The organism is Leptospira bandrabouensis (assembly GCF_004770905.1).
Taxonomy (GTDB): domain Bacteria; phylum Spirochaetota; class Leptospiria; order Leptospirales; family Leptospiraceae; genus Leptospira_A; species Leptospira_A bandrabouensis.
In genome coordinates this window covers 1-115,343 of the sequence record NZ_RQHT01000010.1, presented here as the reverse complement: position 1 = coordinate 115,343, position 115,343 = coordinate 1, and the positions used below count along the sequence as shown (strand labels likewise).

At 38.4% G+C, this 115,343-nt stretch carries 110 protein-coding genes (1 of these 110 running past the window's edge); 68 read left to right on the top strand and 42 right to left on the bottom strand.

The annotated features are described in order from the left end of the window. On the top strand, nucleotides 1–821 hold the 3' portion of the coding sequence (locus EHR07_RS02650; protein ID WP_135743649.1) for an NAD(P)/FAD-dependent oxidoreductase. 451 nt of this gene lie to the left of the window's left edge; the window shows 821 of its 1,272 coding nt (coding positions 452–1,272); its start codon lies beyond the left edge, outside the window; it ends in the stop codon at nucleotides 819–821. Here EHR07_RS02650 and EHR07_RS02645 read toward each other — a convergent pair. Beyond that, a complete protein-coding gene (locus EHR07_RS02645; protein WP_135743648.1) occupies nucleotides 807–1,061 on the bottom strand; it encodes a hypothetical protein in 255 nt (84 codons plus the stop codon). The two genes, EHR07_RS02650 and EHR07_RS02645, sit on opposite strands and share 15 nt — an antisense overlap. Continuing rightward, entirely contained in the window at nucleotides 1,058–1,486 is a 429-nt protein-coding gene (locus EHR07_RS02640; protein WP_135743647.1) for a hypothetical protein, read from the bottom strand. Before EHR07_RS02640 ends, EHR07_RS02645 begins: the two co-directional genes overlap by 4 nt. Before the next feature lie 92 nt (nucleotides 1,487–1,578). Between EHR07_RS02640 and EHR07_RS02635 the strand changes: the two genes are divergently transcribed. Genes EHR07_RS02635 through EHR07_RS02585 form a run of 11 tightly spaced genes read left to right on the top strand, consistent with a single transcriptional unit; the run spans nucleotide 1,579 to nucleotide 15,272 of the window. After that, the gene (locus EHR07_RS02635) at nucleotides 1,579–2,418 is read left to right on the top strand and encodes an alpha/beta fold hydrolase (protein ID WP_135743646.1); all 840 of its coding nucleotides are present in this window, start codon (nucleotides 1,579–1,581) and stop codon (nucleotides 2,416–2,418) included. Nucleotides 2,419–2,434: 16 nt separating this feature from the next. After that, nucleotides 2,435–2,977 carry a PaaI family thioesterase gene (locus tag EHR07_RS02630; protein WP_135743645.1) on the top strand — a complete coding sequence of 181 codons (543 nt, stop codon included), beginning with the start codon at nucleotides 2,435–2,437 and terminating at the stop codon, nucleotides 2,975–2,977. Then, nucleotides 2,974–4,293 (top strand): LIC20035 family adhesin, encoded by a 1,320-nt coding sequence (locus EHR07_RS02625; protein ID WP_135743644.1) that lies wholly within the window; start codon nucleotides 2,974–2,976, stop codon nucleotides 4,291–4,293. Before EHR07_RS02630 ends, EHR07_RS02625 begins: the two co-directional genes overlap by 4 nt. Further along, nucleotides 4,284–5,264 (top strand): AAA family ATPase, encoded by a 981-nt coding sequence (locus tag EHR07_RS02620; protein ID WP_135743643.1) that lies wholly within the window; start codon nucleotides 4,284–4,286, stop codon nucleotides 5,262–5,264. Before EHR07_RS02625 ends, EHR07_RS02620 begins: the two co-directional genes overlap by 10 nt. Continuing rightward, nucleotides 5,265–6,083, top strand: coding sequence for a DUF58 domain-containing protein (locus EHR07_RS02615; protein ID WP_135743642.1), 819 nt, complete (start codon nucleotides 5,265–5,267; stop codon nucleotides 6,081–6,083). Continuing rightward, nucleotides 6,076–6,915 carry an LB_053 family protein gene (locus EHR07_RS02610; protein WP_135743641.1) on the top strand — a complete coding sequence of 280 codons (840 nt, stop codon included), beginning with the start codon at nucleotides 6,076–6,078 and terminating at the stop codon, nucleotides 6,913–6,915. The genes EHR07_RS02615 and EHR07_RS02610 overlap by 8 nt, the downstream gene beginning before the upstream one ends. Nucleotides 6,916–6,917: 2 nt before the next feature. Continuing rightward, complete coding sequence (gene batA, locus EHR07_RS02605; protein ID WP_135743640.1) at nucleotides 6,918–7,871, top strand: VWA domain-containing protein BatA; 954 nt, start codon at nucleotides 6,918–6,920, stop codon at nucleotides 7,869–7,871. Further along, on the top strand, nucleotides 7,868–9,499 hold the full coding sequence (gene batB / locus EHR07_RS02600; RefSeq protein WP_135743639.1) for a VWA domain-containing protein BatB: 1,632 nt from the start codon (nucleotides 7,868–7,870) through the stop codon (nucleotides 9,497–9,499). The genes batA and batB overlap by 4 nt, the downstream gene beginning before the upstream one ends. Continuing rightward, the gene (locus EHR07_RS02595) at nucleotides 9,483–11,054 is read left to right on the top strand and encodes a BatD family protein (protein WP_135743638.1); all 1,572 of its coding nucleotides are present in this window, start codon (nucleotides 9,483–9,485) and stop codon (nucleotides 11,052–11,054) included. The genes batB and EHR07_RS02595 overlap by 17 nt, the downstream gene beginning before the upstream one ends. 3 nt (nucleotides 11,055–11,057) lie before the next feature. Then, the gene (gene htpG, locus EHR07_RS02590; protein WP_135743637.1) at nucleotides 11,058–12,890 is read left to right on the top strand and encodes a molecular chaperone HtpG; all 1,833 of its coding nucleotides are present in this window, start codon (nucleotides 11,058–11,060) and stop codon (nucleotides 12,888–12,890) included. A gap of 57 nt (nucleotides 12,891–12,947) precedes the next feature. Then, nucleotides 12,948–15,272 carry a sensor histidine kinase gene (locus EHR07_RS02585; RefSeq protein ID WP_135743636.1) on the top strand — a complete coding sequence of 775 codons (2,325 nt, stop codon included), beginning with the start codon at nucleotides 12,948–12,950 and terminating at the stop codon, nucleotides 15,270–15,272. Here EHR07_RS02585 and EHR07_RS02580 read toward each other — a convergent pair. Then, complete coding sequence (locus EHR07_RS02580) at nucleotides 15,262–16,065, bottom strand: magnesium transporter MgtE N-terminal domain-containing protein (protein ID WP_244288904.1); 804 nt, start codon at nucleotides 16,063–16,065, stop codon at nucleotides 15,262–15,264. The genes EHR07_RS02585 and EHR07_RS02580 overlap by 11 nt on opposite strands. Before the next feature lie 76 nt (nucleotides 16,066–16,141). Here EHR07_RS02580 and EHR07_RS02575 point away from each other — a divergent pair, with 76 nt between their 5' ends. Both EHR07_RS02575 and EHR07_RS02570 read left to right on the top strand, forming a co-directional pair. Then, nucleotides 16,142–17,320, top strand: coding sequence for an AZOBR_p60025 family cell surface glycopolymer formation protein (locus EHR07_RS02575; protein WP_135743634.1), 1,179 nt, complete (start codon nucleotides 16,142–16,144; stop codon nucleotides 17,318–17,320). Further along, nucleotides 17,317–18,141, top strand: a complete 825-nt coding sequence (locus EHR07_RS02570; protein WP_135743787.1) for a 1,4-dihydroxy-6-naphtoate synthase — start codon at nucleotides 17,317–17,319, stop codon at nucleotides 18,139–18,141. The genes EHR07_RS02575 and EHR07_RS02570 overlap by 4 nt, the downstream gene beginning before the upstream one ends. On the opposite strand, the gene EHR07_RS02565 is transcribed toward EHR07_RS02570, so the two are convergent. The 4 genes from EHR07_RS02565 to EHR07_RS02550 all read right to left on the bottom strand — a co-directional run bounded on the left by EHR07_RS02565 (nucleotide 18,127) and on the right by EHR07_RS02550 (nucleotide 23,509). Further along, nucleotides 18,127–20,637, bottom strand: a complete 2,511-nt coding sequence (locus EHR07_RS02565) for a discoidin domain-containing protein (RefSeq protein ID WP_135743633.1) — start codon at nucleotides 20,635–20,637, stop codon at nucleotides 18,127–18,129. The two genes, EHR07_RS02570 and EHR07_RS02565, sit on opposite strands and share 15 nt — an antisense overlap. Before the next feature lie 51 nt (nucleotides 20,638–20,688). Continuing rightward, on the bottom strand, nucleotides 20,689–21,576 hold the full coding sequence (locus tag EHR07_RS02560) for a helix-turn-helix domain-containing protein (protein WP_135743786.1): 888 nt from the start codon (nucleotides 21,574–21,576) through the stop codon (nucleotides 20,689–20,691). A 375-nt stretch (nucleotides 21,577–21,951) separates the two neighbouring features. Then, nucleotides 21,952–22,773: a ParB/RepB/Spo0J family partition protein gene (locus EHR07_RS02555; protein ID WP_135743632.1), complete on the bottom strand. Its 822-nt coding sequence runs from the start codon at nucleotides 22,771–22,773 to the stop codon at nucleotides 21,952–21,954. Continuing rightward, complete coding sequence (locus EHR07_RS02550; RefSeq protein WP_135743631.1) at nucleotides 22,757–23,509, bottom strand: ParA family protein; 753 nt, start codon at nucleotides 23,507–23,509, stop codon at nucleotides 22,757–22,759. Before EHR07_RS02550 ends, EHR07_RS02555 begins: the two co-directional genes overlap by 17 nt. Nucleotides 23,510–23,739: 230 nt before the next feature. Here EHR07_RS02550 and EHR07_RS02545 point away from each other — a divergent pair, with 230 nt between their 5' ends. From EHR07_RS02545 to omp85, 10 genes are all read left to right on the top strand, one after another. Then, entirely contained in the window at nucleotides 23,740–25,056 is a 1,317-nt protein-coding gene (locus EHR07_RS02545; RefSeq protein ID WP_135743785.1) for a helix-turn-helix domain-containing protein, read from the top strand. 2 nt (nucleotides 25,057–25,058) lie between these two features. Continuing rightward, entirely contained in the window at nucleotides 25,059–26,057 is a 999-nt protein-coding gene (locus tag EHR07_RS02540) for a hypothetical protein (RefSeq protein ID WP_135743630.1), read from the top strand. A 529-nt stretch (nucleotides 26,058–26,586) separates the two neighbouring features. Further along, a complete protein-coding gene (locus EHR07_RS02535; protein ID WP_135743629.1) occupies nucleotides 26,587–27,012 on the top strand; it encodes a phosphatidylinositol phospholipase in 426 nt (141 codons plus the stop codon). Between the two features lie 866 nt (nucleotides 27,013–27,878). Continuing rightward, on the top strand, nucleotides 27,879–28,094 hold the full coding sequence (locus EHR07_RS02530) for a hypothetical protein (RefSeq protein ID WP_040917529.1): 216 nt from the start codon (nucleotides 27,879–27,881) through the stop codon (nucleotides 28,092–28,094). Nucleotides 28,095–28,520: 426 nt separating this feature from the next. Then, nucleotides 28,521–29,594, top strand: a complete 1,074-nt coding sequence (locus tag EHR07_RS02525; protein WP_279633202.1) for an MBOAT family O-acyltransferase — start codon at nucleotides 28,521–28,523, stop codon at nucleotides 29,592–29,594. Nucleotides 29,595–29,602: 8 nt separating this feature from the next. After that, on the top strand, nucleotides 29,603–31,123 hold the full coding sequence (locus EHR07_RS02520) for a hypothetical protein (RefSeq protein ID WP_135743627.1): 1,521 nt from the start codon (nucleotides 29,603–29,605) through the stop codon (nucleotides 31,121–31,123). 36 nt (nucleotides 31,124–31,159) lie between these two features. Beyond that, nucleotides 31,160–32,209: an aspartate-semialdehyde dehydrogenase gene (gene asd, locus EHR07_RS02515; protein ID WP_135743626.1), complete on the top strand. Its 1,050-nt coding sequence runs from the start codon at nucleotides 31,160–31,162 to the stop codon at nucleotides 32,207–32,209. 17 nt (nucleotides 32,210–32,226) lie between these two features. After that, a complete protein-coding gene (locus tag EHR07_RS02510) occupies nucleotides 32,227–34,230 on the top strand; it encodes a hypothetical protein (protein ID WP_135743625.1) in 2,004 nt (667 codons plus the stop codon). Nucleotides 34,231–34,234: 4 nt separating this feature from the next. Then, on the top strand, nucleotides 34,235–35,668 hold the full coding sequence (pyk, locus tag EHR07_RS02505) for a pyruvate kinase (protein WP_135743624.1): 1,434 nt from the start codon (nucleotides 34,235–34,237) through the stop codon (nucleotides 35,666–35,668). A 5-nt stretch (nucleotides 35,669–35,673) separates the two neighbouring features. After that, a complete protein-coding gene (omp85, locus tag EHR07_RS02500; protein WP_135743623.1) occupies nucleotides 35,674–37,095 on the top strand; it encodes an Omp85 family outer membrane protein in 1,422 nt (473 codons plus the stop codon). A 15-nt stretch (nucleotides 37,096–37,110) separates the two neighbouring features. Here omp85 and EHR07_RS02495 read toward each other — a convergent pair whose 3' ends face one another. From EHR07_RS02495 to EHR07_RS02480, 4 genes are all read right to left on the bottom strand, one after another. Then, nucleotides 37,111–37,413 carry a P-II family nitrogen regulator gene (locus EHR07_RS02495; RefSeq protein WP_135743622.1) on the bottom strand — a complete coding sequence of 101 codons (303 nt, stop codon included), beginning with the start codon at nucleotides 37,411–37,413 and terminating at the stop codon, nucleotides 37,111–37,113. Between the two features lies 1 nt (nucleotide 37,414). Further along, nucleotides 37,415–38,392, bottom strand: a complete 978-nt coding sequence (locus EHR07_RS02490; protein WP_135743621.1) for a sodium-dependent bicarbonate transport family permease — start codon at nucleotides 38,390–38,392, stop codon at nucleotides 37,415–37,417. An 8-nt stretch (nucleotides 38,393–38,400) separates the two neighbouring features. After that, nucleotides 38,401–39,081 (bottom strand): carbonic anhydrase, encoded by a 681-nt coding sequence (locus tag EHR07_RS02485; protein ID WP_135743620.1) that lies wholly within the window; start codon nucleotides 39,079–39,081, stop codon nucleotides 38,401–38,403. A gap of 180 nt (nucleotides 39,082–39,261) precedes the next feature. Continuing rightward, a complete protein-coding gene (locus tag EHR07_RS02480; RefSeq protein ID WP_135743619.1) occupies nucleotides 39,262–39,999 on the bottom strand; it encodes a pirin family protein in 738 nt (245 codons plus the stop codon). Between the two features lie 108 nt (nucleotides 40,000–40,107). Between EHR07_RS02480 and EHR07_RS02475 the strand changes: the two genes are divergently transcribed. Genes EHR07_RS02475 through EHR07_RS02450 form a run of 6 tightly spaced genes read left to right on the top strand, consistent with a single transcriptional unit; the run spans nucleotide 40,108 to nucleotide 48,798 of the window. Then, on the top strand, nucleotides 40,108–41,688 hold the full coding sequence (locus EHR07_RS02475) for a methyl-accepting chemotaxis protein (RefSeq protein WP_135743618.1): 1,581 nt from the start codon (nucleotides 40,108–40,110) through the stop codon (nucleotides 41,686–41,688). Nucleotides 41,689–41,693: 5 nt separating this feature from the next. Continuing rightward, nucleotides 41,694–42,995, top strand: a complete 1,302-nt coding sequence (locus EHR07_RS02470) for a caspase family protein (protein WP_135743617.1) — start codon at nucleotides 41,694–41,696, stop codon at nucleotides 42,993–42,995. Further along, a complete protein-coding gene (locus tag EHR07_RS02465; protein ID WP_135743616.1) occupies nucleotides 42,979–44,493 on the top strand; it encodes a Kelch repeat-containing protein in 1,515 nt (504 codons plus the stop codon). Before EHR07_RS02470 ends, EHR07_RS02465 begins: the two co-directional genes overlap by 17 nt. Beyond that, nucleotides 44,480–46,330: a Kelch repeat-containing protein gene (locus tag EHR07_RS02460; RefSeq protein ID WP_135743615.1), complete on the top strand. Its 1,851-nt coding sequence runs from the start codon at nucleotides 44,480–44,482 to the stop codon at nucleotides 46,328–46,330. The genes EHR07_RS02465 and EHR07_RS02460 overlap by 14 nt, the downstream gene beginning before the upstream one ends. Then, nucleotides 46,323–48,083: a Kelch repeat-containing protein gene (locus EHR07_RS02455; RefSeq protein WP_135743614.1), complete on the top strand. Its 1,761-nt coding sequence runs from the start codon at nucleotides 46,323–46,325 to the stop codon at nucleotides 48,081–48,083. The genes EHR07_RS02460 and EHR07_RS02455 overlap by 8 nt, the downstream gene beginning before the upstream one ends. A gap of 7 nt (nucleotides 48,084–48,090) precedes the next feature. Continuing rightward, on the top strand, nucleotides 48,091–48,798 hold the full coding sequence (locus tag EHR07_RS02450) for a hypothetical protein (protein ID WP_135743613.1): 708 nt from the start codon (nucleotides 48,091–48,093) through the stop codon (nucleotides 48,796–48,798). 19 nt (nucleotides 48,799–48,817) lie between these two features. On the opposite strand, the gene EHR07_RS02445 is transcribed toward EHR07_RS02450, so the two are convergent. Genes EHR07_RS02445 through EHR07_RS02415 form a run of 7 tightly spaced genes read right to left on the bottom strand, consistent with a single transcriptional unit; the run spans nucleotide 48,818 to nucleotide 56,041 of the window. Further along, nucleotides 48,818–49,156, bottom strand: coding sequence for a nucleotide pyrophosphohydrolase (locus EHR07_RS02445; protein ID WP_135743612.1), 339 nt, complete (start codon nucleotides 49,154–49,156; stop codon nucleotides 48,818–48,820). Continuing rightward, on the bottom strand, nucleotides 49,143–50,288 hold the full coding sequence (locus tag EHR07_RS02440; protein WP_135743611.1) for a hypothetical protein: 1,146 nt from the start codon (nucleotides 50,286–50,288) through the stop codon (nucleotides 49,143–49,145). Before EHR07_RS02440 ends, EHR07_RS02445 begins: the two co-directional genes overlap by 14 nt. Nucleotides 50,289–50,290: 2 nt before the next feature. Further along, the gene (locus tag EHR07_RS02435) at nucleotides 50,291–51,787 is read right to left on the bottom strand and encodes an MBOAT family O-acyltransferase (protein ID WP_135743610.1); all 1,497 of its coding nucleotides are present in this window, start codon (nucleotides 51,785–51,787) and stop codon (nucleotides 50,291–50,293) included. A gap of 9 nt (nucleotides 51,788–51,796) precedes the next feature. After that, nucleotides 51,797–53,083 carry a hypothetical protein gene (locus EHR07_RS02430; protein ID WP_135743609.1) on the bottom strand — a complete coding sequence of 429 codons (1,287 nt, stop codon included), beginning with the start codon at nucleotides 53,081–53,083 and terminating at the stop codon, nucleotides 51,797–51,799. A gap of 15 nt (nucleotides 53,084–53,098) precedes the next feature. Further along, a complete protein-coding gene (locus tag EHR07_RS02425) occupies nucleotides 53,099–53,686 on the bottom strand; it encodes an LIMLP_18675 family protein (RefSeq protein ID WP_135743608.1) in 588 nt (195 codons plus the stop codon). Further along, entirely contained in the window at nucleotides 53,683–54,726 is a 1,044-nt protein-coding gene (locus EHR07_RS02420) for a glycosyltransferase family 4 protein (RefSeq protein WP_135743784.1), read from the bottom strand. Before EHR07_RS02420 ends, EHR07_RS02425 begins: the two co-directional genes overlap by 4 nt. A gap of 22 nt (nucleotides 54,727–54,748) precedes the next feature. After that, nucleotides 54,749–56,041, bottom strand: coding sequence for a glycosyltransferase family 87 protein (locus tag EHR07_RS02415; RefSeq protein ID WP_135743607.1), 1,293 nt, complete (start codon nucleotides 56,039–56,041; stop codon nucleotides 54,749–54,751). Nucleotides 56,042–56,104: 63 nt separating this feature from the next. On the opposite strand from EHR07_RS02415, the gene queA reads away from it, so the two are divergent. From queA to pnuC, 7 genes are all read left to right on the top strand, one after another. Beyond that, nucleotides 56,105–57,151, top strand: a complete 1,047-nt coding sequence (gene queA / locus EHR07_RS02410) for a tRNA preQ1(34) S-adenosylmethionine ribosyltransferase-isomerase QueA (RefSeq protein ID WP_135743606.1) — start codon at nucleotides 56,105–56,107, stop codon at nucleotides 57,149–57,151. A 27-nt stretch (nucleotides 57,152–57,178) separates the two neighbouring features. After that, on the top strand, nucleotides 57,179–58,216 hold the full coding sequence (locus tag EHR07_RS02405; protein ID WP_425270280.1) for a hypothetical protein: 1,038 nt from the start codon (nucleotides 57,179–57,181) through the stop codon (nucleotides 58,214–58,216). Then, complete coding sequence (locus EHR07_RS02400) at nucleotides 58,176–58,706, top strand: FlgO family outer membrane protein (protein ID WP_135743782.1); 531 nt, start codon at nucleotides 58,176–58,178, stop codon at nucleotides 58,704–58,706. The genes EHR07_RS02405 and EHR07_RS02400 overlap by 41 nt, the downstream gene beginning before the upstream one ends. A gap of 111 nt (nucleotides 58,707–58,817) precedes the next feature. Beyond that, complete coding sequence (locus EHR07_RS02395; protein ID WP_135743605.1) at nucleotides 58,818–61,073, top strand: aconitate hydratase; 2,256 nt, start codon at nucleotides 58,818–58,820, stop codon at nucleotides 61,071–61,073. A 69-nt stretch (nucleotides 61,074–61,142) separates the two neighbouring features. Continuing rightward, entirely contained in the window at nucleotides 61,143–62,294 is a 1,152-nt protein-coding gene (locus EHR07_RS02390) for a hypothetical protein (RefSeq protein WP_135743604.1), read from the top strand. Further along, nucleotides 62,294–62,971 carry a class I SAM-dependent methyltransferase gene (locus EHR07_RS02385; RefSeq protein WP_135743603.1) on the top strand — a complete coding sequence of 226 codons (678 nt, stop codon included), beginning with the start codon at nucleotides 62,294–62,296 and terminating at the stop codon, nucleotides 62,969–62,971. The genes EHR07_RS02390 and EHR07_RS02385 overlap by 1 nt, the downstream gene beginning before the upstream one ends. Nucleotides 62,972–63,136: 165 nt before the next feature. Further along, nucleotides 63,137–63,796: a nicotinamide riboside transporter PnuC gene (gene pnuC, locus EHR07_RS02380; protein ID WP_135743602.1), complete on the top strand. Its 660-nt coding sequence runs from the start codon at nucleotides 63,137–63,139 to the stop codon at nucleotides 63,794–63,796. Nucleotides 63,797–63,900: 104 nt separating this feature from the next. On the opposite strand, the gene EHR07_RS02375 is transcribed toward pnuC, so the two are convergent. The 8 genes from EHR07_RS02375 to EHR07_RS02340 form a co-directional block, all read right to left on the bottom strand. After that, nucleotides 63,901–64,281 (bottom strand): DoxX family protein, encoded by a 381-nt coding sequence (locus EHR07_RS02375; RefSeq protein WP_135743601.1) that lies wholly within the window; start codon nucleotides 64,279–64,281, stop codon nucleotides 63,901–63,903. 39 nt (nucleotides 64,282–64,320) lie between these two features. After that, nucleotides 64,321–64,782: an SRPBCC family protein gene (locus EHR07_RS02370; RefSeq protein ID WP_135743600.1), complete on the bottom strand. Its 462-nt coding sequence runs from the start codon at nucleotides 64,780–64,782 to the stop codon at nucleotides 64,321–64,323. 32 nt (nucleotides 64,783–64,814) lie between these two features. Further along, nucleotides 64,815–65,138 (bottom strand): ArsR/SmtB family transcription factor, encoded by a 324-nt coding sequence (locus EHR07_RS02365; protein WP_135743599.1) that lies wholly within the window; start codon nucleotides 65,136–65,138, stop codon nucleotides 64,815–64,817. Between the two features lie 321 nt (nucleotides 65,139–65,459). Beyond that, the gene (gene cutA, locus EHR07_RS02360) at nucleotides 65,460–65,789 is read right to left on the bottom strand and encodes a divalent-cation tolerance protein CutA (RefSeq protein WP_135743598.1); all 330 of its coding nucleotides are present in this window, start codon (nucleotides 65,787–65,789) and stop codon (nucleotides 65,460–65,462) included. 50 nt (nucleotides 65,790–65,839) lie between these two features. Next, on the bottom strand, nucleotides 65,840–66,085 hold the full coding sequence (locus EHR07_RS02355) for a hypothetical protein (RefSeq protein WP_135743597.1): 246 nt from the start codon (nucleotides 66,083–66,085) through the stop codon (nucleotides 65,840–65,842). 4 nt (nucleotides 66,086–66,089) lie between these two features. Further along, the gene (locus EHR07_RS02350) at nucleotides 66,090–66,425 is read right to left on the bottom strand and encodes an LBF_4227 family protein (protein ID WP_135743596.1); all 336 of its coding nucleotides are present in this window, start codon (nucleotides 66,423–66,425) and stop codon (nucleotides 66,090–66,092) included. Beyond that, nucleotides 66,426–66,710, bottom strand: coding sequence for a DUF883 family protein (locus EHR07_RS02345; protein WP_135743595.1), 285 nt, complete (start codon nucleotides 66,708–66,710; stop codon nucleotides 66,426–66,428). It lies immediately after the preceding gene. Nucleotides 66,711–66,718: 8 nt separating this feature from the next. Continuing rightward, a complete protein-coding gene (locus EHR07_RS02340; RefSeq protein ID WP_135743594.1) occupies nucleotides 66,719–67,444 on the bottom strand; it encodes a response regulator transcription factor in 726 nt (241 codons plus the stop codon). A 58-nt stretch (nucleotides 67,445–67,502) separates the two neighbouring features. Between EHR07_RS02340 and EHR07_RS02335 the strand changes: the two genes are divergently transcribed. Beyond that, nucleotides 67,503–67,919: a DUF4279 domain-containing protein gene (locus EHR07_RS02335; protein WP_135743593.1), complete on the top strand. Its 417-nt coding sequence runs from the start codon at nucleotides 67,503–67,505 to the stop codon at nucleotides 67,917–67,919. Here the strand turns inward: EHR07_RS02335 and EHR07_RS02330 are convergent. Continuing rightward, a complete protein-coding gene (locus EHR07_RS02330; protein ID WP_135743592.1) occupies nucleotides 67,888–68,247 on the bottom strand; it encodes a hypothetical protein in 360 nt (119 codons plus the stop codon). The two genes, EHR07_RS02335 and EHR07_RS02330, sit on opposite strands and share 32 nt — an antisense overlap. 13 nt (nucleotides 68,248–68,260) lie before the next feature. Here EHR07_RS02330 and EHR07_RS02325 point away from each other — a divergent pair, with 13 nt between their 5' ends. Further along, on the top strand, nucleotides 68,261–69,232 hold the full coding sequence (locus EHR07_RS02325) for an amino acid--tRNA ligase-related protein (protein ID WP_135743591.1): 972 nt from the start codon (nucleotides 68,261–68,263) through the stop codon (nucleotides 69,230–69,232). Between the two features lie 10 nt (nucleotides 69,233–69,242). On the opposite strand, the gene EHR07_RS02320 is transcribed toward EHR07_RS02325, so the two are convergent. After that, nucleotides 69,243–69,632, bottom strand: a complete 390-nt coding sequence (locus tag EHR07_RS02320) for an LA_2478/LA_2722/LA_4182 family protein (RefSeq protein WP_135743590.1) — start codon at nucleotides 69,630–69,632, stop codon at nucleotides 69,243–69,245. Nucleotides 69,633–69,703: 71 nt separating this feature from the next. Between EHR07_RS02320 and EHR07_RS02315 the strand changes: the two genes are divergently transcribed. The 3 genes from EHR07_RS02315 (at nucleotide 69,704) to EHR07_RS02305 (ending at nucleotide 72,198) form a co-directional block, all read left to right on the top strand. Beyond that, nucleotides 69,704–70,309: a DUF6935 domain-containing protein gene (locus EHR07_RS02315; RefSeq protein ID WP_425270279.1), complete on the top strand. Its 606-nt coding sequence runs from the start codon at nucleotides 69,704–69,706 to the stop codon at nucleotides 70,307–70,309. Further along, complete coding sequence (locus EHR07_RS02310) at nucleotides 70,310–71,122, top strand: ZIP family metal transporter (RefSeq protein WP_135743589.1); 813 nt, start codon at nucleotides 70,310–70,312, stop codon at nucleotides 71,120–71,122. A gap of 86 nt (nucleotides 71,123–71,208) precedes the next feature. Then, nucleotides 71,209–72,198 (top strand): BtrH N-terminal domain-containing protein, encoded by a 990-nt coding sequence (locus tag EHR07_RS02305; protein ID WP_135743588.1) that lies wholly within the window; start codon nucleotides 71,209–71,211, stop codon nucleotides 72,196–72,198. A gap of 124 nt (nucleotides 72,199–72,322) precedes the next feature. Here the strand turns inward: EHR07_RS02305 and EHR07_RS02300 are convergent, their stop codons facing one another. Continuing rightward, nucleotides 72,323–73,144, bottom strand: coding sequence for an SDR family NAD(P)-dependent oxidoreductase (locus EHR07_RS02300; protein ID WP_135743587.1), 822 nt, complete (start codon nucleotides 73,142–73,144; stop codon nucleotides 72,323–72,325). A 329-nt stretch (nucleotides 73,145–73,473) separates the two neighbouring features. Here EHR07_RS02300 and EHR07_RS02295 point away from each other — a divergent pair, with 329 nt between their 5' ends. Further along, nucleotides 73,474–74,211 (top strand): TetR/AcrR family transcriptional regulator, encoded by a 738-nt coding sequence (locus EHR07_RS02295; RefSeq protein WP_208739679.1) that lies wholly within the window; start codon nucleotides 73,474–73,476, stop codon nucleotides 74,209–74,211. Between the two features lie 75 nt (nucleotides 74,212–74,286). On the opposite strand, the gene EHR07_RS02290 is transcribed toward EHR07_RS02295, so the two are convergent. Further along, nucleotides 74,287–75,309 carry a zinc-dependent alcohol dehydrogenase family protein gene (locus EHR07_RS02290; RefSeq protein ID WP_208739677.1) on the bottom strand — a complete coding sequence of 341 codons (1,023 nt, stop codon included), beginning with the start codon at nucleotides 75,307–75,309 and terminating at the stop codon, nucleotides 74,287–74,289. A gap of 92 nt (nucleotides 75,310–75,401) precedes the next feature. Between EHR07_RS02290 and EHR07_RS02285 the strand changes: the two genes are divergently transcribed. The 3 genes from EHR07_RS02285 to EHR07_RS02275 are packed head-to-tail and all read left to right on the top strand — an operon-like array spanning nucleotide 75,402 to nucleotide 78,156. Next, nucleotides 75,402–76,211, top strand: coding sequence for an SDR family NAD(P)-dependent oxidoreductase (locus EHR07_RS02285; RefSeq protein WP_135743585.1), 810 nt, complete (start codon nucleotides 75,402–75,404; stop codon nucleotides 76,209–76,211). Nucleotides 76,212–76,250: 39 nt separating this feature from the next. Beyond that, a complete protein-coding gene (locus tag EHR07_RS02280; RefSeq protein WP_135743584.1) occupies nucleotides 76,251–77,072 on the top strand; it encodes a DUF1295 domain-containing protein in 822 nt (273 codons plus the stop codon). Between the two features lie 13 nt (nucleotides 77,073–77,085). After that, on the top strand, nucleotides 77,086–78,156 hold the full coding sequence (locus tag EHR07_RS02275) for an SAM-dependent methyltransferase (RefSeq protein WP_135743583.1): 1,071 nt from the start codon (nucleotides 77,086–77,088) through the stop codon (nucleotides 78,154–78,156). Here EHR07_RS02275 and EHR07_RS02270 read toward each other — a convergent pair. Further along, complete coding sequence (locus EHR07_RS02270) at nucleotides 78,135–79,712, bottom strand: DEAD/DEAH box helicase (RefSeq protein WP_135743582.1); 1,578 nt, start codon at nucleotides 79,710–79,712, stop codon at nucleotides 78,135–78,137. The two genes, EHR07_RS02275 and EHR07_RS02270, sit on opposite strands and share 22 nt — an antisense overlap. A 71-nt stretch (nucleotides 79,713–79,783) precedes the next feature. Then, a complete protein-coding gene (locus tag EHR07_RS02265) occupies nucleotides 79,784–81,445 on the bottom strand; it encodes a hybrid sensor histidine kinase/response regulator (protein WP_135743581.1) in 1,662 nt (553 codons plus the stop codon). Between the two features lie 71 nt (nucleotides 81,446–81,516). Here EHR07_RS02265 and msrB point away from each other — a divergent pair, with 71 nt between their 5' ends. Continuing rightward, nucleotides 81,517–82,059, top strand: coding sequence for a peptide-methionine (R)-S-oxide reductase MsrB (gene msrB, locus EHR07_RS02260; protein ID WP_135743580.1), 543 nt, complete (start codon nucleotides 81,517–81,519; stop codon nucleotides 82,057–82,059). 80 nt (nucleotides 82,060–82,139) lie between these two features. Here msrB and EHR07_RS02255 read toward each other — a convergent pair whose 3' ends face one another. From EHR07_RS02255 to EHR07_RS02240, 4 genes are all read right to left on the bottom strand, one after another. Then, nucleotides 82,140–82,925, bottom strand: coding sequence for a hypothetical protein (locus tag EHR07_RS02255; RefSeq protein WP_135743579.1), 786 nt, complete (start codon nucleotides 82,923–82,925; stop codon nucleotides 82,140–82,142). Nucleotides 82,926–82,928: 3 nt separating this feature from the next. Beyond that, nucleotides 82,929–83,135: a hypothetical protein gene (locus EHR07_RS02250; protein WP_004787999.1), complete on the bottom strand. Its 207-nt coding sequence runs from the start codon at nucleotides 83,133–83,135 to the stop codon at nucleotides 82,929–82,931. An 86-nt stretch (nucleotides 83,136–83,221) separates the two neighbouring features. Further along, nucleotides 83,222–83,776: a hypothetical protein gene (locus EHR07_RS02245; protein ID WP_135743578.1), complete on the bottom strand. Its 555-nt coding sequence runs from the start codon at nucleotides 83,774–83,776 to the stop codon at nucleotides 83,222–83,224. Next, nucleotides 83,760–84,824 (bottom strand): KamA family radical SAM protein, encoded by a 1,065-nt coding sequence (locus EHR07_RS02240; RefSeq protein ID WP_135743577.1) that lies wholly within the window; start codon nucleotides 84,822–84,824, stop codon nucleotides 83,760–83,762. The genes EHR07_RS02245 and EHR07_RS02240 overlap by 17 nt, the downstream gene beginning before the upstream one ends. A gap of 68 nt (nucleotides 84,825–84,892) precedes the next feature. Between EHR07_RS02240 and efp the strand changes: the two genes are divergently transcribed. From efp to EHR07_RS02215, 5 genes are read left to right on the top strand one after another with little or no spacing between them, the layout of a single operon-like run. After that, nucleotides 84,893–85,459: an elongation factor P gene (gene efp / locus EHR07_RS02235; RefSeq protein ID WP_100715848.1), complete on the top strand. Its 567-nt coding sequence runs from the start codon at nucleotides 84,893–84,895 to the stop codon at nucleotides 85,457–85,459. 2 nt (nucleotides 85,460–85,461) lie between these two features. Then, the gene (gene mtnB, locus EHR07_RS02230) at nucleotides 85,462–86,082 is read left to right on the top strand and encodes a methylthioribulose 1-phosphate dehydratase (RefSeq protein ID WP_135743576.1); all 621 of its coding nucleotides are present in this window, start codon (nucleotides 85,462–85,464) and stop codon (nucleotides 86,080–86,082) included. After that, entirely contained in the window at nucleotides 86,079–86,813 is a 735-nt protein-coding gene (locus EHR07_RS02225; RefSeq protein ID WP_135743575.1) for an SDR family oxidoreductase, read from the top strand. Before mtnB ends, EHR07_RS02225 begins: the two co-directional genes overlap by 4 nt. 5 nt (nucleotides 86,814–86,818) lie before the next feature. Further along, nucleotides 86,819–87,556 (top strand): SDR family NAD(P)-dependent oxidoreductase, encoded by a 738-nt coding sequence (locus tag EHR07_RS02220; protein ID WP_135743574.1) that lies wholly within the window; start codon nucleotides 86,819–86,821, stop codon nucleotides 87,554–87,556. A gap of 3 nt (nucleotides 87,557–87,559) precedes the next feature. Continuing rightward, on the top strand, nucleotides 87,560–89,383 hold the full coding sequence (locus EHR07_RS02215) for a hypothetical protein (protein ID WP_135743573.1): 1,824 nt from the start codon (nucleotides 87,560–87,562) through the stop codon (nucleotides 89,381–89,383). A gap of 2 nt (nucleotides 89,384–89,385) precedes the next feature. On the opposite strand, the gene EHR07_RS02210 is transcribed toward EHR07_RS02215, so the two are convergent. The 4 genes from EHR07_RS02210 to EHR07_RS02195 all read right to left on the bottom strand — a co-directional run bounded on the left by EHR07_RS02210 (nucleotide 89,386) and on the right by EHR07_RS02195 (nucleotide 94,929). Beyond that, nucleotides 89,386–90,345: a magnesium transporter CorA family protein gene (locus tag EHR07_RS02210; RefSeq protein ID WP_135568434.1), complete on the bottom strand. Its 960-nt coding sequence runs from the start codon at nucleotides 90,343–90,345 to the stop codon at nucleotides 89,386–89,388. Beyond that, nucleotides 90,346–92,124: a M61 family metallopeptidase gene (locus EHR07_RS02205; protein ID WP_135743572.1), complete on the bottom strand. Its 1,779-nt coding sequence runs from the start codon at nucleotides 92,122–92,124 to the stop codon at nucleotides 90,346–90,348. It abuts the gene before it with no gap. Nucleotides 92,125–92,455: 331 nt separating this feature from the next. Further along, a complete protein-coding gene (locus EHR07_RS02200; RefSeq protein ID WP_135743571.1) occupies nucleotides 92,456–94,516 on the bottom strand; it encodes a methyl-accepting chemotaxis protein in 2,061 nt (686 codons plus the stop codon). 56 nt (nucleotides 94,517–94,572) lie between these two features. Further along, entirely contained in the window at nucleotides 94,573–94,929 is a 357-nt protein-coding gene (locus tag EHR07_RS02195) for a VOC family protein (RefSeq protein WP_135743570.1), read from the bottom strand. Between the two features lie 65 nt (nucleotides 94,930–94,994). Between EHR07_RS02195 and EHR07_RS02190 the strand changes: the two genes are divergently transcribed. Continuing rightward, nucleotides 94,995–95,273 (top strand): TIGR04454 family lipoprotein, encoded by a 279-nt coding sequence (locus EHR07_RS02190; RefSeq protein ID WP_135743569.1) that lies wholly within the window; start codon nucleotides 94,995–94,997, stop codon nucleotides 95,271–95,273. Between the two features lie 11 nt (nucleotides 95,274–95,284). Here the strand turns inward: EHR07_RS02190 and EHR07_RS02185 are convergent, their stop codons facing one another. Then, a complete protein-coding gene (locus EHR07_RS02185; RefSeq protein WP_135743568.1) occupies nucleotides 95,285–95,587 on the bottom strand; it encodes a hypothetical protein in 303 nt (100 codons plus the stop codon). A gap of 44 nt (nucleotides 95,588–95,631) precedes the next feature. Between EHR07_RS02185 and EHR07_RS02180 the strand changes: the two genes are divergently transcribed. From EHR07_RS02180 to EHR07_RS02135, 10 genes are all read left to right on the top strand, one after another. Then, nucleotides 95,632–96,552, top strand: coding sequence for a DMT family transporter (locus EHR07_RS02180; protein WP_135743567.1), 921 nt, complete (start codon nucleotides 95,632–95,634; stop codon nucleotides 96,550–96,552). A gap of 53 nt (nucleotides 96,553–96,605) precedes the next feature. After that, nucleotides 96,606–97,733, top strand: a complete 1,128-nt coding sequence (locus EHR07_RS02175; protein WP_135743566.1) for an Lsa36 family surface (lipo)protein — start codon at nucleotides 96,606–96,608, stop codon at nucleotides 97,731–97,733. Between the two features lie 76 nt (nucleotides 97,734–97,809). Further along, complete coding sequence (locus tag EHR07_RS02170; protein ID WP_135743565.1) at nucleotides 97,810–100,350, top strand: methyl-accepting chemotaxis protein; 2,541 nt, start codon at nucleotides 97,810–97,812, stop codon at nucleotides 100,348–100,350. A 95-nt stretch (nucleotides 100,351–100,445) separates the two neighbouring features. Beyond that, complete coding sequence (locus EHR07_RS02165) at nucleotides 100,446–101,408, top strand: ArsR/SmtB family transcription factor (protein ID WP_135743564.1); 963 nt, start codon at nucleotides 100,446–100,448, stop codon at nucleotides 101,406–101,408. 10 nt (nucleotides 101,409–101,418) lie between these two features. Next, on the top strand, nucleotides 101,419–102,738 hold the full coding sequence (gene ahcY / locus EHR07_RS02160) for an adenosylhomocysteinase (RefSeq protein ID WP_135743563.1): 1,320 nt from the start codon (nucleotides 101,419–101,421) through the stop codon (nucleotides 102,736–102,738). Nucleotides 102,739–102,786: 48 nt separating this feature from the next. Then, complete coding sequence (locus tag EHR07_RS02155; RefSeq protein WP_002980754.1) at nucleotides 102,787–103,086, top strand: ferredoxin family protein; 300 nt, start codon at nucleotides 102,787–102,789, stop codon at nucleotides 103,084–103,086. Nucleotides 103,087–103,149: 63 nt separating this feature from the next. Then, on the top strand, nucleotides 103,150–106,866 hold the full coding sequence (gene metH, locus EHR07_RS02150) for a methionine synthase (protein ID WP_135743562.1): 3,717 nt from the start codon (nucleotides 103,150–103,152) through the stop codon (nucleotides 106,864–106,866). 33 nt (nucleotides 106,867–106,899) lie between these two features. After that, a complete protein-coding gene (locus EHR07_RS02145) occupies nucleotides 106,900–107,193 on the top strand; it encodes a hypothetical protein (RefSeq protein WP_135743561.1) in 294 nt (97 codons plus the stop codon). Between the two features lie 195 nt (nucleotides 107,194–107,388). Then, complete coding sequence (locus EHR07_RS02140) at nucleotides 107,389–108,135, top strand: methylenetetrahydrofolate reductase (protein ID WP_135743560.1); 747 nt, start codon at nucleotides 107,389–107,391, stop codon at nucleotides 108,133–108,135. A gap of 214 nt (nucleotides 108,136–108,349) precedes the next feature. Beyond that, nucleotides 108,350–108,742 carry a hypothetical protein gene (locus EHR07_RS02135; RefSeq protein WP_135743559.1) on the top strand — a complete coding sequence of 131 codons (393 nt, stop codon included), beginning with the start codon at nucleotides 108,350–108,352 and terminating at the stop codon, nucleotides 108,740–108,742. Here EHR07_RS02135 and EHR07_RS02130 read toward each other — a convergent pair whose 3' ends face one another. Beyond that, nucleotides 108,743–109,567: a hypothetical protein gene (locus tag EHR07_RS02130; RefSeq protein WP_208739675.1), complete on the bottom strand. Its 825-nt coding sequence runs from the start codon at nucleotides 109,565–109,567 to the stop codon at nucleotides 108,743–108,745. Nucleotides 109,568–109,651: 84 nt separating this feature from the next. Between EHR07_RS02130 and EHR07_RS02125 the strand changes: the two genes are divergently transcribed. The 5 genes from EHR07_RS02125 to EHR07_RS02105 form a co-directional block, all read left to right on the top strand. Further along, the gene (locus EHR07_RS02125) at nucleotides 109,652–110,959 is read left to right on the top strand and encodes an ATP-dependent 6-phosphofructokinase (RefSeq protein WP_135743558.1); all 1,308 of its coding nucleotides are present in this window, start codon (nucleotides 109,652–109,654) and stop codon (nucleotides 110,957–110,959) included. A gap of 62 nt (nucleotides 110,960–111,021) precedes the next feature. Further along, entirely contained in the window at nucleotides 111,022–111,450 is a 429-nt protein-coding gene (locus EHR07_RS02120) for a hypothetical protein (RefSeq protein ID WP_135743557.1), read from the top strand. Nucleotides 111,451–111,487: 37 nt separating this feature from the next. Beyond that, complete coding sequence (locus EHR07_RS02115; RefSeq protein WP_135743556.1) at nucleotides 111,488–112,852, top strand: TolC family protein; 1,365 nt, start codon at nucleotides 111,488–111,490, stop codon at nucleotides 112,850–112,852. 1 nt (nucleotide 112,853) lies between these two features. Continuing rightward, complete coding sequence (locus EHR07_RS02110) at nucleotides 112,854–113,846, top strand: heavy metal-binding domain-containing protein (protein WP_244288900.1); 993 nt, start codon at nucleotides 112,854–112,856, stop codon at nucleotides 113,844–113,846. Beyond that, a partial coding sequence (locus tag EHR07_RS02105; RefSeq protein WP_135743555.1) for an efflux RND transporter permease subunit occupies nucleotides 113,827–115,343 on the top strand: 1,517 nt, incomplete at its 3' end. The genes EHR07_RS02110 and EHR07_RS02105, both read left to right, overlap by 20 nt.

The following is a 115,343-nucleotide window of genomic DNA, read 5'->3' as shown; positions in this document are numbered from 1 at the left end:
ATTACGAAAAAGCAAAAAGTTTTATGCACTACGTAATCATCGGAGGGGGACCAACTGGGGTTGAACTTGCAGGTTCCATTGCCGAACTATCGCATAATATCATCCGCAAAGACTTCAGAAATATAGATTCTGGTATGACAAAAGTAACTTTGATTGAAGCAGGGCCTAGGTTACTTGCTGCTTTTACCGAAAAGTCTAGTGCTTTCACAAAGAAAAAACTAGAAAGTAGGGGAGTAGAAGTGCTTACAAGCTCCCCAGTACTCGACATTACAGAAACTGGCGTTGTTCTCAAAGATAGAACCATTGAATCAAAAACAGTGATTTGGGCTGCAGGAGTAGAAGGTTCCGAGTTAGCAAAAAACTTACCACTTAACAAAGATAAGGCGAATAGAATTATCGTAGATGAATATTGTAGAACGACTGAATATCCAGAAGTATTCGTAATTGGTGATGCGGCAAATTATGGTAAAGGACTAACAAGGCCACTACCAGGAATTTCTCCAGTTGCCATGCAACAAGGAAGATACGTTGCAAAAATCATCGAATCATTAGAAAAAAAGAAATCCATTTCTCCTTTTCATTACTTTGATAAAGGAAATATGGCTACCATTGGAAGGACGGATGCAGTAGCCGAATTTGGAAAAATTAAATTAAAAGGAATTTTTGGCTGGCTTGGTTGGCTTTTTGTCCACCTTGTTTATCAAGTTGGATTTAAAAATAAAGTCAGTACACTCCTTAGTTGGGTTTGGAGTTACCTAACATTCCGAGCAGGGTCTAGACTTATCCAAGAAGAAATGGATGAACTATCAGTTAGACCTTAAATTGTAACGGTTCTTCTCCGATTCGGAAATACATTTTTTATATGCCAATTCAGCATTGCCAATCCAAACTGCTGAGTTTGTCTCTGTGTTTCCATCGGTTGTATGTCTTTGAAGAATCGGTAACATAAACACATAACTTCTATTCCTAGTTTTATCACATTCTTCTCTAAATTGATCTTCGCGAGAGAGTTGTGCACAAGACAAGAAGGTTAAAAATAAAAGAAATAATAGTCGGATCATTTCGATTCGCTAAATAAAATTTTTAGTTCGGTAAGTTCAGAACTTTGCTCTTTGGACAGAAGACTCTGGTTGGATTCAAGAAATTTTAGATCTTCTTCTGCTTTTAACATTTGGGATTGTTTGTATTCCGGTTTATGACTTACTTTTAAAACGATTTCCCCTTTATATCCAGTATCACCATTCGCTTCCAAAATGATAGACCTAACACGTTTTAAATAAATCGGAATTAGCTTCTCTACAGGGGTATCCTTAGCATATTCAGTTAGCCCAAAAGTTAATAAGGAGATTTTTTTTCGATGGATCGTAGTTGCATCCGCTTTTGTCTCACAATCAGGTAAACTAAGACAAACAGGTTTGGAATCGGACCCAGCCAAAAGCGGGAATCCAAAAACTAAGAATAGAGCAAGCAAAAGAAAACGATTCATGAACAAATTTCATAGAGAAAGGAAAAAAGAATCAAGCTTAAATCCAAAAGATAAATGTTTACAATGAGCAGGAATCAAAAAGCCTTAGGTATATGTTGCCAATTACTATTCACACAAAATTCCACTCTATCGAGGGGATTGAGTGGGGGAATCCGCAAGGTACACCTATCCTTGCCTTCCATGGTTGGTTAGACAACGCAAACAGTTTTGCACCATTGGCAAAGTTCTTTTCAAATTACCGGTTCATTTCTATTGACTTCCCTGGCCATGGTAAATCCAGTCATAAACCAGAAAATACAGTATATTATTTTGCAGAATATGCATTAGAGGTTGTATCCATTGCCCAAGCTCTTGGTTTGGAAGATTTTATTCTCATGGCACATTCAATGGGTGCCGCAGTCTCCACGTTAGTTGCAGGAACAAACCTATTAAAAATTAAAAAACTTGTATTAATAGAATCGTTAGGACCACTCACAAACCTTTCAGAATCAGCACCAGATATACTTACAGAGGCTATCAAACAAATCTTACACCCACGAGGCAAAAAAGAAACATACTTTCCTGATATGGAATCAGCGATAGGTGTCCGAATGCGAGCTGGTGATATGAAAAAAGAATCAGCAGAAATTTTAATGGAACGTGGCATTGAAAAAACTCCCAAGGGACTCAAACCAAGAAGGGATCTAAGACTTCATTACAACTCATTTTTCCGATATACCGAAGAACAGATTGTGTCCTTTTGTAGTCGCATAGAATGCCAAACATTACTTATACTAGGTGACAAATCGGGATATCCGATAGCCGAGAAATATAAACACAGAAAAGACGCAGTAAAACATCTAACAGAAAAAATCCTACCTGGCGGACACCATTTACATATGGATTCACCGAAGGAAGTTGCCAATGTTATTATCGATTTTTTAGAAAACTAAATACTAAGGACAATAAATGAACCAACCTATTGAACACCCTTCCAGACATGGTTATGAAATCCATCATGATACCTGTTTTGGATGTGGGAAAGAAAACCCGTTAGGACTTGTCGCTGACTTCACTTTTCATGATGAAACAGGAGAAGTCAATTTTACTTATAATTTCAAAAAATTTTATAATGGAGCACCAGGCTTCGTACACGGAGGAATTCTTTCCACTGTATTGGATGAAGCAATGGGTGGTCTTTGTTTTCATTTAGGTTATATCGTGATGACAGATACTATGAGCTTCAAATTTCACAAAGCTACACCTGTAGAAAAAGAATTACTCATCCGGGCGTGGCCAATCAAAAAAGCAAAACGAAAAGTTCTTTTGGAATGTGAATTAACATCTCTCGATCGAGAAATTTTATACGTAAAAGGGGAGGGAGCTTTTCACATACTTCCACCACGTTTTTTCTCTGATAAGTTAACCGGAGGAAAAATAGCGATTGCGAGTGAATTGCTAGCAGTAAATAAATTGAAACGCGCACATCTCTTTGATAGGATAGAAACATGAAACTAAAACTTCTCTACTTAGTTATTTCAATACTGGCGATCCAATGTTCTGGTGCCTCCATAAAAGACGGGTCAGGTGACCAGGAATTCGAACTTAAATTTACCAAAGGTAAATGGATACGGACAGAACGTTTTAAAAATTCTGGAGGAATTCGAGCCATCGGAGAAGTAAAAGCAGAATGTGGTGGAGCCCGATGCACGGAAGACCAAGTATCAAAATTTGCTCCCGCAAAAATCAAATCACTTCCCAAACATGGCTCTTGGGAAGAATACATTCAGTTCGAACAACCAGGTTCTACTGCAAAAAATCCAAAATATAAATCTACATTGGATCAAGTGGGTGAATATATAGATGGGAAAAAAACTGGAATTTGGAAAAAACCTGACCCTGAAAACCCACAAAAGTTTCTTGCAGAAACTCCTTGGGTTGACGGCAAAAAGGAAGGAGTTGCAAAAACTTTTGATAAACAAGGAAATGTAACCTCAGAAACTACTTATGCAGATGATAAAAAAAATGGGCCATACTACAGAAAGAATAACAAAGGTGAGTGGGTCGAAAAAGGTTCCTTTAAAGACAATGAAGAAGATGGTGAATGGATTTACTATTTCATCGGAGCCGATGGAAACGGGATCAAAACAAAAGTTTCTTATAACAACGGCTTAAAGAACGGACAAGAAATTAATTATTATAAAGACGGTGCTGTAGAATCACAAGGATCCTACACATCAGACGTTCGTTCCGGTTTATGGAAAATGTTCGGACCAAAGGGCAATGTACTTGCAGAAGGAACATATTCCAAAAAAGAAAATTCGGAAAACTTAGATATTAAATATGAAAGGACTGGAATCTGGAAAGAATACTATGCCGACGGGAAACTATTTGGAACAGGCCCAAGAAAACATACAAGGACCGGCGAATGGAAGTTCTATTATAAAAATGGACAGGTTGGTTACCACGGAATTATGGCAAACGAAAGTATGTTGGAATCCGCTAAAGTATACGATAACACAGGAAAAATTCTAGGTGAGGGAAAACTTTTCTTTTCACTCGTCAAAATTGATGAAGAAACACAAGATTTAAAACTAAATTACAAACCAAGCATTCCTTATACTTACTTCTATCCTTCAGGAAAAAAAAGAATGGTCATTCGTTCCACTGAAGATGCAACGGAATATTCAGAAGATGGAAGAGAATTAGGGAAAGGGCCTGTGGAACCTCAGGGAAGAAAAATGGGATGTTGGACCATTGGTGGAAAAACAGAATACTATATGATTGATAAACCTATGCCTAAAATGACTCAATCGCAATGCAAATAAACAAAGAACAAATCAAAGAAATTTCCGACCAAGTCAAATTAATAAGGTCGGAACTCTCCGAATCAATATCAGGGATGGATAATGTAATCCAATCTCTATTCGTTGGCCTTGTTGCCAACGGACACGTGTTACTCGAAGGGATGCCTGGCCTGGCAAAAACTCTCGTTGCAAAAAATTTAGCGTCCATTATGGATGCTAAATTCTCCAGAGTGCAATTCACACCAGACCTGTTACCCGCAGATCTTACCGGAACAAATATATTTAATCCCAAAACTTCATCATTTGAAATACGGAAAGGACCAATATTCACAAATGTTTTGCTTGCGGACGAAATCAATAGAGCACCTGCAAAGGTTCAATCTGCATTACTCCAATGTATGGAAGAAAGGCAAGTATCCATTGCAGACCAAACCTTTGACCTAGACTTACCATTTTTTGTTGTAGCAACCCAAAACCCAATTGACCAAGAAGGAACCTATCCACTTCCTGAAGCACAACTAGACCGCTTTTTGTTTAAAGTTACTGTCACTTATCCATCATTTGAGGATGAATTAACAATTTTACACCAACATGGCTCCTTAAGTGTCTCAAAGAAAAAACCAAAAAAAATCATACATCCAAAGGATATTCAAAAAATTTCGGAAACTTCAAACAAAGTATTTATTGAACCAAAATTACAAAACTATATTGTAAATCTTACAAGAAACACAAGACCAGAAACCACAATAGACAATGAATTAAAAACCTATATCCAACATGGCGTAAGTCCTAGGGCCAGTCTTGCACTGCTTAAAGTCAGCAGAATTAACTCATTGCTCGAGGGTCGCGATTTTGTTATCCCGGAAGATATCCAACGTTTTTTCTCCGAAATCGTAAAACACCGACTCCACCTAACAATTGATGCAATTAGCGAGGACATCACCACAGATTCCATTATCAAAAGAATCTTATCTGTAACGGAAGTTCCTTAGATGTTATCTCCAGAGTTAAAAAGATTACTCCAGGTCTTACAATGGGAAACCAAAAAGAGGTTTTCTTCCACAAGGCAAGGGCTTCTAACAATGTCAGAGAAAGGAAGAGGACTTGATTTCAAAGAAGTAAGAAACTACCATTTGGGAGACGATATTCGTTATATCGACTGGAATGTGACATCAAGGACGGGTGAGTTACACACAAAAGAATTTTATGAGGAACGCGACGCACCCATCATAATCTTTTATGACTTAAGTAATTCACTCAGTGGCTCAAAAAAAGAATCCGCATTCCAAATGGCACTCTTTTTATCTCTGTTCCATGTAAAAATAGGGAATCGAGTTCTACTTATAGGTTTTTCAAATAATCAAGAATCTTACGCCAAATGGCTCAGGACCGAATCAGATGTATTTCTTAATTTTTCAAAGATTGCCAAACAAACAAACGGCGACGAAACAAATTATGAAGCTGCATACCAATATGCATTTAAACTCTACCCAAAATTTGCAATTAGTTATTGGATTTCAGATTTTAACCAATTTTCAGAATATTTACGTACCAATAAAATTCCCAAAATCTGGGAGCCCACAGGCATTTGGATTGAGGACGAATTAGAAATAATTCAATATCCAAAGTGGTTTAAGTTCTTTGGTAAAATTTCAGAAGAAAAAATAAGTTTCCGCAACTCAATAAGCACCTATGACAAAGACTTAAAAGCAGCAAAAACCTTTTTTAAAGAAAATTTAGTTCGGATCAATCCTAACGCAAAACTTTCCAATCAAATCTTGCCCCTATTCAAAGTCAAAAGAAATGGCTAAATACTTCATAATATACTTTTTATCTTCTATAGCTATTTATGCACTTCCGAAAGAATCTGTATTAGAAAACAATATTTATGTTGGAGATACCGTTCATTATCAAATCGAACTGACGGAATCCCATGAAAGCAATTTAGATGTCGCAGAAGGTGATATTTATTATGATGATACCGTACCTTCCTTCAAGATTTTTAATGTTATTAAAGAAAAATCAAAATTAAAAACATCAATCATATTTTTTAAGCCAGGAGATTACACAATTCCCGTCACATGGACCACAAAAGATGATTCCATGAAATCAGCTCTTACAATCAAAGTGAAATCTCAACTGCTAGGTAATGAAACTGATATTGAAGACATTGAACCACCTATCAATTTTTCAGGACCATACTTCTTCCGTTTACTAATCGTCATCCTAATAACTTCAATCAATATTTATCTATTATATGCACTATACCTCTATTGGAAATCGAAGCCAAAAGTAGTAGACGCTCTTTGGGAAAAACAGCCAGTTTTAGAAGAAAAAACAAAACGACTTCATAACTTAGAAACATATTTGCAGTCGGACAAAATCTCAGAAAAAAAATTAGCATTCAAAATCAGTGAATATCTGAAAGAAGCATTCTCAAAAAAATTAGGACAAAACTTATTAGGAAAAACAGATTCTGAATTTTTAGCTGAATTATTTGATAGAACCCACATTGAAGACTCCATTCTCAGGGAATTGCGAATATACTTTAGAAACACAAAGTATGACGACAACCTAACGGAAATTAGCAAAGAAAAAGCAGCAGCTATTTGGGAAAAAATTAAACAGGACTTTGAGTTATGAGTATGGACCAATTTCAAAGACCATATCTTTTACTACTGATCATCCCTTTTCTCTTACTTGCACTATATCAATGGAAAAAAAAGCCATTTGGATCAGTATTACTCATTCAATCGGATAGATTCCAATCAAAAGGAAAGGGCATCTTTTTAAGATTCAAGATTCTACTCTTAAAATTATCAGAATTTATCATCTATTTGGCAGCAATATTCCTTATCATTTCCGCTGCCGGCCCAGGAAAAAAATACCACCTAACTCCAGATATAACCAATGGCATTGACATAATGATTGCCTTAGACATTTCTGGTTCGATGGTAAATTCCTACGATTTTTTACCAAAAAATAGGCTCACTGTATCAAAAGAACTACTAAGGGACTTTATCAAAAAAAGAGTTTATGACCGCATTGGTATTGTACTCTTCGCGGGTGCAGCATATCTTCAATCCCCGTTATCAAACGACAGATACGCGCTAGACGAACTAATAACAGAAGCTTCGGACGAAGACATATCCGAGCAGGGCACTGCGGTTGGAGACGCTTTAGTATTATCAACATACAGGCTCAAAGACTCAGAAGCAAAATCAAAAATCATTATCCTTCTCACAGATGGAGTCTCAAATACCGGAAAACTCGATCCTGAAACTGCTTCCCAAGCTGCCAAAGCTTTTGGGATAAAAGTTTATTGTATAGGAATAGGGAAAGAACAAGGCCAGTACGAAGTAAATTATGAATCATTGGAAAATATCTCACAAAGTACAAGCGGGAGATTCTTTCGAGCAGAATCTCCCGAAGTATTACAAGAAGTCCTTAACGAAATTAATGGCCTGGAAAAAGTAGAGCTCCCCTCAAAACCAATGGAAATACAGGAAACGAACTTTCCTGCTGTCTTGTCTTTTTTCTTTAGTTTACTGGGTATTGTTGGTCTTTTAATGTTTTATCCGCTCACAGAAAAATTATGACAAACTTAAATTCAATCGCCATACTTTCTCTTCTTTGTATATTTATTTGGATCGTCGCCTTCACTGTAAAATTATATATCAACGGAAAAGCTAATTCTTTTAAAGAAAATCATCCGAATTTAAAAGATAGAATTTATACAAGTGATACAAAAATTTATTTATTAAGGATACTCTGCTTCCTTCTTGCTCTTTTTTTTGCATTTTATTCTTTATTTAAAACTAAATCTACAGAAATCGAATCTATCAAAGAATTCGAATCCGCAGATATCTTGTTTGTTGTCGATGTGAGTTTATCTATGAATGCAATTGACGTTAGACCAAACCGGCTCAAAAGATTTCAAGACTTAGCTTTACGAATTTTACCCAGTCTCAAAGGAAATCGAATTGGAATCATTGTTTTTGCAGGTCAATCCTTTTCTTTTTGCCCCTTAACTTCCGACATCACAGCCGTTTCTGATTACATACAGGCATTAGGTGTAGAAATGGTCGGTGCCAAAGGGACAGACCTTGCAGTTGCTCTAGAAAGAGCAAACAACATCAGAAAAAAAAATAACAATATATCCTCCCAAATTACTATAATCGTTTCCGATGGAGAGGACCATGAAAACCAAAACCTTCCATCAATCGCAGGAGAGGTGATGGTATGGGGGATTGGTACTTTGGAAGGTGGGCTCATTGAATATCGTGACCCGGGAACGGGAAGAGGTGGCTATGTGACTATGGATGCTGGTATTTCAGATTCACCTATGGCACCCAATTTACTAATTTCAAAAATGAATCTGGAGAAACTCGAAGCCATAGCTGATCAAAATAATGGAAGTTACTACAATGTTTCTTTCGAAGCGGAAGGAGCATATGCACTTCTTGATACCATCCAATCGACCAAAAAAAACAAAATCCAAAGTATAGAACGTTTCAAAAACGAAGATGGTGCTCATCCATTTTTAATTGCAGCCATTTGTTTTTTATTCTTAGAACGAATCCTTATTTTCTTTATGCAAAAAATACCGACTAATATATATTTAACTATTCTTCTTATAATATCTTTCGGCTGGGGCAGACTTGAAGCTTGGGAACTAGACCCAGGTGGGAACTCTATCGATCGCGGCGTAAAATCTTATCACAATAAAAACTATAACGAGAGCCAAAAGGAATTTGAAAAAGCAAAAGAATATATCAAAGATGATCCCAAACTAATCTATAATGAATCTGCAGTTGCATATCAATTAGGTAGGTACAAAGAAGCGAAAGAACTTTCCGAAAAAATTTTATCTCACCCAAATGCCGATAAAGATTTAAAGGCAAAAGCAAGTTTTAACCTAGGAAATATTTACGCTAGATTAGGGGATAGAAAAAACGCATTAAAATCATATACTGATACATTAGAAATGAATCCAGATCATCTTGCGGCTAAAAAAAATATAGAACACCTTACCAAAAAAAAAGAACAAAGCCCCAATCAAAACAGAAAGAACAACGAACCAAACCAAGAACCTTCACAAAATAATAAACAAGAAAAACCAAAAGAAGACAAGTCTGATGCAGAAAGAATATTAGACCCCTTTTCTGGTGACACAATCTTAAAGAATAAAAAGGGAGGTTCTTTTGATAATGAAAAATTCTGGTAAACCTTTACTCCTCTTTTTCCTAATTTATTTCATTCCATTTACAAAAGTAATATCCTCTGATGTAGAATTCAATTTATACCCGAACGAGTTTTCTCTCGGCGAACATGCAAAACTTGAAGTAAGAGCGCGCGGAGATAAACCCTTTCGAGCGTTACAAACCAATATCAAACAAAATGGAGTGCGTATCCAATTTTCTGGTAGTGGTACAGAAACTCAAATCATCAATTTCAAAGTTTCCAAATCACAAATTCTAAACTTCTATGTTTCCACAGAAGCAGAAGGTTCCTTTAAACTTCCAGAAATATCAGTCGAATATGATCACAAAACCTATTCATCCCCACCAATCTCATTTAAAGTCAGCAAAAAAAGCAAACAATCACAAAACCAATGGTTCAATCCCTTCCCTTTTGAAATGGAAGAAGACGTAACTCCGGAATCACCAGAGGTTTCTTTTCATACAAACAAATCCGTCTTTTATAAAGGAGAGCCAATCGTAGGTTATTTTGTTTTATATTATAATGGATACAGACAGCCATTTCTCGAAAGAGACCCGAACCAATCCATTTCATATCCCTATTTTTTATCAGAAACTTTAAAACAAGTTTCCGTACAAATTGAACCGGAAGTATTAAGAAACAATCAACTAAAAAAAACGCTGGTGTATGATAAAGAAATTTATGGACTAACAGGAATTAAAGCGGGAAGATTTCAGATAGGGAAAACTAAATTTATCACGGGAGATAGTTTGCGGTTTAACTCCTTACAAGAAACCGTAAACACAAACCCGGCTACTGTTACTGTTCTTGAACTTCCTCCAGGCAAACCGAAAGAATTCACAGGGGCCATTGGAAATTTCAAACTTAACCTAACAGAATTCCCAAAAACTGTCCACAGGGGGGAAACTCTTTATTATGAAGTTACCGTTGAAGGGGAAGGTGGGTATGAAGGAATCACTCCTTTTTCAATACCAAACTCCAAAGTGCAAGTGATTTCGCAGAAGAGAACAAAAACATTTAAAAAACTAGACTCGGGTGAATATGGATTTTACTCCGTAGTAAAATTCCTTTTCGGACACCAAACTGATTTGCCAGGCAAACTACAATTAGAGCCATATCGTTTCAGCTTTTTCTCATTAAACGAAAAACAATATAAATCGCTTGTTCTTACTTTTCCCGAAATTTCCGTACTCCCGGAGAAAAAAAAATCACTTGAAGCCAAAAAATCGGATTCCAAATCCGAAAGTGGCCCATCGATTATAGTATTAGTTTTGATTGCAGTTTTTGGTATTCTATCCTATGTAGGTTATAAACGTTATTCAATTAGCAGACAGTCCAAAATGTTTTCAGAGATGATTCAATCCTTTGGAAAAAAGAGAAATGTATTTCTCGCCGACTATTTAGAAAAAAAAGGGATACAAAATGACGATAACCAATTTTTGGTAAACCTTCTCAACGATTCAGATAAACTAACACCAGAAAAAACTTTTAAGAATTTATCCAATCAAGAAAAAACAAAAGTCTTAGTATTAAAAAAACAATTACAAAACAAGGAGTAACTTATGTCAGCTGAAGAAACAGGAAAAATTAGCGTAGAAACAGAAAACATCTTTCCCATCATCAAAAAATGGCTATATTCCGAAAAAGATATATTCATTCGAGAATTAGTATCCAATGCAAGTGATGCCATTACGAAGTTAAAAAAAATTGCTTTATCTGAGGAGTTTGAAGGTGGGAACGAATACAGAATTGACCTAAACTTTGATGTAGAAAAAAGAATTTTATCCATTGAAGACAATGGAGTGGGGATGACTTCAGAAGAAGTCAAAAAATATATCAATCAAATTGCATTCTCCGGTGCAACAGACTTCGCCAAACAGTACCAAAACGCAGAAAACAAAGCAGAAATCATTGGCCACTTTGGACTCGGTTTTTACTCATCCTTTATGGTTTCCAAAAAAGTCACAATAGAAACCAAGTCTTACAAAAAAGGGCAAACAGCTGTTCTATGGTCTAGTGAATCAGGAACTGATTTCACAATTTCAGAAATCACAAAAGAATCCAGAGGTACAAAAATATCCTTATACCTTGACGGTGAGTCTGGTGAATATTTAGATAAATGGAAACTAAAGGACCTGATTAAAAAATACTGCGATTTTTTACCTGTAGGTATCTACGTATCAGGAGAAAAAGCAAATCGCGAAAAACCTTTATGGTCAGAAGAGCCCGCAAAAGTCTCAGCAGAGGATTATAAAGATTTTTATTCCTACCTATTTCCGTTCTCTGGGGAATCCCTATTCCATATCCATCTAAACGTAGATTACCCATTCCGTTTACAAGGAATTCTATATTTTCCAAAACTCACTCACGAATTAGAGGCATCAAAGAATGGTATTAAACTATTTTGTAACCATGTCTTTGTGAGCGATAACGCAAGTGAATTAATACCACAATTTCTCACCATCCTTAAAGGAACGATAGACATTCCAGATCTACCCCTAAATGTTTCTAGGTCGTATTTGCAAAATGATCCCCTTGTAAAAAAGATTTCCAACCATATCATCAAAAAAGTAGCAGACCGGCTGATTGAAGATTTCAAAAAAAATAGAAACAAATATGAAGAAAATTGGAACGATATTTCTTTATTTGTAAAATATGGCGTTCTCACCGACGAAAAATTTTACGATGCAATGAAAGACCATTTAATCTTTAAAAACTCAGAAGGAGGATACTCAACAACTTCTGAATACTGGGAAAAGAATAAAGAAAAGAACCAAAACAAAATTTTCTACGCAAATGAAACTGAAATGGGTTCCGTCTATATGGAGTTACTAAAATCACAAGGACTGGAAGCCCTATTAGTTGACTCAAAAATTGATTCCCACTTAATACAACATTTGGAAATGAAAAATCCAGATTGGAAATTTCAAAGAGTGGATTCGGAAATCGCAGACCAAATCGTAGATAAAGAATCTCCAAAAGATTTGGTAAATGAAGAAAACAAAACAGAATTCGACAGGATCAAAAACTTATTTCAAAGCTCGCTACCTACCGAAGGTGTGGAAGTAAAGGTTGAAGCATTAAAATCTGTAGAAGTTCCAGGAGTCATTCTTTTGCCAGAGTTTATGAGACGAATGTCCGAAATGAATTCAATGTTAAACCGAGATGACACAAAAAATATTCTAAGATCACATACTCTTATGGTAAATGCCAAGTCTCCTTTGGTAAAATCCGCATTACAAGCGTTTGAAGGCGTAAACCCCGATAAAGGAAAAAAATTGGCAAGAATCATTTACGACCTTTCACTCCTTTCCGCAAAGGTGATGGATGAAAAAGAAGTTTCGGAATATACCAAAAGGACAACGGAGTTCCTCCAAGAGATTTTTTCACAGTAAGAGGAAAACGCTACAGAAAGATTTGGCAATGATTCCTATTTTTGGAATTGTTGCCATGTGATCCAGATTTGTATAACAAGTCGTCTTAGTTCCTTACCAGTTGTAGTCGCATACAAAAAGGGTTACTTTGAAGAATTCGGTGTCAAAGTAACTCTTCATGTCAACACGCACCATAAGGCAATCATGCCATTACTGGACGCTGGTCGGGTAGAAGCTGGTGAAGTTCCTACCATTGCTTATTTACAAGACAGTTTTTTAAAAAAATCCAAACTCAAACGAATCTATAAAGGGATTTATCTTTACCACTCTCCACTTTCCTTCTATTCAAGATTTCAATTCAAACCAGAAGATCTGACAAGAAACAAAGCTTATATATTACCTGTCCCACATCAATACTCCGTCGAGAGGCTTTTTGCTGAAAAATTTCTTGAAGAATATGCGCCCAAAAATCCAGTTAAAGTTCGTTACATTGACACTCCAGGTTTTTTAGAAGAAAAAGAATTTCTAAAACCCTCTTGTTTAGGTTTGGTTTCAGATCCATTTTCAAGCCCATTCCTTAGAAACTTCCAAGACTTTGCCAATACACTTGAATTACCGATATTAGAATTAAAATCTTTTTACCCTTCCACCTTGCTTGCGTTTAGCGGTGATGCTGTTTTAAAAACAGGAAGAGAAGTTTCGGGAGTTCTTCTTGCGGTAAAAAAAGCCATAGACCTTTTACAAAACACAAATCAATTGAGCCAAGGAAATTTATGGGAAGACCTTCAACTTTCCCATTTTTACCCACATCTTAGAGTAGGGGAAACGAAGAATCTTCTAAACTCCCATCCCCTCATTCAAAAAGGTATTTTCTCTTACAAAGGTGATGCCACAACACTCTATCCACTTTTAAAAGATGTATATTTCCGATTGATTCGTAGGGTCATCCAACCCGACGCCGTAAAAGCCGCTTTTGATTTTGACGAAATCCTATCAGCCCTTGAGCCAAAAAAATTATTTGATGTGCGGAAACTAAGTTCTTTCCAAGAGCCAAAAGAAACAAAGTTACACGCTCCTTCTCAAATCAACTACAGAAAACTCAATGCAGTAAGGCATCTCATTGTCGACGTCAACTCAGTCGTATTGGATATACTTCAAGGAAACTATAATTCAAGATTAAATTCAGACGAAACTTTGCAATTAGACAACCGAGTCAAAGTTCTCGTAAACTCAATGTTAGACTCATTTAACGCCAAATTAGAACTACAAAGAGAAGAGATCACAGAACTCGAAAACCTAATTTCAATTTTAGAAATCAAACTTGACCGCTCCGCAGTAGACCTTCAATACTCGGAAGAAAAATACAGATATCTATTTGAATTTTCCAGAGAAGCCATTGCCCTTGTAGACGCCGATACAGGAAGCATTTTAGAAGCAAACAACCAGTTTCGATTGTTAACTGGTTATACTCGTGGTGATATCACGAAAATGAATATTGAAGACATTATCCTTGGCAACCAAGTATCTAACCAACTCAGGTTTGGAACTGACCTCTCTTCTGATACAATGTTATCACTTCCCGATGTGGAAATCCTCGCCAAAGATGGAAACAAACTAGAAGTAGATATTAGTTTCACATCCATCCTACTTTCTCCAAAGAAACGATACCAAGTTCAATTTCGTCCCAATTCAGAAAGAAAAGAACAAGAAAGACTACAACACGAATTTATTTCCAATGTGAGTCACGAACTAAGAAGCCCGATGACAAACATCAGAGGGTATTTAGAATTTTTTAAATCCGATACAACATTACCATTTAACACCGAACACAAAAATATGTTAGAGGTAATCGATAAAAATGCAAAAAGACTTAGTTTTTTAATCGAAAATCTATTAAAGTTAACCACATCAAGAGAAAAAGACAAAGAAGCCGAAGTAGTCGAAATTTTTGATCCTGTTCCTGTAATCGAAGATGTAATTCACATGAACTCTCATCTTGCCAAAGGAAAACCTATCGAATGGGATTTATCACTCAAAAAAGGTTTTTACTTACGTGGAATCAAATTTGAATTTTCACAAATCATAACCAACCTTTACGTGAATGCACTAAAATACACATTCAAAGGAAAAATTGGAATCTCCATTCGTGAAACCAATGGGAAAATTGAAATCACAGTAGAAGATACAGGAATAGGAATCGACCCAAATTTTAAAAACCAAATCTTCGATCGTTTCTTTCGTATTCCATCTTCGGATAACAAAAAAATTGGTGGGACAGGACTTGGATTGTCTATTGTCAAGTCACTAGTGGACAAAATGTCCGGTGAAATATTTGTCGAAAGCAAAATGGGAGAAGGAAGCAAATTCACCATTTACTTCCCGAAAGTGAATATCAACGCTTAGAAGTTTTTTTCTTTTTAGGGATCTGTTTTTTCTTAGGTGTTTGTTTAGTTTTTTTCTTTGAAGTCAAATCATCAGGTTTCAATTGAACTAAAGCTGGAATGTTCTTTTCATCCAACTGCATTCCAGACAAAATCAAAGAAAGTTCTAACATTTCCCTTGTTCCAAGTAAATGCATCATTTCTAATGCTTGGTTCATTCCGAGTTTTTTAAAAATCTTCAAAGCATTACTAACACCAAAAAATTTGACAAGAATTGGAAGCTCCGCTAACCCACGTTGTTTGATCCACTTTTTACAATCCGCCACTGAAAGTTCACTCACAAGTTGAATGACCAGACCTACTTGAATTTCATCCACCAACCAAAGAAAATCTTTCATCGGAATTTCTTTTAAAAGAGCAATGGACTTTTCAATTCCTAAAGTTTTCAGAATTTCTACGCTTGTTTCTTTGCCTAAAGTTTTTGCAAGTAGACCCACATCATGAGGAGGAATACTCCGAGAAACAAGAGCCAAATCTTCCATTGGAAGGGAGTGAATAAAATAAACCAAATCATCGTCATCATTTTCGCGGATCATCTCAACGAGAATTTTTTCTGGGATTTGTTTTACCAACTCAACGACTGTATCCTCACTTAACTTTTGCGTCAGGACAATGAGCCTTTCTTTAGGGACCTTTCCTGTTAAGGAAAGTAACTTCTCGTAACCGAGATTTTTCAAAATCTGAAAAGATTTTTTGGGGCCAAGTTTTTCTAAATACTGATATACACTTTGGATTGTTACGAGAACTTCTTTCATTTGCCCCAACTTTGGATACAAACTGTCAGAATCTTCGGAAAATTCCAGAGAAATTCCTTTTCGAATCCGTTAAATTTTGCAAAATGGAAGAGTGAAGCAGCGCCAACTTTGGTTTCTATTGGTTTTTTTCCTTTTGGGAGTAGGGGCACTTATCTACTATAAAACAGCACCCTATGAACATTCCCTTTCTGCCCTTATTGGGATTTGGGAAGGTTTCTATGAAATCAATCCAAACCTCGTTGATTCCCAGTTTGTGATCTACAAATCGGGAGGTTATGACGGTCAGTTTTTCTATTTTCTCGCAAAAGATATGTTTGTCGGTGGTGATTGGGATCTCATTGTCGATTCTTATCATTTTCGTTTTCACAGAATGGGACTTTCTTTATTCGTTGGTCTATTTTCTTCCATTTTTGGATTCTCTCATTATCCCTTGGTTACTCTTCTTTTTTTGTTCGTAGTTTTTTCTCTTTCCGTATTCAGCTTGTTTTCATTACTTCCGGATTCAAAAAAATGGTTGGTTATCTTTTATCTATTTTCACCTTTCTCTTTAAATGCAAATCTACTCCTTGTTGCAGATTCACTTTTTGTTAGTTTTGGAATCATAGCTTTCTACTTTTTCACAAATAAAAAAGACCTACTCGCTGTTTTCTTTTTCCTACTTATGGTAATCACAAGAGAGTTAGGGATTTTGTTTCTTATACCCATTGTTTTCAATGCGCTTACAGAAAAAAAATGGGAAAAGATGGCTCTTTATTCCATTCCAGGCATCGTATTTGTTTGTTTGGTGGGATATGGATTAATCCAACCGCCAAACCACCTAGGGACAAATCCTCTCGGGTTTCGAGATATGACAGACTTTCCTTTATTTGGTTTTTTTAAAAGTTTTATGGAAAATGGATCTTTCCAATTCAAACCCAAAGAATTCCCAAAGGTTCTTTTTTTCATTTCCTTTTTAGCTTTATCCATTGCCAGCATCCAATCACTCAAAGATTCCTTTTCTAAAAATATAAATATACTTGTCCCCATTTTTGGAAGCCTCTTTGTCATACTCATTGCCGAAGAGGGGTATTGGAGATCGTTTGATAATCTAAGTAGAATGTTCACATTAATTTTGCCATTTACACTACTATTAGAGGATGCCTATAAAAAACCGTTTATCCGTTTATTTCTTGGAATATCAATTACCTTGTTTTTATTTTTAATCATTCGAATTTTATGGATCACACCTCACAAGGAGTACTTTTTATCCCTATGATCTCTCTTGCTTATTCCCCATGTCCCAATGACACTTTCCTCTTCTACCACCTGATCCGTAATACAAATTACCCAGTAAAAGAAGAACTATACGATGTAGAAAATTTAAACGAATTTGCTTTCCAAGGGAAATTTCCTGTCACCAAACTTTCCTTTGCTGCTTATTTTCATATCATTGATAAATACATTTTACTCGAAACCGGATCTGCACTAGGAAGAGGATGCGGCCCGATACTCATCCGAAAGAAAAATTCCAAAACAGATCTTTCTAATTATAAAAAACTCTATATCCCAGGGAAATTAACCACAGCAAACCTTCTATTATCCTTATATACCAATGGAAAACAGAACCCAACCCCATTACGTTATGATGAGATCATCCCCAGAGTAATGACTGAGGATGATAGCCTTGGGGTGATCATTCACGAGGAACGTTTTACTTATGAAGCCAGAGGTATGGAAAAGGTAGTGGACCTTGGGGAATGGTGGGAACAATCAACAGGATATCCTATCCCACTAGGTGCGATAGCCATTCGACGAGACATTCCAAGAGAAGAAGCACTCAGGTTCCAATCCAACTTGAGACAAAGCTTAAGTGATGCATACAAAGAGCCAAAAGAAATGATGGATTACATTCGAACTAATTCACAAAACAAAGAAGATGCGGTAATCAAATCTCATATCAATTTATATGTAAATGAATTCACAAAAACTTTAGGGCAAGAAGGCCACGGTGCAGTGGAGTATCTTTTACAAAGAGCAATTGAGGCGGGGTTTATTAAAAAACCCACCTCTTTACCTTTATTTTTAGGAGAAGGTTAACATACAAAGGATGTTTCCTTTGTCTCGTTTACAAGCCTCAATGGCCTTAGCCACAAGCATCCCAGGTTTTAATTTTGAAGGATCAGCCTTCACCGCCTGACCAGAAGCAAGTCCTGAAACCAAAAGGTCTCCCGGATAAATGGGAACTTGCGATGCATCCACGTGAATTTTGGTTATTCCAAGAAGTGCCACAAGAACATATTCAACCGCCTTTTCTTGTTTTCCAAAAACCACATGGGCATTGGAAACACAGACACCGATTACATTGGTAGAGTAGGGGTGTTTTGATCTTCCTAAAACACCAGGTTCTTCTGTAGCAACAAGAAGATCTCCCGCAGTCACAACATCCTTTCCATCCAATCTAAAATAACGAGCAATACATTCCTCGCCACCTTCTTTTGTTATGCGGAGGTTCCCTTCAAATAAAGACTCTCCATTCGCATAAATAGCCTTCCCCGAACCAGGAAGTTCCATCTCAGGAATTCCTTTCCCCTCAACAACTAAAGCAAAATCTGATTGAGAGAGAAACCTACCACCTGGTGCCGTAGTGCCGGCACCCAAAATTCCCGCCGATTGTTTCCCGGATTTTCCTTTGGAAATCCCATACACTCCCACAGAATCCCCAAACCCAGTGACACCGGTTCCAGAGGATACCCCCACAACGCCTGTTCCTACTTTTGTATTTTTTCCGTAAATGATAGCGTCATTTGTTTGTGGGGGTACAAAACCTTTAGAACTTGCTTCAGCTTCCCCTGTGATTTTTAAAAGACCTGTATGTGAATTAAAATCATGTTCTTTTTCTGCATAAGGATGTGTATGCGGTTTTGGATCCCTCTTATCAGAAAGCCTCGGGTCATCAGAAAGAACAACCTTACCAGGAACCGCTTCTCCATGATTTGCCAGTAACACAATTCCCGCATCTTGGAATCCTGCTTTCGCCAAACGTTTGTCATCTCCTTGAACGACAGTGCCTGGTTTTGTTTCTCCTGAATGCGCAAGTTGCACAATTCCATGTAATTCTGTGCTCGCATGTTTAAGACGTTTATCGTTTCCTTGAACTACTGTACCTGGTTCTTCACCACCATTTGGCGCCAATTGTACAATACCTTTGGAAGTGTTAGTAGCATCTCTGAGCCTTGGATCATCACCGGTAACCACTTTATCAACGGCAACTTCTCCCGCATCGGCAAGTTGAACTAAACCAATTGATTTTTTAGTAGCAACTCGAAGACGAGAATCATTCCCTTGAACGGCCACACCGGGACGAGTTTCACCATCTAACGCAAGCTCCACGATCCCTGGATGTTCGGTAGAAGCATTACGCAAACGTTCATCATCTGACTGGACAACAAGCCCAGGCCTTGCTTCTCCACTTCTGGATAATCGAACTAAACCATGTGTGAGTTCAGTGGCGATTTTTAGGCGTTTATCATTTCCTTGGACCGCAACCCCAGGTTTTTCTTCCCCGTCAGATGCCAGTTCCACAATTCCACGATATTCCGTAGTAGCATCCCGAAGGCGCCTGTCATTGGCCTGAACCACAACACCTTCTTTTACCTCTCCATCCACAGCAAGGCGAATGATTCCTGACCTAAGGACAGAAGCATAAGGTAGGGGTTCTCTTGTTGGTCCACCGTAATCTTTTTTATCAGGACTAGAATATAACTCAAGTTCAATGACTTCCGTTACGTAGTCTTTTTTATTTTGTTGTTTTTCTTGGATAAAAACTAATTTAAGAAATCGTAAGTTGACAGCGGAGAACCTCCACTTATACCAAGTACCTGGTTCAGACAAAAAGAAGTTCTCTTCATGGAGTTGGTGCCAAGTAATATCATCTTCGCTATAATATGCGACAAACCTTTCCGGGAAATTAGTGATCGGATCATTTTTGGTAAGCATCCGCATCTCTTCAATGCGATTCACCGAACCCATATCTAAAATTAAATACTCTTCTTCAGGTTCTTCTTTCTTTTTAGAGGACCAACCATAATCAGGTCTTGTATCAAAAAGATTTTCTTTTACATAGAGTCTGTCCAGTTCCGAACTTGCTTGGATGGACTGCACTCCTGTGATCAGAATCTTTAATTGACCAAAACTAATCCGGTTTTTTCCGTTACTGGCCTTTCTTGAAATTTTAGAAACAAACTTCACATAACGAGCGCTAGTAAGAGAAAAAAGCCATTTAGCAGAAGTTTTAAAAGATTTTCTAAATGAGGATTCCTGTAAAATAGGTTCCCAATACTTTCCATCATGGGATAATTCAAACCGAAAGGAATCGGGGAAAAAGTCCAACCCGTCTTTGCCTGGTAAAAGCTCAATCCCATTGAAATAAACCACATCATCAAATTGAAAGATGATCGAGGAAAGTGAGGACTGCTCCTTTTCTTCAAAAAAGGATAAAAATTCTTCATTTTTAACTTCGAAAGTTCCCGTAGTAGAAACTGATTTGATAGGTAGAGAGTAGGGGTGGCTTGTGCGTATTAAATGATCTTTCATTGCGCTTTTTGTTGCTGATTCCTTCCAAAAAATACCGTTTTTCTATCCAGTCTATCGAATTTCACTGAGTCGCGATCCTTCTTCTTTCTCAGAAAATACAACAAGAACTGCGGGTTTTACTCGCTCCGTAAAATACATATTCACAATTTGGCGAAGATGCCCTTGCAAAGTCGAAGTTACGACAATCACATTCCCATCGATTTGGACCTGCACCTTTTCTAACTGGTGTAAAGAAGATTGAGTGAGTTCTTTGCTTGCCCAAGATAAAAAGCCGACCCAAGAAGCAGGGTGAGAAAGGGTTTCGTTCCCTGATGGCTTTTGCTCAGTTTTAAGCACTTCCTGTCTTTGCATGGAGATAAGTTCTCGGCAAAGGGATTGTACATAGGATACATTGGATTCCATATGTAGAGAAACTGCCTTCTTATAGGCCTCTAAAGCAATTTCGGGACCGAAAAGTTCGACTAAAGATTCAAAAGCTTTTTTCTCTTCTTTTTCTTTACTAAGGTCTCCTGCCGCAGCGGTAGGTGGTACATGGTTTGTATTAGATATAGTTATATTAATATGGTTAGGGGTCCCGCTCGCACCCCCCTGACCGACAGGTTTTGATCCCTCAGGGGATTCTGATTCGGAACCTCTGAGGGATATATTTGCATCTCCCAGAGGGGTAATTTTGGAACCCTCGTAATGGAAGGAAAAGTGATATCTGGTGGAAGTTCTACCACTGCCGGGAACCTGGTAGAGTAAACCTGCTTTTGTGAGCTCCTTTTTTGCAGAGACAATGGATTTTTTTGTTTTGAACCCGGTAAGCCGCATCAACGTTTCCGTATTGGGCCAAACTGGTTTGAAATTGTAGTCACTGAATTTCAATAGAACTGGGTAAAGTGTTTTGGCCGCATGGGAAAGGCCAGCCCAAACACCAGAATCTATGATGTCGGTCATCAGTCGGATATAGGGATGCCGCTGGTCGCTCACAAAAGCTCCTCCGCTTTTTTGCAAAAATGAAACCAAATTTAAGCAAATTTTGCGAAGGAGTTGACATTATCTGACATAATGTTAATTATGTCTCATCCAACAACATTCCTTCGGGAAACCCCGACCCCCTGGTGTTCCAGGGGAATTTTTTTATATTTCGGGTTGGGATACTAGAGATCCCCCGTCTCTTGATCTACAAGAAACGTTTGCTCAAACTCAAATTACATTTATTATGTCACATTATTGTCGGATTCCGGCAGATGTCAAGTTCGTACAGCCTTTTTTCCCGGATGTACTATAAATTTTTTTCCTAAGTACTTGACTGCTAAGTACTTGTTTGGGTTATGCCGAGTCCCCGTATTTTTTCGTTAGTTCTTTTCGGATGAACTTGTATATATCACCCAAAAGGATTTCATCTTCAGATAAGATCTGAATGCCTGTCCCAGTCCTTCGGATTTTGTAACCGGAGTAGGCAGAGTTTTTTGCTAAATTTGTCTCACCAGACTTGACCTGTTTATTAAAGTCTTTGGCATCTTTTACGGTTTTAAGAGCTCCTTTATGAAACAGGGTAAGGAAGTCATCCAGGCTTCCTTTTTTGGCAGCCTGGGCCGCCTGCACCAAAAGGTTCTTATTATAGATTTCGTTCTTTTTACATTTCTCCAGGTCTTCTTTGGACATAGAGGTAATCGAAAGGACTTCCGTCATATAACTACGACTTTTCCCGAATAGATCTCCGAGTTCCTGGTCGGTATAGTTATGTGAGTTTTTCAGAAATAAGAGGGCATCCACCTCTTCATAAGGGGACAAGTTCTCTCTTTGGAGGTTTTCAATGACTGCTAATTTATAAATTTCTTTATCAGGTCGGTTTAAAATCTTACATTCAATTTCCGCCCAACCGAGAGACTTCGCAGCGTGATACCTCCTCTCTCCTGCTATGATTTTATAATTCCCTTCTTTTTCCCCTTTGGAGACTATGATGGGTTGCAATAACCCGTCTGCCTTTAAGGTTTGGGCCAGTTCCTCAACTCCCTTTTTTCTTTCCTGCCTTGGTTGGTGTTCTGAAGGTTGAATCCTGTCCATTCGGATGGTCCGAATGGTCCCATCTAAATTTTCTGCCTGATAGATATCAGCGAGAGTTCCGAGGCGTTTACTTTTTAAGCTCATTTAAAACCTCCTCAATAAAACCTTCATACTCTTGGGACTGACGTGAAGTTTTGTTGTAGTCGAAGACTGATTTTTTTGCCAGGTGGCTTTCCCCGATGGCCACCCCGTCAGAAATCGTATGGTCAAAGATGCGGAAGTATTTTGTCAATACGGGGAGGATGGTTTTCGTAAGCAATGTCTGAGGTTTGAGTTGGGTGATGAGGGCACCCAAAATTTCCAGGTCTGGATTGATTCTTTTTTTGATCGAAGAAATGGTTTGTTGTAATCCCATAATTCCATCCATTGAGAATTTTTCTGCCTGGAGAGGGATGAGAACATAGTTAGCTGCTACAAGACTGTTTACCGTGAAGATAGAAAGGGAAGGGGGGCAGTCAATAATCACAAAATCAAATTCTTTGATCGTCGAAAGCGAGTCTCTTAAAATATAAGGAGCCTCTACTGAGTTCACTGAAACTGTTTCCATTTCCGCCAAACGCATGCTAGACGGTGCGACCCACAAATGTTCGTTATACGCAGGTGTAATGATCTCTTTTAGGTTTGCAGAGTTTTGGAACAAGTGGGCTAGATCTTTTTCGACCGTCTCCGGGTTTAAAAAAATTCCGGTGGAATTGGCCTGTGGGTCCATATCGATGAGTAGGGTTTTTAGATTGCGACGGGCCAACCCCATAGCAAGATTCAAAGAAGTAGTTGTTTTCCCTTCTCCGCCTTTTTGGTTTGCAACTGCAATGGTGATCATCTCTCTCTATTTTCCCTTCCCAAATGGTATGCTTTCCTGCCGAAAATTTGGGATCAATTGTATTTTTAGAAAGGAGCAAAAAAAGGATTTTTCCCTCATTTCTATCTCCATTGTCGGACATCCGACATACCGAAAATTAGCAAAAACTATCTCCTCTCTTTTGGTCGGACATCCGACATTCAAATAGGTACGTACTTGACAAAGTGATTAAATTTAAACAGTTTCATAGCATGCCTTCTCAAGCCATTTCCCTGCTTGCCTCTGATAAAACTGGCAAGGATTGGATGGATTCTGTCCTTCCTGTTTTGTGGGAAAAATTATGTACTGAGTTAGGTCTATCTTCCGGTGTGGTGGTTCTGAAAATCGAAGGAGAGGATTCCTTTTATGAATCAGCCAGTTTTGGATACGGAGAAGATGGGTTTTATTATTCATTTTTGAATCGCGATTCTCTGCACTGGGAAGAGCTAATGCGCTCTCAGGAACCCGTCTTTTTTTCAGGATCTGAGTTTGAATTGTTTGGTAAAAAGACCAATGCTTTCGCTATTCGGATTCGGGCTGGGCAAAAAGAAATTGGTTTCCTTCTTGCGGAAATTGAGGTTTCTAATTCTCTCCCGGTGGGAATCTTTCTTAGTCTTCTTGCTGATAAGGTTGGGAACGAATGGGGTAGAACTCAAGGGATACCCGTTAGCAAAGAGGTCACTTCTTCTGAAAATTCGTATTCTTTATACCGCAAGGAAATTCCCAATTTAGATCTTGCGATTTCAGAATTTACAAAACAGAAAATCTTAACCATTCTCGGTCCATCTGGCTCAGGAAAAAAAACTTTAGCGAAGTGGATTCATCAAACCAATTTACCTGGCGCCCCCATCCTTGTAATCGAGTCGTTGCCTGACCATTTTGGGAAACTAGAGAAAGCCTTGGACCTTTGGGGGACGGAGTCGCGGCATGGTAGTTTAGTCCTGGCAGGAATCCAAAGTTTGAATTTGGGACAACAGCAAATCCTTCTCGATTGGTGGTCCAAATCTGGATATTCCGGGTCGTTATTTTTGCTTGGGCCAGAAGGAATGGGGCAAGAAATGTTGCCTGAATTTGAAAGATTTTTACAAAAAAATTCGTTGGTACTACCATCCCTTAGGTTCCTTCCCAAAGCAAAATTACAAACTTTGGTGCAGGCGATTTTCGAAGAATTATGCGATTCACAGAACCGTTCGGGTTTACATTTAGGGGCAATGAGTTTGCAGGAATTGATATCCAGATCTTATTCGGAAAATTTTACAGATTTAAGGAATGCTATTTTAACCGGGATTTTGACCTGCCGGACGAACCAAGTGGAGCCAGTAGATTTGGAACCAGGGAAATTTAAAATGGATTTAGAGATTCCCGATGCAGAAGATTTAGACTTGCGGCGTGGAACTGAGGCCTTAGAAAGGCAGAAGATTCTGCTTGCCATGCGGATCTTTTCAGGCAACCAAATCCGGATGGCAAAGGCCTTGGGCATTTCGAGGGGATCCCTCCAATATAAAATGAAACAACTTGGTTTAATGTAAAAATGGATGATACTGTATACGAAGAGAGGAAGACCCCTGCTGGTTTTCTCGTCAAAGTTCGGCTTTCCAAGTTAACTTACGTTGTTTTTACGGAGACCGGCCCAGAGGTTCCCAAAGGGGCCAGGAATAATTCCATTGTAGTCAATGTCCCCCGGGTTGGGTTTTTTGGGGACGATTTTGACGTTTCGCATTTTCATTTGGGAGAACTTTCCTTTGTCAACGTTAAGGCTGGCAAACTGGTTATCCCTTACCAACATGGGTTCTCCAACGAAATCAAAACCATTTACCTCGGAACGGGGAGCCAAAGCGATGTCCTTCCTGTTGTCATTTATCATTACAAAAGTAAGGAAGATTTGATGGCTGCTTGGGAGAGAGGAGAGCAGGCTCAGTATCTCGTGGTGGATGAAGAAATCCCAAGGTCAGATATGGTTTCTTTTAAGATCCGATACCCGAGTATGAATATCCTTGTGATCAAAAAAAGGATCAATACTTCAGCCGAATCGCAGTCCCCCAAAACGGACACATCCAAAGATAAGGGAGTGGTTGATTATGACAAAGTTCGGGCGACCGATGTTGCCAAAAACCAAAACCTAAATACCTATAGCGAAAACCCTGTTTTTTTGGCTCGGATCCATCTTCGTGCCATGGAGTTAGATAAGGTAAAACAGCTACTTTTAGATTTTCACCTTTCCTCTGACGATGTAATGTTCATTCGTACCTTCTTGGATGTGATGATCAAAAACGAATTGAAAAAGCCGGAATTGGACGCCGTGAAACCACAGCTTGCTGCCATGAATGAGGCTTTTCGTTTGGCGGTTCTCATTTTAGAATTCCGAGTGGAAGATTTCGAAAAGGAATTGGATTTGGGATTTTCCAAAGAGATCTCCAATATGATTTATGCACTTCTTGCAAAAGAGCAGGAAACGGCTCAGGACCTAGAACAGGAAATTGTTCTCTGGGAATGGAAACTCCGGGTGCGTTCACAAATCATCAAAAAATAGTCAAAATCCTGTAAAAAAGGCTTTATTTTTCTGCGATTTCGAGGAAAACTGAGGAGAATCCTATGGTTTTCTTGGGAAAATACAAAAATATGGCACAGAAATTGCAAAGTTTTGCAATTTGCCTCTTGCTATCTGTTCTTTTTGTATTTCCAGCTTCAGGCCTCTTTGCTAACGAGTCTGACTTACCTGTGATCATTCCAAACGATGAACTCCTCGCTCCTATCGAACTGAGAGATGGTTTGGTTAATGAGGTGACAGTGGACCAAAATACGGAGATTGCATTCGAGACCTCTTCCGGAAATGAAGGGGAAGGCTCTTATTCTAAAGTCTCGGCAGGTATGCAAGTATTGGCTCCTCAATTTACTTCTGAAATTTTCTGCTCTCAATTTGTATTGGCTAAAAAATGCGAAACCTCGTCTCAGGAAAAACCTTGGGCGCCCGGCTTACGACTTTCTATTTTTGAGAACGAGTCAAAGCAATACCCTGTAAAATCGATTGCCAACTCAGGACTTTTTGGTTTTCTGGGGATATGTCTCAGCCGAAGCGAGTTGCCTTCCAAAAATTTCTCAACGCAATGCGAAAACTCTCTACCGAAGTCAATGACTCGGAGATCTGCAAACGATTGGAAATTCTTATGGCCACCAGTAAGGATGACCTCCCTTTGGCTCTCGTCAATCAACTCCTTCAGGATGCAAAAAACTTCGATCCGAAAGCCATCCATGAACCCTACACTCAGTATGTCCGACATTTCATCTACATGGTCAAACGCAATGGAAGAGTTCCTAGTGACTTTGCTTCGGGAGAAGAAGACAGAAATTCGGATTCCAGTGGCTCCAAATCGACAAGAAAACAACAAGCCACTACTCACCCTAAACCAAAGCGCACTTCCACAAAATCAACATCTCCTGTAAAGAAGCCAAAAGCTACTACCAAAACTAGCTCTAAAAAGGCTTAAATCCTCTCTTCTCACGGCCTAGTGAAACCGCCCTGTGCGCACTACAGGGTAGGATCGCCAATTCTGCGAATTCGGGACATAGTCTCCATTTAGGCAAAAACTGACCAAAATTAATCATTTATCACAGTTTATGGGACTCCATTCATAACTCTTTCCAGTTTCTCCCTTTAGATCCAAAAAAAATGACCAAAAATAGTCAATTATGAAATATGGGGACTTGAGCTGTAAATGCCTCAGGAAGGGCATCTATCCTCTGTTAGGTTTTTAAAGAAAGTTCAGATTTGGGCGGCCTCTGCTCGCCTTTGGGCACCCAAATGCAGGCATGTTTCCGGTCCGTCAGACTTGGAAGGGGCAGTTCTCGGAATGCCGAAAATAGGGCATTCATTTCCCATTCCTCCTTTCTTTCTAACGGGCTAGAGTCTTCTGACGTTCCCCTAGGAAGTTTCTTAGAGAAAAAGGTGTCCCAATGCCTTCTGCCGAAAAATGGTCAATCACTGCCCCAACAAAACCTATGGCAGAAGAGAAAAAGGCGGGATTTCTCCTGGTTTCCCCTGTAGACACGACAGGGAGGTATTCCTAGAGAAAATCCATAGTTTATCTGAGAATGATCTAATTTTAAGTTTAAATGACTCCGCTTCAAGTGTCCATTTTTCGGCAATTAGACCGCAAATTTCCATTCTCGGGATAACCCAAAAAGATAGGACGTATAGAAAATAGGACCTTGGGAGTAAAAGGGAATAGGGCTAAATCAGACAGAAAAACTGCCAAATTGTCATGTGTATCAAATTTGCATACACCTGTAAAATTGTCAGGTTCTGGAATAGTAGTTGCCACCCCTGCTTTCGGGAGTCACCGTTCTTTTTTATATGGCGGAAACGATTCGGTTAAGAGTGAAATGTCATGCTTGTTCCAATTTGATTGAAGGAACTGCAAAATATGGTTCTGGGCACTTTGTTCCGGAGGGTGTGGTCTTTGATTTTGTCGCCGTGGGGAAAGTGGAAGGCGCCCAAGGTAGGCGTGTCAAGGCGGAGGTTACCTGTACCTGTCCTAATTGCGGGGTAAAATGCAAGTATAACGTATAGTGCTTAAAAATAGTCAATAATATGCTCTTTAATTCGGCTGTTTTTTGTCTCTATTTAGCAGTAGCCTGGACTTCGTGGTGGCTGCTGCGCATATTACTGATTGAAAATGGACAATATTATGCCAATAAATCGTACATATTCCGATTGGTATTGGTCGTTTATTTGGTTATTGTTAGTGCTATTTTTTATTGTTTTTGGCATCCGCTTTATTTTCTTTTGCTCTTTTGGGTAGCAGTCCTTGATTTTTCCCTCTCAAGACTCCTAGAATTTTCCAAGTCCTTGTGGATACGGCGGTTCCTTTTGTTTCTTTCTTTGTCAAATAGCTTGGGAATCCTATTTTTCTTTAAATATGGGCGATTTATTGCTGAAAATTGGGCAAATTTGTTTGGATTCGTCCCTCCCTCTGCTGATTTTTGGAGTCATTGGTTGCTTCCGGTAGGAATCTCCTTTTATACGTTTCAGTCTATTTCTTACGTGGTGGATGTATACAAAAGAGAATTGGAACCAGAGAGGAATTTTCTCTCCTATTTGTTATTTCTTTGTTTTTTCCCCCAGTTAGTAGCAGGTCCCATCGTAACGGCAAAGTCCTTTTTGCCACAAATTCGTAGGCCACTTCCCTTCCTTAGAATCCCCATTTTCTTTGCTACCTTCCTGATTTTGTTAGGCCTATTTAAAAAAATGGTTTTGGCTGATCATTTGGCCGAAACTTCGGATTTTGTTTTTGTTCGACCTGCGGAGATGACGACCAAGGGGCTTTGGATTGGGATGTTTTCTTATTCCTTACAGATCTATTGTGATTTTTCAGGATACACCGATATTGCCCAAGGCGCGGCACTTCTATTTGGCTTTCGGTTGCCAGAGAATTTTAGGATGCCTTACCTATCGGCAGGATTTTCCGAATTTTGGACTCGCTGGCATATCTCCCTTTCCCAGTGGTTAAAAAAATACATTTATATCTCTCTTGGGGGAAATCGCATTGGCCGGTATTTTACTTATAGGAATTTATTTTTGGTGATGGCCATTGGTGGTCTTTGGCATGGTGCTTCTTGGAATTTTGTCATCTGGGGTTCTTGTCATGGGATTTTACTCATTTTGGAAAGGTGGGTAATCACTCAGTTTCCGAACAGCCTCCCTACCTTTTTGCGACCAGTTCGAATCTTGGGAACTTTTCTTTTTGTAAGCTTACTTTGGATTTTTTTTCGAAGTCCCGATATTACTTCCTCCCTGTGCTACCTACAGGGACTTTTTATCAAAAAAGAGGGTTTTTCGCTGCCTTATACATTTGAAATGAATTTTCTCTATTGTTTTTTTGCCATTTCCATTGGTCATATTTGGGGTAGTTTTTATTTTAAAGACAATAAGCAATTGTTAAATGGTTTTCGAAAATGGGAAAATTCCTTAGGAAAAATAGCTATTTTTGGTGTTTTGGCCGCCATTTCTCTGATTTTGATCGTTTTGTTTTCGGCCGATAGTAAGCCATTTGTGTATTTTGTATTTTAGGTAGGTATATGAAAAATCGGATCTTATTTATATGCCTGTTTTTGGTTTCTTTGTTTGGTTTTGATTTTTTAGTTTTTAAAAAATTACAATTTTTTTTGCCAAATGAATCTCCTTGGAACACAAACCATTTTTTCAATTTTTTGTATGAATATGAAAGAATCAGGCACTTACCTAAGACTAAAAAGAGAATCATTGTTGTAGGGAGTTCTGTTGCTTACTATTCCATCGATGCAAACAAACTAAAACAAACCTTACAGGCGGATTATCATTTAGATGTGGATGTGTTTTATTTAGCGTATGCAGGGAATAGTCCACTTTATGTATATTTATTACTGAATTGGTTAGATCCATTAAAACCGGACCTGGTTGTTTATCCGGTTAATTTTATAGATTATAGGCTTCACCGAACTTATGTTATCTTTCCTGAAGGGAAAAACGAGTCGGTGGATGAATCGGTAGTGGTTAAGGATGCACTCACCTTTGGAGAAGCGCCTCAATCGCTTTGGGTATTTCCTTGGGAGACACTGAAGGAAGTTGGTTCTTCTATGGATTGGGATATTTGGTCTCGTTATGTGATATCCTCTGGGTTTTCGTTTTATCGTTATAAAGATATTTATTTGCAAAATTTGCAAAATTTAGTCCAACACCGTTTTGGGCGAAATACCAGTTATCATGCTTACGCCGGTGCCGAGATTCCGGAAGGAATCAGCGGTCTAGGTTGGACAGGGCAAAAATTTAGTTTTTATCCGACAGAGAAGATCAAGAACAAAGGATTTTGGGTGGAAGTGACACCTTTTCTTTTGGCTGGGAAACCTTGCCGAATGGAAATTTCCAATGGGACCACTACCCAAGAGTTCCTTCTTTCAAAAGAAGGCTGGGTTCGCCTTTCCCTAGACCCAAAATTTTTCGATCAACGAAAATTGATCACAGCAAAACTCGAACGTGTGTGGTTTGCCAATGAGGCTACGGGTGCGTATTTGGATTATCATTTTGATCCAATGGGGGTCCGGCTGGAACAGACCTTTGGGTTGGAAAATGCCAAGTCGGGAATCCAATACGAAAGGGAACCAAGAACCGAGGATTTTCGTTACATCGGTATGAAAGACGAAGAATACAGAAAATACTTCTATTACCGATTGTTGGAAGGATTGGAAAAACGACCAGGGATTGGCTACCTTGTCGCATTAAAATTGGCAAAAGAGAAAATTCGGGAAGAATCGTTTCGGCCGTATTTTCACTTTCGGTACCTGAAAAAAATTTCAGACCATTTCCGTGAACGAAATCTACCTTTTTTACTCATCAATAATCCAGAAAATCCTATTTCTCTCGAGTGGTATGAAGATTCCCGGTGGTATAAAGACCATCTTGTCTATTTACAATCCTTGGAAGGAGGGTCAGTCCATTATTGGGACATACACCGAAGTTTGCCCATGCAAGGGTTCTCTGACTTCCATCATTTTACTTATGTCGGAATGGAACAAATGAATCCGATTTATGCTAAAAGAATTGGAAATCTCTTTCCGAAATAGGATGTTTTTCAATCCTTACATTAGATAAGGAATTTTATGGAAAAAATCAAAGTTGGAGTCCTGGGAGCAACAGGTTCCGTCGGTCAAAGATTCATTCAACTTTTGGAGAATCACCCTTATTTCACGGTGACTCATTTGGCAGCTTCAGAAAAAAGTGCCGGCCAAACGTACGGTGAGGTAATGAAATCTCGTTGGAAGATTTCATCTGATATCCCTGCATACGCAAAAGACATTATTATCTCGTTACCAAATCCTGAAGTGACCAAGGGCGTACAACTCGTGTTTAGTGGTCTTGATGCTTCGATTGCAGGAGAAGTGGAAACTGCTTATGCTGAGGCAGGGGTAATGGTTCTTTCCAATTCTAAAAATCATAGAATGGATCCGAACGTGCCGATTCTTTCTGCAGAAGTCAACGCCCACCATTTGGATGTTTTGAAATCGCAAAATACCAAAGGGAAAATTATTACTAATTCCAACTGTACCATTATGGGTGTTACAATTTCTCTAAAACCTCTGATGGATGCTTTTGGTTTAAAGTCTGTTATGTTATTTTCCATGCAGGCCATTTCAGGTGCAGGTTATCCAGGAGTTCCGACAATGGACATTCTTGGAAACGTTGTCCCATACATTGGTGGGGAAGAAGACAAAGCCGAAGTGGAACCTCAAAAATGTTTGGGAACAGTAGAGGCAGGAGTGATCAAATCAGCAGATTTTAAAATTTCTGCCCATTGTAATCGTGTTCCCGTTTTTGACGGACATACTGTTTGTGTTTCTGTTTCCTTTGACAAAAAACCAAAAAAAGAAGAGATTCTGAAAGTTTGGGCCGATTTTCAAGGAGAACCGCAGAAATTGGGATTGCCGTTTGCACCAAACCAGGCTATTCTCTACCGCGAAGAAAATGATAGGCCTCAACCACGTCTTGATTTAGAGACTGGTAGAGGAATGACGACAGTTGTCGGAAGGCTAAGAGAAGATCCAATTTTGGATTGGAAATGGGTAGTTCTTTCGCATAACACAATTCGAGGTGCTGCAGGTGCTGCCATTTTGAATGCAGAGTTATTGTATAAAAAAGGGTTTTTTAACTAAGGACAATCACATAAACCATGTTAGATCCAAACCTCCCAGAATTAAAAGTTATGGATTACACAGCCTGCCTCCAAAAGGTGCAGGCTATGGATTCACGGGGAGATTTCTCATACAAAGGGATCTATAAAGTTTTACTAGTGATCTTTGAGTGGACTGATAAGTTTTTACAAAACAAGGTCCTTCCCAATGTGGAACAAATTGAACGTGATAGTTCCATCGATCGCGATCGTACTGAAAATTACGTAATCGATCTTAGTTACAAACAAAATCCGGCTATCATCAGAAAGTTGAATGTCCTTGAGTTTCATCCAAATGAACCTGGGGATCCGGAAAATCCAAAGACCTTTATCAAACATAATACTGTATTTGCAAGACCAACTACCTCTGATGGAGGGACTGCGTTTCGTTATGCGCTCGGCCTGAATGAACTTTCTACTGCTGCCATCAAAGGTTGGTTTAACGAAAAAAGAAAATATCCAGGCAAAGAAAAGATGCGAAAAGTCATTAAAGCAGCCGTGGATTCCAATAGGTTATTTGATACATATGCCTCTACCGAAATTGGAAATTTGTTTCAATGCCCCTATGACAAAACAAAGGCCCAAAAAGATGCGACGATTGTCATCCATTTAAAACCCATTCTAAAACAATTGGTAGATGATAAGATCCTCTTTTTCTTTCGTAATGATTCTGCTTCTCGGCCAGCAAATAAAAGTGTATTTCTTTACAATAAACCTTCTGAAATTGCAGACCGTTATGATGGTTACATTGATTATACAAAAAACACAATTTACCCAGCCCTAAAAAATCTTGGAGTAATGGGTGAGGTTACAGAAGATTCATGGAACAGTCCTCGTAATCTTTTAATGGAAATTAAAGGATATATGAATGATTCTTACGGGGATCAAAAAACTTTGATAGAAGAATGTTTGGTTTTAAATGAAATTATAGAAAAAGATAAAGAAAGAGAAGAAAAACAAAAACGCAAACAACAGGTTGATGATTTGATGGCCTTCCTAGCGGAAGCAGGTAGAATTGTGGAGGTAAACTTACTTCGTGTGAGTGGGGAACCATTAACAGATGAGTTTCGTGCTACTTTACTTTCACAACCTGAATTACTTTATACCGAATACGCGGATAACAAAGTTTATAATGAATTTATCCTTCATAAATCTTGTATTCCTCAAGCAATCGAGTCTGCGAAAAGGACATTCCAAATCAAACATTCGGATTTGGAAATCAGGGTGTTAAACCAAATGAATGTGACTCTTCATTTGAATGATGAAAGTCCGAAACGTTTATTGGAAGAGATTGAGGCCCAAAGCCTTTTTCAGTTCCTCCCATTTTTTACAAGAATTTGGCGGATGATTATGGGGAGTATGGTTGTCCATAAATTCGAAATCCCTCCTATCAAAGCAAGGTTGCAACAACAGCTAAACAAGGATTTGGCGAGCCAAAAGGCTAAAAAAATATCACAAGAAAAAGAACGTTTGGTAAAGGCTCGTTTGAAAGAACGAGAAGAGGCAGAAAAAGATGCCGAAAAAAAATCCAAACAATCACAACAAGCCGCTTCAACCACTGCTGGATTTAACGGAGGAGAAGAAGATTCTTCTGAACCTGTTAAACAAGGGAGCCCAGAAGAAGAAAAAAAATGGAAAGAGTCCATTGAAGCAATCATTCGTATTTTAGATGAGGCTTGGGAGTTTGGAGTGTATCCAGACCGCGAGTATGTACTTTCTAAATTAAATGGAAAGTTTACTGAAGAAAATTTGATCTTTTTCTTAAAGAAATTTGGCGGAAAAGAAATCTATAGTTTCCCAATTCGGAACCAAAGGGAAAAGTTCCCTTGGCCGATTCTTGTTTCAACAGGATATCTGAAGAGGTATGGTAAAAAACTTTTGGATAAAGTGACTGCTGAAAGTGACCGCCAACGAAGCGAAAAATTTCCAAACCAAGAGAAATTTGACATTGCGGAATCGCAATTAGACTTTCTTAATAGAATCTTGCCCCGGTTAAAACCTTAAAATTATGCCTGCAATTGAACAACTAAGAGCTCGAAAAACAAAAATCGTTTGCACCATTGGTCCTGCGACTGCCTCCAAAGAAATGATCCGAAGTTTAGCTTTGGCTGGGATGAATATTGCAAGGATCAATATGAGTCATGGTGATCATGAATTTCATAGAAAGATCATTCGAATTATTAAGTCATTAAACAAAGATGAATTACATAAACATCCAATTTCTATCCTTCTCGATACGCAAGGGCCTGAAATTCGAACTGGGGATGTCCAAAACGACCTTCACTTAAAAGTGGGTGAGACTTTTACTTTTCATATCATTCCGGGAATGGAAGCAGAAGCACAAAGTGTTTTTGTGAACTATCGTGATATTGTAAAAGATTTGAAAGTGGGAGATAAAGTCACTGTTGACAACGGACTCATCAATCTTGCTGTACAAGAGATTCGCGAAAATGAGCTCGTTTGTACTGTGTTAGATGGGGGAAAACTCGGATCTAGAAAACATATTAACTTGCCTGGAATTCGAGTCAATTTACCCTCTATTACTCCGAAAGATTTAAAAGACATTTTATTTGGTTTGGAAGAAGATATTGATTTTGTGGCTTTGTCTTTTGTCCGTTCGCAGGAAGACGTGATCCAATTACGAGGGATCATTGATGAAAAAAATCACCATGCACAAATCATAGCAAAAATTGAAGACCAAGAAGGTTTAAAAAATTTGGATGCTATCATAAAAGAATCCGATGGGATTATGGTGGCACGAGGGGATTTGGGTGTGGAGATTGAAATCGAAGAACTCCCGATTGTCCAAAGAAGGATCATTAAACGTTGCCAAGAAGAAGGAAAACGTGTGATCGTTGCGACTCACTTATTAGAATCCATGATCCAAAATCCTTCACCAACAAGAGCCGAGGTCACTGACGTTGCCAATGCTGTGTATGAAGAAGCCGATGCCATTATGTTGTCCGGTGAAACCGCTATGGGAAAGTTTCCTGTGCGTTGTGTGGAAATGTTAGATAAAATTGCACGCCGTATGGAAATGTCGATTAACTTAGGTCTTGCGGCCCAAAGAAAACCTAAAGACCAAAAAGAAGAAATGGCGCGTTCAGCGGCAAATTTAGCTGATTCCATGCAAGCCCATGCGATTATTGCTATCACTCGAAGGGGAATTACTGCAAACAATTTAGCATCGTTTCATCCGAAATATCCAATTGTCCATGCGTTTACAAACATGACTTCTGTTAGGCGAAAACTTTGGCTGACGAGAGGTGTAATTCCTTATCGTGTCGATTTTTCTTCTGATCCAGAAAAAACCATTAAACTTGCGATCCAAACTCTTGTGAATAATGGGTATCTCCAAATGGGAGAAAAGGTGGTCATTCTTTCCGATATCATCGCTGGGGAAGAAAGAGTCGAAACCATCCAAGTTCGCGAAGTTAAATAACCTCAATGTTTTTTCGGAATCTGGTTTCTGCGTTGGTAGCGTTATCAACATGGATTACCATTCCTATATTTGCAGAAGAACGAAAATCCGATGTTCCCGAATGGTTAGGTGAGTTTAAAAAATTAGACGAGAAAGAGCTAACCAATAAAAAAGAGGGTTGGTATGCGACGGGTCTTCCTTTGTTTGGGAATGATGCTGTAAATGGTTCCGGACTCGGAGTCCTTGCCAATATTTTTTATAACGGAACTAAATCAGATTCTTCCTTTAAGTATACTCCTTACGAACATTTGTTCAATGTGGGGGTATACCGAACAAACCGAGGTACACAAAATAATTATCTTGCTTGGGATGCGCCTTATTTTGCTGATACAGCCTACAGGCTTAGGGCATATTTCGGCCATGATGCTAGTTTATATAATCAATACTTTGGTGTGGGAACTGAAAGTTTACAACCTTTGTATTTCAAAGATCGTAATGCTGATGGAAGTCGGATCACTCGAAACGCTACATATTCGGACTTTGAAAATGCAAACTCGTATGCACGTAACCGTGGACCAGGAAGAGAATTTACTTCAAACCAACATTATCATGACTACCAATTTGAAACTACCTATGGACAATTTGCCGCAGACAAAACAATATTTCAGGTTTTCAGAGTTTGGGGTGGGGTGGAGTTTTCGAAAAATTCTGTTAGGCGTTATGATGGAACTTCTACAAATGCAAGAGATCCTCTTACAAACATTAAAGTTCCAGCCATTGAAGATTATTCGAAAATTACAGAAGATGCAAACTCAGGGAAAATTATTGGTATCAATGGAGGGAACCTAAATTATGTCCGTGCGGGAATTGCGTATGATACAAGAGACTATGAGCCCGATCCAGATCGTGGTTGGCTCATTGAATACAATATCAATAAAGCAGAAAGAACGATAGGCTCTGATTTTAATTATATAAGACATTTTGCACAAGTGAAGAATTTTTATCAACCCTTCCCCAAACTCTTTGAGGAGTTTGTCATCGCACAACGTGCGGCACTTACAAAAATTGAAGGGGATGTTCCATTTTTTGAATATCGTTATCTTTTTTCCATCGATGGTCCGTTTGGTGCACTTGGTGGGCAAAACACACTCCGTGGTTATAGACAAGAACGTTTTTTTGGACCAGTGATTGGATTTTATAATATAGAACTACGGTATCGGGTGGGGAGTTTTTCATTATGGGATCAGTTTTTCCAATTCAGTATTGTTCCGTTTTATGATGTGGGTCGAGTCTGGGACAAACTTCGAGACGTGAATGCAGTAGGTTATAAACATGCACGTGGATTGGGATTACGGCTGATTTGGGACCAAGCAACCGTAATCCTATTTGACTACGCTTATTCCAGAGAAGACCAATTATTTTATTTGGATATTGGTCATACTTTCTAAAATCTATTTTCCAATTTAATTAAATCTATCTTTTCGGATAACTTCAACATCATTCATAAAGATCACCATCGGGTATTTATCGATGTATTTCTCTGCAATGATTTCAAAAATTTTGTTTGCTTTCGTTTCTGAAACCAAAGATTCCAATCGGATATTTTTCCCTTCCCATGATGTTAGATGTTTTTGATTAATACCTTCACCAATTGCGTCACTAATAGTATAACCTTTAACTGCTAATGACTTTAGTTCCATAACTAGTCTATCTTGAATTGCCTCATCTGCGATAATTGTGATCAATTTTGCTTTTTCTAATTTCATATTAAACTCCGTAAAGATACTTTGAGACCGAAAGGTAGAGTGGTAATCCAACTGATAAATTGAAAGGGAAGGTGATCGCAAGAGAAGACGTTAGGTATATGGCAGGACTTGCTTCAGGAATAGCGATCCGAATGGCGGCAGGTGCAGCAATGTATGAGGCACTAGCGCTAAGCGTTGCCAGGATAGTTGCTCCACCCATCGAAAGGCCTACCGTTTTACCTAAGATCAAGCCAAACATCCCGTTACAAATGGGGAATAGAATTCCAAATGCAATCAGGAATACTCCGGCCTTTTTTAAGTCAGTAATTCTACGACCTGTGACAATACCAACTTCCAGTAAGAATAGAATCAACATCCCTCTGAATGGAACTTCAAATAAAGGGGCAAATTGTTCGTGCCCTTTTTTACCTGAAATCATACCGATGATTAAGCCACCAATCAAAAGTAAGGTGCCTTTCCCTGTAAATAGTTCGTGTGCCACTTTTTTCCAGGACATACTTTCTTTTTCTTTTGAGGAATTAATTTTGAGTATGAAGAGTGCCACTATAATTGCCGGTATTTCCATTATGGCTAACATACTTGGCATATAACCTTCATAAGGAATATGTAACGATTCCAAAAATGCGAGTGCTTCACTAAAAGTTACTGCTGACACCGAACCATAATGTGCTGATAACGCTGCTGCATTTTCCTTATCATACCCACCCAATTTGGTGAGTATGTAATATGCTAGAATAGGAATTGATATACAAAGAGTTAAAGCAGCTATGGCAGGTTTGTAAAATTCTTCTATTGTGGTACTGTTTAGTTTGACCCCTCCTTTTAGCCCAATGGCAAAGAGTAAGTAAATTGTGATTCCCGTATACATCCCATCGGGAAATTTTAGATCGCTTTTCACAAGTGTGGCGAATATTCCTAACAAAAAGGCAAGGAACATCGGTGTTTGGAGATTGGCAATTAGAGAATTGAGTATTTCCATTGGGTCACCTATTTTGCGATGGAAAGAATATAATCTTCATCTAAAAAACTTACTTTACCTGTTTCCAAATCATAAACTGCTCCTACAATTAAAAGTTTTCCACTGTTGTATTGTTTAGAAAGAATCGGATCAAGTTTTCTAAGAGAGGTAACTTGTAAGGCAACGTTTGCTTTTACTGCATTTTGTAACCAATCACCTTCTAAGTGTTTTGTTTTTTCTGCAGCAGGTTTGATTGCATTTGTTAGAGTGATGATATGGCCTGGTACTTCATTTGATTTGCATGCAGCGTCTACGGCACCACATTTGGAATGGCCTAAGACTACCACTAAGTTCACACCAAGCACAGCTACAGAAAATTCGATAGATCCCCACGATGCATAAGTGGAGACTTGGCCTGCTGTTCTTATGATGAATAAATCGCCGAGTCCTTGATCGAATACGATTTCGTTTGGCACTCTGGAATCGGAACATCCAATGATCGTCGCAAACGGGAATTGTTTTTTAGAAACTTCGCGAATTCTTTCTGGGGACTGGTTCGGGCGTTTTGCTTTTCCTTCGGTGAATCGATTGTTCCCATCGATTAACTTTTGTAAGGCAACATCTGCCGGAACACTGGTTGTACTTTCTGCAAAGACATGGGAAGAAAGTGTTAAAAGAACAAAACCCAAAATCCACTGGTTACTTTTCATTTTGATTCTCCTTCGATTTTTTCCTTTTATGGAAAAGTCCTACTTTTACCAAGTTGGACTAATAGGAAAAAATATTCACGAAAAAAAATTCGTATAAAGTGGAGAGATTCAAAAAAATAAATCGGTAAATCCCTAAAAAAAGGAACCCACTTTCGCAAGTTCCTTAGATCCATGTGTTTTTTATTTCATCGGGACTTCAATGACGAGAAGTTCCGATTTTACTTCTGCTTGGAATTTGTATGCATCGTTTCCCCAGTATCCAACTGCATCTCTGCGTTCTAATACCGTATCTTCGACTTTTAGTTTACCACTAATCAAAAAAGCAAAGATTCCTTGGTCAGGGGAATGGACTGCATAAGAAAGTTCCTTCCCGGGATCGAGAGTTGCCAAAGAAAAGTAGGCATCTTGGTTGATCCAAATGGCTTCCTCATCAATGGGGGAAACTACGGTTTGGAATTTGTTGATTCGACCCGCTTCTGTAAAAGTCTTTTGGGCATACCGTGGTTCGATACCAGCCACTTTAGGAAGGATCCATATTTGCAAAAAATTGACTTTCTTCTCATTACTATGGTTGAATTCCGAATGAAGGATCCCAGAACCCGCAGACATAATTTGTACGTCTCCAGTGCGGATGATACCATTCGTACCTGTACTATCTTTGTGAGCGAGCTCACCGAATAAGGGAATAGAAACGATTTCCATATTTTGGTGTGGGTGTGTACCAAACCCCATACTTGGTTCTACAATATCATCATTGAGTACACGAAGTGCGCCAAAGTTTGTTTTTTCGGGATGGTACCATTGTCCAAAGCTAAAGGAATGGTGGCTGTCCAACCATCCAAAATTAACATGTCCACGCTCTGATGCGGGGTGGAGTTTTTTATGTACGGAATTGCGATTGGTATTTAATGTTTCCATATTGAATAGTTTAATATTAAACTATAATTTGTCAACTGAGTTTCTCCTTTCAGAAAGCAAAAAAAGAAAATCACTTCCCATTCACTTTCCCTTCAGGATCATCATCCTATGTCGAGAACTAGTTTAGAACCTATAAAAACAAAAAAAAGCTGGGTAGAATTAGGTCCTGTGTACGTGAATCGAGTCAGATTTCTTTTGGCAGGATTCTATATCATCGCTACCCTTGGATCATTTAAAACATCAACTACACTCCAAACCATGAGTTATTTGGTAGGAATTACATGTATGTTTTTATATGGCGGGTTACAGGCTTATCTTTTCAAAAAAGAAAGGTTAAATGCCTTTTTTCCGAAGTTACTCATTATTTTGGACATAACGGTTTTATTTGCGGTCACTGCGTCCGGGCTTATGGGTGGCAGTACAGTAGCTGCTGATTTAATAAAAGCTCCAACCTTATATGTGTTATATTACTTTTATGTAGTATATTCTGCATTTTTGTTTTCAAGACGAACACTTCTTATGAGTACATATTATTCTGTTTTTTGTTTGATCCTTCTACTAGTGATTGGTTTTGGTCAAGGTGTTGAGTTTAAAGAAGCAGAAGGTGTCCAAAGTCTACAAGGTACTGTTGCTATTTCAACGGAGGTATTTAAAATTCTTTTTTTAATTTGTTTTGGATATTTGACTTCAGCCGTTCTCAATTTATTAAACGAAATTAAAAACGAATCGGAAGAAAGACAAAAAATTGCTGAAACTGAAAGAACAACTGCAGACAACTTAAATCGTGATTTGGTTCAAATTGGTTCTGAACTATTTAAAACTTTAAAATCAATTCGCGAAATAACGTCAGATTTTAATTTTCAAATTGAATCACAGGACAAATCTATTCATGAATTGACAGAGTTCGTCTCCTCATTTTCTGAAAGTATCCAGTCTTCTGTGGATAATATTGGAAGACAACACAGCCAAATTACTTTGTTAAATCATAAGTCTGATACACTCAAACTGAGTATTTCAGAAATTGGGGTAGTAGTAGAAGAATTAAATTCTAATATGAGTGACTTTCAAGATAGAAGTAATGTCCTCTCAGGAACCGTTAAAAATTTAGAGGAAAGACTTCGTGCGGTCAATGATTCTCAAAAAGAAGTGAGTGAAGTAAACGATATTATGGCAGAAATTGCAGATAGAACGAATTTACTGGCTCTCAATGCCTCCATTGAAGCAGCAAGAGCTGGGGAACATGGAAGGGGTTTTGCTGTCGTTGCGCAAGAAGTAGCAAAATTAGCCGAAAATTCGAACGAAAATGCCACTAAAATTAAAAAAATCATCACCAATTCAAATAGGTTTATCCAGGAAGGGACGGAACTTGCTTCTGTTTCTCTGAAACAAACCGAAACACTCCAATCTAAGTATGAACTTTTGAGTGGGGTGATTAGAACTGCGACAAACAAAATCAGTTCTCAAAAAAATATTAATAATGAAGTACTGGAGTCATTAGATTTAATCGAATCGATTTCGAAACAACTGGATGAAGAGTCAAAAGTTTTGAATCGAGATAAAGATCAAATGATCGCCGTTGTACAAAAAATGGAAGAAATCAACAGAGAAGTGGTGATTAATGCTAGAAAAGTAGGAGAGAATACTCTAAGTTTGGAAAAACAAGCCGAAGATTTGGCTGTTCACCGCTAATATTGATGAAATCAAAAATTCTAATATTCTTATTTTTTACTGCACCGACAATAGTTGTTGCTGATCCTGGACCAAAACGAATTGGGTTTATTGTTGGTGTAAGTGAATATAAAAATTTAACTTTGGGTGATTTAAAAACTGCTAAAAACGATGCTTTGGGTATAACCAAGATTTTATTCAGTTTCGGCTCCTATAATCGTATCCAAACATTAGTTCAGGAAGGTTCTGCAAACTCAACCCCTACAAAATATAATATTTTAACGAATTTTGAGGCCTTGTTAGAGGAAACTAATCCAGATGATTTATTGGTATTTTATTTTTCAGGGCATGGGGTTGTCGATTACAATGACAGGGTCTATTTACTTCCAGAAGACGCTAATCCCTTAACTCCCTTTGAATCAGGAATTGCCGTAGAACAACTTCTTGAAATGACAAGGAAGTTTAATCTAAAGAGAGTTGTTTTTTTTATTGATGCTTGTCGTAATCCAGATGATGGAAAAGGGGAAGAAGGTCGGAAATTTTTAGTGAATACCTCATTTCGTGATTCCGAAATTGTTTCCGTTTTTTATTCCACAAAAGTTGGTTACTCCAGTTTTGAAGACCCAAAGTCAGGTTATGGAATTTTCACTAAGTATCTGATTTATGGATTGGAAGGAAGGGCGGACTCTAACTTTAACGGGGAAGTTTCTTATTCTGAATTATCTAATTATGTAATTACTTCATTGAAGGAATGGAGTAAAACCAATCAGAAGTTACAAAAACCATACACAAAAGAATATGCGGAGAAATCCGAGGATACCATTCTAACGTATGCGGTCAATCCTGAGACCTCTTTGACGGACGCCCCGCTGTTTAATCCATACAATCCTACTTATGCCTTCCGATCGTTTTTGTTTCCTGGGTGGGGTCAGTATGCAAGGGGACAAGAGGACAAAGGTAAAATTTATATGTCTATCTTTACTTTGGGAGTTCTTTATGCAGGACTTCAATATAAAACTTATATGCAAGATAAATCAAATTATGAATCTGCCATTGGTATTCCTCCTAACCCACGCGTAACGGAAACTGTCGCATTAAATTATTACTTAATTGAACCGTATCGACAGAAGATGGAGTCATCCAGAGCCCACTTGTCACAAGCCCTCACCGTACTTCTTGTTTTGTGGTCGGCAAATGTGTTTGATTTTTATCTGTTGGGACCCAATCCTAAGGAAAAGTCGGGAGTTTTACTCGAGTTTGATTGGGAAAACCAAGGTGGTATGGGAATTGACAGGGTTGGGAAGTTAGGATATGCGATGCGGTTTTAATTTACTATTAGCATTACTATTAATTCACTGTGATATTAAAAATAATTCGCAAAATATCTTTGATCCCACCACTTTTGCTGGAGGGACTGCTGCCGTCTTATCAACGTTAGTTTCAAGGGACGAAGTAGAGATCAATTCCCGATACAAGTCCACTGACTATCCTTCCTTTGTAAAAACGGAAATCCTGGATTTGGATTTGAATCTTCCAGTAGCAAAATACTTCGAAAAGAAACATTTCCGAGTTTCCGAAAACTATAAAGATGACCTGGTATTGCGGGATGTTTTCCCTTTATCTGAAACTAAACTTCGTGTATTATTTTCTGTTTCTTCTCGTTCGGAATGGAGAGACCCAATTTCAATTTTCATTCAAAAACCAGACTCACTGGTTGATTATTCTTTTTCGGGTAAGGTATTAGAATTCAAATTTCCCTATCCACGTTATATTGGTTCCATATCCGAAGCAAAAGGTCAAATTACAACAATTCCTTTGTTAGATGGCAGAATACTTTTGGTAGGAGGAGTTTCTATTTTTGGGAACACACTGTCTACGGTAGAAATATTTAATCCTGAATTAGGGACTTCAACCGTTCTTCCTTCGTTAAATCAAAGTTTGACGAAAATGGCGATTTGTTCTGATCCACAGGGGAATATTTATGTTTCTGGCGGGAAAACTACAAGGACAGATCCTTCAATAGATTCTCAAATCAACGATCGAATATATAGAATTAATGTAAACAATCAAACTGTGGTCGAACTTCCCATACCAATGCAAAGGAGACGAGTTGGACATACAATGGTTTGTTTGTCTAATGGTGATTTACTGATTTCTGGTGGACAATTTCGAGTTGGAAGTGATGAACATGCAATCTCTAATGATCACGAATATATTTCAATACAAAATGGAACTTCCACATTATTAGATTCCTCTGCTAACTTTCCTATTAATACATTGTTTCATTTTGCAGAGTATGATGAAAATAAACATCGTATATTGTTTTTTGGAGGGAAGGATCGTCTCTCTGTTTATGCAATCTATTCAAAAGTCATTTATAGTTTAGATCTTAATTCAAAAACGATTTCTACTTTGCCTGTAGTACTACCTACTTCCAGATCAAGTGTAACCAACATACCTGTGCCTGGTGGTGACAGATTGATTTTGGGCGGTGTGACGGGAAGTGGAGTTGGTTCACGAAGTATAGAATCATGGACTGAAGAAGGTTCTATCACGAAAACTCATGGATTTACTAGTAGAATCAAAAATGAAAGTGCCATTGTAACTTTTTCAAATGCGCAAGTTCTCTACACAGGTGGAGTGGATACATATTATAAATCAGGAATTTTAGAACTTTATGATCATGTAGAAAAGAAAAACTTTTTAGTCGATACAATGATGGATGCTCGTTCAGAACATTCTGCGATACAAACCGCAAAGGGGATTGTTATTTTCGGTGATTCTGCACTTGCTGATAAAAAGGTAGAGTTGTATGGTAAAGACTAAATTTTTTTTTCTAATCGCTTTACTCATATCTTGCAAAATAGGGACAGGTAAAAATTTATTTGATCCGAATTCTCCTGTCAGTTTAGGACTCCTTCTTTTGGGTTCGGAATCAGTAGTGACTATGGAATTTTCTACCAATCGGGTGCAGCCAGGTGGAGTTATGTATGTATCCACTAACCATGATTTCACGACAAAGACTGAAGGTCTGAAGTTGCCTATATCTGGAATCAGTGATGATCCTATTTTGAAAATTATTCCTCGCAGTAAGTTTTTATATGAGATTCGAATGAATCCTTCCGTTACGTCAGGTAAGTTCCGTATCAATCTTAAGGATTATTATTCAAACGAATCGTTGCTTGTGAATCCAGAGAGTTTTGACTTCGAAATCGATTCAGAGCCCCCTATCCTAGAACTACGTACGGGAAATGGAATCGATATTTCTGAACTAAAATCTGGGTTTTTGGATATAGTTTCGAATGAAGATATTGTTTGGGACGGAAATTTGTCTCAAGTTTCGCTCTCAGGGACTGCAAAAAATACTCTTGTTGTTTCTGATGTCATCGCTTCTCCGCGCAACATACGTTTGTTATTTGCTGGAAATCCAAATTCAAATGGCGGTATTTTAACAATTTCTTTTGTGGACATTCAAGATAAAGCCTCAAATTCACAAGGGACATTGATGTTGCCTATTAATGTTTATGCTTTTAAAAGTGGGCCAAACTTAAATGTGCCAAGAAGATCCTGTGTTGGCGTTGAGTTAGATGATGGTCGCCGTATGGTTCTCGGCGGGAAAGCAAAAAAGGATTTTATGTTCTATGGAAATGGAGCATTAAATCATGCAGAATTTTATGATTCTGTTGCCAAAAATTTCGTACAAGCTCCCGACATGGTATATCGTCGCCAAGAATTTGATGCTGTTAAACTCCTTGATGGTAGAATTTTTGTCGCGGCAGGTTTAGGTGATAAAAATGGAACATCCAACGATGGATTAACTTCAACTGAGGTTTATGATCCTATTACGAATACTTGGACTGAGGGGCCAGAGTTATCTGTCCCGCGTTTGTTTCATAAAATGACAGTGCTTCCAAATGGCGATGTTCTTGTAGTCGGAGGAATGAGTCCCTATAAACCAATTCAATCGGTTGGATCTGTTGAACTAGTTCATATCACAGAAAATCCTGCTTCAATGACTGTAGAATTTATTGGAAACCTAAGTGATTCTCGAGGTAAACATACACAGATTTTTTCTAAGGAAGCAGGTAAGGTAATTATCTTTGGGGGAGAACGATCTGATGTATTTGGTCCATTGTCAAATGATTTTACTCCGAATGCGTTGGAATCAATCGAGATTTATGATATCAATACAAAAACTCTCTCAAAGTCCACGGCAAAGTTATACAAAAGATTTAACCATTTTGTTTATGGATTAAAAAATGGTGAGATTCTAATTTTTGGAGGTATAAATTCTAGGTTTGATAACGCGCAACCGGTGTTACGTGCACAAATTTATAATCCCATTACGGATACAATCAGAGATCATAAAAATTTATTATTCGGAAGAGAGTATGGTTCTTCTTTTGTTTTTCCTTATGGAAAGGATCAAATCATTGTCGCTGGAGGTTTAGAATATCGTACAGTCAATGGTTCCACATTTGATTCGATACAAGAAACGGAATCATGGTCTGAATCGAATTACAGATTTTATATGACCAGTCGTTCTTTAAATGCACGTTGGGATGGTTGTAATATTCGTTACAATTCAGTTGGTGGCGGTATGATCATCGGAGGTAGGGTTGGTGATATCTTAGGAAATACGGAGGAATACAGTTTTGAATAAATTGATTTTTCCTATTTTGTTTTTTGCTATCGGATGTATCATTCCCGAAAAATATGGAAATCCTTTTGATCAAAAATCAAGTGGTGTTCTATTCCTCAGTACCTTTTTCGAAAAGGCACCTTTCCGTTGTGTAAATCAATCAAATCAAAAATTTCTTGGAACAGTGGACCAAGTTTTACTGCAATGTAACAGAGATCTTGCAAATATCGATGCAAATTTTCTTGCAGAGTCTAATCAAAAAGTTTTTTCGAATGTGAGTTTTTCAAAAATTGATAAGGATCGATTGTTGGTTAAGTTTGATCCAATAACCGCTGACGGGAAGTATGAACTGAATTTATTGGGAGTGGTATCTAACTCTGGTGAAACCCTTATTGATGATATACTTCCGATCATCATTGATACACAAATCCCAAGTATAAATTTAGTTGGTTATATTCCGATTACCGATTATACTTTTTTTTCGTCCCACTATTGGGATTTTACAACATCTGAACCATTGGCAGTTTTTAATCCTCCCATCTTAAGTGGATCACTTGCTTCCGAGGTGATTCTCCGTTCAGTACAAAAAGTGAATGAAACCACATACCGTGTTTACTTCGAGGTCAATTTTTCTTCCAATAGTCCTGGTTCGCTTACGATGCATTTTTACAATTCACAGGATAATGCTGGCAATGAGGTATCCAATTCTTTAACGATCCAATTGATTGGATTGGTCCAAGGACCAAATTTACACCATGCCCGGTCGGAATTTGATGCTTTCCAAAATGCCAATGGTGATGTGATTGCTATCTATGGTTTTACTTCTAGTGCGGAAATATTGAGAAAAGGTGCTTCTAGTTTTGTTCTCACAAATCCTAGTTTGCCCTATATTTCTAGAGGTGAACGTGGTGTGATGTTAGATGGAAAGAATCTTCTAATTACAGGAGGAACGCAAGCACCTAGTCCGTATGCCATTACTTCGAGTTATATTTTTGATACAGAAACAACCGCCTTCACACCGACAGGGAATATGAATGGACGCAGGCATTTGCATAACATAGTGAAACTTAAGGATGGCCGAGTGATTGTGTTAGGTGGAATTAGCGAGTATGATTTTGATCCTATGACAACTGATGTATTTATAACTTTAAACACTGCTGAGATTTATGATCCATCTACCGGAATTTTTACTGAAGTGCCCAATCGAATGAAAGTGCCTAGATCATTTTCATGTTCTGTATTGCTTGATGATGGTCGAGTATTTATCATTGGTGGAACAAATGGAATTTTTGCACCTAAAGATACCACGGAATTTTTTGATCCAGATACTCAGACATTTTCATGGGGACCCACCTTACCAGTACCAGTTGGTGCCTTAAAATGTATGAAATTAACTGACGGGAACGTGCTCATTTATGGAGCGCAGTTATCTAATTCCAATAATTCTACCATGTTATATGATCTAACTCGAAATCAGATACTTACGGTTGCTAACTCGCAGTTTAGGCGAGAATGGAGTTTTGCGCAGGAACTACCAGACGGTGGAATTCTTTTTTATGGTGGTGGATATAAATACAATACGAGTGAACCAAGTCGTGTAATGGAAAAACTTGATTATGGAAAAAGTAATAATTTTTTCAACATGGGAATGGCAAAGTACAGCATAACAAAACATAGTGGTGTGAAATTTTCTGATGGTACTTTGTTTTTTCTAGGTGGAGAAATTGGAGGAGCTTTCCATTTGGAAACAGAGTATTACGGGTTATCTAATTAGTTTTTTTATGCCTCACGATAACGGTCTCATTTATGGCTCATTTAAAAAAATTTGTATTCCTGAATTAGAATTAAAAGAAGAAGCAGAGATTCTTCGTCCGTTTTTAACTTCGCTAAAAAAGGATTGGGAAACTGGTCAAATATCCGACAGCCAACTTACCTTCCAAATAGTATTGTTGTATTTAGAGAGACGTGTAAAAAAACATCCTTTCCTTAGGATGGGGAAACCACTTCCTCACAGGAACCAGTCCCAAGAATTTTTAGAAGTAGTTCGGTTTTATGGAATGCCTGATACCGTACGTTTTGCACTATGGAAGTGGCATATAGGTGAATGGGACATTCGACTCATCGATTACAATCCTAGCTCATTAGAAATGTTGGAATCACAAAGTAATGGTTATCGATATTCTACTATCAGTTGGACACATGCGATCGAAGGGAGTTTGGTCGAAGGCAAACGTGATGCCTTTGAACATTTGCTTCATGACTTGGCTCATGCCTATATGTTTTTTCGAGAAGATTATGATTTTGAAGGTCAAAAACGTTTTTTTCAAGAAATGTACCTAGATTATTCCAAGTATGAGAATGAATTAGAGGCCAATCCTATTTTTCGTACTAAGTTTGATTATTGTATTTCGGATATGAATTCCCATCCAGCTCACCTCTCAGCGTATTGGAACGCCATTCGTAGAGAAGCGGGAATTTTTGTTCAATGATAGAGTATAGCAAAGATAGTTATAGTTTAGGATTGTTTTTGTGGCGGTCTATATCTCGTTTTGTATTTTTTTTAATCGTTGCACGAATGGCATCTTGAAGGGAAATTCCCATCTGGTTAGCTAAACAAGTCAGTACAAATAAAATATCACCAATTTCGTTTGGTATGTTATCTTCTGATTCTCCTGATTTGAATGATTGGTCTCCATACTTTCTTGCCATTAGCCTCGACAGTTCGCCGACTTCTTCCATGAGAATGGCAAGATTGGTGAGCTCTGAAAAATATCTGACTCCTATATTTTGAATCCAATCGTCTACTTCCGATTGCAATTGATTCAGAGTGGTATCATCGTTTCCCAAGTTTTTTCTCCAAATCTTTGGCTAAAATTTTTGTGAATTCTTTCATCCCTGCTTCATTTAAATGAATTAAATCAAAACAGTATTTTCCATTGGAATCTCCAAGAGAATCTTGAAGATCCATTTCATCAAGTGGTTGGAATGGAGTTAATGCATTTGATAATCCCTCATGCCAAACTTTCATTCTTCCTTCGTTATTGACTTTTCGAATTACATCAGAATAAGGTGCAAAGACATTGATAATATGTATTTTACGTTCCCCAATAAAGTTATACATTTTTTTTAATCGCCTAAAGTATCTTTCTGTATCTTCAGTTGCATTGGAATCTTGAGGAACTACACTGGCAATGCCACATGTTTCAAACAACATTCGTCTGTGATCTGGATTTGATGCTTTGGGGATCTCTAAGGGAAGGTGTAAGGCCAATCGATTTAGGCAATCATCTACACTTGTCAGGTGGTATTCATCAATGGACTCTGGATGATCGTTTTCATAATCCCAAGGATTCAAATTTGGGTTTTTGTTTTTTCGGGAAATGGCTTTTAGTCTTTCATTAAAGTTAATCACCAAATCAGACAAATCTTTACGATAGGCCACGGATTTAAAAATCAAATAAAGATAGTTTGAAAATTCTAGATTGTATTCGAAATCGAGGACAGTCGGAATTGCTTTGAAGTTTCCAAGTTCTGATAACATTGCCAGTGTCGGATCTACTACATACTTCCGATCGACCCAAGGCATACCAGGTTCCATCACATGGAGGATGATTTTTACGTTAGGGAATTTATCTAAGTATTCTTCTAAAATCCGATGTTGTACTACAAGTTCTGAACCGCGAACAGCAATCGATTGAGTTTTCCATCCAGTTTTTTGTAGTTCTTCGTTAAGGAGGCGAATGCTAATACCTTCGAAGGCCACAGATGTACCAACGATCAAAATATCTGGATCCAAAACATCTCGTTTGGAAACCACATGTTCTGTGACTCGGTTGATATTGGATGCATAGGAATTTTTCTTTAGATATGGTTTGTACAAACCAAATTGCAGTAAACATTCCAGCGTTAACAAAAAGATGATGGCAGTGACTAATTTTTTATCAGTCAGAAATGAGATGGTTTCTTTATGTAAGCTCATAATTAAAATTGAAAGTAGAGAAAGTTCTGACTTTCAGTAACTCCAAATAGTAATAGTAACAAAACGTTTACAATAACAAAGGTAGTATATTTTAGCCAACTTCCTGTCAGAAGAGTAGGAATTTGTCTTTTGGAAAAAATGTAACTCGCAGTAAAACAAATCAAAAGCAAAATTCCGAATCGGTAGTTATTCCATCTTGCAATTGGTGCTACAGAATCATTTAGGAAAAGAAGGGCCTTCATCATAGGGACTGCTTTTTCCATTGTTTCCGCACGGAACATGATAAAACCAAATGCCAAACAAAACATGGTAAATACGCGCGCAAATAAATCATAAACTCGGCCACCTTTTCCGTTTAAGTATTTTGCGAGCGTGGTATCTCCATAAAATTTGTGAGAAAGTAACATGGTCCCTTGCCAGAGACCCCAACCTACATAGTGGTAGGCGGCACCATGCCACAATCCAGCAAATAACCAGGTGATCATAATGTTACGAATGTACATAATGACACTTACTCTTGAACCACCTAACGGGATGTAGATATAATCTCTAATCCATGTGGAAAAAGAAATATGCCATCTGGACCAATGATCTGCGATATTTCTGCAAGACATAGGGAAGTTGAAGTTTGGATTGAACTGGAAGCCAAAGAGTCTAGCAACTCCTATTGCAATGTCGGTATAACCTGCGAAGTCAAAATAAATCTGCCATCCAAAAGCAAGAGCACCTGTCCAAATTTCAATTGAGTTTAAGTTTTGGTAATTGGAAAACGTGGAGTCAACCACACGAGCCAGGTTATCTGCAAAGACAATTTTTCGTGTGAATCCGATTAAGATTAATGCGAATGCAGCATCAATATTCTCTTTGTACACACCGAGACGAAAATCTAAGTCGCGGAAAAATGTTTCTGCACGTACAATGGGTCCTGCTACCAGTTGTGGAAAGAAAGCAACATACAAAGCAAAATCCAGAAAGGATTTCCGTGCTTCTATTTTTCGATTGTATACATCAATGGTATAACTCATTGATTGGAATGTATAAAAAGAAATTCCTACGGGAAGGATAATGTTTTGTTTTGCGAATTGGAAGTCACCTAAAAGATGGATGTCGTTAATGACTCCGAGTAGAAAGTCCGTATATTTGAAAAATCCAAGTGTTCCAATGTTGACTACAAGAGATAATACGAGTAACCATCCTCTGGCACTATCCCCATCTTGTTTTTTTTCAATGAGTCTTGCAGCAAAGTAATCAATGATCGTTGAGAAAATTAGAATAAAAACATAGGGATTGATTTTAAAATCACAATAGAGTCTATCTGTATAAAACTTGAAACCATCGGTGGCCATCGCCGTACAGGAAATAGACGATGGTTGCCAAGCCATGTAAAAATAGTAGCTAGTGAGTAGGAAAAAAAGTTTTTGCCAACGGTTCTTTAAAAGATTCCCAACGATGATTGTGATAAAGAAGAAAACTAAAAATTCAAACGAGTTAAATAACATTTTTTTATCCTAACGGTAAATTGTTTCTTCGGCTAATTTTTCAACGGGTCCTTGTATACCTTCTGTGTATCCAAATTTTGGGCCAATGGATCTGGGAAGGGTAGAAAAGGTAAAATTGGTACTGAAATAAAACAGAAATAAGACCAGGTAAACTGTATGGAGAATTGCATTAGAAAATTTTGGAAACAAAGGGATCGATAACGATTGAAGTGTAAAAGAATTTAAGATCCAAAGGGCAATGGTAGTTCCTACCCAAAATTCAAAAAAATATCCTTCCCACCATGTATAAAATCCAATCGACGGGAGAATCCAAAACACCATAATTAATAATTCCTGTTTGTATCGGACCCACATAGTACGGAAATTCAAAATTCCCAAACTCAAACTAAAAATCCAGAATAAAAGATTTAAATTGTAGGGAAGGTGTTTAGGGTTTTGAAAGTCAAAAAAGTTCACTCGAAACTTTGGAATTACGTTTTGGAATACAAGAAACGCATCTCCTATGCCTCGATAGAAATACAATACATAGTTTTTTTCTTCGCCAAGGCTTGTTCCCCAGCGGTTGATGGCAGCATATAAGAACATCCAAAAAGAAAAATGTTTTTCATCAAGGGGGCCAAGTCCCCTTTTTAGGATAATGAATCCAACAAATAAATACGAGAGGATAGTGGCAACACCAAGACATGTTAAATAGATGAATATGATTCTGAGTTTTTTTCCCAATGACCGATTCGGTGAAAGAAATACTGCCATTGGGACCATTCCGAAATGAATCACATTCGATTGATGGAAGTAGATACTAAAGAGTTGGATCACCCATAGAATGACTAAATGTTTTGCTTTTAGCCCTGATCTTAAAAAGTAAACTGTAAATAAAAACAAAAGAGCCATCAAACAAGAATGGATGAGAGGTGTGTCATTGTGTAAACTATAGAACCAAAAAGCTTGGCTCACTTGAATGACTAGGGCTAAAATGACTGCTAAAACTATATCTTTATATAACTTATAATAAATCCAAATAAAGAGTCCTAAAAAAAATAAAGAAAAACTAAGGATCCTCAATCGCAAAAAAAACATGATATCCGTGGTTGGATAAATGGAACGGAGCATTTTCCAATAGAGTAATCCTGATGATTCAAATCCTAAATGGTGTGGATTAAAAAAGGCAGATTCTATTCTATCTTTTTGAATGTTCAGAGCGTAAACACAAGAATCCCAATCGAAGGCTCGGGAAAGATACCTAAGATGAAATAAAAAAAGAAATAATAGTAAAAGGAGAATGAATAACTTCTTCAAAAGTTTGGTTCCACTCTAACGTTTTAAAATCCGATTCACGATGGTTTTATTTTTTTTGTAAGGGAAAAAATAAGGAGTCACAAAAAGAGTTTTTCCATTTTTTCCCCAAACCAATCGGTTCCATCCTAATAAATCACTAAGTCCACCATGTTCGTATCCTAACTCTACACCATCAGTTTCTAAGTTGAACTTAATCAGTTTTTTGCCGAATCCAAATTTTTGAATTTGCCAAATTTCATTTTTTACAAAGACGGTTCGTATGTTCCATCTGTTTAAAAGACGACTCATATCGATTAAGAGAGAGGTTGCAATGTAGAAATAAACAAAAGCAGAAAGATAATGATAATATCTAAGTTCATCTAAAAATGGAATTTTCAAAACCTTCGTAATTTCTAAAACTCCCACAAACCAATAAAAAAACTTACCCAAATAATAAATATAAGGCAAACTATAGGTAAAAAATAAAACGGCAAAGAGAATGAGTAATAAGGAAGGAATCGGATTTACCGTTAACTCATCGTATAACGATGTTCCAAAGTAAGCGATTTCTCTTTTGCTTTGGAATTCTTTCCATTTTGATATCCATTTATTGATGATTTTCACTGAAAAATTACCTCTTCAATTTTTTTTGCTGTTTCTTCCCATGTCCATTGTTTGGCGGGAAATTTGGGAGATCTTGATTTTTTTGGTCCGGACATCAGTTCAAAACTACGAGTCCAATCCTTTGTTTCTTTGGCTGGAACATAGAGATCACATTTGTCTGAAAGAATTTCTTTAAAGACGGGAATATCGGAAGCAACACAACGTTTGTCCTCTAACATTGCTTCAAGGAGTGGGAGGCCGAAACCTTCATGTAAGGAAGGGAAGAAAAAAACCTTACATTGTTTAAATGCTTCTGCCAGTGTTGCATCATCTGGATTTTCCCAAAATTGAATTCCTAGGTTTTGGATTTTTGGATCTTTTAATTTTTGGTATAAAAATTCACCTTCTTCTCCCCAACCTTTTCTTCCCATAATGAGGAGAGAGTTTTTGTCCTTTGGATGTTTTGTTTTAAAATCTAAAAAAGCATCTACTAATCGATTGATGTTTTTTCTTGGTTCTAAAGTACCTACTGTTAGAAAAAATTCTTTTGGAAAAGTAACTTTTGGTTTTGGTAATTTCTGTTTTGAAACACCAGGATAAACCACAATGCATTTTTTTTCACAGTCTGGGCGAAAGGCCGCGATTTCTCTTTTTGTATTCTTGGACAGACAAAAAATTTTATCTGCATTCTTTAGTGTAATGGGAGAGAGTAGTTTGTGTTGCCAATAGTTCCATTTGGCCATTGTTTCCGGTGCGGAAATAAAATTAAGGTCATGATAGTTCACATAACTTGGTATAGGGAGTTTTAAAAACGGTAACATCTGTATGGTGGCCCAAAAAACTTCGATACCATCTTGTTTGAGACGTTTGGGTAAAACAAAATTCAAATATATGGGGCCTGGGATTTTTATTGATTCCAAAACCACTTTTGTATTGGGCCCAAGTAAGTCATGAAACACAGGATGGATCGGTTTGTTTGTATAAAGAAAAAATTCTTTTTTTGTATATTTGGGTAATATGACTTTAAGGACTTCGGCTAAATACCGAGAATTTCCAGTCATCCCGTAGGCAAGAGGCCTAACATCAATTCCGATTTTCTGTTTCACGTAGAGCAAACCTTACAATATAAAAATACAAGAGACTGGTGGAATAAAATAAAATAGAAAACATAGATAGTGTTGCTTCGATTTTTGAACCGACGAAGGTTCTATGTGAAAGAATTGGTAAACTCAAAATCAAAATAAGAATAGTTAATTCTTTTTTGTTGTTTGGTAAACGAATCACCTGATTCAAAATAAAATAAATAGGGATCAAACAAATGATAAAACTATGAATCCAACTAATTCCACTAAAAAGAGCAGAAATTAAAAACAATAGAGAAATGATTTCCCATTTTTTATTTTTCTTTCTCCAGAGTAATAGAAGAGGAGTCCCAAACAAAATGATAAAACCAAGTTGGATAAACTTTAACATGGGAAGAGATAAAACCAAAAAAGGTAAACTGTAGGTGGGTTGGTTCATCAAATCTGCACCTGGAACAAAATACTTTGCAAGTGTAGAACTTAAGGATTGGTTATTTTTCCAAGAACGAAGTAGGGGGTTACTAAAAGCATTCCCTAAAATTTCAGTTAGCCATTCGTTTGTCATTTGAATGGTATAGTCCCAATTGTAAAGAAGTGGGGCCGCATTCCAAACAAAAATTCCGAAAAGAAACCAGAAGATTCGTTTGTATTGTTTTTCATAAATATAAACAAAAAGGAAAACGAGTGGGGTAATCTTAATGCTTGTGGCAAGTGCCAAAATCATTCCACTCTGCCAATCTGACTTTATAGTTAGTGATACTAACACAAGTAAAATGAGAAGTAGCCCAACTTGATTATTTTGGATATGGCTTTCTAAAAAACGAAAGTTGAAAAGGATTGTGGTGACTAGAATTAAATATGGATAGGGAGACTTTGGGTTGGTAATTTCTTTATTTTGGAAAATAAGATAAAGAATGGCTAATAAAGAAAGCGAACTTACGATTTCAAAGAGAAGAGCTGCATTGGGTTCTGAGAGATAGGTAACGGGAATGAGTAAAAAGGAAAATAGAGGAGGATAAATATAAGTTGCTGTTTCGTTTTGCAGAGCCGTTAAGAGGTGAAAATTTTCAGGTAAGAATAGATCTTCCATTTTTTTCACTTTGGACTGGAGTTCGAAAGCGGCATCAAACCGGTAAAGGTTCTCACCTGTGGCCCAACGTTCTGCCGCATGGTAATAATCCAAAAAATCCGATTTTTGTTTGGATCTAGAGACGGACAGGGCAAAAAAAATCACAAGCAGAACGGTGAGAATCCATTTCCCACGTTTCTCTAGGGTTTCTAAAAATTTCCACATAGTTCTCCTACCATTCCCAATATTTCTGGTTAATTGACAAGGTTTTCCCAAGGCTATACAAAGATGGATTTTTTACAGGAATACGATTTCCACCTCCCCGATGAACAAATTGCCAAATTTCCCTTAGAAAATCGAGATGAGTCTCGGCTTTTGGTGGTAAACATAGGGCAATCAAAGTTTTGGGAAGCACCATTGTTTCGAGACATTTTGGCGTTGGTTCGTCCCGGAGATGTATTTGTATATAATGAGACAAAAGTATCAGCCCGTCGTGTGTATTTACAAGTGGAATCTGGCCGCATTCATGAATCGATTTTTTTGGAATCGTTAGATCCATCCGACAGAAGTTGGTTATGTATCTTAAAAAATAGGGCAAAATTAAAGTTAGGTGAAAAACTTTTCCCAGTGGGTTTTGAAAATTATCAGTTTTCCTACCAAGGACCAAAAGAAGAACTTTCCATTTTATTTTCCGAAAGTCCCATTTCCGATTCTGATTTTGGAATTTTTGGAAATATACCCATTCCACCTTATCTCAAACGAAATGTGACAGAAGAAGATAAAGTTCGTTACCAGACTATTTTTGCCAACCGTTCAGGATCTGTGGCTGCTCCCACCGCTGGACTCCATTTTACAGAAGAATTAAAAGAGAACGTCCTAAAAAATGGTGCAGAATTTGTCCCTGTGGAATTACAGATTGGTTATGGGACATTTCGTCCACTGACTCCTGAACAATGGGAAACGAAAACCTTACATAGGGAAAAGTATTTTGTTTCCGAGTCCACAGCATCAAAGTTAAACGGTGCTAGAAAAGAGGGGAGAAGGATCATTGCCGTAGGAACCACTACACTTCGCGTCTTAGAAACTGTATTTGATTCTCAATTAAAGAAATATAAGGTGGGATCAAGTCAAACTGACATCTTTTTGTCGCCAGGTGACAATATCCAATCAGTACAAGGCCTGATCACTAACTTCCACTTACCAAAGTCCAGTCTTTTGCTTTTGGTAAGTGCGTTTGCAAATACCAAACTAGTGTTGGATGCTTATCAGTACGCTCTACAGAACAGGTTTCGTTTTTATTCTTATGGAGATTCAATGTTCCTTTTCCAAAAATAGATTTACATTCATCTGAATTTAGGAAATATGTTTCATAGTCTCTCTATGTACTCCCCGAAATCTTCGGTATTTGTTTCTTTATTCTCAGGTCTAGGTCTTCTGGGGGTCGTTTTTTTTGCGCCCTTAAAAGACACAGATATCAGGGAATCTGAATCGTCAAACTTGCGTAAGTTGGAAGATGGTTTGTCACGCCAAGTTAGATTGGGATATGAAACAAATGTTGTGGGAAGTCAATCTTCCGAATATAAAAGTAATCTTAAATTCCTTTCTTCCAATCCTTTATCTGGTTATAAAAAAGAAGTACAAACTACCTCACAATGGAATCCAATTGCAAATACTGGTTCTAAATTGGATTTTGATTTTTCTCCCCAGACAACTTTAGTTTGGGATGCAAAGTTAAGTGGAGAGCCGTCTCTTTCGCAACCTTCTCTTGTTGGTCCTGTTCATCCGTCGGCAACACTCATCTTTCGTCAATTAGAGGCCAATAAACGCTCATTATATGATCCTAGGCAATCGTACGAATTCCAAGGAAGTTTTAATCCATCGCAATTTTTGAAAGTGCAAACTGCTGTGTATAATGTAAAAACAGAAAACCCAGTTTCCGCCTACGGTGCCGAAGGTGGTAAGTTTTCTTTTTTTTTCGGCAGTGACAAAATCCAATTAAATTTAAAATACAATTACGTAAATCCAAGGCCCGGTACTGTTCCTCTCGGTCAATTTGGGTTTGGTTCAGCCCAGGACAATGCTTCGCTTGGTCTTATCTTCTTTTTAGGATCTTCGAAAAGTTATTCACTTTATGTTGGGAACCAAATTTTCAATGTATTTAATGATCCGCTCTTACATATCAAAGATCAAAATGGTAGGTCTCCAGAAACTTTCTCTGCCTCCTTTCGTGGGAAACATCCTGGCAAACTAAAAACCACTTTTTTTCTTAATTTTCAGAACCAATTTTATAAAGACGGTATGCTAATTGGGGTTCCCGGTGGTTATATGTATGGGAATGGGTTTAATGGAAAATCGTTTTATGAATATGTTACATCACTTGGGATGGAACTTGCGTTTTAAAATTTTATTTTTTGTTTTTGTCTTACTAAGCATTAGCGCATGTTATTTGGGGGACGAGAGGGAATCTAAACCTCAGAAAAAAGTTGTTCCTCCTCTAGAGCAACTTGCAGTTTCTCTTTCTGAGAAAGGTTTTTACTTCCAACCACAAAGACTTGTTGTATTAACTTTTTTAGACCAGGAAGGCAAAAAAAGTCCGTATGGCGAAATCCTAGCAGAGAAACTCACAACAGAACTTGTGAAAAAAGACAGATTCCAAATCTTAGACCGCTTGGCCAACCAAAAGGTTTTAAAAGAAGCAGGTCTCGGACTTGATTCTCCTACCGACACCGCCACCTTGCGCAAAATAGGCGATGTTTTGAAATTGGACGTTATCATTACAGGAATTGTGACACCATACCAAGACGGAGTTTTTGTCAATACCAGGCTTATCGAAATCAAATCGGGCCTTATCCTCAAAGCGGATGAAGTTTATGTCCGCATTGACGGCTAAAAAAGATACAGGTTCACACAAGTGAGCCAAATTTACTGATTTTAGCACTTGTAGTTTAATTTTCGATTGATTCCCTTTTTTCCTGCGGTCTGATAGGTATAAGAGGTTCAGATGGCATTTGATATAGAAATGATTGCGGCACGTTATTCCAAAATGGAAGCGGCCATCGCACAAGCCAGGAAGGTAGTGGGTCGACCCCTCACACTTACAGAAAAGATTTTATACAACCACCTTTGGGATGGAAATCCAACAAAGAGTTTTGGTCGCGGTGTCGACTACGTTGACTTTGCACCAGACCGTGTGGCGATGCAAGATGCAACAGCGCAGATGGCGCTTCTCCAATTTATGCAAGCTGGTCGTAAAAAAGTAGCGGTTCCCTCCACCGTTCACTGTGACCACTTAATCACAGCAAAAGACGAATCCGGTGTGGATCTTGGAATTGCTGTTAAAGAAAACAAAGAAGTATATGATTTTTTATCCTCCGTTTCTAATAAATATGGAATCGGTTTTTGGAAACCAGGTGCTGGTATCATCCACCAAGTGGTTTTAGAAAATTATGCTTTCCCAGGTGGGATGATGATCGGAACAGACTCCCATACAGTAAACGCTGGGGGACTTGGAATGGTTGCCATCGGTGTTGGTGGAGCTGACGCTTGTGATGTGATGGCCGGTCTTGCTTGGGAACTCAAATGGCCAAAAGCCATCGGTGTCAAACTTACTGGAAAGTTAAATGGTTGGACATCCGCAAAAGATGTTATCTTAAAAGTGGCAGGAATCCTCACTGTGAAAGGGGGAACTGGTGCGATTGTAGAATACTTTGGTCCAGGTGCCGAAGCCCTCTCTTGTACTGGGAAAGGTACAATCTGTAACATGGGAGCAGAAATTGGGGCAACCACTTCTACTTTTGGTTATGATGAATCCATGGAACGTTACTTACGATCCACTAACAGAAGTGATGTGGCTGACCTTGCTAACAAATACAAAGCACATTTGACTGCTGACCCAGAAGTGTATGTAGATCCATCCAAATACTTTGACCAAGTGATCGAAATTGATCTTAATACATTAGAACCATACGTAAACGGTCCATTCACTCCAGACCTTGCGACTCCTATTTCCAAAATGAAAGAAGAAGCCACTAAAAATGGTTGGCCACTCAAAGTAGAAGTAGGTCTTATCGGATCTTGCACTAATTCTTCTTACGAAGATATTTCAAGAGCTGCCTCCCTTGCCAAACAAGTGGCTGCCAAGGGTTTAAAAACCAAAGCAGAGTTTACCATCACTCCTGGATCGGAACTAGTTCGATACACCATCCAAAGAGACGGGTTCATCGATTCCTTCCATAAAATTGGAGCGAAAGTTTTCTCTAATGCTTGTGGACCTTGTATTGGAATGTGGTCTCGTGTGGGTGCAGAAAAAAAGGAAAAGAACACCATTGTTCACTCCTTCAATCGTAACTTCCAAGCACGCCAAGATGGAAACCCAAACACTTATGCTTTTGTAGCTTCTCCAGAAATCACTACGGCACTTGCCATTGCTGGGGACTTAGGATTCAATCCACTCACTGACACTTTAACTAACGAAAAAGGCGAGCAAGTAAAACTGGACCCACCTACCGGGGAAGAACTTCCTAACAAAGGTTTTGCGGTAGAGGATGCAGGTTTTGTGGCTCCGGCGGCAGATGGTTCAGGAGTGCAAGTCATTGTAGATCCAACATCCACAAGATTACAACTTCTTGCTCCATTCAAAGCATGGGAAGGCACTGACCTCAAAGGTCTAAAACTCCTCATCAAAGCCAAAGGAAAATGTACAACAGACCATATTTCGATGGCGGGTCCTTGGCTTAAGTTTCGTGGTCACTTGGATAATATTTCCAATAACTTACTCATTGGGGCTACTAACATCTTTAATGGTAAAACCAACGAAGTAAAAAACCAACTGAACGGAAACTACGAACCGGTTCCGCAAACCCAAAGAGCTTACAAAGCACAAGGGATTGGATCCATTGTGGTTGGGGATGAAAACTACGGCGAAGGTTCTTCTAGGGAACATGCGGCAATGGAACCAAGACATTTAGGTGTCAGAGCCGTTCTTGTAAAATCCTTTGCGCGGATTCACGAAACCAACTTGAAAAAACAAGGGATGTTGGCTTTGACTTTTGCAAATAAAGACGACTACGATAAAATCCAAGAAGATGATGTGATTGATATTGTAGGACTCACAAGTTTTGCCGAAGGAAAACCGCTTACACTAGTTCTTAATCATAAGGATGGGAAACAGGAAGAAATTTCTGTGAACCATACTTACAATGCGCAACAAATCGAATGGTTCAAAGCAGGTGCTGCTTTAAACCTGATGAAAGCGTAAGTAAACCAAAGAACAAAACCAAACAGTCGCCAGGTCCCATTGATCTGGCGATTTTTTCCTTCTCCAAAAATGCCAAAACAAAAATCCAAACCGAATGCCACCGCAGAGGAATCCCTAATCTGGACGGGCGTTTCGTCCAACCAAACCAAGGCTCAAAAAGAGTTTAACGATGCTCTGCGTAAACATAAGGAAACCTTAGAACGTTCAAAAGAAATTGAACCTTTATTTCGACTAGTCAATGAAACTTATTTGAATGAAGTTTTGCCAGAGTTGGAAAAACAGAAGAAGTTGGAGAAAGAACGATTTGCAATTATGTGTTCCATTCTTCTGGAAGAAAAACTTTCCTTTGGAAAAATGCAAAGAGAATTCCTGCGGCGTTACCTTTTGGAAATGTGTAACGATTCCATGATGGAAGACACAAATTTTTATGGGCCACTGCGTGATCAGTTAGAAACCAAATTTGAAAAGATGGAGAGGCTGCGGTATAAAAATCAAATGGAAGCCAGGATTAAAAACACCTTTGGCATTGACATTGATTTGGATGACATGAATCGTACGGGGTTTGATTCAGAAGAGGAAAGAGAGTCACACGAAGAAAAGTATAGAGAGTTTCGCGAAAAATATGAAGAGTACCGGTCGGAATATTTTAGAGGCAGAGATTCCAATTCGAATCATCGCAAAAAATCAAAAACACAAAGCCAAAAAGAAAAAAAACAATTAGAAGCAGAAAAACTACTTAGCACAGACATCAACACCTTATTCAAAAATTTAGCCAAACTTATCCATCCTGATAAAGAACAAGACCCTATATTACGAGAACGTAAATCTAAACTTATGACTAAACTTTCTAGTGCCAGAGATACTATGAACATCGCAGAAATTTTAGAAATTAAGTTACAGGTTGATGAACTATTACCAAACGAACAAACTAATGTTTCATTTCATGATACTTCCATCAAACGATTTGTTGGTATCATCAAATCAAAAATACGCGAGTTAGAAGATTCCATCAGGCAAAGATTTTTTTCTCATCCACTTATGGCTGATTTTTCTGAAAAAAAAATCAGTAAGGAATCGTTGGATAAATATCTAAAACGAGTTAAACTAGACAATCAAATGGTGACGAAGGCCTATGAAAAGGAAGTAAACCAGCTGACTTTGGAACCAAAATACATTAAAGAAATGATCAAAGAATTACAAAGTCTTGGGGTTCAATTTTAGTGAAAGGATTCTTAAATAAAAAAAGTTTTGGCCTCGGTAAAAATGGCAAAAAGTTTGATGACTCGTATTGGTCAGATATCTATGGCAATGGTTTGGATGTAGATGGTTCTTATAATGCCAAACAACATGCGGAATACTTAAAAGCACTCTTTCAATTAATGGAAATTCCTGTTTACAAAATTGCCGATTTTGGGTTTGGAAAAGCTATTTTACTGCGAGAGATGGTAAAAACATTTTCTCCCGTAAAAGTATATGCAGTGGACGCATCCAAAGAAGCTTACGAAGACCTAAAGAAAAAAGACTGGGTCAAAAAATCTGATAAGTATCATATTTATCACGAATCTCTAGAGACACTCAAACTCCCCAAATTGGAAAAAGAACCCGTGGAACTTGGGATTTGTAATTCAGTGATTCAGTATTTGCCAGATTCGATGATCCCCGGTGTTTTGGAAAAAATGGCAAAGTATTGTAATTATTTGTATTTTACAGTTCCAACTAACGAAGATTATTTGGTTATGAAAGCAGAAATGAATTTCATTGATCCTTATGCATTCTCTAGGTCCAAAAAAAAATACAGAAAATGGATTTCCCGTGATTTTGAAATAGTAGGTTATAATCTTCTGCAAAGTAAGTGGCTAGGGGAGAAGGGTTTTAAGGAAGATTTCTTTCGAATATAGACTTAGGCAAAACAGTTTAACTTATTAAAGTTTGTTTTTTTTATTTTTGTTATTGTATGAATGGTCTGGTTTTGGTTTAGGAAAGGTTCTCACAGAGGATACATTTTGTATCTTAATCGGATTTTGTGGGATTAATGAGTAAGAACCTTCTTTTAGTGTCTTAATATGTTCGATTTGTCCTTAATCTTTTCAAAAGAACTTCAAATTTTCTCTGTATTCGGTAATCCGATAAGTCTGATTGAACTCCTCGGCACAAGCACAGGACTTCTATGTGTTTACTTAGCCTCAAGAAATCATATCCTTACTTGGCCTTTTGGGATTTTGACTTCTATTTGTTTTTTCTGTTTATTTTTCCAAATCCAACTTTATTCCGATATGTTGTTACAAATTTATTTCTTTGGATCTAGTGTGTATGGTTGGATCGTTTGGCGGAAAAAAACTGGTGTTTATGTAAAAATTCAATCTATAGGTACATCAAAAAACTTGGTTCTTGTTTTAGTGATTCTTTTTGGGACTTATTTCTTGGGAGCAGTTACAAGTCGATTACCAATATGGTTACCAAACATTTTTACAAAACCACCTGAATTCTTGTATTGGGATGCGTTTACCACTGTGGGAAGTATCGTTGCTAACTTTTTACTGGCTCAAAGAAAGTTGGAATCTTGGTTTTTATGGGTGTTTGTAGATATAGTTTGTATCACCATCTATTCCTTAAAGGAAATTCCCTTCGTGACTTTGGAATACATTGTGTTTTTACTCATCGCATTTTATGGATGCCACCATTGGTATCAGGAATATAAACTAAATCATCATTCCTTGGAATGATGTCTCGATCGAATGAACAGAACTAAAGGGAGTCGTATGTTTGGACCAACTTTGTTTGAAGGTAAGTTGATCCAAAATCGTTTTTTGGAAAATGGTTTCAGTCACTATTCGCTTTTGATTTTTCTACCTTCAGGTCGTAAATACCAAGAAATCACTGTGAGTGATAAAAGTAGCAAAGAAGGAAAAATTTCTCCGAATGGATGGCCACAGGCGATATGGGAAATGGCTGCCCCAGACATGGCAAAGAAAAATCCAGCATAAGCCCATTCTTTCAACAAAACAAATTTTGGTGATAAAACTGCCACAACACCGAGCAGTTTCCAAACCCCAAGAAGCGTAAGAAAGTAAGTAGGGTAACCTAGTTGGTTGATTTTTTCTACTTCTTCGGGAAGTTTGATTAGTTGTACAATCGCAGTGGATACCATCCCGAGTGACAACCATAGGGTAAAGAACCAATAAACAATTTTTTTAGTTTTTTCTGACATCTCATTTCTCCTAAATTAAAATATAATTCCGAATCAATCTTAACCTTTGATTATTTCTTCCAATCGGTTATGCGCCATATTGATTCCCTTAGCAAATGGCATCTTTAAAATTTGGTCTCTTTGTTCGACTGACTTATAAATAATATGCATAACGAGTTTGCTTTTGGTTTCCGAAATTTTCTGAAATTCAAAAAACTCAAGTTGAATCGGGAAACCTGTATTTTCCATTTCGAAGGTACGCACAAAACTTTCATTTTCTTTGATATTGAGTAAAACTCCATTGGCTCGAAACAATACGACTCCTTCTGGATTTTTCGTTTCAAAGATCCAACTTCCATGATTTTTTGCTTCAAACTTAAGGACCTTGTTTCCCATCCATTGTTCGATGAGTTCAGGTTCCGTGTGAGCTTTAAATACTAAAGAAGTTGGTAAATCAAATTCTCGTTCGATTCTTAACTCTTGTTGGCCGTCTTCTGCATACACTTTTGTTTTGAGTTCCATTCATTTCTCCTCTAGGTTTGTTGTTTCGAAATTCAATTTTTTTTTTGGTAATTTTTCATTACCGATTCCAGCTTGTTAAACCGGTCATCCCAAAGTTTTTGGAAAGGTTCAATGAAGTTTGCAATCTCTTTCATTTTGTTTGGGTTTAGATGGTAATAAATCTCACGACCGTTAGGTTCCTTTTTTAACAATTCACATTCAGTTAAAATTTGTAAATGTTTGGAAACGGTAGGTCGTTTGGTATCAAACTGTGAGGCAATGGCACCTGCCGTCATAGACTGGGTGGCCACTAGGAGGAGGATGGCCCGCCTAGTGGGATCTGCAATTGCCTGAAAAACATCTCTTCGTAAATCCATTGTGTAGCCATCTGACTACGCAATTATATGTAGTTATTTGGCAACACTTTTTTTGATCGGGAGTGTAGTTTCGAAAGAATCCAGGGAGAATCCCGCGCCAGGGCATACCAAGGGCTTGGTCTGCCTTTAGGCAGACGGGAGCGAATGCGGACCCCGTAGTACGCCCGGTCGTTTCTAGAAAAGGAAGGTTGGTAGAGAAATAGATTCGAGGCGCCCACTTGAGGAAATAGAATCAGAGATGGTTCTACAGCCACCAATCGTGTTTCGTCAAGGGAAGAATCGAAAGAAAGCGATTGGCTTTTGGGTATTTATTATTTGAATCTAACTATTTTTTTTGATTTTGTCGGCAACAAACGCTTTATAGGCGGGGCTACCAAAACTTACGTCCATACGAATGATTTCTGGAGCAATGTAAGGATGACGTTTCATAATGTATTCTTCGATCGCATTGTACTTGTCAGCTTTTGCTTTGAGAAGGATTTTGTTTTCGGTATCAACCGTGATTTTTCCTTCCCATAAATAAACAAGTTCCACTTCTGGGAAGATGGTTCCTGAAACGATGATTCCTTGTTCTAACATTTCGGAGATATGTTCTTCGGCCATATCGCGATCGCCGATTGTGGTAAATACTAAGATTTCATCTGAAGCCATAGGAAGTCCTTCTTTGTTTTTACAATGATCGGCTTTGCGTGGGGAAACCCTTATTCTTTTGGGGATTTATTTTGTAAGTAGGATTGAAATCCTTCTTTTACTTGGTCTACCATTCCTGATTCTCGAACGGACCTAACCACTCGTTGCCAGAATTTGATTTTGCCTTCAAACTCATTCCAACCAATTTGTAAATCCATTCGTTTGATTTTCAGTAACATCCTAAGTTCAGTGAGAGACATTTCTTTTGGATCTTTGTCTAAATACCGTTCGTGGTCTGTTAGGGGATTAAATCTCATGTGCTTATTTTTTCTTTAGAACCAGTGATAAAAAGAAAATTGCAAAAATTAAAAATCCAAATCCTGTTCCAAAACTAGAAAGGATGGGATCTCCTGCCGCTAAAAACTTCTGAATGCTTAAATACACACCGTAGGATATGTATATAAGACCGAGGAAGATTAGGAAAAGAGCAGTGAAAATCCAAACAGAAGACAAAACCAAATTTCTAATATAAATTTGGAGATTTTTCTGAATGTAAATCACCATCACTTCGCCATAAGCAACAAGCTTGGCGACTAATTCTTCGAAGGCGGCTTTGATTCCGCCTTTTTTGCGATGTTTTGTGTGTTTCTCGTCCAATTATTTCTTCTTAAAGAACCAACCAAGAGCGAGTCCAAGACCAAGACCAACGCCAAATCCAATGATTGCGGCTTTTTGTGGGTGCTCTTTTACATAAGATCCTACATTGTCTATGACTTCTTTTGCTTTGATAGAAGCCTCTTCACTGGCTTTACCTAACTTTTGTTTGATGTCGCTTACTTGTTCCATATACTTCTCCTTGGCTCTTTGTTCAATTTCTTTGGCTTTTTTCTCATACAACTTGATTTCGTCGATGAGGGATTTGTCCTTCTTCACTTCTTCCATAATGTTTTTTATTCTGGAACGACTATGTTCTCAAAGTTGTCAGTGAAACGATATCCGATTCCCCAAATGGTTTCGATCCATTCTGGTTGAGCAGAGTTTTTTTCTAGTTTAGAACGAATGCGTTTGATATGACTGTCGATCATCCTTTCAAATCCATCCCATTCCACTCCCCAAACTGATTCCAAAATCATTTCGCGAGAAAAAACTTTCCCCGGAGATCCAGCTAGCAGTTGTAAGATGTCAAATTCTTTTCTAGAAATATTGATGATGTTTTCGTTCAGAGTCACACGTCTGCGGATGGAATCAATCTTTAGAGCTCCGCGAATGATTTCTCCTGCTTGGCCCACGTTGGGTTTGATCCCAATTTTTTTGTCCCATCTACGAAAGAAAACATCCACTCGTGTTTTTAGTTCACGAACTGAAAAAGGTTTTGTGATGTAATCATCAGCGCCTAACTCAAGTCCCATGATGCGATCGATTTCTTCTGTCCTTGCAGATAAAATGAAAATCGGAGTACTTTCATCGGCTTTTCGGATACTACGGCAAATCTCCATACCATCAATGTCCGGTAGAGATAAATCCAGAATCACTAAATCAGGATGATTGGACTTGTAAAATTTCAAACCTTCTTCGCCGTTTTCAAAGACGGAGGTTGTATAGTGAGCAGAATCGAGAGATTTCCGAATTAGGTTCCCAATATCCGGATCGTCCTCAATTACCAAAATATTTTTCATGTTTTTCCCTTGAGTTCTTTCTCAATTTGGTTCTTGTAGTAGAAAAAAAAAGTAAAAAATGGAATCGGGAACACAAAGAGAAGCAAAATCGTGGGCGATGTTCGCCATCACAGGTCCGAGGCTAAAGCCGCAGGAACTGACGGAAAAATTGGGCATCCAACCGGACTATTACCACGGAGCGGATGTAAAAGACATCGAAAATATGACAATTCCGAGTCATTGGCAGATCAATTCTAAATTGGGACCTGAATTCCCTGCATTGGATCATATTTGGGATTTGCTTAAAACTTTAGCACCTGTTCGAAAAGAACTAAAAGAATTCACCGAAAACTATGAATCTACCATTTACGTTTCTGTAGAGTTTGCCTCTGAGTTCACAAAAGGAGTGGTTCTCGACAAAAGAACTATGCTTTTGTTAGGTGAACTGGGTGTGAATTTAGAAATTATCCCCTGGGAACTCGATGAGACTCTTTAAGGATCGCTGGACTTGGAAACACAAGTCGAACTAGGTCAAATCGTTTTAAATACATATAACTAGAAATGGGTAATCCGAGTAATACTAGAACCCTTTTTTTTAATCTTAGGTCACGAGCCATATTTAAAAGTTTAGTGAGAAGAGTGATGGGAAGGTAAGGAAGGTTGGAAAGATCCATTTGGATATGAGACCTTGTTTGGAAGAACAACATATGCATGACAGAATCCAATTCTTCTTCTAATTCTTGATGAACGTCTTTAGACAAAATGACAATTTCATACGCGTTTTGAACTTCTCGTATGTTCAGGTATTTTGTTTTTTTTGCCATTGGAGGTAATGGTATGATTTCTCTCTCAAAAGATACAGTTATTTTTCGATCTCAAGTTTTCAAAATGGTACGTGAGATTCTTTCGAGAAATGAGTTTTTGGAGGTAGATACGCCGACATTCAAACCCGTAGTAGGTATGGAACCATATTTAGATCCGTTTGAAGTGCGTTCCCCTAACGGTAGGGAAAAAGGATATCTCATCACTTCTCCCGAATACAGTTTAAAACAAATGATGGCAACTGGGCTCGATCGAATCTTTGAACTCGCTCATACTTACCGGTCGGGAGAGATGGGAAGTGGGGTTCATTCGAAAGAGTTTGTAATGTTAGAACTCTATGCAAAAGAAATGGATGATGTGATTTTACGTCATTTTATAGAAAAATTCCTGAGAGAATTGATTTCTGCTTTGGGAAGAGAAAAAGATAAGAAAAACCTTACAAATCCCAAATGGATTCGTCACCTCTCTGTGGAAGAAGTTTTTTTGCAAAACCTTGGACATGGTTTTTTAAAAGAAGATCTAATCAAAACCATTACCTCCAAAAAACTATCGAATACACCCGTATCAGAACTGAATCGGTGGCAATATGAAGATTTATTCTTTTTGGTTTTTTTAAACCTAGTAGAACCAAAATTAGGTGAAGGGATTGTTTTTTTATACGACTATCCACCTGAATGTGCGGCCCTTGCCAAAATTGTAGATGGAGTTGCCAAACGATTTGAAATTTATTGGGACGGACTGGAACTTGCCAATGCATTTTATGAGCTTAGCGACGTAGAGGAACAGAAAAAACGTTTTAGCGATGAACAGGAGTTACGTGCAAAATTGGGGAAAGAAGTTTTCCCTATGGATGAAGATTTTCTTGGATGTTTAGAAAATGGATTTCCAAATTGTTCTGGAATTTCGATTGGTATGGACCGACTGATTTTGAAATTATCAGGAAAAAACGGGCTAAACGAGGTTAGCCCGTATTGGATGGAAGTGTAGATTATTTGGATTAATCTTCTTCTTGGAATTTTTCGCAAGACTCTGGAACTTTTCCTTCTTCTAAGTCGGCACAGGAAAAGGCAGCCATATCTTTGGCACATTTTTTCATGTCTTCTAAATCTTGTTTGGTGAGTTTTTTTGTGGGTTGGTTGTTTGCCGGTTTTTGGCCTTCTACAACGTAGTTTTTATAACGAGATTCGCAGACGTTCCCATTGACAAATTGAGACTCGATCATTTTCCTTTGGTCTGCGGGAAGGTCTTTTAGTTTTTCTTTCATACACTCAGACGATTTTGCACACATTTTTTTGGAGAGTGCTTGGAATTCTTTTGCATCCTTTAATGTCTGTGAGGTGATAAGGAAAGGAAGAAAAAAGAGAGAAATAAAGAATATTTTTTTCATAAAAGAAGTTTACCGCTTCTAGTCATTTGGTAAAGAAAAAAATGAAGAAAAAGGATTGAAACCAAATCATAATGATTCTAGTATTCTCGACCATGAAAACGATCACTTGTTTATTAGTATTTTGTTTTTCCTTACCCATTGTGGCTCAAAACTTGACAGAGAGAAATCCTGTTAGTATATCTACCGAACCTACCACTGTAGATGAATTCAAATCATTACAATCGAAAGTGGCCTCCACACCAGAAGGAGGAGTTGCAATGTTAGTCCTTGCCATTTCTATTTATGGCAAAAATCAGGACTTGGGAACGAAAGCCGTGATCCTTTCTGTCCTCTCCAAAAACAGACAAAAGTCTACCAAACCTTCCGCCGTAGAGGGAATGGACTTAGGAGGAAGTGACAAATATTTGTTAGGGCAACTTGATAAATATAAAATGTTATCCAATGGTTATTGGAAAGGGGCAGAACCAGCTAACGGTTATACGCCGAGTAGTCCTTTGACAGTGGAAACATTTACCAACCCATATTCGGGAGAGGAATCAACGGGGAAACTAAAACTTTTTGTAGCGACTCGCGGTGCTTCCAGTTATCGACCTGTATCTATGGAAAAAGATACCGATGGACTTTGGCGAGCCAAAGAAATGAGTTCTCTCTTTGTCGGAATGATGCCAGCTAAATAGATGTTCGATTTTTTTCTATCTCTACATCCAGTGGTTTTGGCACTTCTTGCCACTGGGTTTACTTGGTTTTGCACTGCTTTCGGTGCCGGTTTTGTTTTTTTCTTTCGCACGGTGCCAAGACCTGTCTTTAATGCCATGCTTGGTTTTGCTTCTGGGATTATGATTGCGGCTAGTTTTTGGTCTCTTCTTTTACCATCGATTGAACTTTCTGAACGTGCTGGAAATCTTGCTTGGTTTCATGTAAGTCTCGGTTTTTTATCTGGTGGGCTTTCTTTGTATTTATTACATAAACTCCTTCCACATTTACATGTTGGTTTAGAAGAAAATCGTTTGGAAGGAGGGAAGTCTTCTTTTCAAAGAAGTTTACTTTTAATTCTTGCGATCACTCTTCATAACATTCCGGAAGGTTTGGCCGTGGGGGTCGCCTTTGGCGCGCTTGGTGATGGGTTTACATATGAAGCACTGATGGCAGCAGTTGTTGTCGCTTTTGGAATCGGCATCCAAAATATTCCAGAAGGGGCTGCTGTTTCCATTCCTTTGTTACGCGAGGGATTTAGTGCCAGGAAAAGTTTTTGGTATGGACAACTCTCTGGGTTTGTGGAACCGATCGGTGGAATTTTAGGAGCCGCCCTTGTGTTTTATGTGGAAAGTTTATTACCGTTTGCACTTTCCTTTGCAGCGGGTGCTATGATTTTTGTGGTAGTGGAGGAGCTGATTCCCGAATCTCATACGGGTAAGGAAACGGAAATGTCGACCCTCGGTGCCATGTTTGGATTTGTTCTTATGATGGCTCTCGATGTAGGGCTTGGTTAAACTTTTAAAGTAACATGAATCCAAATACCTTTCTGACAAGTAGTCACTGATGCGAAACCATTACAACGTTGGAAATCATTTAAGCTATGATCATAAATAAACTTTCTCCTTTTATAGGAGTTCACTGTGAAACCACAACTACAGGGACACTTCTAAAACATATTGGGATCGATCTCACTGAACCCATATTATTTGGCATTGGCGAAGGGCTTAGCTTTATCTTTTGGAATATGAAGTCGATGGACTACCCCTTTATTGGTGGGAGAATTAAACCAGATGAACTCACAAAAAATATAACAAAAAATCTAAAATTGGATCTTAAAATTTCGGAAACATCTTCAAAGTCAAAGGCTTGGTCATCGGTTCGGGATATGATTGATTCCGGAACACCCGTTGGTTTAAAGTTAGATTGTTTTCATTTGGAATATTTTTCCAAACCCTTTCATTTTGCAGGTCATTATGCTGCTTTATATGGATACGACGATAAAAATGCATATTTGGTAGATACAAAACAACAAGGGACCAAGGTACAAACTTCCTTAAAAAGTTTGGAATTGGCAAGAAACGAAAAAGGACCAATGGCATCTAAAAATCTCTTTTATACGATTGGGCCGGGGAAAAAACAAATTAACTTGGATAAGGTTGTGGTCCTTGCGGCAAAAAACAATGCACGTGAATATGTAAATCCTCCAATTACCAATGTTTCCTATAAAGGGATTAAAAAACTAGCAACCTATTTGGAGAAATGGTACCATTCTTCCAAGGACATTCCAAGAGATTTTGGAACCACTGCGATGATGATGGAAAAAGCTGGGACGGGTGGAGCTATTTTTCGTAATTTGTATAGAGACTTTCTTTATGAATCTTATGAACTAACAAAAGATCCTATTATTAAAAATGCTTATCTCCAATTCAAAGAGATTGCAGACCACTGGACAAATATTGCCTCCTTGTTTGATACCTTGGGAAAAAGGGGAGAGGAGAGTGCCCTCAGTGAAATTAAAGTTCTTCTTCATACGGTAGCGGATTTAGAGTTTCGTACAATGAAAGAATTAGTAAAATTAAAAGAAGTTTAAACTAACTCAGATAAGCTGGTAATGCCCGGAATGTACCAACTTAATTATCTTTTCTTTTGGACGTCTCATCCAGAAATATAAGGAAATAGGAAATTAGAATTTCCAGATGGTCCTCTTTTTACAATCATCCCTGTGCTGCGTCTGAAATTTCCTGCCAAACCTCCCAAGTGGCTAGACGATTGGCATAGGTTTCTCTTACCAAAGGCAAATTTTGATTTCCCAGAAAAAATCGAAGAGGTGGATTTTCTGCATCGATCATTTTGAACAAAGCTTCAGGTGTTGCATTCGGATTCCCACGTTCCATACTCTTCATTCTCTCTTGGAACTGATTTTTAAGATCTGAGTAGATATCAAGTCCAGTGGCAAACTTCAATGAAGCGGGGCTTCCAAACTCGGTGGCATAAGCACCTGGTTCTACAATGGTTACTTTGATACCAAAAGGTTTCACTTCCATCGCCAAACTTTCATGGATCGATTCGAACGCCCATTTGGAAGAACAGTAGTATCCAATCAATGGCATCGATACAAGTCCCAAAGTACTGGAAATACCAACGATATGACCGCTACCTTGTTTGCGTAATAACGGTAATGCGGCTTGGATGACAGAGAGTGGGCCAAAAATATTAGTTTCATAAAGAGCCCTGACTTCATCTCCACTTGCTTCTTCTATGGTGCCCACAAGTGAATATCCAGCATTGTTCAAAATGATATCTAATTTGCCAAAGTGCGCATGGGCTTCTTCCACCACACGTTTGACCTGATCGGGTTTTGTTACGTCGAGCTCTAAAGTTAGAACTTGATCACCATATTTTTCCTTCAGGTCTGCTAAGTTTGATAAAGAACGTGCGGTGGCCGCCACTTTGTCGCCACGTTTGAGTGCAGCTTCCGTCCAGATGCGACCAAAACCTCGAGAACTTCCAGTAATGAGCCAGATTTTATTAGACATATTGCCCCTTTCCTTTTTGTCTTGGGTCCGTTTGATTCCAGACCCAAATATTGTTATCATTGATAACAATATTTGTTTATCACAGATAACATGTGCCTGCAATCAAATTTTCCCTCCTTCATCGAAAAAATTGGGAAGAAAGAATCAATATACGGTCTTAAATTAGGTAAAGTCTGACTTGATTTGGCACCAGAGACAAAAATCAAAAAAGGTGAATGTAAGTTTGGAGTTTCAATGTTATGTCGAAATTTTTAATCATCGACAAAGTCCACATTCTTTTCTAAGTTATAGGTGTTCCGAAGAATTTGAATTAAAAGTAGCAGTGTATCGTGTCTAAGAATAAGTTAGCAGGCCAAACACCTGCAGTGAGTGCATCCCGAAATGATATTCGTGAGCGGATTATAAAAGCGGCTCTTGGTGTATTAAAAAAAGGCGGTCGAGAGGCCTTAACGACGAGGAGTGTCTCTGCTGCAGCAAAGGTGCAAGCACCGACTCTTTATCGTTTGTTTGGTGACATGCGCGGACTACTCGATGCCGTAGCTGAGTCTGGATTTGTCGCTGCCTTTAACAAAAAGAAGGAACAAAAACCAAGTTCTGATCCTGTGGAAGACCTACGTAGGGCCTGGGATTCCCATATCAACTTTGGACTTGAAAACCCAGTCCTTTATGTATTGATGTTTGGTGAACCGAGGCCGGAATTAAATTTACCTGTCATCGAAAAATCAAAACAACTTCTCGGTGAGCTAATCCATCGTATTGCGGTCGAAGGACAACTCAAGGTGACTGAAAAACGTGCGGCAGAATTGATTTATTCCTTTAGTTCTGGAATCGTACTCAGCTTACTTGCGATGCCAGAAGATATACGTGATATCAATCTATCTTATGATGCACGTGAGGTAGTGGTTTCGGCCATTACAAATCATGATCCACTTCAAAAAAATGCAAGCTCCGAGATTGTATCCGCAGCAATTACCATGCAGGCTTTACTTCCTAGTGTTTCTTCTCTTTCGGAAGGAGAACGCCACCTTCTAAAAGAGTTGTTAGATAGAATCGCAACCCAAAAATAAAGTATTACGATACGAAACACTTGTGAATCGTTATTTGATCCTTGTTATTGATATTGGTTTTGGATCTTTACTTCTTTATTCCCAACTCACCACAACTTTTCCAAAATGTTTTCCTGTTTGTAAATACTGTAGGGCTTCTGGAACTTCCTCCCAATCGAACACTTTGTCCACAACTGGTTTCATTTTGTTTTGTTCGATAGCTCGGTTCATTTTTTCAAAATCGGCGCGGCTTCCCACAATTACACCTTGGACTTTGACTCCTTGCATAAGAATCGGGTAGAGAGAAAGGCTCGATTCTCCTCCAGCAAGGACACCGATCAGAGCAATGGTTCCGTATGGTTTGACACTCATCATAGACTTTTGCATGGTGCCAGCACCACCCACTTCGATGATGAGGTCGGCTCCTGCCATCTTGGTTGCTTTTCGAACATCTCGTTCCCAATTGGCTCTCGTGGAATAATTAATCGTTTCATCGGCACCTAAGGTTTTAGCACGGGCCAATTTTTCATCACTGGATGAGGTAATGATAACCCGAGCCCCCATCATTTTTGCAAATTGTAAGGCAAATAGAGAAACACCCCCAGTGCCTAAACAGAGGACATCGGATCCGGGTTCAATCCCGCCAAAATTCACAACGGCATTGTAAGCAGTAAGCCCAGCACAACCCAAAGTGGCAGCTTCTTTGTCTGTAAGGTGGCTTGGTGTAGCAACCAGTCCTTCTTCTTGGAATTTTCCATAATTCGCTAAACAGCCGTCATGTGGACCACCGAGAGTCGAACGGAGGTTGTCCATATTCGGTGCTCCATCCATCCACTTCTGTGCAAAGATCGGAAGGACTCGGTCTCCTTTTTTCCAAAGACTGACCTCTGATCCAACGGCTTCCACCACACCGGCCCCATCAGAACAAGGGATGAGAGGGAGTTTTTGTCTAGGGTTATAAGTTCCAATCACCATTAAATAATCTCGGTAATTGAGTGAAGTTGCAGTTAGGCGAACAAGAACTTCCTTGGGTGCTAGTGATTCAGAAAGATCCCTCGTTGATTTTTTTAGATTTTCTAACCCGAACGATCCTTGGATTTCCCAAACTTGGTTTAACATATTCCCTCTTGTCATTTAGAATCAAAATTCACTCGTCAGATCCTCAGGTCTCCTGATCCTTTGTCGAGTGGGAATCAGAGGAAAGGTGCGTTATGAATAAAGATTTTTGGAACGATAGGGTGGTAGTGATCACTGGAGCAACGAGTGGGATTGGTAAGGCTTTGTATGAAGAATTGGCCTTATTCCCCTGTGAACTGGTTCTTGTTGCAAGAAGGGCTGCCGAAATTACCGAACCCAAAAACAAACACCAAGGTGCTGTCATTCACAAAGTGGCCTGTGATCTCGCGGATCCCACATCTGTATTAGATGCCATTCAGTGGATTGGAAAACAGGTTCCTAAAATTGATGTATTGTTTAATAATGCAGGAATCACGGCCCATGGTCGTTTTGAATCCCTTTCGATGGATGTGTATCGCAAAACCTTTGCTACGAATTTTTTTGGCCCCATCCAACTCATTCGTGGACTCCTTCCTCTGCTTCTTATTGCTAAAGGAAATATTGTGACTACATCCACTGTCTCTGCTCTCTATGGTGTACCTGGTCGTGCGGCATATTCTGCATCCAAGTCTGCCTTACATGCGGCACTCGAATCCCTTCGGATCGAAAACTTAGAATCAGGGCTTGGTGTATCCCTTGTATGTGTTCCCTATACGGATACGGCACTTCGTACTTCTGGTCTCGACGCAAGTGGTGGAGTTTTATCGGAAGCTCCTGCCAAAGGAAAACGAAAGAGCGCAAAAGAAGTGGCTCATGTTTTAATGTCTGTTGCCAAGGACAAAGAAGCAAGGCTTGTGACTTTTAACTTGTCCGGAAAATTTTTGGAATGGATGCGCTTTCTCTCTCCTAAAATTTTAGAAAAAATACTTTATAAAAAACTTTATGAGGACTTCAAACCACACTGACCATCGTCTAAACCAAGGTATAGGGAGAGGAACTATCCTTTGGAAAATCTTTTATTTTCTTATTTAGCAGCTGTTATATTTGCATTTCTCTTTATGTGCCTAATGTGGTTTTGGGGAAAATCACGAGACAACTACGCTGTCATTGATGTGGGTTGGGGACTTGTCATCGCAGGAATTGCCAGTATCCTTGTTTGTTTTGGAACAGGGACTGTTTTTGCAAAAATCGCTATTCTTGTTCCCGTTTGGATCTGGGCCCTCCGTCTCTCTGGATTCCTATACTGGACTCGCATTCGGACAAACCACCCGGAAGACAAACGTTATGCAGGTTTTCGAAAAGACTACGGTGACAAAGTCCATAGTAAGATGTTCACCAACGTGTTTCTATTACAAGGTTTCCTTGCCCTTTTCCTTTCTTTTCCTTTTTACTTTGCAGCAAATTGGAACTTATTTCCCAACACCGGGATTTTTGGACCTAACGGATATTTGATGGTAGTAATTGGTTGGATTTTCTTTGTGGTAGGGGTGATCGGGGAAGGAATCGCCGATCGTGACCTACACAAGTTTGTGGCTGATCCAAAAAACAAAGGTAAGGTCTGTGATCTTGGTCTTTGGAAGTATACAAGGCATCCCAATTATTTTTTTGAATGGGTGATATGGCTTGGGATTGGGATCATTCCGATTCTTTCTGCGCCTTGGGCGGCCCTTTCTCTCTTTACCCCGGTCTTTATGTTTGTCTTGTTACGATTTATTTCCGGTGTTCCATTTGCAGAAAAATATTCCCTCCTCTCGAAAGGAGATGTTTTTCGCGAATACATGCGCACCACAAATGCATTTTTCCCTTGGTTTCCCAAACAAAAATAATAAAGGATAAAACATGAATTTTACGGATTCTTCCAAAAAAGAAGAAACTTCTTCTTTTAGTATCAACGCACTGCTAGAAAAGGATATCTTTCCTGATTGGCTCATTCGATTTCGCATTCGTCAACTTTTGAATCTGCGAATCAAACAAGAGAAAAAAGAGAGTTTTACGGCCCAGCTCCAACACAAAATGAATTATGTGAAAGAGTTAAAAAAATCTCCGATTGCCGTACATACAGAAGCGGCAAACGAACAACATTACGAAGTTCCCAGTGATTTTTTTACTTATGTAATGGGACCTAGAATGAAGTATTCCTCTGGATACTGGCAAAGTCTTGATACAAGTTTTGCGGAATCCGAAGAAGAGATGTTACGAATTACAGTGGAGCGAGCAGAGATTCAAAATGGAATGAAAGTTTTGGATTTAGGATGTGGTTGGGGAAGTATTTCTCTCTACATTGCAGAAAAATTTCCGAAATGTAAGGTTACAGGTGTTTCCAACTCTCGTACACAAAAAGAATTTATCGATAAACGGGCCAAAGAACGTGGATTAAAAAATCTAACCATCATCACAAAGGATATGAACGATTTTACCACCAAAGACAAGTTTGATCGAATTGTTTCTGTAGAAATGTTAGAACATATGAAAAACTACGAAAAACTATTTGAAAAACTATCAAAGTTTCTTGTGGCAGATGGAAAGTTTTTTGTACATATCTTCACTCATAAAGAGTTTGCTTATCCGTTTGAAATCATTGATGAAACGGATTGGATGGCAAAATATTTTTTCACAGGTGGGCAGATGCCATCGGATGATTTGTTTTTATACTTCCAAAAAGACTTCCTCATCGAAAATCATTGGGTTGTGAATGGAACTCATTATGCGAGAACGAGTGAAGCTTGGTATGATAATATGATTGCTAACAAGGATAAACTAATGCCTATCCTTGCGAGTACTTACGGCGAAAAAGAAAAAACCAAATGGTTTGTCTATTGGAAAGTTTTCTTTCTCGCCTGTGCAGAGTTATGGGGTTACCGAAACGGTGAGGAGTGGTTTGTAAGCCACTACTTGTTTCGAAAACGCTGAGTTTTTTTCCCAGCAGCCTTTACGTAAACGCCACCTTCTTTTTTCGAAGAAGGTGAGCTGCTACTACGGCGAGAATCCCCACCTCTTTCGCTTCTTTCTCCGCGTTCACTTCTATCACTATTGGATCTGCCACCACGGTATCCACCGCGACCGCCGCCACCAGATCCACCTTCCTCACGACGTCGTCTTCCACCAGATCCACCACCAGGAGGCATTTCACTCCATTCTGCAGGTGTTTTTCCGATTTTTTCCGGTCCACTGATTTTGGTTTTATCGAGCATAGTCGAAAGGAGTTTTAAAGATAACGAACGTTTGTCGTCTAACTTCAAAAGTTTTTCTAAAACTTCTTCTGCGTCTGCATGAATTTCTGTTTCCACAACTTTGTTTAAAAAGTCTTCTTCTCTCCTTGCAAGTACTTCCTTTTTGGTTGGAAGGGCTGCAATGGTCAGATTGGTTCCAGAAGTTCCTTTGAGTCGGATGAGGGCACGAGATTCTCTCGTTGTTACAAGAGTCACAGCTTTTCCCGATTTACCAGCACGACCTGTACGACCAATTCTATGAGTATAACTTTCGCTATCAAAAGGTAGGTGGTAGTTGATCACAAGAGACAAATCTTTTACATCAAGTCCACGTGCAGCCACATCAGTTGCCACAAGGATCTTCACTCGGCCATCGTGGAGGCTTTTTAAAACTTGTTCTCTTTGTTTTTGGTTTAGATCTCCGTGGAGTGCTTCTACAGGGTATCCTTTGAAACCAAGTGTAGCTTTTAAATCATCTGCTTCTTTCTTCGTTTTTGTGAAGATGATTGCCTTATATGGATTTTCATAATCCAAAATTCGGACAACAGCAATTTCACGTTCTGCTTCATCGATCACGTAGTACACTTGTTCGATGTTCTTAGAAGATTTTTCAGTAGGAGTTATCTTTACATGAGCAGGGTGCGTTTGGTATTTACTTGCCAACTTCTTAATCGGCTCCGGCATAGTTGCGGAGAAAAGTAAAGTTTGTCGTTTGGTTGGCAGTAGATTAAAGATGGATTCAATATCATCCATAAAGCCCATATCGAGCATTTCATCTGCTTCATCCAAAATCACCATAGAAGGTTTGAAGTTTTTAAGTTCTTTTCCTTTAAGAAGGTCGAGAAGTCTTCCTGGTGTTGCAACAGCAACTTGGGCACCTTTGGCCACTTGTGTAATTTGTTTAGAATAGGAACTACCACCATAAATGGTTGTGGTTTTGATTCCTAAATGTTTTCCCAATTTAAACAGTTCATCAGATACTTGCAGGGCAAGTTCACGAGTCGGTGTGAGGACAAGCACTTGCATGCCATCATTCACATTGATTCGGTTCAAACAGGGGAGTCCGTAAGCTGCAGTTTTTCCGGTACCGGTCTGCGCTTGTGCGATTAAATCTTTTCCTTCCAATACGAGCGGAATCGCTTGTTTTTGGATAGGGCTTGGTGATTCGAAGCCTGCTTCAGTGATTCCTTGTAGTATTTCAGGACGTAATCCGAAGGATTGGAAGTCATTTCCAACTTCGGTGTCATTCTTAGTCATGAAAATAGGATACAATAAAAAAACGGCCTAAAAAAGAAAGGGAAAAACTACCAGACCGCTAAGGGCCAACGTTACGGGTGTTTTTTGGCGATGTCTGTCAAATGTGCGTATAATTCTTCTTTTAAGTAGGGTTTTGGCATAAAATATTCAAATCCGGAGTTTAGAATTTGTTCTTTTTCCTCTGGCATGCAAAGCCCAGTACAAGCAAAAAGGACGGGTCGATTTGGTTTTCCGCTGATTCCCTTCGCAATTTCAGTTCCGTGTTTCCCTGGCATTTCGATGTCCAAAAAGGCGATATCGTAGAGAGAATTGAGTAGTTCTCTTTCTGTATCAAGTCCATTGCTTGTTTCTTTGATTTCAAATCCGAAAGGTTTTAGATAACTTTTTAGGACTTTCCTGTTAAGATCGTTGTCATCGGCAATAAGTACTTTTTGTTGTTTAGAAAATTTTGGTAGTTGGTTCAGATTGGTTACGCCTGCAGCAGAAGAGTTCCGATTTTTTTCCTCTAATTTCCAAACGATGGGAATAGATACTTTAAAAGTCGATCCTTCACCTAACTTAGATTCCACTTTAACGGTTCCCTCCAACTCTTCCAATGAAAGTTTAACAATGGATAGTCCAAGGCCAGATCCTGAAATCCCACATCCTTCCGGAACGAATTGGTTGTATTTCTGAAAGAGTTTGTCCTTAACCTCAGGAGAAATGCCAGGACCTGTGTCTTTTACTTCTATCAATAACAATCCGTTTTCATTCGTTTTTGTTTCCAGAGAAACGGAACAAGTGATTTCTCCATTGTTTGTAAATTTAACTGCATTGGCGGTTAGATTCCATAAAATCTTTTCGATTTTTCTTTTGTCCGAATGAATGAGTAAATTTTGATTCGTAAAGTTTTGAAGTTTAAATTCTAATTGTTTACGTCTGGTTTCTGTTTTGAAAAAAGAATCTAAAATATGTAAACATTGATAAAGTTCAAACCATTCAAGATTTGAAACATTGGCGTTCTCTTCAAGTCTTGAGATTTCAATGGTGTCATTGACTAAATGTAAAATAACTTCCCCGGCATTTTTGATATGATCCACATAACCGAGAATGGTTGGATCTAAATCCGTTTCACGGATCATTTCGGACATACCGAGTAGGGAATTTAAAGGGTTTCTAATGTCATGACTAATCGCGGCAATAAAATCACGTTTGGCGGCGGTGGCTCTTTCTGCAGATAATTTTTCTATTTCTAAACGTTCGGTTGCCTTTCGCATTTGTAAGAGACGAATGGTTTGTTTTCCAAGAAGGCGAAGCATTTGGATTTGATTTTCATTGAGTTCTCTCGGTTTGTTATCAATCACACATAAAGTTCCGAGTTTAATATGGTCATCGAGAGCTAGTGGAATCCCAGCATAGAAGATTACATTGGGAGCTTCATTTACTAAGGGGTTATTTTTAAACCGAGGGTCTAGTTTCGCATTGGGCACAACAAATAGTTCATCCCCTAAAATCGCATGGGAACAAAAGGCAAGGGACCTGGGAGTTTCTCGGGTATCTAATCCATGATGCGATTTGAACCATTGTCTTGTTTCATCAATGAGGCTTACAAGAGAGATGGGAACATTACAAATCATCGATGCTAATTTTGTAATTTCATCAAACATCTCCTCTTCAGGAGTGTCTAGTATTTCGAGCCCTTTTAACGCCGAAAGACGTGCGGTCTCATTTTTCGGAAGGGGGGCGATCATCATACATAGCTTAGACGAAATTGTATTCCTTTAAATAAAAGCAGAATTTTTGAAATCCTACAGGTCTAAATACTATGAAACGAGCCATTCCTATCCTTTTCTTCAGTATCTTTTTTGTATTAGGGTTGTTTTTGTTACCTTCCTGTTCTGAATCCTCGTCTCATTCCCCAAAAAAAATAGAGAATCCTGAACTCCGAAAAAAACTCACCGATCTTCAATACCGTGTCACACAAGAGGGTGAAACGGAACCTGCTTTTCAGAATGAATATTGGGACAATCATGAAGAAGGAATCTATGTTGATATTGTTTCCAAAGAACCCCTCTTTAGTTCGAAAGACAAGTTTGAATCGGGTACAGGTTGGCCAAGTTTTACAAAGCCACTTGTCGGTGGCAATGTGGTGGAAGTCGCTGATCATTCTTATGGGATGACACGAACCGAAATACGTTCTAAAAACGCCAATTCTCATTTGGGCCATGTATTTGATGATGGACCCGCTCCAACAAACAAACGTTATTGTATGAATTCGGCAGCAATGGAATTTATCCCCAAAGGTAAACTGAAAGAAAGAGGATATGGATCTTTTCTTTCGGGGTTTACGGATTTAGGTAAGGACTAGGGTAGGTTCTTCCATATACAGTTTTTCTCAAGTTATCAACCAAAAAATAGTCGATATAGAACCGATAAACCTTTGGTTTTTTATGCCCAAAGATTCATCATAAATTCTTCATCGTTACGTAATGAGATCAGTTTGTATTTGGTTTCGTGGATATCTTCTCTAGAAACTTCTCGTTTCCAACGAATATCCACTTTTAGTTTGCGAACACGCGTTTGGAGTTCTAAAAGTTCCCAAATGGAGTCTTCCATTTCTTTTCTGTAAAGATTACTAAAGAGGGGTGCTACTTGGTCTGGAGTGTCCATTTTCAAAAGTTCAATATGAGTTAGGTCATGGATATTTTGTAAGGCCCAAATATGCAGGGTGAGAGTAGTGATCCTTTCGAGTTGGGAAATTTCATCCTTTGTATTTCTTGTGACTTGTTGTTTAAAAAAACGAATTCTTTTTTCTAGGTATGCGATGAGATCCGATTTAGGAATTTCTCGCCCTTTCCATTTTTCCCACTCGGCTTTTAGATCTTCATAAAGGCCTTCGCCGTAGAACACGGATGAGGCTTCCATCAGTTGTAAGCTTCCTGGTTCCGAAATTTTGATTCGATGACGAAGAGAATCAGCATCTCCTGCAATCATATTCACAGGAGCAACATCTTCTAATTTCTGTAAGGCGCGGGAGATGGAATCAATGAATTGAGATTTCATCTGGTCTGTCGAATGAGCCACCAAATAAAAATTGAGATCAGATTCTGGGTGAAAATCCCCACGTTCGCGGGAACCATAAAAAAGGATTTGGTAAGGTTTGGTCGAAGGGATGAGTTCTAATTCATCCAAAACTTGTGCATAGAGGTTAGGGTTTAGTGCTTCAAATTCCATTGTTCATTCAAAGTATAATTTCATTCGAGAAAGATTCTCTAAAATGGCTTTGAAGGCGCGGTCGCGTTCTTCTTTGCCAGGGAAGGGAAGGGATTTTACATTATTGAGATCTTGGTAAATGATTTCAATCGAAGGTTGGTTCGGATTTTTTTTGATAGAGGCAACGTAATCCAAATTAATAACTTCCGATTCACCGAGTTTTAGCCACATAGAAATTCTCCTCAAAGCCTAAGGGTTCCATTCTATTTGCCTAATCTTTTTTTCTAAAAAATGAGGCTTTGTTGGGATTCTCGTGCCTAGTACAATTCCAGAGATTGGAGGACCATTTGGTGGAGGTCCTTGGCCAGTTCTTTGGGATCTGTGGTTTGGGAAGTAATGGTCTCAAAAACGAGTAAAAATCCGTTATGGATTCCTTCCCAACGAGCATAAAGTTGCGAGTCCCTGTAGGGAAAAACAAGGACACTGCATTTTTTGGATCCCCAAACAAAATAGGATACGTCTGGGTTTTTGTTTTCCTCTTTATAAAAATAAGGGAATTGGGACTGGTTTTCGCGGTCCGTGGAAGATAAACGTAACCAAAGGATGTTTTGTCCTTCCCCCAAACGAATTTCATAACTATTCCCTGTCCCAAAAATGGATCCAGATTTTAGGAGTTCAAAATTTTCTTTTGCCACCCAGACTGCGTGGTAGGTTAGGCGTAGCTCTTTGGTTAGGTGAGAATTTTTTGTTTCTACCTTGTGACTAGGAAGGGTAGTATCTTTGTTTTTTTCTTTCGGTGGTTCCTGTAGAGTTTGGCAGGCGTTGCTTATAATGAAAGAAAGTATAAAAATGATTTTAATGTCCCACTTCATATTCATCTCCTAAATAGTTTTGAAACAGATATCCACTTGGTGTTTTCTTTTGTAAATAGTTAGGAGAGAGAAGCACTTTTCCCCCACCACCAGTAAGATCTTTTACATAATTGGGAATTGTGATTCCAGAATGATAACCACGAAGTTTTCGATAGATTTCAATTCCTCTTTCAATAGGTACCACAAAGTCTGAACTTCCAAATACTTCATCACATTGGTGGAGGTAATAAGGTTTAATTCCTATACTGATTAGTTTGTAGTTGAGTTCTGACAAAATTTTTTCATCGTCATTGATTCCTGATAATAAAACAGATTGGTTAAAAATAGATACAAAACCTGTTTTTATCATTCGCATAACATACATTTTAGTTTCATCTGAGATTTCATTCGGATGGTTAAAATGAGTGACCATATACAAAGGGAAATGTTTGGCAAAAACTTCGTTTAAAGATTCTGTCAGTCGCATGGGCATAGTGACTGGGTGGCGGGTGTGAATCCTTACTTGGTTGATATGAGGGATGGACTTTAATTCCCCCAAAAGATAATCAAGAGAAGAATCGGATAAAGTAAGTGGATCTCCACCGGACATGATGACCTCTCTTACTTCTGTATGTCCGCGAAAGTATTCGAGAGCCTTTTCCCATTCGCTTCGATTGGGAGTTTCTTCCGGATCTGATACCTTTCGTTTCCTGGTGCAAAATCGGCAATACACAGCACAGACATGAGAAATGTACCAAATCGCACGGTCTGGATAACGATGGGTGACACCTTTCACCGGCATATAACGTTCTTCTGCTAGGGGATCTTCTACTTCGTTTGGTTTTTTTCTAAGCTCTCCCGCTCGGGGGATGATTTGTTTTCGAATGGGACAGTTGGGATTTTTTTTGTCGATTCGTTCCAAATAATAGGGAGTGACTGCAAAACTAAATTCCGCAAGTGCGGGGGCAAAACTTTCCCTCTCTTCTTCTGTTAGAGTTAGTTTTTCTTCCAAATCGCCAAGGGTAGTGATTCGGTTTTGTAATTGCCATTTCCAATCCGACCAGGTCATCGCTTATGACCATACTTCGGTTGACACAGGGCCAAGTCCCTCGGATTTTGTTTACGAGTAACGAAATTATGAACTTAGGCATTACAGAAGTAAAAAAAGGAATGATCCTCAAGATCGAGAATGAGCTTTATTCCGTCGTCAAAACCGAGTTTGTGAATCCTGGAAAGGGTTCTGCATTCATCCGTACCAAACTAAAAAATATTGTCCGTGATTCTTCGATTGAAAGAACTTTCAAAGCAGCAGAAAAATTGGAAAGTGTGGATTTAGAGCGCCGTAAAATGCAGTACTGTTATGCAGACGGTGACCAAATCATTTTTATGGATGTCAACGATTACGAACAAATCCCGGTTTCCAAAGATTATGTGGAAGACATCCTTCCTTTTATGAAAGAAGAAACTCCGGTAGAAGTATCATTTTATAATGACAAACCGATTGGGGTCACACCTCCTAACTTTGCTATATTGGAAGTAACTTATGCAGAAGATGGTCTCAAAGGAGATACTACTGGTCTTGCGCTCAAACGAGTGACTGTGGAAACCGGTGGAGAAGTTCAAGTTCCTATCTTTATCAAACAAGGGGACACCGTTAAAATTGACCTCCGAGATTTGAGTTACGTGGAGCGCGTGAACAAATAGATTTGGATTCGCTTTCTTCCTTACAGGAACTGACCAAACTTTCCCATACCTATTATGAAAGGCAGTGGATGTATGCCACTGCGGGAAATCTCTCTGCACGCGATGGAGATAATTTTTGGATTACTGCCTCTGGAAAACATAAGGGAGAACTTACAGACAAAGACTTTGTTTGTGTTTCGGTAAACGACGGATCCTTGGTTTCTGCGAGTGCGGGACTGAAACCCTCAGCAGAAACTAGCATCCATCAGGTGGTGTATTCTAAAATGGACGATGCGGGGGCTGCTCTCCATGTCCATACTTTAGATTCTAATCTTTTAGAATTTGGAATTGGAAAAGAAGAGGGTTTCCGAGACATCCCCCTCCCTCCGATCGAAATCATCAAAGCCTTTGGGATTTGGGATGAAAAACCAAATTTAAAATTTCCAGTTTTTTATAATCATACAAATGTTCCCACCATTGCTTCGGAAATCAAACGTTACATGGAAACCAAAGGGAAACCACAAGTTCCCTTTCTTCTCATCGAAGGCCACGGCCCCACTGTCTGGGGAAAAACTGTAGCGGAAGCCAACAAACACTTGGAAGCTGTTCATTTTCTATTACAAGTGATGGCTAGACGTATATGAAACCGAAAGCCCAAGTTTATATTTTTGGAATTGGTTCCGGAATTGGACAAGGGCTTTACAAACGTTTTTTAGAAGACAAATCTGTTTCTCTCTATGGATTCTCCCGAAAAGGAGAACTCCCACTCAATGTATTTTCAAAAAAAGAAAATGGAACCTTTGTTTTTGATGCCACAAAAAAAGAGGATCTAAGAACATTAGAAATTTCACTTTCAGAGAAATATGGATTTAAAAAAGAACCTACTGCACCTAACTACATACAAACAGAACTTTATGTTTACTTTGCTTTAGGTGACGGAATCTTTGGGACCATTGACTTACTGAAGAAAAAAGATCTCGAAGCCCATTTCCAACTCAATGTCCATTCTCTACTCTTATTATCTAAATATTTTTCGCAAAATTTGCCTTTCTTTCAACAAGCCACTTTTGTGTTTTTAGGATCCACTGCGGGAAAACAAGGTTTTCCAGAATCTGCGGCCTATTGTGCCTCTAAACATGCGGTTCTTGGAATCGCCAGGGCGTTACGAGAAGAGTGGAAACCATTCGGAACCAAGGTGGTCCATGTGAGCTTAGGGGCAGTTGCCACGGAAATCTGGGACACAAGACCCCAGTTTGACAAGAATGATATGGTTTCTATTTCGGACATTTCCGAGTATTTGTGGAGTATTTCCCACTTGCCTAAATCGATCTTTGTGGATGACTTATCCATTACCCCAAGAAAAGGAATTTTGTAGGTCCGATGGAAATCAAGGAATCGATTGTTCTCGTGACAGGTGGCAGTGGCGGGATTGGAAGGGAAATTGTAAGGACTCTCGTCCTAGCAGGTTTTTCTGTTTGGAATTTGGACAAAGTCCGCCCTAATTCCCCGATCCTCCAAGAAACCTATCGTGAACTGGATTTATCGGAAACCCCTTTTGTAGTAGAGAGGGGACTTTCTAAAATCATCCAAGAATGTTCCGAAATGGGAGACCTCTATGGACTTGTCCATAATGCAGGATTTGGTGGGCCTTATCACCCCATCACTGAAGTTTCCATCGAAGAATGGGATTCTATTTTCAGAATCAACCTAAACAGTTTGTTCCTACTTTCTAAGTTATTACTTCCCATTTTTAAAACTCATCAATTTGGAAGGATCGTGGCCATCGCATCCTCTTTATCCATTGTAGGTGCAGCCAATTCGGTTGCATATTCTTCATCGAAACACGGATTAGTTGGTTTTATTCGTTCTGTTGCTGATGAATGGGGGAAGTTTGGGATCACCGCCAATGCAGTGAGCCCAGGTTATGTCGATACCAATATGGGAATCCAAGAAGACCAAGTTTCGGATCATAAATCGAAAATTATTGAACAGACACCTGTTAGGCGAATTGCAGAACCATCCGAAATAGCTCGTGTGGTCAATTTCCTTCTTCAAAAAGAATCTGGATATATTTCTGGATCGAATTGGACCGTCGATGGCGGACTCACTGCCATTTAATTTATGAGAATATCACCTCCGCACGACCATTTTTTGCAACTAACAACGAAAGAAACGTTAGGAAGGTCTTCTGGGATCATCTTACAAAAAGAAGCTTTGTCTATCATGAAGACAGTGGAAGTGCAAAGTTCGCGTGAAAACATTGAAGCTGGTCATCTATTTCGTCCTACCGATTCCAATTTCGAAAAACTAAAAATGGATCATGAAACTGCAATGGATGCCATGTGGCAACTGATAGATTATGGACTAACTACACAACTTTTTGAAATTAAGTTCGATGCGGATGTGGGCGAGTTACGTTTAGTGACTTTTCTTGTAGGTCTTCCGGGCGGAATGCCATTGGAAGAACCTTATAAATTACTGATAGCAAGATCTACTGACCACTTTTTTCAATACATTCAAGCCAAACGAATCTTAACAGAAGATACTTGGCGCCTTGTATTAAACAAATTAGCAGATATTGATTATAATGAAGAAAGTGGTTCTGGTGATGAATTGGATCGTTTGTTGGACCCAAAGCAGTTCCCCTTACAACCGTCAGCTGATATGTTGAAACGTTCTCGAGGACTGATCGTTGACGAGTTTGATGCTGATCCTAGAATCATTGTCCTTCCTCATGTTGGATTTTATACTATTCCGGAAATAGAAGCGGCAAACTTTTTGCAAATTGCCAATGAGTATTTGGTAACCAAAGTGGAACCATTGGCAAAGGCCTTTGATACAGAAATTCGTTTGGCATTTGATCGAATTCATTCGACGACACCGGTGACTAGTGTAAACGCAGAACCTAGTGAGATAGATCTAATTCGTTCTAAAATAGATACATTGTATGAGTTTAAGGAAATCCTGAAAGAAAACGGATTTTATCCGTTGATTCATAACCTAAGAAAAGTAGCCGAGTTGGCTGCCAAGTATGCGGAACTGGAAAAAAAACGAGAAGTGGACCGGCTCCTAAAAGTTTATATGAAAATGTTGGATAGCCAGTTCGATTTTGATTCCAGGTTACTTCGGATCAATTTGGAAAAAGATAACGAACACGATACAATCATTGTGGATCTACTCCGAAAAAATCCAAAAGTGCTTTCGGCCGAATGGTTTGATCAAGATGCAAAGATTGCAGTCTTTGTGAATAATAATCAAAATAACATCAAAGACATTAACCATTTAATTTTCCAAAATTATAGGTTCACAACAGAACATATTTTATATCTAAAAGCCATCATTGAACTGAATGAAAAAGAATTAAAACCTTTGTTCAAAGATGATGAATTTGTGAAAACCTATGGCAAAAATTTACAATCAGTGTATTTTAAATACATCCCTTGGTTTTATAAACTTTTTTATTTTTTGGGTGTGACTCCCATTGTAAACTCTGGTTATGCGAAAGCGAAATCAATTCTTACTTATGCGCAGATGGACCGTCAGTTTTTGTATCAGAAACGTAGGGAAAATTTTTATAAGAAGAAATTAAGGGAAAGGGAAGAACGTTTAGAAAAAGAAAAAAAACAACAACTCAAACGGGCTTTGGTTTCTGCTTTGAGTGATGCGTATTTTCAGAAAAATTGTTTGCCGTCAGTGGATTGGTTAGGTTCTAATTATCCTGCTTTTTCTGCTGAGACCTTAGAGAAAATGATCCCTGATTTTGCTTTTGTATCCACAACCGGAAAAACAGTGAAACCAAATTCAATCATCTTGTTCCCAAATTCTCCCGAATTCGATTCACTTAACAAACGTTTGAAGGAGTTGTTTAATCAGTGGACAAGGGGCGAAATTGATCCGCCCGTAGAAGACCCTGAATTATTGGTTCAAATTCGTGGATTGATTTAAAATCAATACCAACGTTTGATCCTAAAGTAAAGTAACATCAAAATCCCTAAAAATCCCATGGCACCGAGTGCTGTGATAAAACCATATTCCCACTCTAAAGTAGGGATATGGCGAAAGTTCATTCCATAAATTCCTGCAACGAGTGACATGGGTAACATGATCGCAGTCATAATGGTAAGGATTTTCATGATTTCATTTGTTTTGCGAGTGGAGATAGCAATGTGAGCCTCAAGTGCTGAGGAAATAGATTCGATATTACTATCCACTAATTCTAATATACGAAGGGAATGGTCACGTACATCTCGAAAGAATGCATCAGCTTCATCACTAAAAAAACTGTTTTTGATTTTTTCTAAGTCTTCTAAAACTTCTTTGTTTTGTAACATCCCTTTTTTAATGGAAAGTAGGCTTGCTCTCAAACTATAAACGTTACTGATATCCAAAGATTTTGCATTCCCAAAAATTTGTTCTTCAAAATGTTCAATTCTTTCTTCGATTTTTTGTGTGATGGCAAGTGTATGATCTGTTTCAATGTCTAAAATTTTATGAACAATAAACTCATAACCGCGAGAAAGAATTTTATTGTTAACCTTCCACTGGTCAATGATATCACCGATGCTATCACGGTAATCAAGTGTCAAAGAAATGATTTGGTTTGGAGTTAAGATGAAGTTAAAGTTTTTTTGAGTGAGTTGGTTCCTCTCAAAATGAAAACCACGAAAAACAAAAAAAATATAATTTGGAAAAATTTCCAATTTAATCCGACTGTTGGGGTTTAGAATGTCTTCGATTGTCAGCTGGTGGATATCATGTTTTTGAAAAAGGAACATTAGTTTTTCTTCATTCTCCGCCGTGATATGAATCCAATGTTTTGGGTGCCGATGGGAAAGAGGGAGTGGTCTATCGAGAAGTACTTCATCTTTACTGGAGGGAGTTAAAATGTAATTAAAGAGAGCTGGCATTTATACAATATTCCTTAAGAAAAATTCTCTAAGTTCTTTTCTGTCTTCTGTGCAGTCTTCTGCGATCACAAATTTTTTTGTTTTGTAATACCCGGATGCTGTGATCATCGATTCTTTGATTTTCCCGGCACGGGAAAGGATCAGATGGAATTTTTCGCCGGGCCGTAAGTTCTTTTCCAACTTTTGTAAGGTGTTTGATGTTGCACGTTTCCCGTTGATGGCAAGGATTTCGTCATCTAACATTAAATCGAACGAGTCCATATCTGATTTGTGAAGGAGTTTTTGGATATAAAGGTTCCCGTTTTTTTCTTTTGTTTTGAAACCTGTTTCTCCCACCATATCGGTTTGAATTCTTTGGATCCCAATGAAATCTAAATAATAGTCTATAGGAATTGGTTTTGGTGATTCTAAATATTCGTTGAATTCTGTTTTAAGGTCCACACCTGTGACTTCCTTGATAGTATCAAAGAACTCTTGTTTGGTGAATCCTCTCTTTTTTGTTTTTACGAAAACTTCGTTAAGTTTATGGAATACATGGCGGATAGTTTTCCTTTCTTTGGACTCTTTTAGCAAAAACAAATTCATACATAAGGCAATAACGCCGCCTTTGGTATAATAGGAAACCGTGATATTGTGACTATTACCATTTCTCTTATAGTACTTTGTCCATGCCGTAAAGGAAGACTCTTCAAGGCTCATCCAAAAATCAGCTTCGTTGTCTTCCAAAGCAAATATATCGGATTGGAGTTTGGATAAGTAATCTTCTTTTGACAAAAAACCCGAATGATACAAAAAATAGGCATCATAAAAACTAGTAAATCCTTCTGCAATCCATAACTCTCTAGTTAAGTTTGGTTTCTGATAATCAAAAGGACCAAGTGCTATTGGGCGAATTCGTTTAATATTCCAAAGGTGGAAGTATTCATGAGATAGAAGTTCGAGTAATTTTTTATACTCCTCTTCATCAGAAATAAGTTCTGGATTAAAATAATTGATACTTGATGCTTTATGTTCCAATCCACCATAAGCTGGTAAACTAAGATTTAGTACAAACAAATAATAAGGATTTGGACTTTCCATCATCCATTCTATTTGAGTTTCTGTAATTCGTTTTAGATCGAGGGCTAACTTGGTTTTAAAATCAAAATTTACATCTCCTTCTATGAGTAATTCGTGTTTGGTGGTGCCTGCCGTAAAAAATACAGAATTTTGTTTACTCAAGTGAAATGGGGAATCAAAGAGTTCGTCAAAATTTTCTGCAAAAAAAAGATGTGAATCGTTTTCGCTGCGAGTCAAACTGGAATACACAAAAGGGAATTGGTTAGAAACTTGGAATTGTATAGAAGAAGATTGTTCCAGTTTTCCTTCGGGATACAAAAAAAGTGCAGGTGGGTTGATAAATCCAAATTCTGTTTCTAGATAATTGGTCCTGACAGTAAAGTCTTCAAATGCATAAATTATATAGGAAATTTCAAATTCGTCGGGAAGGTTTTTTAATTTCCAACGGTGTAGATCCACCATTTCCCAAAAAACAGGTTCATCGGTTTTTGAGTTTTTCACTTCGAACTTATGTAAGTGGGTTGCGTAGTCTCGGATCATGTATGAACCAGGAGTCCAACAAGGTAAACAGAAAGTCATTTCTGGTTCATGTGTTTTGACGCGGAGCCTAACTTGAAAGTAATGTTTGAAGAGGTCAAAAATGGAGACTTCAAAATCCAGTTGAAGAAGGTTAGACTGGTTTACACTTTCTAAGGTTTTTTCCTCTTGTTCTTTTGCCATACTTACACTATCTTCTTTTATTTTTAGTTTTGATCAAATGTTTTCTTGACGTTATTTCTGGATAGTACTAGAAAAGGCTTAGCTAAGGTATAAGCAAAGGAGGTGGTCTATTTGGATAGTAGTTGTTACAACAAAAGATTTTTGACTCGCGAGGTGGCTGGGCAATAACGCCTCAAGCTTTGTTGCAAAACCGACCAGACACAGTCTTTCCAAGTTCCAAACGGGTGGTCTCCTTTGGGCGAATGCAGTCGCTTGGAAAGATTCCTTCTATACTTTTTCCATCCTAAAACTCGTTGCGAGTCAGTTTAAAAAAAGTTTGTCCCAAAAATACCTATAAATTGAATTTTAGTAATACTTCTGAAATTTTTGAACTAATTCCTGTCATGCGAAGAGAGTTCGCAGACATAGTTTCCGATTGTTCCGATAACACTTGTGATCCATTCGAAATATTTATGGTCATATTGGATAATTCATAAGTGGCTCTTTTTTGTTCTTCTGTTGATTGTTGGATGGATTCAACAAGGTTAGTGATTTCTTCGATTTCAGTGTAAATGTGGTCCGTTTTTGTTTTTTGGTCCTGGATAAGGGGAACAATGTCTTTGGCCTTATCAAAAATAACTGAGACTTCTCGAATAATCTCACGAAGTAAATCAATAAGGTTTGCGACTTGATTGCCACCATTTTGAATCGATTCCAAAGCTTCTGTTGATAATGTATTGATCTGCGAAACAGATTCTGCTGCCTGCGATGCTAATTTCGAAATTTCTTCTGCAACGACGGCAAATCCACGACCGGATTCACCAGCCCTTGCGGCTTCAATAGCAGCATTTAACGCAAGTAAACTTGTCTTTTCGGAAATATCAGAAATGACATCAGAAAATTCAGTAATGGCTAATGACTTTTCTTGGATTTCTTCAATGGCCTGAGAAGTAAGGCCTGCCATATTCCTTCCTTCTTCTGCTTTTTTGTTGGCGCCAACTGCAATTTCTCCAAAGGACTCTACTTCGGCGGTGATTTTTTGGACTAGAATTTGGATGGCGTGAAGGGAATTGTTAATGGATTTGGAATTATTAACCGCATGTTGTACATTGGAATTAATTGTTTCGGAGGAAGCATTGAGTTCTTCTACTGTGGCACTGGCTTCTTCAGAAGAGGCAGCTTGGCTTTGTGCTAAATCAGAAAGTTCAATGATTGTGTTTTCCATAAATTTGGATGTCTCGGTGAGTTCTGATCCAGATGTTTGTGCGACACTTAAGATATGTCTAATGTTCGTAACCATCCCCACCACAGCTTCTACCAGGAGGCCTATCTCATCTTTTTTTTCATCTACGATTTCTTGCGATAAATTCCCGTTAGCTGCATCTTTGGCAAATCCAATCAATGTTTGTAAACGTCTATCCACTAAATTGCGAAAGATAACCATATTTGCAAGCGTAGAAAAAAGTATCCCAATCGCACCTAGTCCTAAAGCGATCCAGAATATGGATTGGATTTCATTTGTAATTCGAACTTGCGGGTAAGAAACCCGGAGTGTCCAGGGAGCTGTGTTTTTTATAAGTTGAATTGGTAAACTTACATGAAAATATTCCGAATCGGAATAAGTTTGTTTTTCTTTAGAAGACATCGCTAAATTAATATATGTATCTTCTTCATCCTTCCACTGCACATCTTTTTGGTCTGGATGGATTCCATTAAATAAAACATAACCATTACTGGCAACGAGTGTAATCTTTACTGCCCCATCTAAAATTTTTAAATTTTTAAGATAGGTCCGAATGGTTGCTAAAGAAACATCTGCTCCCGCAATTCCTAAAAAATTCTGATTTCTGATGACAGGGTAAACAAGTGAAATCATGGTGATTTCTTTACCATCTACTTTATAATCAAAGGGAGGAATGAGTTCTGGTTTTCTATTTTTTTTTGGAAGTTGGTAAAAATCGGATTCTGGAAGATCAAATCCAACCACAGGTTCAAAGATAATTTTGTTATTTGCTTTCACTGCATAAGGGATGAATCTACCGGAATTATCATGATATTTCGCATTACGATAGTTAGAGTCTCGGCCGTCAAAAGCATTTGGTTCAAAAACTACGTAAGTTCCAAGGATTGATTCATTGGATGCAGTCATTACATTTAATACTTTGAATACGCGTTCACGGTCCAAAATATTTGGTTCTTCAAGGATTTGTTTTAATAAATAGGCTTCGCTTAGTGGAGCTGATAAATAATCTCCTACATCGAGGGAAATTTTGTCGGCGAGGACGGATATATTTTCTAGTGCATCTTCTTTTGCATTTTTGTATATGACATAAGAGATTAGTGAGAGGATAATTCCTAATGAAAATAGGGTGATGATGGAAGAACCTAGTGCTAACTTCTGTTTGATGCTCATTCTTTTGGATTACTTTTCCTAAATGAATTTAACCTTAAGTAGAATGAGTTGTTTTCTCAACTCATTTCTAATTGCAACTCTAGTTTTTCTGGATAACTACTCACTCCTAAAAGATTTTTATCAGGATCTAAAAAATAAATAGTATACTCTGTTCGGCTTTCGACTTCGTTCTGTTTTAAAAATTGAGTCCATTTAGATCTTTCCATTTCTTGGTAGGAAAAAACAAGGGCACGAGGGGACTTATTTTCCCCATCTTCTAACATAACGAGGATAGAACCAAACTGAATCCAAACAGAACGCAGAATCCCTGATTCATAATGGAATTCCTTAATTTTTTTGGAACCTGGAATTTTAAGGTAAAAATCGGCTAAAAGGGAAGGATTGGGAGTTCCTATGGCAATATGGTGGATCATTTTTTTGTTTTCAAATCCCTTTCTAAAAAAGAAGTTATCATGAAATCTATGTATCGGAGTTTTTCATGAAAAAAACCCTTATTTTGGCGCTCTCTCTCGGGCTTTTCTTGGCTAATTGTAAATCCAAAGTGTATACCCAAGAAGAGTGTGAGTCTGCTCTCGCTAGCACTTTTGTTCAAATTGAAGAAGAAGCTAAAAAGAACCCAGCGGCGGCACCAGTTCTCGCAGGATTACAACAAGGTAAACAAAAAATGATCGATCAGTGTATGGAAGGAAAATTTGATCCTAACTGTTTGAAAAATGCTCCAGGTTTTGCTGGCATTATGGGTTGTGTAAAAAAATAATTCTACAGATCCTACCGGGGATTCGCATTCCCGGTTTTTGTTTCTTCCTCTATACTTTCAAAACCTCCAGGTTCTTTGTAACAACCGTGAGTTCGGTAAGGACCATCTTCAAAAAATCGAATCAATTGAGCGTACCGTTTCCCTTCTCGTAAACATTGTTTGCAGATAAAGGGACGAATGGCCCAGTCCTGACATTCTTCTGGCCTAAAACTTGGGAACACTCGTAAAAGAGGTTTGGATAATTCCTCCGAAGGATTTGCCTCAATCGCAAAACCAAACAACAAAAAGGTTCCCAAAAGCAAAGTTAGTTTCATTCAATTAAACTATCGGGATTTCCTACGTTTTTCAGGATGGGCTTGTGAGAGAAAATACAAGTACAGAATGGAAAGGGGTAACTCTCGTACTTATGGGAGCACTTTTATTCAGCGCAAAAGCTGTGATAGTTAAGTTGACTTACCGGTATGAAATTTCAGCCATCGGATCCCTTTTCTTTCGAATGCTCTTTGCTTTTCCATTTTTAGTTTGGATTGCTTGGAAAGCGGAAAAAGAAGAGGGAAAAACGATTCTTACCAAAAAGGATGTGATCCAGGTAATCCTTATGGGAGTCGTAGGCTATTACTTAGCAAGTCTATTCGATTTTTTAGGGCTCAAATACATCAGTGCCGGCCTTGAAAGGATCATCCTTTTTATTTATCCTACTCTAGTAGTTATCTTATCTTTTTTATTTTTGAAAAAGAAAATCCACCTTAGGGAAGTATTTTCTCTCGTTCTTACTTATACAGGAGTTTTTTTGGCTTATGGACAAGATGTTCAACTTGGTTCTGCCAAAGAGGTGAGCCTCGGGGCATTTTTTATTTTACTTTCGGCTCTTACTTATGCTATTTATCTCATGGGAAGTGGTTCCATTATACCAAAGTTAGGTGCAAAAAAATACACAGCTTGGGCTTTAATTATATCTTCATTTGCTGTTTTTATCCATTATGCAATTTTTGGTAGTTACAAGGAACTCATCCAACCATTCTCATTCTATGCACTTGCTTTTGTTATGGGAACTGTCAACACTGTGATTCCAGCCATATTTGTTTCCGAAGGAATCAAACGTGTGGGTAGCAAAACAGCCGCTATAGTCGGTTCCGTTGGGCCGATGTCGACTCTTTTCTTGGCTTATTGGTTATTAGATGAACCGATTACCATACTACATAGTATTGGTACTTTATTCGTACTGACGGGAGTTTTTTGGATTAGTGCGGCAAAAAAATCGAAAGAAGTGTCAGTTTAGGAGAGAAATTTCCTTTCCAATTGTTGAGGATTGGTAGAGAATTAGGGAAATATATGAATTTACGTAACTTACTGCTTTTCCTCGTATTTGTCACAACAGTATCACATTCAGAGCTGTATGCGCAATTTACCTGTGAAGGGTCAGCTTGTAGTTTTTTACCAAAACCACTCACAGAAGCTGGGAATGGCTCGCTTAAAAAATTTGAAACAGAATATTTAAACGAAGTACTTAAAACAAACTTAGAAGCAGGATTTTTAGCCAATGTTGGTGCCAGTAATATTGGTACTGGAACGGTTCGTCGAGTTCAATTCGGTGTCAGCGCTTCTGCTGCTGGATACAAAAAAGACGATATTCAAATCCAAGACGATTATATTAAATTTCCCAAACTTCCGAATGTGGGAGGTGCAGTAATTCCATCTATCCATTTGGATTTTAATCCAGGATGGTTACTGGGAACTTCTGATGGTGGGTACATCCGTCGGATTGGAATTTTTCTTCACGGTATGAACGTGGCTGTTTCAGAAGACCAAATCCAATCAGCTTCCAATAATAAAAATTACCAAGGTCGTATCGCCGTACGGTCGTATGGTGGAATGATCCGTTACCAGTTGGTAGAAAAAGAAGGTTTTTTGATGAACCTAATCACTTGGAACGGAATCAACGTAGGTGTGGGACACCATGTGATGGAACAAAATATGAGTCTTAGTTATTTAGAAGGTAAGGCGGCTCAAATTGAATTCCAAGGTGTCAAAGGAAAATGGGGTGGAGATACAAACTTCCAATTTAATACCAAGATCCAAACCACAAATGTAGACCTTCGTACAGGACTTGGTCTTTTTTGGATCGCCAACGTGATTGTGGGTGGAGGGTATAGTTGGAATTCCGGAAGTAACTCAGCAAACTTAAGTAGAAGAGGACCTTTCATTGTCAATACGAACGAATCCCAACCTTTGGAATTACCACGAGAATACCAATCCGCTGTGGACAAGAATCTTCTGGCACAAAACCCCAATGCCACGCTTGGGTTTAGAGCTAGTAGCGAATCCAACTCCAAACGTGGAATAGGATACGGAATTGTGGGATTAGAATTTGATTTGTATCTTCTAAAGGTGATTGCCGAAGGTTTGTATGGAGGAAAAGATTTATACTCCGCCAATTTGGGTATCAAACTCTCTTTTTAGGAAAACTTCGGGGAAATCCATAAAACCTTGCCATAAGGATCGCTAAAATTACCCTTCGTCTTAGGTCTAAGTTTTAATGAAGTTATACAAACGCTACTCTAGGGCATTCACTCTCGCATCCCAAGTTTTCTCTTTAGGCATTGTGGTTCCCATTGGAATCGCACTGATCCTTTTCTATGTTGATTTAAGTCCTAAACAAGCGAAAACTTTCGTTGGTGCCGCGATTGCGGCGGCCCTTGTGAGTTTGCTTCTTCCTGCACTTATCTTTCCTAAAAAACTAAAGGCCATTAAAAAGGGACTGATCGAACTCGAGTCTCAAACTGATAAAAATCCCAAAACCTATGTGGCTGTTTGGAATCTCATTGCGAAGATGCCAGTGGTAGGTGCCTTAGTTGGAAGTGCCCAATGGACTCTTTCCCTCCCCATCGTGGTAGGTCCACTGCTGCTTCTGGAAGAAACCAGTAAGTCCGATTCTTTTTATATCGTAAGTATTCTAATTTTAACAGCGCTTCTCAATGTTATTTCTTCATTCATTTTACTCGAAAAATCATCACACATCGTTTTGGACGATGATATCTTTCAAGCAGAATTAAAAGAAACAATTACCCCTTACTATAGAAACTTAAGAAATACCGTTCCTATTATATTTTCACTTATGGTTATGGTTCTGTCTATTTTCCTTTTGATTTATGCTTTTAATGTCAATGCAAAGTCGTTAGAAAAAGCTTTTTCTAACCAGTTGTATAATTTCAATCAAAGTAATGAAGCGGGAATCAATGTCTATTTTGAGTCTATAGAAGCTAATTTAAAAGAAGTATCTTCACTGCCTGTCATAAGAACTGCCCTTGAAACCAAAAATTATAAGTTAGCAGAACCGATTCTTTCCAAAGTAATGAATGATTCACAATTACTTTTAGAAAATGCATTTATTGCTTCTTTTGCAGATGGCATTCCTATCGTTGCTTCGGGGCTTCCTAACGGAGCTAGTGTGGGTTATTCCTTAGCATCCAACCCGGATGTTCTTGAGAATATCAAAGCATCGAAAGAAGGGAAAAACCATGTTGGTGTTGCTGTAAAATCACCATTTAACGGAGAGATTGTGATTATGGTCACAACTCCCGTAAAAAATGCAAATGGAACTGTCATTGGAATGGTTGGGATGCCATTTCTTGTAGGAAAAGCAATGGAGTCTTTTCTAAAAAACGTAAAGATTGGAACTTCAGGTTATTCCTTTCTTTTAGATAAACAATCCACGATGGTTTATCATCCCAATCCTAAATACTTAATGCATAGTTTTAAAAATACGGAATTTGAGGAACTTGCCAAAAATGCAGGGGAATCCGATTCTTTTCGTAATCCTTGGGAAGGATCAACGTTTTTGTTAAGAAGAAAGGTAAGTGAAAAGTATGGGCTTCAATTTTTTTCTACGATCGATTTAAAAGAAATCGAAGTGGAAAGTCTTTCCTCTCTGCGTGGGTTAACAATCATTAGTATCATTGGAGCGGTATTCATTGCCATTGCCATTTATTTATTGTTTACGGCTCGATTTAAACCAATGAAAACCGTAGGTAAAATCCTACATGATATTGAAACAGGTGACCTACGTCACAATGTAAAGATGGAATCTTCTGATGAATTTGCAAGACTTGCTCGTGGACTCAATGCCACTTTAAAACAAATTTCCGAAGTAGTAGGTTCCAACCAGGCATTTTCTGAAGACCTGGCTTCTTCTGCTGAACAAATGTCAGCTTCACTCAACATGTTATCTTCGAATGCCCAAACACAAGCAGCTTCTGCAGAAGAAATTTCTGCTTCTATCGAAGAGATATCGGCAGCCGTTCAAAACGTAGATGCTCAGGCAGAAGATCAATTTCGCAAAGTTGATTTTTTAAAAATAAAAATGGCCGAACTCTCTAGTTTGATTGAAGCTACTGGTAGACAAGTTGGAAAAGCTTCAAAAGACGTAACGCTTATTTCAGAAGAAGCAAGGTCTGGACAAACTTCTTTGGATTCTATGCGAAATTCAATCACCAAAATCAGCAATAGTTCTGAAGAAATTGGAAGTGTGATTGAAATTATCAATAATATCTCTGAACAAATCAACTTACTTGCGTTAAATGCTGCTATTGAAGCAGCGAGAGCAGGGGTTTATGGAAGGGGATTTGCTGTGGTCGCCGATGAAATTGGGAAGTTGGCAGAAAAAACAGCCATGTCCATCGGTGATATTGGTGAACTCATCCAAGCCAATGAAAAAGAAATTGAAAACGGCCGAGAAAATATTGAAACCACAATTTCTCTCATCCAAAGAATCATCCAAGGGGTGAACTCCTTCAACGAAATGACAGATTCTATAGAAGCGAGTACAAAAGAGCAGCTCATCATCAACCAAAAAGTTGGGGAAGAGGTAGACAAGGTGAACCAAATCAGCCAAGCCATCCGACTTTCTATGGAAGAACAGAAAAATGCGATCGGGGAAGTGGCCCAAGCCATTTTCAGCATCAATGACTTGACCCAAGGCACAGCGGCTGGCCTTGAAGAAATGACCGCCACTTCCAATGGGATCGCCAATTTAGCAGAAACTTTGAAGAAGAAGATCAATTTCTTCAAAATATCCTAATTCACAGGTAAACTTAGGGTCTTTTCCAGAAAGATCCAAAAAATTGCTTGCGGAATCTACATATCAAGATTTCTTGATATGTAGATATCTTGGATATGGCAATCGAAACACTCCCCAAATCTAGACCTTCTGGTCATTTGCTTTCCGCCACCAAGGCCATTTCCGACGAAACACGAATTCGCATCCTCCATATCCTAAGTTTTGGTGCCTTTTCTGTGAACGAAGTGGTGGAAATCCTTGGGATGGGCCAATCTCGCATTTCGCGTCATTTAAAGATTTTGATAGAAGCAGGTCTCATCGGATCTCGCCGGGAAGGAAGCCTTGTGTATAGTTACCTTCCTGAGGAAGAAGAGTCTGGTCAAAAATTTCCATTTGAGCTCACTAAACTATTGTTATCATATAAGGAAGATCTTCCTTCTAGGGAAAGAGACCAAAGGATGGTCCACCAGATTTTGGAAACCAGAGAAAGGAAATCTAAAACCTTCTTTGATGGAGTGGCAGAAAGTTGGGAAAAATTACAGGAAGAAACACTCCATCCCAAACTTTACAGGTCTTGGATTTTACAAGAACTTCCACTTTGTGAAAATATTTTGGATTTGGGATGTGGTCCTGGGGGACTCATTCCATTTCTTTTAAACAAAGCAAAACATGTTACGGGAGTGGATAATTCCTCTAAAATGATTGAAAGTGCTTCTTCACATTATGGAAAAAATCCAAGTGTCAGTCTCATCCAAACGCCTATGGAACATCTGCCACTTGCAGATAACTCTTGTGATGCGGTAGTGGCATCTATGGTGATGCACCATATCTCTCATCCACCAACGGTTTTAGAAGAGGTGGCAAGGGTACTAAAACCAGGTGGGGTTTTATGTATTGTAGATTTAGGAAAACACAATGCGGAATTTATGCGAGATAATTTTGCAGACCTTTGGCTTGGATTTGAACCAGAACTTTTTGAATCCTGGCTTTCCAATGCAGGTTTTAGGGTCGGGTCCATGAATGAGATCCAAACAGAATCAAGTTTTAAAATTTTAACTATCAAAGCAACAAAGGAATAAGGAGGACACTATGTCCACAGCAACTGAAACGAAAACGGAAAGATTGCCATATAAAGTGAAGGATATCTCTCTTGCAGAATGGGGAAGAGAAGAGATCATTTTGGCAGAAAAAGAAATGCCGGGCCTTATGGCTCTTCGCAAAGAATTCGGAAATTCTAAACCACTAAAAGGTGCTAGAATTTGCGGATCTCTTCACATGACAATCCAAACAGCAGTTTTGATTGAAACCTTGGCTGCATTAGGTGCTGACATTCGTTGGTCCTCTTGTAACATTTTTTCAACACAAGACCATGCTGCGGCAGCCATTGCAAAAGCAGGAATTCCTGTATTTGCATGGAAAGGGGAGACAGAAGAAGAATACTGGTGGTGTATTGAACAAACACTATTTTTTGACGGTGGAAAAGGACCAAACATGATCCTTGATGATGGTCATGACCTAACTCACTACATCCATGAAAAATACCCACAACTTCTAGCAGAAATTAAAGGTGTTTCGGAAGAAACAACTACAGGTGTGATTGCACTTCATAAAAAATTGAAAGCAGGAACTTTGAAAATCCCTGCAATCAACGTAAATGACTCTGTTACAAAATCTAAATTTGACAACCTATACGGTTGCCGTGAATCCCTTGCTGACGGAATCAAACGTGCAACAGACGTTATGCTTGCTGGTAAAGTGGCACTTGTTTGTGGTTACGGTGATGTAGGAAAAGGTTCTGCGGCTTCCCTTCGTAACTTTGGTGCACGTGTGATTATAACTGAAATCGATCCAATTTGCGCTCTTCAAGCGGTGATGGAAGGATACCAAGTTTTACGTGTAGAAGATGTAATCGAAAATGCTGACATCATTGTAACAGCAACTGGAAATGATGATATCATCACACTGGAACACATGAAAGCAATGAAAGACGGTGCGATTCTTTGTAACATCGGACACTTTGATACAGAAATTCAAATGTCTCGTTTGAACTCTGAAAAAGGTGTTACCAAAAAAGAAATCAAACCACAAGTTGATAAGTACACTTTCCCTAATGGAAGATCTATCATCGTTCTTGCGGAAGGTCGTTTAGTTAACCTTGGTTGTGCAACTGGTCACCCATCCTTTGTAATGTCTAGTTCTTTTACAAACCAAGTTTTGGCTCAAATTGAACTTTACACAACTAAATATGAGTTAGGTGTACATCGCCTTCCAAAACATTTGGATGAAAAAGTAGCTGCTCTTCATTTAGAACAACTGGGTGTTCGTTTGACAAAACTCACTCAAAAACAAGCTGATTATATCAGTGTTCCACTCGAAGGTCCGTACAAACCAGACCACTACCGATACTAAAAAAATCGCCCTTTTTGATAAAATTCAAGAAGGGCAATGGAGTTTCTCATGGCTTACGTTGTTACTGAAATTTGCGTTGATTGTAAATACACAAGTTGTGCTGCAGTTTGTCCGGTCGAAGCTTTTCACGAAGCTCCAGACACTCTGTACATCGATCCAGACACTTGTATTGACTGTAATGCTTGTCAATATGAATGCCCGATTGATGCGATTTTTCCGGACTATGATGTTCCGGAAAAACACAAACCTTCTATTGAAGTCAATGCTAAAGAAGCAAATAAATTCCCGGTCATTGTAACTACTAAACCACCTCTTAAAGGTGCAAAGTGTTCCGATCCGAGTAAATAAACGATTTTAGGGTGTATGGTTTCTTTAAGCCATATACCCTTTTCAATATACTGATATAATATTATGAAATTTGAATATACCAATCCTTCTTCCAAATCCCTTTTAAAATTGATTAACGAGAGAATTCTCGTATTAGATGGTGCTATGGGTACCATGATCCAAAGACATTCTTTGGAAGAGGACGATTTCCGTGGAGATCGTTTTAAGGATTGGCCGGTTTCCATCAAAGGAAACAATGATGTTCTCGCCATCACACGTCCTGATATCATTGAATCTGTCCACTTGGAATACCTGGAGGCTGGCGCTGATATCATTGAAACTAATACATTTAGTTCTAACATTGTGTCCCAAGCGGACTACCAAATGGAATCGGCAGTAAGGGATCTAAATCTTGCGGCCGTACAATGTGCAAAAAATGCCGTAGCAAAATTCAAAGCCAAAACAGGAAAAGAAGATCTATTCATTGCAGGTTCTATCGGTCCGACTGTAAAAACTGCATCTCTTTCTCCAGATGTGAATAATCCTGCTTTTCGAGCAGTCACCTTTGATGAGTTAGTGGATTGTTTTTATGAACAAGTATCGGCTCTTCTTGACGGTGGTGTGGATTTACTCCTACCAGAAACTAATATTGATACATTAAATCTAAAAGCATGTATATATGCGATTGAGAAAGTTTTTGAAGAACGTAAAATTCGAATTCCCGTTGTACTTTCTGTAACGATCACGGATGCCTCTGGTCGAACTCTCTCTGGTCAAACTGGGGAAGCATTTTATATTTCGATCAAACATGCCAAGGCTCTTGCTGTGGGAATTAACTGCGCGCTTGGAGCCGGGGAGATGCGTCCTTATATCGAGGAACTTTCCCGAGTGGCTGATTGTTATGTTTCCTGTTATCCCAATGCGGGTTTACCCAATGCCTTCGGTGGTTATGACCAAACTCCGGACGAATTTGGTGGTTGGATGAAAAACTTTGCAGAAGCAGGTTTTCTCAATATTGTGGGAGGATGTTGTGGTACGACACCTGACCATATCCGTGCGGCAAAAGAAGCAGTTTCTGGAATTGCTCCCCGTCCCTTAAAAGTACAACCGAAACTCAGTGCTTTTGCGGGTCTTGAACCTTTGAAACTGACCAAAGACCAAGGTTTCATCAATGTTGGGGAAAGGAACAACGTCACAGGCTCTCCTAAATTCAAAAAACTCATCTTAGATGGAAATTTTGAAGAAGCAGTGCAAGTGGCCTTGCAACAAGTCCAAGCCGGTGCCAATATCATTGATATTAACTTTGACGAAGCTCTCCTTGATGGGGAAGCTTCCATGACTAAGTTTTTAAACTTAATTGCAGGGGAACCAGACATTGCACGAGTCCCGTTTATGGTGGATTCTTCAAAATGGTCTGTACTACTTGCGGGTCTCAAATGTATCCAAGGAAAACCAATTGTAAACTCAATCTCTTTGAAAGAAGGAGAAGAAGTTTTTTTAAGTCATGCTCGCACCATCCAAAGGTTTGGGGCTGCTGCCATAGTGATGGCTTTCGACGAACAAGGGCAGGCGGCAACCAAAGATGATAAAGTCCGTATTTGTAAAAGGGCATACGATTTACTTGTTGAAAAATTGGATTTTGATCCAACAGATATTATTTTTGATCCAAACATCCTGACAGTTGCAACAGGGATTGAAGAACATAATAACTACGCAGTGGATTTTATCGAAGCCACTCGTGAAATTAAAAAGGTTTGTCCAGGTGCGAAAGTATCAGGGGGCTTAAGTAATATTTCTTTTTCTTTCCGTGGGAATAACCCCGTTCGGGAAGCGATGCACTCTGCATTTTTATACCATGCCATCCAAGCAGGAATGGATATGGCTATTGTAAATGCCGGGATGTTAGAAGTTTACGAACAAATCCCAAAAGACTTATTAGAACTAGTAGAAGATGTACTGCTAAACCGTAGGCCAGATGCCACTGAACGATTGATTGAAGCTGCTGGAAGTTTCCACGGGGAAGCCAAGGTTCAAAAGAAAGACGATGTTTGGAGAAATGGATCTGTGGAAGAGCGCCTAACGCATGCTCTTGTAAAAGGGATTGATGAATTTGTCACCCAAGATACAGAAGAAGCTCGACTAAGTTTTGCAAAACCTCTCGAAGTGATCGAAGGGCCCCTCATGAATGGAATGAAAGTGGTAGGGGAACTATTCGGTGCCGGTAAGATGTTTCTTCCCCAAGTGGTAAAAAGTGCAAGGGTGATGAAAAAGGCTGTTGCTTACTTACTTCCCTTTATGGAGGAAGAAAAACGAAACCAAAAAGACGAAAGTAAACAAGCTAAATTCCTAATTGCTACTGTAAAAGGGGATGTCCACGATATAGGAAAAAATATTGTAGGAGTAGTTTTGGCATGTAACAACTATGAGGTGATTGACCTCGGAGTGATGGTTCCTTGTGAAAAGATTTTAGAAACCGCTAAAAAAGAAAATGTAGCGGCCATAGGTCTTTCGGGCCTCATTACACCTTCCCTTGATGAAATGGTATATGTGGCCAAAGAAATGGAACGCCAAGGATTCCAAGTACCTCTTCTCATCGGTGGGGCAACCACTTCGCCGGCTCACACTGCTGTAAAAATTGCCGAACAATATTCAAAACCTGTCCTTCATGTGATGGATGCATCTCGAGTTGTGAACGTAATGAACAGTGCCCTCAATCCACAAACCGCAGTGGATTATGCAAAGTCTATTGTTGAAGAACAAACAAAAATTCGTGAAGAATTTTATTCGAGAGAAAACGAAAGGAACATTTTGCCTATTGAGGATGCGATTAAAAACAAATTCCTAGCAGATTGGGATTCTTATACCCCACCGAAACCTAGTTTTACAGGTGTTAGAAAAATTGAAGATGTCACCTTACAAGATTTGCTTCCTTATGTTGATTGGTCTCCCTTCTTTTTGGCTTGGGAATTAAAGGGTCGTTATCCACAAATTTTGAAAGATCCAGTCATTGGAAAAGAAGCCACTTCTCTATTTAATGATGCTCAAATCATCTTAAAAGAGATGATAGAAAATCCAAATCTCAAACCGAGAGCTGTTGTTGGAATGTTCCCTGCTGTTTCTCATGGGGAAGTGGTAGAAATTTTTGAAGATGATTCCAAAACAAAGTCTTTGGGAACCTATCCGATGTTACGCCAACAGACTACCAAAATGACAAATCAACCAAACTACAGTTTGGCGGATTTTATTGCTCCAAAAGATAAAAAGAAAAACGATTATATTGGATATTTTGCAGTCACTGCCGGTCATGGAATTGAAGAATTAGCAAGATCCTACGAAGCAAAACAAGATGATTACAATGCCATTTTGGTGAAAGCACTTGCAGACCGATTTGCTGAAGCCTTTGCTGAATATATGCACCACCGTATGCGAGACGAATGGGGATTTGGAAGGACTGAAAATCTTTCCAGAGAAGATATGATCCGAGAAAAGTATCGTGGCATTCGTCCGGCACCTGGGTATCCTGCTTGTCCTGACCATACCGAAAAAAGAAAAATTTGGAAACTTCTGGACGTAGAAAAAAATGCAGGAATCCAACTGACCGAATCCTGTGCGATGTGGCCTGCAAGTAGTGTGAGTGGCTATTATTTCTCACATCCGGATTCTCGTTATTTTGCTATTGGAAAGATTAATGAAGACCAAGTAGTGAATTATGCCAAAGACAAAAATATGGAAATTTCGGAAGTGGAGCGTTGGTTGTCACCAATTCTCAACTACGATCCTTCTCGTAAGTCTAAGTCTTAAAGAGTAAGTTTAAGACTAGAGATGGAGGGTTCTGTGAGATTCATTCAAAACAATCACAACCACGGATGGAAATCTGTCGCCAAAGGAACGCTTGGTGGTGGGTTTCCTTTCCATTCCAAACTAGCCACTTGGTTACAAGAATATACAAATATACCCCAAGATACCGAATTAGAAATCCTAGAAGTTAGTTGTGGGGAAGCCAGTTGCCCAACAGAGGAAACTATGATTGTTTGGCAGGATCAAAAATTTCGGATTTCTAGGAAAAAAGAAAACATATCTAAGACGGATGTGGATTTGTCTTGGAAACGATTTGTGAACAAAGGATAACACAAAGGAAATTCTTTTATTTCGTTTGTATTTTGCCATTGCGATCAAACGTTTCTTCAGGAGTCAAATTTTTTTCCCTTAGAGATAATATACGAAATTCGCATATACCACCCAAATGGTTTGATTGTCGAATGTCGTATATTAGCCTCTTGATTTGGATACTAAAAGGTTGTAATTGTTAAATAAGGATTAATCTTGAATCAAATATTATTAGAAGTGGTCCCCAGAGATGTTCCAACATTGTTAAGCGATGTACATTATGTTAAAAATAATTTCAGCCAAATTTCAGGGATTAATATTCCGGATTTGTTACGATTTGAAACTAGGAGTTGGGTTGCCGCCACAACGATTCAGAGTATTTTCCCAAATGTAATTCCGCATTTACGTGCGATTGACTTTGATATAGATCATTGTGACTATCTCATTGAATTTCTTCAAAAAAACAATTTATCCTCTGTTGTAGTGATCAAGGGAGATCCTCCTACAGATATGTCTAGGAAAGTGTATCCAACCACTTCAGTGAAACTGATCAAAAAATTAAAAAAAGAAATGAGTTCCTTAAAAGTTTACGCTGCCGTTGATCAATATCGCGGAAGTATTAAAGATGAATTTGATTATATTGAAATGAAAATTGATGTTGGTGCTGATGGATTTTTAACACAGCCATTTTTTGATTTACGACTGATTGATATTTTTACGGAAAAACTAAGAGGGAAAAAAGTATATATTGGAATTAGTCCCGTAATCACTGAAAAATCCCAAAGTTATTGGGAATCAAGAAATCGGGCTTATTTTCCAAGTAATTTTAATCTTAGTATGGATTGGAATGTACAATTTGCAAAAGATGTCATTCGTTACTGCTCTGACTCTGATTTTAATATGTATTTGATGCCCATTAAAATTGATCTTGATGTTTATTTAAGTGGTATTTTTAAATCATAAACAAAAGAACAGATAACTGCGGACTGTGAATTTATTTTCCACTCTGAATTTTCCCGCACAAGGGATCGAAAGCGAAAATCCTTTCCAGAATGAGATAAGTGGTCGATACAATAAGGAATTTGGAAAGATTGTAGCGGAGAGCCCGGTCGGTGATAGGATTGGGTTCTAGTATTAGATCAAATTCGATGTGCCCAAAGGAAATATAAATCAATTTATGAATTCACAAATTCAATTTTTAAAAAACAATCCAAAGTATATTTTTTTAATCGATGGTCTGGGTGCTATCCTTTCGGGGGTGTTACTTTTTCTTGTCCTTCCTTTGTATGTGGATTTACTTGGGATGCCAATGGAAACATTGTATACTTTATCAATCTTACCTTTTGTTTATGCCGTTTATTCTTTGTTATGTTGTATTTTAAATCCTTTTCAGTGGAAATTTTATTTACGAGTGATTGCCATCGCCAATTTTTTCTACTGCACCTTCACAATGTTTTATTTGGTTATGAACTTGGAAAAGACCTCGGTCATTTGTGAAATTTATTTTGTTTTGGAAATGATAGTGGTCGTGAGTTTAGCTAGTTTTGAGTGGAAGTTGACGAAGGACTAACTAATTAGAGTGGTTGGATGGTGCCACTGGCATATAGTATTTGAGGCCTAAGTTTCCTTGGATTTCCGGTGCCCAAAGGTCATCCAATGTGCGACCCGCTTCCCTTGCGTTGAGTGGAACTCTCACCATTCCTTCTAGAGTCAGGTTACTATTAGAGATACTGATTCCCGGTGTTACGTAAACTTGTCTGCCCACAAAGTTGGTTCGAGAAGGTTCTTGCGCGCGAATGGATGAGTTGAATCTGTTTGCATATTCAGAAGTATCAAATCTATGTAGTTCGGAAAGTTGCAAAAAGAGTTCCCAACGAGAGTTTTTAATAAAGGAAAATAGATTGCGATTGAGTCGGTATTTGATCCGAACTTTTGACTCTGCCACATCGACATAACCGGAACCACCTTGGTTCAACGACATTCCCATGCTGAGACCCAAATCAAAGGTAAATCCATTTCGATAATACACATAAGTCACATTGGGTTGGTAAGAAAGTAGGGCCGAGTTCATCCGTTCCGGTCGGACGTCAAAGTTTCCTTCTGGATTTCTGTATGGGTTCGTGGTTGTGAAGGGAATGACCGGGGAAAAAATTTGAATCCCTGCCATTGGGTCATTGGACTTTGGAAGTATGCCATCGAATCCAAGTTCCAATTCCTTCGGGAATCGAAAAGGGATAAGGATCGCCAAATTCCCGTTATGTGAACCTCCGACTTGGAACAAAGAAGCTCTAGGATCGGAAAAAGAATAACTAGAAAAGAAGGGTAGGCCTTGCGCAAAAATAGTAAGGCTCGTCATAGAGGCGAGAATGGTTGTTAGTACTATCTTTTTAAGCATCTAAAAGCATTTCTGCCTGCTTTTCCTTAGTTTGGCAATGAAATTTGCTTTCTTCTCGCTCTTTTTTTGTTATAAGTGGAAGCGATGAATGAAAATGATACTAAGGTTGAACGATTTGGACCCTGCACCATCCCAAACCCAGCAGGGTATGACTACTGGACAGAAGATAACTCCGTTGTACTTTTCCAAACCATATTTTCAGGTCCAGAGGACGCTAGAAAAACCGTAGAAACAAGCCCCGTATTTTTTGAACAAGCAGGCCCTAAAGAAAAAATCTATTTTCGCCCTGAAGAAGTCACTGCAGGGATTGTGACTTGCGGTGGTCTTTGCCCTGGAATCAACGATGTAATCCGTGCTCTTGTGATGGAATTACATTATCGTTACAAAGTGCCTCGTATTTTGGGATTTCCTTTTGGATACGAAGGTCTTGTGAAAAAATATGGACATAGACCCGTGGAACTTACACCCGATAAGGTAGCTCATATCATGAACTTCGGTGGTTCCATTTTAGGATCCTCTCGTGGGAACCAAAATATTGGAGATATGGTCGATACATTGTTCCTCTATGGAGTGAAGATGTTATTTTGTATTGGTGGTGATGGAACTCTTCGCGGGGCTCAGGCCATCCAAGAAGAAGTTCGCAAACGAAAAGAAGACATTGCCATTGTTGGGATTCCCAAAACAATCGATAACGATATCAACTATGTCCAAAAAACATTTGGATTCTCGACTGCTTTTAGTAAGGCGGTAGAAGCAGTGAATTGTGCTCATGAAGAAGCTAAAGGGGCACCGAATGGAATCGGTCTTGTGAAACTAATGGGTCGCCACTCTGGATTCATTGCTGTGAATGCTGCCCTTGCCTCCAAAAATGTTAATTTTGTCCTCATCCCAGAACTTGATTTTGATTTAGAGGGAGAGGGTGCCTTTCTTACCGTTTTAAAAGAACGGATCCAAAGGAGAGGTCATGCTGTTGTGATTTTAGCGGAAGGTGCCGGTCAAAAGTTCTTTGAAGATAAAGGTGAAAAAGATTTATCAGGGAACAAGAAGTTGGCGGACATTGGAATTTTTATCAAAGATAAAATTACTGATTATTTTAAAAAGGAAGGAGTGAACCTTAATTTAAAATACATTGATCCCAGTTATATCATTCGTTCGGTTCCTGCCAATGCCGAAGATTCTGTGTTTTGTGGATTTCTGGCGCAAAATGCGGTCCATGCTGCTTTTGCTGGTAGGACAGGTTGTGTGGTTGGGATCTGGAACAATGTGTTTACGGTTATGCCGATCTCACTTGCCATTGCAGAAAGAAAGGTGTTACGACCCGAAAGGAGTACTTTGTGGCGGGCTCTTCTTGCCTCGACGGGCCAACCCAATGTGATGAAGGCGAAAGGGTAGGATGAAATGGATTGTCTTTTTTTTCTGGCCTACTGAAATGGGTTTCAGGTCTAAGAGATAAGATGAAGCAAAAGGGAAACATTCTCAAAACAAATCAAAAGTTTGTTTCTTGGATTTTATTTCTATCTTTTGCTTTTGTTCTTTTCTGTTCGGCAGGGATGATCAATTGTCCGAAAACGGGATTTGGTTATGTAAGGGATATTGTCGAAGTCCAAAATGACTTTACATTCCCTTGTCATAACAGTTCCGATGATGAAGGAAACACAAACCAAACAAATCATTGTCAATGTTTAGAAGATTCAAAAAGCCAAGAAATCTTTAATGAACTGACACTTTCCAAATTACTCCAGATTAGCTTTTATTTTTTATTCTATTCCCCTTCTGTTGAACCAATTTTGGTTTTATCGGAAAACCAAAAACACTGGGAATCATTTTTAATTTTTGAAGATGATTTTCAAAACCAACAAAAAACCATAAAGTTACTCATTTAGACTCTTGTTTTTCAAATAAAAACAAAGGAGTTTGAAAATGAGGACTTATTATATTAATACATTAAAATATACTATTATTTTGTATCATTTTTTTATTTTGCCCGTTTATGCAGAGACAAATGTAACAACAATCGATAAAAAAATTAACACAATTCTAAGGGTACATCCAGAAGTATCACTGAAATTTTTGGAAGCAAAAGAAAAAGAGTTTAGATCAAAACATGCAGATGTATATCCAGATCCAAAAATTGGATTTGCCTACAGGTCTTATCCTAACCGTTCTGGGTTTAATACTGACCGATCTAATCCAGACACTCCCGGTATGACAGGAAAAGAATATTCGATTTCTCAAGAAATTCCATTTCCAGGAAAATTAAATTTAGAAAAACAAATACTCAAATCAGAATCGGAATTAGATTATTGGAGTGGGGTTTGGTTACAGAATGAGTTTATTAAAACGTATTTTGAATTAGTGTTATCGCGAGCCGCCTTAGAGAAGGAGTTAGTCGACCTGACAAAGATTGAAAAGGAGCTTATCACAAAAGGAAAACTAGAACAGACGCAATACATCGCCGACAAATCCAATTTATCTAGTATTCTAAAAACAAAAAATACCCTTGAGAAAATAAAGGATAGGATCATTGAAAAAAATACTGCTATAAGAGAACTAAAAGAATCGCTAGGATTCTTTGAAGGTCATGTCGGACTTACCCCAATTGCAGAAGAAGAAATCATTCAGTACCTTTCTGCGAAAGAAAGGTCATTAGAAAATGATTTATCTGCTCAATCCTTGTCAAACCTCCCTTTGATCCAATTTGCAGAGACCAATCAATCGAAGGCCATCCAAGAATCAAAAAAAGATGAAATTTTACATCTCCCAGATTTTGAGATTTTTGTGAGTTACATGCAGCGTAGACGAAAACCCTTCCTCTTAGATAGTGGACCACTTAATATTTCTATCATGGATAATCCAGAATTCTCTGGAGATTTATGGAGTGCTGGTGTTACCGTTCGAGTTCCTGTATGGTCTTTGGCAAAAGTAAGTGAACTCAATCAATCCAATTCGTTTAGAATCGAAAGGTTACAGAAGGAGAAAGAAAAAGAGAGAATTCGTTTAAAGTCTGAATACCAATCGACATTAGAAGTATGGAAGGGAAATCAGCAGCGATTAGAAAATTTTAAAAACCAATTACTCCCTAGCTTACAAAAAAATATCAAATCTTCCCTTTCTTCGTATTCGAAAGGAGAAAGTGTTTTGGGAGAAAGTTACGAACTCATTGCTGATTCGTTAGAGATGCAGTCACAATTGCACCAAATCGAATATAGAAGATGGGTTTCTGTAGTGAAACTGTTGCAACTAACCAATCATTTGATCCCCGAAGGCGGAGAATATGAAAATTAAAATGAATCGAATCGTAATCACAGGTCTTGTATTTATATTCTTTGTTATCTCTTGTGTGAAAGAGGACCACAAACATAAAGAGATTTATACATGCCCCATGCACCCGCAAATTGAGATGGATCATCCGGGTGAGTGCCCCATATGCGGAATGCAATTGGTTAAAAAAGAAAATCCTATGATAGAACCGAACCATACAACTCATTCGGAAGAGGTTTCTCAAGGATTGAATCTTTCTGCAGGTCAGCAGACGTTAATGAATTTGGATACAATCTCTGTCACCAAAGGGGATATCATTAAAAATATCAATTTAAGTGGCCAGGTTGCATTTGATCCGGAAATTTTTTCAACTGTTAATGAATATAAATCCATTGGATCTGAGAATGAATGGGGGAAAGTAATTCGGGAAGGGATCTTTCTAAAATTCGCCAAACTTGGTTTAAGTGATATCCAGATACGATATGTCCTTTCTAAAAATTCGAATTTGTTTCTGACGGGTAGATTTGGAAATACTGCCTTACTGGTATTCCAAGTCTATGAAAATGATGTAGATCATTTAAAAATGGGGAAACTAGTTGATATATCCAATGCAACTGAAGCGAATTTCCCTACCAAAGCAAAAATCGTTGCCTTAGGGAATCTAATTAACCAGGAAACAAGAACTTTGTCAGTTTGGTGCGAAGTATTAGATCCCAATCATCAGTTGAAACCTCAAATGTATGTGCAAGGCATTTTCGGAATCCAGAAGATGAATGTATTAAGAATCCCCAAGGAATCTATTTTCCCTACAGGTAAATCTGACTTGGTATATCTAAAAACAGGAACAAACCAGTTTTCTCCAAAAAAAATCAAGTTGGGTTTTGCCTCTTCAGAATGGGCAGAGGTCACAGAAGGTCTTGTAGAAAACGATGAGATTGTATCCAAAGCCAATTTTCTTTTGGATTCCGAATCAAAACTAAAGTTAGGTGGAGATAAAAATGATCAACACAGTCATTAAATTTTCAGCTAACAACCGGTATTTAGTTATTTTTGTATCAGTTTTTTTGGTGATTTTATCCGTATTTGCAATGAAAAATATTCCTTTGGATGCTTTGCCTGATATGTCAGATACACAGGTAATCATTTATTCAAAATGGGATAGAAGCCCTGATATCATTGAAGACCAAGTGACTTATCCTATCGTAAGATCATTATTAGGAGCACCAAAAGTCAAAGCGATCAGAGGGTTTTCAGATTTTGGATACTCTTTTGTTTATGTAATCTTTGAAGATGGGACGGATTTATATTGGGCAAGGTCTCGGGTAAATGAATATTTATCACAATTACAGACGAATCTTCCTGCCGGTGTTAATTTAAGTTTAGGCCCTGATGCCACAGGAGTGGGTTGGATTTATCAATACGCATTAGTTGATGAGTCAGGTAAAATGGATCTGGCTGAGATTCGATCATTCCAGGATTTTAAGTTAAAATATCTTTTTAACTCCATTCCTGGAGTGGCAGAAGTTGCGAGCGTTGGAGGATTCAAAAAACAATACCAAATTCAAATCGATCCTCTCAAACTGCAAATCTTTGGAATTGATATGGATCGTGTCATTGATACGGTTCGAAAATCCAATGATGACATTGGTGCTAGGCTTCTTGAGATTGGTGGTGCAGAGTATATGATTCGTGTTAGGGGGTATGTTCAGTCGAAAGAGGATATTGAACAGATATCACTGGGTGCAAACACTTCAGGTACGCCCGTTTATTTATCACAAGTGGCAAAGGTAGTGGATGGTCCTGATCTTAGGCGTGGTGTGGGTGATTGGAATGGAGAAGGGGATCAAGTATCTGGAATTGTGATTATGAGGCATGGAGAAAATGCCTTAAAAGTCATAGAGTCCATTGAGGCAAAAATTAAATCTATGGAACCTTCTTTGCCAAAAGGATTAAAAATTGTTCCAGTCTATGATCGTTCGATCCTCATCAAAGAGACAATTCAATTACTCAAAGAAAAACTGACGGAAGAAATCATTGTAGTTTCTCTCATCATATTAGTTTTTCTTTGGCACATTCCTTCTGCCATTGTTCCTATTTTAACAATTCCCATTGCAGTGATCCTTTCTTTTTTGCCAATGTATTTGGCTGACATAGGATCGAATCTGATGTCCTTGGCGGGGATTGCACTTTCTATTGGTGTTCTTGTCGATGGAGCCATTGTTGAAGTTGAGAATGCATATAAAAAATTAGAAGAATGGGAATCCTCTGGGAGAGTAGGCGATTTTCATGCGATCAGATTGGAAGCACTTTTAGAAGTAGGACCATCCGTATTTTTTTCGCTTTTAATCATAGCCGTGGCTTTTTTCCCCATTTTTACCTTGGTTGACCAAGAAGGGAAATTGTTTAGACCTCTTGCCATTTCAAAGAACCTAACAATGGCAATTGCAGCTCTCCTTGCCATTACACTCGATCCTGCTTTTCGAATGTTATTTACTAGGATGGATCCGTTTACTAA

Bases quoted from the DNA above. Each gene is read 5' to 3' on its own strand.
- EHR07_RS02645 (WP_135743648.1), bottom strand. From the start codon at position 1,061: ATGATCCGACTATTATTTCTTTTATTTTTAACCTTCTTGTCTTGTGCA.
- EHR07_RS02640 (WP_135743647.1), bottom strand. From the start codon at position 1,486: ATGAATCGTTTTCTTTTGCTTGCTCTATTCTTAGTTTTTGGATTCCCG.
- EHR07_RS02635 (WP_135743646.1), top strand. From the start codon at position 1,579: ATGTTGCCAATTACTATTCACACAAAATTCCACTCTATCGAGGGGATT.
- EHR07_RS02630 (WP_135743645.1), top strand. From the start codon at position 2,435: ATGAACCAACCTATTGAACACCCTTCCAGACATGGTTATGAAATCCAT.
- EHR07_RS02625 (WP_135743644.1), top strand. From the start codon at position 2,974: ATGAAACTAAAACTTCTCTACTTAGTTATTTCAATACTGGCGATCCAA.
- EHR07_RS02620 (WP_135743643.1), top strand. From the start codon at position 4,284: ATGCAAATAAACAAAGAACAAATCAAAGAAATTTCCGACCAAGTCAAA.
- EHR07_RS02615 (WP_135743642.1), top strand. From the start codon at position 5,265: ATGTTATCTCCAGAGTTAAAAAGATTACTCCAGGTCTTACAATGGGAA.
- EHR07_RS02610 (WP_135743641.1), top strand. From the start codon at position 6,076: ATGGCTAAATACTTCATAATATACTTTTTATCTTCTATAGCTATTTAT.
- batA (WP_135743640.1), top strand. From the start codon at position 6,918: ATGGACCAATTTCAAAGACCATATCTTTTACTACTGATCATCCCTTTT.
- batB (WP_135743639.1), top strand. From the start codon at position 7,868: ATGACAAACTTAAATTCAATCGCCATACTTTCTCTTCTTTGTATATTT.
- EHR07_RS02595 (WP_135743638.1), top strand. From the start codon at position 9,483: ATGAAAAATTCTGGTAAACCTTTACTCCTCTTTTTCCTAATTTATTTC.
- htpG (WP_135743637.1), top strand. From the start codon at position 11,058: ATGTCAGCTGAAGAAACAGGAAAAATTAGCGTAGAAACAGAAAACATC.
- EHR07_RS02580 (WP_244288904.1), bottom strand. From the start codon at position 16,065: ATGAAAGAAGTTCTCGTAACAATCCAAAGTGTATATCAGTATTTAGAA.
- EHR07_RS02570 (WP_135743787.1), top strand. From the start codon at position 17,317: ATGATCTCTCTTGCTTATTCCCCATGTCCCAATGACACTTTCCTCTTC.
- EHR07_RS02565 (WP_135743633.1), bottom strand. From the start codon at position 20,637: ATGAAAGATCATTTAATACGCACAAGCCACCCCTACTCTCTACCTATC.
- EHR07_RS02560 (WP_135743786.1), bottom strand. From the start codon at position 21,576: ATGACCGACATCATAGATTCTGGTGTTTGGGCTGGCCTTTCCCATGCG.
- EHR07_RS02555 (WP_135743632.1), bottom strand. From the start codon at position 22,773: ATGAGCTTAAAAAGTAAACGCCTCGGAACTCTCGCTGATATCTATCAG.
- EHR07_RS02550 (WP_135743631.1), bottom strand. From the start codon at position 23,509: ATGATCACCATTGCAGTTGCAAACCAAAAAGGCGGAGAAGGGAAAACA.
- EHR07_RS02545 (WP_135743785.1), top strand. From the start codon at position 23,740: ATGCCTTCTCAAGCCATTTCCCTGCTTGCCTCTGATAAAACTGGCAAG.
- EHR07_RS02540 (WP_135743630.1), top strand. From the start codon at position 25,059: ATGGATGATACTGTATACGAAGAGAGGAAGACCCCTGCTGGTTTTCTC.
- EHR07_RS02535 (WP_135743629.1), top strand. From the start codon at position 26,587: ATGTCTCAGCCGAAGCGAGTTGCCTTCCAAAAATTTCTCAACGCAATG.
- EHR07_RS02530 (WP_040917529.1), top strand. From the start codon at position 27,879: ATGGCGGAAACGATTCGGTTAAGAGTGAAATGTCATGCTTGTTCCAAT.
- EHR07_RS02520 (WP_135743627.1), top strand. From the start codon at position 29,603: ATGAAAAATCGGATCTTATTTATATGCCTGTTTTTGGTTTCTTTGTTT.
- asd (WP_135743626.1), top strand. From the start codon at position 31,160: ATGGAAAAAATCAAAGTTGGAGTCCTGGGAGCAACAGGTTCCGTCGGT.
- EHR07_RS02510 (WP_135743625.1), top strand. From the start codon at position 32,227: ATGTTAGATCCAAACCTCCCAGAATTAAAAGTTATGGATTACACAGCC.
- pyk (WP_135743624.1), top strand. From the start codon at position 34,235: ATGCCTGCAATTGAACAACTAAGAGCTCGAAAAACAAAAATCGTTTGC.
- omp85 (WP_135743623.1), top strand. From the start codon at position 35,674: ATGTTTTTTCGGAATCTGGTTTCTGCGTTGGTAGCGTTATCAACATGG.
- EHR07_RS02495 (WP_135743622.1), bottom strand. From the start codon at position 37,413: ATGAAATTAGAAAAAGCAAAATTGATCACAATTATCGCAGATGAGGCA.
- EHR07_RS02490 (WP_135743621.1), bottom strand. From the start codon at position 38,392: ATGGAAATACTCAATTCTCTAATTGCCAATCTCCAAACACCGATGTTC.
- EHR07_RS02485 (WP_135743620.1), bottom strand. From the start codon at position 39,081: ATGAAAAGTAACCAGTGGATTTTGGGTTTTGTTCTTTTAACACTTTCT.
- EHR07_RS02480 (WP_135743619.1), bottom strand. From the start codon at position 39,999: ATGGAAACATTAAATACCAATCGCAATTCCGTACATAAAAAACTCCAC.
- EHR07_RS02475 (WP_135743618.1), top strand. From the start codon at position 40,108: ATGTCGAGAACTAGTTTAGAACCTATAAAAACAAAAAAAAGCTGGGTA.
- EHR07_RS02470 (WP_135743617.1), top strand. From the start codon at position 41,694: ATGAAATCAAAAATTCTAATATTCTTATTTTTTACTGCACCGACAATA.
- EHR07_RS02465 (WP_135743616.1), top strand. From the start codon at position 42,979: ATGCGATGCGGTTTTAATTTACTATTAGCATTACTATTAATTCACTGT.
- EHR07_RS02460 (WP_135743615.1), top strand. From the start codon at position 44,480: ATGGTAAAGACTAAATTTTTTTTTCTAATCGCTTTACTCATATCTTGC.
- EHR07_RS02450 (WP_135743613.1), top strand. From the start codon at position 48,091: ATGCCTCACGATAACGGTCTCATTTATGGCTCATTTAAAAAAATTTGT.
- EHR07_RS02440 (WP_135743611.1), bottom strand. From the start codon at position 50,288: ATGAGCTTACATAAAGAAACCATCTCATTTCTGACTGATAAAAAATTA.
- EHR07_RS02435 (WP_135743610.1), bottom strand. From the start codon at position 51,787: ATGTTATTTAACTCGTTTGAATTTTTAGTTTTCTTCTTTATCACAATC.
- EHR07_RS02420 (WP_135743784.1), bottom strand. From the start codon at position 54,726: ATGACTGGAAATTCTCGGTATTTAGCCGAAGTCCTTAAAGTCATATTA.
- EHR07_RS02415 (WP_135743607.1), bottom strand. From the start codon at position 56,041: ATGTGGAAATTTTTAGAAACCCTAGAGAAACGTGGGAAATGGATTCTC.
- queA (WP_135743606.1), top strand. From the start codon at position 56,105: ATGGATTTTTTACAGGAATACGATTTCCACCTCCCCGATGAACAAATT.
- EHR07_RS02405 (WP_425270280.1), top strand. From the start codon at position 57,179: ATGTTTCATAGTCTCTCTATGTACTCCCCGAAATCTTCGGTATTTGTT.
- EHR07_RS02400 (WP_135743782.1), top strand. From the start codon at position 58,176: ATGAATATGTTACATCACTTGGGATGGAACTTGCGTTTTAAAATTTTA.
- EHR07_RS02395 (WP_135743605.1), top strand. From the start codon at position 58,818: ATGGCATTTGATATAGAAATGATTGCGGCACGTTATTCCAAAATGGAA.
- EHR07_RS02390 (WP_135743604.1), top strand. From the start codon at position 61,143: ATGCCAAAACAAAAATCCAAACCGAATGCCACCGCAGAGGAATCCCTA.
- pnuC (WP_135743602.1), top strand. From the start codon at position 63,137: ATGTTCGATTTGTCCTTAATCTTTTCAAAAGAACTTCAAATTTTCTCT.
- EHR07_RS02375 (WP_135743601.1), bottom strand. From the start codon at position 64,281: ATGTCAGAAAAAACTAAAAAAATTGTTTATTGGTTCTTTACCCTATGG.
- EHR07_RS02370 (WP_135743600.1), bottom strand. From the start codon at position 64,782: ATGGAACTCAAAACAAAAGTGTATGCAGAAGACGGCCAACAAGAGTTA.
- EHR07_RS02365 (WP_135743599.1), bottom strand. From the start codon at position 65,138: ATGGATTTACGAAGAGATGTTTTTCAGGCAATTGCAGATCCCACTAGG.
- cutA (WP_135743598.1), bottom strand. From the start codon at position 65,789: ATGGCTTCAGATGAAATCTTAGTATTTACCACAATCGGCGATCGCGAT.
- EHR07_RS02355 (WP_135743597.1), bottom strand. From the start codon at position 66,085: ATGAGATTTAATCCCCTAACAGACCACGAACGGTATTTAGACAAAGAT.
- EHR07_RS02345 (WP_135743595.1), bottom strand. From the start codon at position 66,710: ATGGAAGAAGTGAAGAAGGACAAATCCCTCATCGACGAAATCAAGTTG.
- EHR07_RS02340 (WP_135743594.1), bottom strand. From the start codon at position 67,444: ATGAAAAATATTTTGGTAATTGAGGACGATCCGGATATTGGGAACCTA.
- EHR07_RS02335 (WP_135743593.1), top strand. From the start codon at position 67,503: ATGGAATCGGGAACACAAAGAGAAGCAAAATCGTGGGCGATGTTCGCC.
- EHR07_RS02330 (WP_135743592.1), bottom strand. From the start codon at position 68,247: ATGGCAAAAAAAACAAAATACCTGAACATACGAGAAGTTCAAAACGCG.
- EHR07_RS02325 (WP_135743591.1), top strand. From the start codon at position 68,261: ATGATTTCTCTCTCAAAAGATACAGTTATTTTTCGATCTCAAGTTTTC.
- EHR07_RS02320 (WP_135743590.1), bottom strand. From the start codon at position 69,632: ATGAAAAAAATATTCTTTATTTCTCTCTTTTTTCTTCCTTTCCTTATC.
- EHR07_RS02315 (WP_425270279.1), top strand. From the start codon at position 69,704: ATGATTCTAGTATTCTCGACCATGAAAACGATCACTTGTTTATTAGTA.
- EHR07_RS02310 (WP_135743589.1), top strand. From the start codon at position 70,310: ATGTTCGATTTTTTTCTATCTCTACATCCAGTGGTTTTGGCACTTCTT.
- EHR07_RS02305 (WP_135743588.1), top strand. From the start codon at position 71,209: ATGATCATAAATAAACTTTCTCCTTTTATAGGAGTTCACTGTGAAACC.
- EHR07_RS02300 (WP_135743587.1), bottom strand. From the start codon at position 73,144: ATGTCTAATAAAATCTGGCTCATTACTGGAAGTTCTCGAGGTTTTGGT.
- EHR07_RS02290 (WP_208739677.1), bottom strand. From the start codon at position 75,309: ATGTTAAACCAAGTTTGGGAAATCCAAGGATCGTTCGGGTTAGAAAAT.
- EHR07_RS02285 (WP_135743585.1), top strand. From the start codon at position 75,402: ATGAATAAAGATTTTTGGAACGATAGGGTGGTAGTGATCACTGGAGCA.
- EHR07_RS02275 (WP_135743583.1), top strand. From the start codon at position 77,086: ATGAATTTTACGGATTCTTCCAAAAAAGAAGAAACTTCTTCTTTTAGT.
- EHR07_RS02270 (WP_135743582.1), bottom strand. From the start codon at position 79,712: ATGACTAAGAATGACACCGAAGTTGGAAATGACTTCCAATCCTTCGGA.
- EHR07_RS02265 (WP_135743581.1), bottom strand. From the start codon at position 81,445: ATGATGATCGCCCCCCTTCCGAAAAATGAGACCGCACGTCTTTCGGCG.
- msrB (WP_135743580.1), top strand. From the start codon at position 81,517: ATGAAACGAGCCATTCCTATCCTTTTCTTCAGTATCTTTTTTGTATTA.
- EHR07_RS02255 (WP_135743579.1), bottom strand. From the start codon at position 82,925: ATGGAATTTGAAGCACTAAACCCTAACCTCTATGCACAAGTTTTGGAT.
- EHR07_RS02250 (WP_004787999.1), bottom strand. From the start codon at position 83,135: ATGTGGCTAAAACTCGGTGAATCGGAAGTTATTAATTTGGATTACGTT.
- EHR07_RS02245 (WP_135743578.1), bottom strand. From the start codon at position 83,776: ATGAAGTGGGACATTAAAATCATTTTTATACTTTCTTTCATTATAAGC.
- EHR07_RS02240 (WP_135743577.1), bottom strand. From the start codon at position 84,824: ATGACCTGGTCGGATTGGAAATGGCAATTACAAAACCGAATCACTACC.
- efp (WP_100715848.1), top strand. From the start codon at position 84,893: ATGAACTTAGGCATTACAGAAGTAAAAAAAGGAATGATCCTCAAGATC.
- EHR07_RS02225 (WP_135743575.1), top strand. From the start codon at position 86,079: ATGAAACCGAAAGCCCAAGTTTATATTTTTGGAATTGGTTCCGGAATT.
- EHR07_RS02220 (WP_135743574.1), top strand. From the start codon at position 86,819: ATGGAAATCAAGGAATCGATTGTTCTCGTGACAGGTGGCAGTGGCGGG.
- EHR07_RS02215 (WP_135743573.1), top strand. From the start codon at position 87,560: ATGAGAATATCACCTCCGCACGACCATTTTTTGCAACTAACAACGAAA.
- EHR07_RS02210 (WP_135568434.1), bottom strand. From the start codon at position 90,345: ATGCCAGCTCTCTTTAATTACATTTTAACTCCCTCCAGTAAAGATGAA.
- EHR07_RS02205 (WP_135743572.1), bottom strand. From the start codon at position 92,124: ATGGCAAAAGAACAAGAGGAAAAAACCTTAGAAAGTGTAAACCAGTCT.
- EHR07_RS02200 (WP_135743571.1), bottom strand. From the start codon at position 94,516: ATGAGCATCAAACAGAAGTTAGCACTAGGTTCTTCCATCATCACCCTA.
- EHR07_RS02195 (WP_135743570.1), bottom strand. From the start codon at position 94,929: ATGATCCACCATATTGCCATAGGAACTCCCAATCCTTCCCTTTTAGCC.
- EHR07_RS02190 (WP_135743569.1), top strand. From the start codon at position 94,995: ATGAAAAAAACCCTTATTTTGGCGCTCTCTCTCGGGCTTTTCTTGGCT.
- EHR07_RS02185 (WP_135743568.1), bottom strand. From the start codon at position 95,587: ATGAAACTAACTTTGCTTTTGGGAACCTTTTTGTTGTTTGGTTTTGCG.
- EHR07_RS02175 (WP_135743566.1), top strand. From the start codon at position 96,606: ATGAATTTACGTAACTTACTGCTTTTCCTCGTATTTGTCACAACAGTA.
- EHR07_RS02170 (WP_135743565.1), top strand. From the start codon at position 97,810: ATGAAGTTATACAAACGCTACTCTAGGGCATTCACTCTCGCATCCCAA.
- EHR07_RS02165 (WP_135743564.1), top strand. From the start codon at position 100,446: ATGGCAATCGAAACACTCCCCAAATCTAGACCTTCTGGTCATTTGCTT.
- ahcY (WP_135743563.1), top strand. From the start codon at position 101,419: ATGTCCACAGCAACTGAAACGAAAACGGAAAGATTGCCATATAAAGTG.
- EHR07_RS02155 (WP_002980754.1), top strand. From the start codon at position 102,787: ATGGCTTACGTTGTTACTGAAATTTGCGTTGATTGTAAATACACAAGT.
- metH (WP_135743562.1), top strand. From the start codon at position 103,150: ATGAAATTTGAATATACCAATCCTTCTTCCAAATCCCTTTTAAAATTG.
- EHR07_RS02135 (WP_135743559.1), top strand. From the start codon at position 108,350: ATGAATTCACAAATTCAATTTTTAAAAAACAATCCAAAGTATATTTTT.
- EHR07_RS02130 (WP_208739675.1), bottom strand. From the start codon at position 109,567: ATGCTTAAAAAGATAGTACTAACAACCATTCTCGCCTCTATGACGAGC.
- EHR07_RS02125 (WP_135743558.1), top strand. From the start codon at position 109,652: ATGAATGAAAATGATACTAAGGTTGAACGATTTGGACCCTGCACCATC.
- EHR07_RS02120 (WP_135743557.1), top strand. From the start codon at position 111,022: ATGAAGCAAAAGGGAAACATTCTCAAAACAAATCAAAAGTTTGTTTCT.
- EHR07_RS02115 (WP_135743556.1), top strand. From the start codon at position 111,488: ATGAGGACTTATTATATTAATACATTAAAATATACTATTATTTTGTAT.
- EHR07_RS02110 (WP_244288900.1), top strand. From the start codon at position 112,854: ATGAATCGAATCGTAATCACAGGTCTTGTATTTATATTCTTTGTTATC.